This window comes from Cellulophaga lytica DSM 7489 (assembly GCF_000190595.1).
Classification (GTDB): Bacteria; Bacteroidota; Bacteroidia; order Flavobacteriales; family Flavobacteriaceae; genus Cellulophaga; species Cellulophaga lytica.
In genome coordinates this window covers 2,032,570-2,147,912 of sequence record NC_015167.1, presented here as the reverse complement: position 1 = coordinate 2,147,912, position 115,343 = coordinate 2,032,570, and the positions used below count along the sequence as shown (strand labels likewise).

The 115,343-nt window shown below is 33.1% G+C and carries 96 protein-coding genes, 2 tRNA genes and 1 riboswitch (2 of these 99 only partly in view); of the genes, 32 read left to right on the top strand and 66 right to left on the bottom strand.

The annotated features are described in order from the left end of the window. Positions 1-1,059, bottom strand: the 5' portion of a protein-coding gene (locus tag CELLY_RS09595) for a S41 family peptidase (RefSeq protein WP_042257394.1). Its footprint begins 525 nt before the window's first position; the window shows 1,059 of its 1,584 coding nt (coding positions 1-1,059); it begins with the start codon at positions 1,057-1,059; the stop codon falls past the left edge of the window. A gap of 156 nt (positions 1,060-1,215) precedes the next feature. Between CELLY_RS09595 and CELLY_RS09590 the strand changes: the two genes are divergently transcribed. Further along, positions 1,216-1,851: a SanA/YdcF family protein gene (locus CELLY_RS09590; protein WP_013621478.1), complete on the top strand. Its 636-nt coding sequence runs from the start codon at positions 1,216-1,218 to the stop codon at positions 1,849-1,851. A gap of 11 nt (positions 1,852-1,862) precedes the next feature. Beyond that, a complete protein-coding gene (locus tag CELLY_RS09585) occupies positions 1,863-3,137 on the top strand; it encodes an NRAMP family divalent metal transporter (protein ID WP_013621477.1) in 1,275 nt (424 codons plus the stop codon). A 45-nt stretch (positions 3,138-3,182) separates the two neighbouring features. On the opposite strand, the gene acs is transcribed toward CELLY_RS09585, so the two are convergent. The 8 genes from acs to CELLY_RS09545 form a co-directional block, all read right to left on the bottom strand. Beyond that, positions 3,183-5,090 carry an acetate--CoA ligase gene (acs, locus tag CELLY_RS09580; protein WP_013621476.1) on the bottom strand — a complete coding sequence of 636 codons (1,908 nt, stop codon included), beginning with the start codon at positions 5,088-5,090 and terminating at the stop codon, positions 3,183-3,185. A 324-nt stretch (positions 5,091-5,414) separates the two neighbouring features. Continuing rightward, positions 5,415-7,346 (bottom strand): OmpA family protein, encoded by a 1,932-nt coding sequence (locus CELLY_RS09575; RefSeq protein WP_013621475.1) that lies wholly within the window; start codon positions 7,344-7,346, stop codon positions 5,415-5,417. A gap of 10 nt (positions 7,347-7,356) precedes the next feature. Further along, positions 7,357-8,331, bottom strand: coding sequence for a PorP/SprF family type IX secretion system membrane protein (locus CELLY_RS09570; RefSeq protein WP_034643142.1), 975 nt, complete (start codon positions 8,329-8,331; stop codon positions 7,357-7,359). Between the two features lie 11 nt (positions 8,332-8,342). Continuing rightward, positions 8,343-10,592 carry a T9SS type B sorting domain-containing protein gene (locus tag CELLY_RS16725; protein ID WP_013621473.1) on the bottom strand — a complete coding sequence of 750 codons (2,250 nt, stop codon included), beginning with the start codon at positions 10,590-10,592 and terminating at the stop codon, positions 8,343-8,345. 160 nt (positions 10,593-10,752) lie between these two features. Further along, positions 10,753-11,637, bottom strand: a complete 885-nt coding sequence (gene fabD / locus CELLY_RS09560; RefSeq protein WP_013621472.1) for an ACP S-malonyltransferase — start codon at positions 11,635-11,637, stop codon at positions 10,753-10,755. 72 nt (positions 11,638-11,709) lie between these two features. Further along, entirely contained in the window at positions 11,710-12,228 is a 519-nt protein-coding gene (locus tag CELLY_RS09555) for a gamma carbonic anhydrase family protein (RefSeq protein ID WP_013621471.1), read from the bottom strand. A 21-nt stretch (positions 12,229-12,249) separates the two neighbouring features. Then, positions 12,250-12,981: a LytR/AlgR family response regulator transcription factor gene (locus CELLY_RS09550; RefSeq protein ID WP_013621470.1), complete on the bottom strand. Its 732-nt coding sequence runs from the start codon at positions 12,979-12,981 to the stop codon at positions 12,250-12,252. A 28-nt stretch (positions 12,982-13,009) separates the two neighbouring features. Then, the gene (locus CELLY_RS09545) at positions 13,010-15,202 is read right to left on the bottom strand and encodes a tetratricopeptide repeat-containing sensor histidine kinase (protein ID WP_013621469.1); all 2,193 of its coding nucleotides are present in this window, start codon (positions 15,200-15,202) and stop codon (positions 13,010-13,012) included. A 210-nt stretch (positions 15,203-15,412) separates the two neighbouring features. Between CELLY_RS09545 and CELLY_RS09540 the strand changes: the two genes are divergently transcribed. Further along, positions 15,413-16,588 (top strand): vWA domain-containing protein, encoded by a 1,176-nt coding sequence (locus tag CELLY_RS09540; RefSeq protein WP_013621468.1) that lies wholly within the window; start codon positions 15,413-15,415, stop codon positions 16,586-16,588. Positions 16,589-16,649: 61 nt separating this feature from the next. Here the strand turns inward: CELLY_RS09540 and CELLY_RS09535 are convergent, their stop codons facing one another. After that, positions 16,650-17,675 (bottom strand): PorP/SprF family type IX secretion system membrane protein, encoded by a 1,026-nt coding sequence (locus CELLY_RS09535; protein WP_013621467.1) that lies wholly within the window; start codon positions 17,673-17,675, stop codon positions 16,650-16,652. 118 nt (positions 17,676-17,793) lie between these two features. Between CELLY_RS09535 and CELLY_RS09530 the strand changes: the two genes are divergently transcribed. The 3 genes from CELLY_RS09530 (at position 17,794) to CELLY_RS09520 (ending at position 20,104) form a co-directional block, all read left to right on the top strand. Continuing rightward, positions 17,794-18,696 (top strand): NifU family protein, encoded by a 903-nt coding sequence (locus CELLY_RS09530; protein WP_013621466.1) that lies wholly within the window; start codon positions 17,794-17,796, stop codon positions 18,694-18,696. A 60-nt stretch (positions 18,697-18,756) separates the two neighbouring features. Then, positions 18,757-18,957 (top strand): dodecin family protein, encoded by a 201-nt coding sequence (locus CELLY_RS09525; RefSeq protein ID WP_013621465.1) that lies wholly within the window; start codon positions 18,757-18,759, stop codon positions 18,955-18,957. 325 nt (positions 18,958-19,282) lie between these two features. Next, on the top strand, positions 19,283-20,104 hold the full coding sequence (locus CELLY_RS09520; RefSeq protein WP_013621464.1) for a mechanosensitive ion channel family protein: 822 nt from the start codon (positions 19,283-19,285) through the stop codon (positions 20,102-20,104). 53 nt (positions 20,105-20,157) lie between these two features. Here the strand turns inward: CELLY_RS09520 and tsaB are convergent, their stop codons facing one another. From tsaB to queG, 22 genes are all read right to left on the bottom strand, one after another. Beyond that, on the bottom strand, positions 20,158-20,841 hold the full coding sequence (gene tsaB, locus CELLY_RS09515) for a tRNA (adenosine(37)-N6)-threonylcarbamoyltransferase complex dimerization subunit type 1 TsaB (protein WP_013621463.1): 684 nt from the start codon (positions 20,839-20,841) through the stop codon (positions 20,158-20,160). An 82-nt stretch (positions 20,842-20,923) separates the two neighbouring features. Beyond that, positions 20,924-22,255, bottom strand: a complete 1,332-nt coding sequence (locus tag CELLY_RS09510; RefSeq protein ID WP_013621462.1) for a TolC family protein — start codon at positions 22,253-22,255, stop codon at positions 20,924-20,926. Positions 22,256-22,290: 35 nt separating this feature from the next. After that, positions 22,291-23,427: an efflux RND transporter periplasmic adaptor subunit gene (locus tag CELLY_RS09505; protein WP_013621461.1), complete on the bottom strand. Its 1,137-nt coding sequence runs from the start codon at positions 23,425-23,427 to the stop codon at positions 22,291-22,293. A gap of 32 nt (positions 23,428-23,459) precedes the next feature. Further along, the gene (locus tag CELLY_RS09500; protein ID WP_013621460.1) at positions 23,460-24,722 is read right to left on the bottom strand and encodes an ABC transporter permease; all 1,263 of its coding nucleotides are present in this window, start codon (positions 24,720-24,722) and stop codon (positions 23,460-23,462) included. A 1-nt stretch (position 24,723) separates the two neighbouring features. Further along, positions 24,724-25,953 carry an ABC transporter permease gene (locus tag CELLY_RS09495; RefSeq protein ID WP_013621459.1) on the bottom strand — a complete coding sequence of 410 codons (1,230 nt, stop codon included), beginning with the start codon at positions 25,951-25,953 and terminating at the stop codon, positions 24,724-24,726. Further along, entirely contained in the window at positions 25,946-26,647 is a 702-nt protein-coding gene (locus CELLY_RS09490) for an ABC transporter ATP-binding protein (RefSeq protein WP_013621458.1), read from the bottom strand. The genes CELLY_RS09495 and CELLY_RS09490 overlap by 8 nt, the downstream gene beginning before the upstream one ends. A gap of 254 nt (positions 26,648-26,901) precedes the next feature. Then, entirely contained in the window at positions 26,902-27,114 is a 213-nt protein-coding gene (locus CELLY_RS09485; RefSeq protein WP_013621457.1) for a hypothetical protein, read from the bottom strand. A 10-nt stretch (positions 27,115-27,124) separates the two neighbouring features. Continuing rightward, on the bottom strand, positions 27,125-27,664 hold the full coding sequence (locus CELLY_RS09480; RefSeq protein WP_013621456.1) for a DUF420 domain-containing protein: 540 nt from the start codon (positions 27,662-27,664) through the stop codon (positions 27,125-27,127). Continuing rightward, entirely contained in the window at positions 27,657-28,385 is a 729-nt protein-coding gene (locus CELLY_RS09475; RefSeq protein WP_013621455.1) for an SCO family protein, read from the bottom strand. The genes CELLY_RS09480 and CELLY_RS09475 overlap by 8 nt, the downstream gene beginning before the upstream one ends. Positions 28,386-28,401: 16 nt before the next feature. After that, a complete protein-coding gene (locus CELLY_RS09470) occupies positions 28,402-29,031 on the bottom strand; it encodes a hypothetical protein (protein WP_013621454.1) in 630 nt (209 codons plus the stop codon). A gap of 67 nt (positions 29,032-29,098) precedes the next feature. Further along, on the bottom strand, positions 29,099-29,539 hold the full coding sequence (locus CELLY_RS09465; RefSeq protein WP_013621453.1) for a cytochrome C oxidase subunit IV family protein: 441 nt from the start codon (positions 29,537-29,539) through the stop codon (positions 29,099-29,101). A gap of 50 nt (positions 29,540-29,589) precedes the next feature. Then, complete coding sequence (locus CELLY_RS09460) at positions 29,590-30,570, bottom strand: cytochrome c oxidase subunit 3 (protein ID WP_013621452.1); 981 nt, start codon at positions 30,568-30,570, stop codon at positions 29,590-29,592. A 160-nt stretch (positions 30,571-30,730) separates the two neighbouring features. Then, positions 30,731-31,312, bottom strand: a complete 582-nt coding sequence (locus tag CELLY_RS09455; RefSeq protein ID WP_013621451.1) for a cytochrome c oxidase subunit 3 — start codon at positions 31,310-31,312, stop codon at positions 30,731-30,733. A gap of 56 nt (positions 31,313-31,368) precedes the next feature. Beyond that, entirely contained in the window at positions 31,369-32,268 is a 900-nt protein-coding gene (cyoE, locus tag CELLY_RS09450) for a heme o synthase (RefSeq protein ID WP_013621450.1), read from the bottom strand. 153 nt (positions 32,269-32,421) lie between these two features. Beyond that, a complete protein-coding gene (locus tag CELLY_RS09445) occupies positions 32,422-33,222 on the bottom strand; it encodes an energy transducer TonB (RefSeq protein WP_013621449.1) in 801 nt (266 codons plus the stop codon). A gap of 160 nt (positions 33,223-33,382) precedes the next feature. Beyond that, positions 33,383-34,105, bottom strand: coding sequence for an energy transducer TonB (locus tag CELLY_RS09440; protein WP_013621448.1), 723 nt, complete (start codon positions 34,103-34,105; stop codon positions 33,383-33,385). 61 nt (positions 34,106-34,166) lie between these two features. After that, a complete protein-coding gene (locus CELLY_RS09435) occupies positions 34,167-34,514 on the bottom strand; it encodes a VanZ family protein (protein WP_038507429.1) in 348 nt (115 codons plus the stop codon). Between the two features lie 37 nt (positions 34,515-34,551). Next, positions 34,552-34,932 (bottom strand): glycine cleavage system protein GcvH, encoded by a 381-nt coding sequence (gcvH, locus tag CELLY_RS09430; protein WP_013621446.1) that lies wholly within the window; start codon positions 34,930-34,932, stop codon positions 34,552-34,554. A gap of 147 nt (positions 34,933-35,079) precedes the next feature. Continuing rightward, positions 35,080-42,198 carry a T9SS outer membrane translocon Sov/SprA gene (gene sov, locus CELLY_RS09425; protein WP_013621445.1) on the bottom strand — a complete coding sequence of 2,373 codons (7,119 nt, stop codon included), beginning with the start codon at positions 42,196-42,198 and terminating at the stop codon, positions 35,080-35,082. Positions 42,199-42,203: 5 nt separating this feature from the next. Beyond that, on the bottom strand, positions 42,204-42,785 hold the full coding sequence (ruvA, locus tag CELLY_RS09420; protein ID WP_013621444.1) for a Holliday junction branch migration protein RuvA: 582 nt from the start codon (positions 42,783-42,785) through the stop codon (positions 42,204-42,206). Between the two features lie 33 nt (positions 42,786-42,818). After that, positions 42,819-45,113 (bottom strand): NADP-dependent malic enzyme, encoded by a 2,295-nt coding sequence (locus tag CELLY_RS09415; RefSeq protein ID WP_013621443.1) that lies wholly within the window; start codon positions 45,111-45,113, stop codon positions 42,819-42,821. 55 nt (positions 45,114-45,168) lie between these two features. Further along, complete coding sequence (gene queG / locus CELLY_RS09410; protein ID WP_013621442.1) at positions 45,169-46,101, bottom strand: tRNA epoxyqueuosine(34) reductase QueG; 933 nt, start codon at positions 46,099-46,101, stop codon at positions 45,169-45,171. 148 nt (positions 46,102-46,249) lie between these two features. Here queG and ppk1 point away from each other — a divergent pair, with 148 nt between their 5' ends. The 7 genes from ppk1 to thiH all read left to right on the top strand — a co-directional run bounded on the left by ppk1 (position 46,250) and on the right by thiH (position 53,892). Beyond that, positions 46,250-48,268: a polyphosphate kinase 1 gene (gene ppk1, locus CELLY_RS09405; protein ID WP_038505879.1), complete on the top strand. Its 2,019-nt coding sequence runs from the start codon at positions 46,250-46,252 to the stop codon at positions 48,266-48,268. A 69-nt stretch (positions 48,269-48,337) separates the two neighbouring features. Next, a riboswitch (TPP riboswitch) is annotated at positions 48,338-48,431 on the top strand. 114 nt (positions 48,432-48,545) lie between these two features. Beyond that, the gene (gene thiS / locus CELLY_RS09400) at positions 48,546-48,749 is read left to right on the top strand and encodes a sulfur carrier protein ThiS (RefSeq protein ID WP_013621440.1); all 204 of its coding nucleotides are present in this window, start codon (positions 48,546-48,548) and stop codon (positions 48,747-48,749) included. Between the two features lie 24 nt (positions 48,750-48,773). Then, positions 48,774-50,633: a phosphomethylpyrimidine synthase ThiC gene (gene thiC, locus CELLY_RS09395; protein ID WP_013621439.1), complete on the top strand. Its 1,860-nt coding sequence runs from the start codon at positions 48,774-48,776 to the stop codon at positions 50,631-50,633. Positions 50,634-50,757: 124 nt separating this feature from the next. Further along, the gene (locus CELLY_RS09390; protein ID WP_013621438.1) at positions 50,758-51,372 is read left to right on the top strand and encodes a thiamine phosphate synthase; all 615 of its coding nucleotides are present in this window, start codon (positions 50,758-50,760) and stop codon (positions 51,370-51,372) included. Then, complete coding sequence (thiE, locus tag CELLY_RS09385) at positions 51,365-52,027, top strand: thiamine phosphate synthase (RefSeq protein ID WP_013621437.1); 663 nt, start codon at positions 51,365-51,367, stop codon at positions 52,025-52,027. The genes CELLY_RS09390 and thiE overlap by 8 nt, the downstream gene beginning before the upstream one ends. Beyond that, complete coding sequence (locus tag CELLY_RS09380) at positions 52,017-52,790, top strand: thiazole synthase (protein WP_034643178.1); 774 nt, start codon at positions 52,017-52,019, stop codon at positions 52,788-52,790. The genes thiE and CELLY_RS09380 overlap by 11 nt, the downstream gene beginning before the upstream one ends. Beyond that, positions 52,783-53,892, top strand: coding sequence for a 2-iminoacetate synthase ThiH (thiH, locus tag CELLY_RS09375; RefSeq protein ID WP_013621435.1), 1,110 nt, complete (start codon positions 52,783-52,785; stop codon positions 53,890-53,892). The genes CELLY_RS09380 and thiH overlap by 8 nt, the downstream gene beginning before the upstream one ends. A 5-nt stretch (positions 53,893-53,897) precedes the next feature. Here the strand turns inward: thiH and CELLY_RS09370 are convergent, their stop codons facing one another. From CELLY_RS09370 to CELLY_RS09320, 11 genes are all read right to left on the bottom strand, one after another. Beyond that, a complete protein-coding gene (locus tag CELLY_RS09370; RefSeq protein WP_013621434.1) occupies positions 53,898-54,629 on the bottom strand; it encodes a hypothetical protein in 732 nt (243 codons plus the stop codon). 7 nt (positions 54,630-54,636) lie between these two features. Continuing rightward, positions 54,637-55,659 (bottom strand): Holliday junction branch migration DNA helicase RuvB, encoded by a 1,023-nt coding sequence (gene ruvB, locus CELLY_RS09365; protein WP_013621433.1) that lies wholly within the window; start codon positions 55,657-55,659, stop codon positions 54,637-54,639. Positions 55,660-55,721: 62 nt separating this feature from the next. Next, positions 55,722-56,546 (bottom strand): GIN domain-containing protein, encoded by an 825-nt coding sequence (locus CELLY_RS09360; protein ID WP_013621432.1) that lies wholly within the window; start codon positions 56,544-56,546, stop codon positions 55,722-55,724. Positions 56,547-56,676: 130 nt separating this feature from the next. Beyond that, complete coding sequence (locus tag CELLY_RS09355) at positions 56,677-58,482, bottom strand: cytochrome c oxidase subunit I (RefSeq protein WP_013621431.1); 1,806 nt, start codon at positions 58,480-58,482, stop codon at positions 56,677-56,679. A 46-nt stretch (positions 58,483-58,528) separates the two neighbouring features. After that, complete coding sequence (locus CELLY_RS09350; protein ID WP_013621430.1) at positions 58,529-59,596, bottom strand: cytochrome c oxidase subunit II; 1,068 nt, start codon at positions 59,594-59,596, stop codon at positions 58,529-58,531. A 36-nt stretch (positions 59,597-59,632) separates the two neighbouring features. Beyond that, positions 59,633-60,958 carry a hypothetical protein gene (locus tag CELLY_RS09345; protein ID WP_013621429.1) on the bottom strand — a complete coding sequence of 442 codons (1,326 nt, stop codon included), beginning with the start codon at positions 60,956-60,958 and terminating at the stop codon, positions 59,633-59,635. A gap of 16 nt (positions 60,959-60,974) precedes the next feature. Continuing rightward, on the bottom strand, positions 60,975-61,535 hold the full coding sequence (locus CELLY_RS09340) for a c-type cytochrome (protein WP_013621428.1): 561 nt from the start codon (positions 61,533-61,535) through the stop codon (positions 60,975-60,977). A gap of 14 nt (positions 61,536-61,549) precedes the next feature. Next, positions 61,550-62,071: a DUF3341 domain-containing protein gene (locus CELLY_RS09335; protein WP_013621427.1), complete on the bottom strand. Its 522-nt coding sequence runs from the start codon at positions 62,069-62,071 to the stop codon at positions 61,550-61,552. A 2-nt stretch (positions 62,072-62,073) separates the two neighbouring features. Continuing rightward, positions 62,074-63,813: an NrfD/PsrC family molybdoenzyme membrane anchor subunit gene (nrfD, locus tag CELLY_RS09330; protein ID WP_013621426.1), complete on the bottom strand. Its 1,740-nt coding sequence runs from the start codon at positions 63,811-63,813 to the stop codon at positions 62,074-62,076. Between the two features lie 32 nt (positions 63,814-63,845). Next, a complete protein-coding gene (locus tag CELLY_RS09325; protein WP_013621425.1) occupies positions 63,846-66,971 on the bottom strand; it encodes a TAT-variant-translocated molybdopterin oxidoreductase in 3,126 nt (1,041 codons plus the stop codon). 35 nt (positions 66,972-67,006) lie between these two features. Continuing rightward, positions 67,007-68,335 carry a c-type cytochrome gene (locus CELLY_RS09320; RefSeq protein ID WP_013621424.1) on the bottom strand — a complete coding sequence of 443 codons (1,329 nt, stop codon included), beginning with the start codon at positions 68,333-68,335 and terminating at the stop codon, positions 67,007-67,009. A 230-nt stretch (positions 68,336-68,565) separates the two neighbouring features. Here CELLY_RS09320 and CELLY_RS09315 point away from each other — a divergent pair, with 230 nt between their 5' ends. Together CELLY_RS09315 and CELLY_RS09310 are read left to right on the top strand one after the other, a co-directional pair. Next, positions 68,566-68,937, top strand: a complete 372-nt coding sequence (locus CELLY_RS09315) for an SPOR domain-containing protein (protein ID WP_013621423.1) — start codon at positions 68,566-68,568, stop codon at positions 68,935-68,937. Between the two features lie 134 nt (positions 68,938-69,071). Then, entirely contained in the window at positions 69,072-69,440 is a 369-nt protein-coding gene (locus CELLY_RS09310; protein ID WP_013621422.1) for an SPOR domain-containing protein, read from the top strand. A 69-nt stretch (positions 69,441-69,509) separates the two neighbouring features. Here CELLY_RS09310 and infB read toward each other — a convergent pair whose 3' ends face one another. From infB to rimP, 3 genes are read right to left on the bottom strand one after another with little or no spacing between them, the layout of a single operon-like run. Further along, on the bottom strand, positions 69,510-72,353 hold the full coding sequence (gene infB / locus CELLY_RS09305) for a translation initiation factor IF-2 (RefSeq protein ID WP_013621421.1): 2,844 nt from the start codon (positions 72,351-72,353) through the stop codon (positions 69,510-69,512). A 41-nt stretch (positions 72,354-72,394) separates the two neighbouring features. Further along, complete coding sequence (gene nusA, locus CELLY_RS09300; protein WP_013621420.1) at positions 72,395-73,627, bottom strand: transcription termination factor NusA; 1,233 nt, start codon at positions 73,625-73,627, stop codon at positions 72,395-72,397. A 13-nt stretch (positions 73,628-73,640) separates the two neighbouring features. Then, positions 73,641-74,105, bottom strand: coding sequence for a ribosome assembly cofactor RimP (gene rimP, locus CELLY_RS09295; RefSeq protein WP_013621419.1), 465 nt, complete (start codon positions 74,103-74,105; stop codon positions 73,641-73,643). Positions 74,106-74,306: 201 nt separating this feature from the next. Here rimP and CELLY_RS09290 point away from each other — a divergent pair, with 201 nt between their 5' ends. Continuing rightward, positions 74,307-75,674: a cation:proton antiporter domain-containing protein gene (locus CELLY_RS09290; RefSeq protein ID WP_013621418.1), complete on the top strand. Its 1,368-nt coding sequence runs from the start codon at positions 74,307-74,309 to the stop codon at positions 75,672-75,674. Between the two features lie 49 nt (positions 75,675-75,723). On the opposite strand, the gene CELLY_RS09285 is transcribed toward CELLY_RS09290, so the two are convergent. Continuing rightward, positions 75,724-75,795, bottom strand: a tRNA-Gln gene (locus CELLY_RS09285). 157 nt (positions 75,796-75,952) lie between these two features. Here CELLY_RS09285 and CELLY_RS09280 point away from each other — a divergent pair. After that, complete coding sequence (locus tag CELLY_RS09280) at positions 75,953-79,306, top strand: glycosyltransferase family 117 protein (RefSeq protein ID WP_013621417.1); 3,354 nt, start codon at positions 75,953-75,955, stop codon at positions 79,304-79,306. Positions 79,307-79,359: 53 nt separating this feature from the next. Here CELLY_RS09280 and CELLY_RS09275 read toward each other — a convergent pair whose 3' ends face one another. From CELLY_RS09275 to CELLY_RS09265, 3 genes are all read right to left on the bottom strand, one after another. Beyond that, positions 79,360-79,656, bottom strand: coding sequence for a thioredoxin family protein (locus CELLY_RS09275; protein WP_013621416.1), 297 nt, complete (start codon positions 79,654-79,656; stop codon positions 79,360-79,362). Positions 79,657-79,747: 91 nt separating this feature from the next. After that, the gene (locus tag CELLY_RS09270) at positions 79,748-80,974 is read right to left on the bottom strand and encodes a metallophosphoesterase (protein WP_013621415.1); all 1,227 of its coding nucleotides are present in this window, start codon (positions 80,972-80,974) and stop codon (positions 79,748-79,750) included. Between the two features lie 50 nt (positions 80,975-81,024). Then, positions 81,025-81,753 carry a copper homeostasis protein CutC gene (locus CELLY_RS09265; RefSeq protein WP_013621414.1) on the bottom strand — a complete coding sequence of 243 codons (729 nt, stop codon included), beginning with the start codon at positions 81,751-81,753 and terminating at the stop codon, positions 81,025-81,027. Positions 81,754-81,794: 41 nt separating this feature from the next. On the opposite strand from CELLY_RS09265, the gene CELLY_RS09260 reads away from it, so the two are divergent. Together CELLY_RS09260 and polA are read left to right on the top strand one after the other, a co-directional pair. Then, positions 81,795-82,805, top strand: coding sequence for an isoaspartyl peptidase/L-asparaginase family protein (locus CELLY_RS09260; protein ID WP_013621413.1), 1,011 nt, complete (start codon positions 81,795-81,797; stop codon positions 82,803-82,805). A gap of 29 nt (positions 82,806-82,834) precedes the next feature. Next, a complete protein-coding gene (gene polA / locus CELLY_RS09255) occupies positions 82,835-85,675 on the top strand; it encodes a DNA polymerase I (RefSeq protein ID WP_013621412.1) in 2,841 nt (946 codons plus the stop codon). Positions 85,676-85,747: 72 nt separating this feature from the next. Here polA and CELLY_RS09250 read toward each other — a convergent pair whose 3' ends face one another. After that, complete coding sequence (locus CELLY_RS09250; RefSeq protein WP_013621411.1) at positions 85,748-86,233, bottom strand: lipocalin family protein; 486 nt, start codon at positions 86,231-86,233, stop codon at positions 85,748-85,750. A 72-nt stretch (positions 86,234-86,305) separates the two neighbouring features. Next, positions 86,306-88,930 carry a DUF5916 domain-containing protein gene (locus CELLY_RS09245; protein WP_013621410.1) on the bottom strand — a complete coding sequence of 875 codons (2,625 nt, stop codon included), beginning with the start codon at positions 88,928-88,930 and terminating at the stop codon, positions 86,306-86,308. Positions 88,931-89,171: 241 nt separating this feature from the next. Between CELLY_RS09245 and rplM the strand changes: the two genes are divergently transcribed. The 10 genes from rplM (at position 89,172) to rpoN (ending at position 99,742) form a co-directional block, all read left to right on the top strand. Continuing rightward, entirely contained in the window at positions 89,172-89,624 is a 453-nt protein-coding gene (gene rplM, locus CELLY_RS09240; protein WP_013621409.1) for a 50S ribosomal protein L13, read from the top strand. Continuing rightward, positions 89,624-90,010 carry a 30S ribosomal protein S9 gene (rpsI, locus tag CELLY_RS09235; RefSeq protein WP_013621408.1) on the top strand — a complete coding sequence of 129 codons (387 nt, stop codon included), beginning with the start codon at positions 89,624-89,626 and terminating at the stop codon, positions 90,008-90,010. The genes rplM and rpsI overlap by 1 nt, the downstream gene beginning before the upstream one ends. A gap of 251 nt (positions 90,011-90,261) precedes the next feature. Continuing rightward, complete coding sequence (gene rpsB / locus CELLY_RS09230; protein ID WP_013621407.1) at positions 90,262-91,284, top strand: 30S ribosomal protein S2; 1,023 nt, start codon at positions 90,262-90,264, stop codon at positions 91,282-91,284. Between the two features lie 99 nt (positions 91,285-91,383). Then, complete coding sequence (gene tsf, locus CELLY_RS09225; protein ID WP_013621406.1) at positions 91,384-92,349, top strand: translation elongation factor Ts; 966 nt, start codon at positions 91,384-91,386, stop codon at positions 92,347-92,349. Positions 92,350-92,520: 171 nt separating this feature from the next. Next, on the top strand, positions 92,521-93,228 hold the full coding sequence (gene pyrH, locus CELLY_RS09220) for a UMP kinase (protein ID WP_013621405.1): 708 nt from the start codon (positions 92,521-92,523) through the stop codon (positions 93,226-93,228). A gap of 41 nt (positions 93,229-93,269) precedes the next feature. Then, the gene (gene frr / locus CELLY_RS09215) at positions 93,270-93,827 is read left to right on the top strand and encodes a ribosome recycling factor (RefSeq protein WP_013621404.1); all 558 of its coding nucleotides are present in this window, start codon (positions 93,270-93,272) and stop codon (positions 93,825-93,827) included. Positions 93,828-94,033: 206 nt separating this feature from the next. Then, positions 94,034-94,237, top strand: coding sequence for a hypothetical protein (locus CELLY_RS16985; protein ID WP_148228897.1), 204 nt, complete (start codon positions 94,034-94,036; stop codon positions 94,235-94,237). Between the two features lie 89 nt (positions 94,238-94,326). Continuing rightward, on the top strand, positions 94,327-96,744 hold the full coding sequence (locus CELLY_RS09205) for an efflux RND transporter permease subunit (RefSeq protein ID WP_013621402.1): 2,418 nt from the start codon (positions 94,327-94,329) through the stop codon (positions 96,742-96,744). Positions 96,745-96,812: 68 nt separating this feature from the next. Next, positions 96,813-98,246 carry an asparagine--tRNA ligase gene (gene asnS, locus CELLY_RS09200; protein ID WP_013621401.1) on the top strand — a complete coding sequence of 478 codons (1,434 nt, stop codon included), beginning with the start codon at positions 96,813-96,815 and terminating at the stop codon, positions 98,244-98,246. 44 nt (positions 98,247-98,290) lie between these two features. Continuing rightward, positions 98,291-99,742: an RNA polymerase factor sigma-54 gene (rpoN, locus tag CELLY_RS09195; protein ID WP_013621400.1), complete on the top strand. Its 1,452-nt coding sequence runs from the start codon at positions 98,291-98,293 to the stop codon at positions 99,740-99,742. 599 nt (positions 99,743-100,341) lie between these two features. Here the strand turns inward: rpoN and CELLY_RS09185 are convergent. The 8 genes from CELLY_RS09185 to CELLY_RS09150 all read right to left on the bottom strand — a co-directional run bounded on the left by CELLY_RS09185 (position 100,342) and on the right by CELLY_RS09150 (position 105,500). Continuing rightward, the gene (locus CELLY_RS09185) at positions 100,342-101,010 is read right to left on the bottom strand and encodes a porin family protein (protein ID WP_013621398.1); all 669 of its coding nucleotides are present in this window, start codon (positions 101,008-101,010) and stop codon (positions 100,342-100,344) included. A gap of 87 nt (positions 101,011-101,097) precedes the next feature. Beyond that, positions 101,098-101,580 carry an ExbD/TolR family protein gene (locus CELLY_RS09180; protein ID WP_013621397.1) on the bottom strand — a complete coding sequence of 161 codons (483 nt, stop codon included), beginning with the start codon at positions 101,578-101,580 and terminating at the stop codon, positions 101,098-101,100. 21 nt (positions 101,581-101,601) lie between these two features. Further along, a complete protein-coding gene (locus CELLY_RS09175) occupies positions 101,602-102,228 on the bottom strand; it encodes an ExbD/TolR family protein (RefSeq protein ID WP_013621396.1) in 627 nt (208 codons plus the stop codon). Positions 102,229-102,240: 12 nt separating this feature from the next. After that, complete coding sequence (locus tag CELLY_RS09170; RefSeq protein ID WP_013621395.1) at positions 102,241-102,690, bottom strand: flagellar basal body-associated FliL family protein; 450 nt, start codon at positions 102,688-102,690, stop codon at positions 102,241-102,243. 24 nt (positions 102,691-102,714) lie between these two features. Continuing rightward, positions 102,715-103,452 (bottom strand): MotA/TolQ/ExbB proton channel family protein, encoded by a 738-nt coding sequence (locus tag CELLY_RS09165; protein ID WP_013621394.1) that lies wholly within the window; start codon positions 103,450-103,452, stop codon positions 102,715-102,717. Between the two features lie 81 nt (positions 103,453-103,533). After that, positions 103,534-103,621: transfer RNA gene (locus tag CELLY_RS09160), tRNA-Ser, on the bottom strand. A 67-nt stretch (positions 103,622-103,688) separates the two neighbouring features. After that, complete coding sequence (locus tag CELLY_RS09155) at positions 103,689-104,717, bottom strand: asparaginase (RefSeq protein WP_013621393.1); 1,029 nt, start codon at positions 104,715-104,717, stop codon at positions 103,689-103,691. A 15-nt stretch (positions 104,718-104,732) separates the two neighbouring features. Further along, positions 104,733-105,500 carry a TatD family hydrolase gene (locus CELLY_RS09150; RefSeq protein ID WP_013621392.1) on the bottom strand — a complete coding sequence of 256 codons (768 nt, stop codon included), beginning with the start codon at positions 105,498-105,500 and terminating at the stop codon, positions 104,733-104,735. A gap of 108 nt (positions 105,501-105,608) precedes the next feature. Here CELLY_RS09150 and CELLY_RS09145 point away from each other — a divergent pair, with 108 nt between their 5' ends. After that, complete coding sequence (locus CELLY_RS09145; protein ID WP_013621391.1) at positions 105,609-106,049, top strand: retropepsin-like aspartic protease; 441 nt, start codon at positions 105,609-105,611, stop codon at positions 106,047-106,049. 90 nt (positions 106,050-106,139) lie between these two features. Beyond that, a complete protein-coding gene (locus CELLY_RS09140; protein WP_013621390.1) occupies positions 106,140-107,483 on the top strand; it encodes a cytochrome-c peroxidase in 1,344 nt (447 codons plus the stop codon). Between the two features lie 66 nt (positions 107,484-107,549). On the opposite strand, the gene odhB is transcribed toward CELLY_RS09140, so the two are convergent. Both odhB and CELLY_RS09130 read right to left on the bottom strand, forming a co-directional pair. Further along, entirely contained in the window at positions 107,550-108,770 is a 1,221-nt protein-coding gene (odhB, locus tag CELLY_RS09135) for a 2-oxoglutarate dehydrogenase complex dihydrolipoyllysine-residue succinyltransferase (RefSeq protein WP_013621389.1), read from the bottom strand. Positions 108,771-108,797: 27 nt separating this feature from the next. Continuing rightward, positions 108,798-111,566, bottom strand: coding sequence for a 2-oxoglutarate dehydrogenase E1 component (locus CELLY_RS09130; protein ID WP_013621388.1), 2,769 nt, complete (start codon positions 111,564-111,566; stop codon positions 108,798-108,800). Positions 111,567-111,667: 101 nt separating this feature from the next. Here CELLY_RS09130 and CELLY_RS09125 point away from each other — a divergent pair, with 101 nt between their 5' ends. Then, entirely contained in the window at positions 111,668-112,204 is a 537-nt protein-coding gene (locus tag CELLY_RS09125; protein ID WP_013621387.1) for a hypothetical protein, read from the top strand. Here CELLY_RS09125 and CELLY_RS09120 read toward each other — a convergent pair. The 4 genes in view from CELLY_RS09120 to CELLY_RS09105 are tightly spaced (at most 46 nt apart) and all read right to left on the bottom strand, a layout consistent with a single transcriptional unit that may run on beyond the window. Then, positions 112,201-113,973, bottom strand: coding sequence for a MutS-related protein (locus CELLY_RS09120; protein WP_013621386.1), 1,773 nt, complete (start codon positions 113,971-113,973; stop codon positions 112,201-112,203). The genes CELLY_RS09125 and CELLY_RS09120 overlap by 4 nt on opposite strands. A gap of 46 nt (positions 113,974-114,019) precedes the next feature. Then, entirely contained in the window at positions 114,020-114,382 is a 363-nt protein-coding gene (locus CELLY_RS09115; protein ID WP_013621385.1) for an MmcQ/YjbR family DNA-binding protein, read from the bottom strand. A gap of 11 nt (positions 114,383-114,393) precedes the next feature. After that, positions 114,394-114,723: a Dabb family protein gene (locus tag CELLY_RS09110; RefSeq protein WP_013621384.1), complete on the bottom strand. Its 330-nt coding sequence runs from the start codon at positions 114,721-114,723 to the stop codon at positions 114,394-114,396. A gap of 6 nt (positions 114,724-114,729) precedes the next feature. Then, positions 114,730-115,343 carry the 3' portion of a DUF4230 domain-containing protein gene (locus CELLY_RS09105; RefSeq protein WP_013621383.1) on the bottom strand. 25 nt of this gene lie beyond the right edge of the window, so 614 of the gene's 639 nt are visible here — the last part of the coding sequence; the start codon falls outside the window, past its right edge — the gene reads right to left on this strand; it ends in the stop codon at positions 114,730-114,732.

The following is a 115,343-nucleotide window of genomic DNA, read 5'->3' as shown; positions in this document are numbered from 1 at the left end:
TCCTTCCTCAATAAACTTAAATTTATCCTTTGCTAAGTAAGAATATAAATCGTGAATTTCTACCAATCTACCACCTCCATTATCACGTAAGTCTATAATTAAATTTTCAGTTTTTGCTGAGTCTATTTTTTTAAAAGCCTCTTCATAAAAAGCTTCGTAATCACCTCTAGTAAAGCTTCTAATTTTCATATAAGCAACGCTACTATCTTCACCTATAAAATCTAAATTTCTGTTATAATACTTTTCAGAGTAACTATATCCGTATTTATGATAATCCTTTAGTTCTTTCTTTAACTTTTTTGAAGCAAGTTTTCGTTCTTCTTTCGTCTTTTTAATTGGTTTTTTATCATTTAAACTATCTTTTTTTGCTTTAGGAAACCTTGTAGAGTCTCTTGGTATTCTTCTAAAAATTTTGGTATATAAACTATCATTTTTAGAAAATGTAACCTCTAAACTATCTAATCTACCTTTATCATAATAGTAATATCTAGCTAATTTCTGCGCAGAATATTTGTTATGAAAAGTTGTGTTATAGCCGTCTGAAGAAAAATAAGTTTTGTATTTTTTTAGCAAGTCATCAACAGAATCATCTCCTAACTTAACCACTCTACTACCTACCATTGTACTGTCTTCTCCAAGAGTATTCTTAACCAAAACAGCATCTTCTACATTCTCAAACCTTAAATAAGACCATTCATTTTTTAGTTTATTTAAAGCTTTACCTTCTTTACGTGTATATTTTTTTGTTGGCACAGAAATACCTGCATGTCCTTGCCTAACCTCTGCTACAACAGGAGCTAATTTCTCATAAAAAGCGTAAGTTGTCATAGGCTCTGTAATACTATCCTTTAAGGTTTTAAATTTTGCATCTAACTCCTTTTTAGACGTATAAAGATATAATTGAGGGTGTAATTTTTGTAGTTTTCGGTAAGCTACATCAACATCTTTATGCAGTTCTTCTACATTATGCAACTTAGTTATTTGCTTGTTGTGTTTGTCTACACTTGCGCAGGAAATAAGCAGCACAAATACTAAAAAGGAATATAAAATTTTTATCAAAGGTTTGTGGTTTAGTGGTTTGACTTTATATTTTTTATTAAAAAACATAACATATTTTATGCCAATAAAGTTAAATTATTGAATACATCGAAAATAATTTTTAACAATATTTTATTTTCATCAATCCTAAGTCTCTATTTTGTACCTTTAACTTGTATGAAGAAAAAAATTGCCATACTCCTTTTTATACTAATTGCATTGCCTTTATTGGCAATTTTTTGTTCTAATAGCGTTATTAAAAATGCCGCTAATGGAAAAACCTATTATGCAGTAAACACTGTACCACACAATAGAGTTGGCTTGGTTTTAGGCACAACTAGCAAACTAACAAATGGGAGTCCTAACCCTTATTACGTACACCGTATAAATGCAACAATTGCTTTGTACAAAGCGCAAAAAATAGACTTTGTTTTGGTTAGTGGTGATAATGGCAGTAAGTACTATAATGAGCCAGATACTTTTAAAAGAGATCTTGTAAAAAAAGGTATTCCTGCAGAAAAAATATTTTTAGACTATGCCGGCTTTAGAACTTTAGACTCTATGGTGCGTGCACACGTTATTTTTAGCTTAGATAATGTTACTGTAATATCTCAAAAGTTTCATAATGAAAGAGCTATTTATATTGCAGAAAAAAAAGGCCTTACTGCTGTTGGTTTTAATGCTAAAGACTTAAACGGAAAAGCAGGTTTAAAAGTGCAAACCAGAGAATATTTAGCACGTGTTAAAGTGTTTTTAGACATATTGTTTAATACTGAACCTAAATTTTACGGCGAAAAAATAGTGATAGAATAGTACATACTACAATGCAAAAAATTACAACTTTACTTAAAAATTTAGGGCCAGGGTTACTTTTTGCAAGTATGGCAATTGGCACCTCTCACCTAGTATTGTCTACCAAAGCTGGGGCACAATATGGTTGGATAATGTTAGTACCTATTATACTTGCTAATATTTTAAAATATCCTTTTTTTGAGTTTGGTATTAGGTATACCAACGCTACTAACAAAACACTTATAGAGGGCTATTTAAATCGTGGTAAAGGGTATTTATGGTTTTATGCACTAATTACACTTGTGTCTACATTTACCATTTTAGCAGCTTTGTATTTGGTAACTTCTGGTTTACTTATAAATCTTTTAAATTTCACAAATGCATCTATAACCCTAGTTGCATTTGCTTTATTTGCTTTTATATCTGCACTACTTATTATTGGTAAATATGTTTTTTTAGAAAAATCTTTAAAAATTATAGTTTCAATTTTAGGAATTGCGCTTTTAGCTACAACTGCTATGGTTATTTTTAAGGGTAAGGTTAATGAAGTTGCCAACTTTAATCCTCCGTCACTTTTTAGCAATGCCAGCATTTTATTTATTATTGGTTTAGTTGGTTGGATGCCTACTGCCGTAGAAACCTCTAGTTGGTTAAGTATGTGGACCATTGAAAAGCAAAAACTAACCAACAAAAAATTAAACCTTAAAGAAGCATTGTCTGAATTTAACTTTGGCTACATTGTTACTGCAATACTTGCTATATTTTTTATGACAATTGGGTGCTTATCTCTTTATGGCACAAATACAGAAATGAGTAGTAGTGCTGTAGGTTTTGCAGATCAACTAATTAATTTATTTACTGTACATATTGGTGAGTGGACAACCATTTTTGTTGCTACAGCTGCTTTTGCAACAATGTTTAGTTCTTGTATGACGGCTCATGATGCAATTGCAAGGGTTAGTATTGATGTATTACAAAAACTAAAAAACAAGCCAAATAATACCACTGAAGAAATAAAAAAACAAAGTAAATCTTATTTTACGATAGCCGTACTTGTGCTTACGGTTATAAATTTGGCTGTAATTGTATTTTTTAATTCTAATATGGGAAAAGTAGTAGCTTTGGCTACATTTGTATCTTTTATAGTAGCTCCTGTAGTTGGTTATATGAATTTAAAAAATGTACTAAGTACAGATGTAGCTAAAGAGCACCAGCCTAAAAAGTGGTTACAAATACTTACTTACCTGGGCATTTTATTTTTAAGTCTTTTTGCTGTTTACTATTGTTATATAGAAATTATTGCATAAAAAAACCGACTCTGTAAAAAGTCGGTTTAAACTACATACTGTGTTTTATAGTGAGTTATCCATAATTTCCTTAACAATTTCTGGATTTAGCAACGTACTAATATCACCTAAATTCCCCGTATCATTAGAAGCTATTTTACGCAAAATACGACGCATAATTTTACCACTTCTTGTTTTAGGCAGGCCAGTTACAAATTGTATTTTATCTAGCTTAGCAATAGGTCCAATGTGTTCTGTTATTTGCTGATTTATTTCATTTCGTAAATTATCTCTATCTCTAGTTTCACCAAACTCTTTTAAAATAACATAACCATACAAAGCATTTCCTTTTACATCATGCGGAAAACCTACAATTGCAGATTCTGCTACAGCCGGATGCTCATTTATGGTATCTTCAATTGGTGCGGTACCTAAATTATGTCCAGATACAATAATAACATCATCTACACGACCTGTAATTCTGTAATAACCAACACCATCTCTTAATGCGCCATCACCTGTAAAATATTTGTCTTTATAGGCAGAAAAATAGGTATCTCTATATCTTTCATGATTGCCCCAAATAGTTCTTGCAATAGAAGGCCAGGGATATTTAATACACAAACGCCCTTCTACTTGATTTCCTTTTACTTCTTGTCCGTTTTCATCCATTAAGGCAGGTTGTATACCAATAAAAGGCAACGTTGCATATGTAGGTGTTGTCGGTGTAACATACGGTATAGGAGAAATCATAATTCCACCAGTTTCTGTTTGCCACCACGTATCTACAATAGGACTATTATTTTTACCTACATTATTGTTATACCAATGCCAGGCTTCCTCATTTATAGGTTCGCCTACAGAGCCCAATACTTTTAAGGAAGATAAATCATGGTTTTCTACAAAATCCATATTTTCTTTTGCTAAAGCTCTAATAGCTGTTGGTGCGGTATAAAACTGAGTCACTTTATGTTTTTCTACAACTTCCCAAAAGCGTCCAAAATCTGGATAAGAAGGCACACCTTCAAACATTACTGTAGTAGCGCCATTTGCTAAAGGACCATAAACAATGTAAGAGTGGCCAGTAATCCACCCAATATCTGCTGTACACCAATAAATATCATTTTCTTTATACTGAAAAATATTTTTAAACGTATACGCTGTATACACCATATAACCACCTGTAGTGTGTACCATACCTTTTGGCGTACCAGTAGAACCAGATGTATATAAAATAAATAATGGATCTTCTGCATCCATTATTTCTGCCACACAATCTCCATAAGCTTCATCTAACAGTGGTTGTAACCACTTATCCCTACCTTCTACCATTGTAATCTCTGCATTGGTACGTTTTGCTACCAAAACAGTTTTTACCCCAGGACAATCATTTAAAGCAACATCTACAATACCTTTTAAATCAATAGACTTTTTACCTCTAAAAGAACCATCAGAGGTAATTACAAGTTTACAATCAGAGTCATTAATTCTTGTTGCCAATGCATTAGAAGAAAAGCCTGCAAAAACAACAGAATGTATAGCTCCTATTCTTGCACAAGCTAATAAAGAAACTGCTAATTCCGGAATCATAGGTAAGTAAATACAAACCCTATCACCTTTTTTAACGCCGTTTTCTTTTAATACATTAGCCATTTTACAAACACGCTTATGCAACTCGTAATAACTAATGTGTTGCGCTTCCTCATTAGGGTTGTTAGGTTCAAAAAGAATTGCTGTTTTTTCTCCTCTAGTTGTTAAATGTCTGTCTATACAATTCTCCGTAATATTCAGTTTTGCATTTTCAAACCATTTAACCTCTGGTTTAGAAAAATCCCAACTTAAAACATTATCCCACTTTTTCCTCCATAAAAAATGTTCTTCAGCTATTTCTTCCCAAAATGCTTCTGGGTTACGTACAGATTTTCGGTATACCTGAAAATACTCCTCTAAATGCTTAATGTGATAATTACTCATACGTTATTTGTTTTGTGCTTATGGTTACCAATAACTAGTATTGCATCATTAAAACAATAGTTATTTTGTTTGATGATAATGCACATCAACCTAAAAGAACTAAAAAACATAAACACAATAAATTTGCTAAATATGTGATTTTTTGCTCTTAAAACTATGTTTTAAAGAATGATTTCCTATAAAATTAATTGAATTATTAAATATAGGAAAATATAGAAAAGTATTCGTTTAATTAGTACAAAAAAATTATAGTAATATTCAATAAACTTAACTAGCTATAAGAAATACATTTAAGCATACTATAATTACAAAAAAAGAGCTGTATTAATACAGCTCTTTATAATTTAAAACAACAATGTTGCACCTACGGTTTTCTGCGTGAAAGTAGTCTATACAATACACACCATTTACACATTTGTTTAGTACGTGATCTTCTCCGTAACCAATAGTGTATAAAATATTTTTAGAAGGTATACCGTTATTTAAAAGGTATTTTTTAATATTATCTGCACGTGCTTGTGAAATTCTAAAGTTAGATGAAGAACCTCCCTTACTGTCTGTATGCGATTCTATTTGAAGGTTAAACTCTGGGAACTTTTTAATTATTGTTATTGCCTTATCTAACTCTTTTATAATATCTGGTGTAAGTTTACTGCTTTTGGTTTTAAAAATAAACTTATTTAACTTAAGCATAGATTTTCCTTCTTTTTCTACCACAAAATCATCTGCAAAGTCTAAGTATATAGGAGTTTGTTTTTTATTTTTTAATTCTTCAGCAGTATAAAACTGTCTAAATAAAGAGTATTTCTTTTTAGAAGCTATTATTGTAATTTTTTCTTGCCAAGGCACTTCTATTTCATAAGAACCATCTTCTGCAGACTCTAACTCTTTTATTACTTTATTATTTTGGTCTAGTACTTTTATAGCTACATTACCAATCCTAATATTAGTTAGTGGATTTAAAGTTTTACCCTGCAATACAATGGTATTAAGTTTAGGCTTTTCTGCTACTGTAAAACCGTAAATATCATCTTTACCTTTACCACCATCTCTATTAGATGAAAAGTAACCTTCTAAGCCGCCAGTAGTATTATTTTTTACAATAAAACCAAAGTCGTCTTTAGCGGAGTTAATACCTTTTCCTAAATTTATTGGTACACCTGCACTGCCATCTGCCTTTAAATTAGACTTGTAAATATCCATACCTCCGTAGCCATAAAAAACATCAGAAGAAAAATATAATCCGTTTTCAAAAACAAAAGGAGAAATTTCATTTCCAGGAGTATTTACCCTTGGTCCTAAATTTATTGGCGCAGACATAATTTGTCCATTGCTGGTATTTACATAATAAATATCTGTACCTCCATAGCTGCTATCTTCAAAATTAGCAGCAAAATATAAACGCTGAGAATTTGCATCGTAAAAAGGATAATAAAAGCTAGTACTTAAGTGCTTAAGTATAAAATTAAACCTATTGTTACGGTCTACTTCTGCAATAGAAAGTGCATTTTTTCCTTTTTCATCATACAGCATTTCACCATTTTTTTCATTAGATAGCACATAAAATAACTTATCTAACTCTGCAGAGTAATATGGTGTTGCCTCATGAAAGTTAGCTTTAGGAATACTGTTATATGGTTTTACATTGGTAATATCACCATCATCCTCTATTTCACTTTCATAAATATCTAAGTATATTCTCTCTTCTTTTTTCTTTTTTTTCTTTGCTAAAGTAAGCACTCTATCACTAGTGAAAAGTAATTTATCTTTGTAAAATGATGGTGAAAAGTCTGCCGCAATACTATTTCCTTTTATATTAAAAATAGTATAGTTAGGTAGTACTACGTCTTTTTTATTTTCAATATCAAAATTAAACTTTGCATTTTCTGCCCAAGATGCTTCTTTTAAAATAGTATCGTTTTCTAAATACTTATTCATTTCATCTTTTCCAGATATTGCGTATAAACTACGTAGCATTTTGTTGTAATGAAATGGAGTAACTATAGCATCACTTTCCAAAATCATTTCATAAGTTTGCCACGCTTTTTTAAACTGTTTTGTATTAAAATATGCCTCTGCGTAGTTTAAAAACTGTTGCGTAGTAAGTACAGTTTCTTTACTCTCTTTTTCATATTCTTTAACTGCCTGCTCATACTTATATTGAAAGAAATAACGATCTCCTGCAGACTTCAAATTTTGAGCACAAACAGATAGTACAACTAAATTTAAAAGTAAAAAGCTAAGTTTAAATTTCATATTGTTTGTATTAAAAGAATCTTGGTGTGTCTATTTGTTTAGGTTTTTTATTGTCTTTTGGGCCTTTACTCCTTTTTGTTCCGCCAGATTTACCTAAATAAAACTTTAAAATAACCTCATGAGAGCCATCATTATAGTTTTTAAATGCATTTGTAGAATAGTCATAAGAATATCCTACATAAATAGAGTTAGACACTTGAAAACCTGCTAAACCGCTTACCGCATTATCAAACCTGTATGATGCACCTACGGTCACCAAATCACTAATTAAAAAATTAGTAGATAAGTTTACGTTTAAAGGAGAATCGGTAATATAATTTACCAAAAATGCCGGTTTAAACTTTAGTTCATCACTTAAATCAAAAACAACACCACCAATAAAGTTAACCTGAGTTTTATCTTCTTCAATAACAGCAACCTCATCATTATACAGCGTACTTGTTAGCAAGTTAGGTACAGAAAGCCCTAAATACCAATTGTCTGCATATACAAATGTACCTGCGCCAATAATTGGGTAAAACTCATTGTACTGTGTATCTTGTATTGCTGGTTCATTCTCATATTCAAAATCTCCTTTTGTAAAATCGATATCTAAAATTGATGCTCCTGCATTTATACCAAAAGACCATTTTACATTGTCTGATAATTTTACCTGGTAAGAGTATGATACATTTATTAAAGACTGACTCATTGGTCCTAACTTGTCTGAATATGCATTAAAACCAAGTCCTGTTTTTTCATTAGAAAAAGGAATATTTGCTCCTAAGCGTATTGTGGTAGGTGCACCAGGAACACCTACCCATTGGGTTCTATACAAACTTATAATTTCTGGATCCTCTACACTACCAACATAAGCAGGGTTAAAACTACCAATATTGTACATATACTGCGTATACTGTGGTTCTTTTTGAGCATAGGAATTAGCTGCAATAAAAAACAACATTAGTATACTTAGGCACTTGTATATATGAAGGGATTTTTTCATTTGTTTTTGTATCATCTTATGATTTGAATCCATCCTTTTTTAACTTCTGAGCCATCTGCCAAATCTAACACATAAAAGTAAGTTCCGTTTGGCAAGTCTCCTTTTTTCCAAGTACCGTCCCAATTGTTTTGGTAATTGGTTACGCTATAAACCTCGCTACCCAATCTATTAAAAATAGTTAAAGTATTATTTGGATAAGTCTCTATACAATTAATGCGTAAAAAATCATTAACTCCGTCTGAATTTGGAGAAAATTGATTAAACATAAATCCGCACTCGTCATTACTTCTTGGCTCTATACTTACGGCAACAGATGCTATGTTATTATCTACATTAGCCTCATCAATAGGAAAAGAATCTGTAATTTCTACAGTATTTACGTGTGTACCTTCTTCTAAAACCATAGCTGTAATTTCTAGAACCTGAGTTTCATTCCCTAAAATTTCATCTAACGTCCATACGCCTGTTGTAGCATCATAATTACCCGTAGTAGTTGTGTTGGATACGTGTGTAAAACCAGTTGTACTATTTAAAATATCTGTAACACTTATATCTGTAACCAAACCATCTGTTTCATTGGTTAATGTAATTGTAAAAACAACAACATCACCTACAGTGGCTGTTACTTTGTTTACAGACTTAGAAATAGACATATCTATCTGCTTAATAGCAACTGTAGCAGAACTTTGGTTGTTTGCTGTTGCTGTATCTACAGGGTTACTACTTGTTATTTCTGCGGTATTTATGTGTGTACCACCATCTATAACAGTAGCTGTAATTTCTAATGAGGTACTTTCACCTGCTGCTAATTCTGCAATTGACCAAATGCCAGTGGCGCTATTAAAACTACCTAATTGTGCTATATTAGAAACATATTCAAAACCAGTAGTTTCATCTAAAACATCTGTAATTTCTATAGCTGTTACAGGATCTCCGGTTAAGTTTTCTACAGTAATAGTAAAAACTACATCTTCACCTGTAAAAACTTCATCTCTATCTACTATTTTTGTTACAGATAAATCTGTATCTGTAGGTGCACAATCTAACACCGTAATAGTTATAGTAGTAGACTCTGCTGTACAAGGAGCAACAAAACCTGTTGTTGTATATGTAAATTGATACTCTCCTAATGGCTGATTTGCAAAATCTACACTATTTGCATCTATTGTAATAGAACTAGATGCAGGTTGCGAAGTTAATGTCCACTCACCAGTATCTGCACCTGTTAATTGATCATCTAAATTTACTACCGTTACTCTTCCATTACCTGGTAAAGAACAAGCTGTAGCATCTGTACCTGTACCAGAAGAAGGTTGTGTATTTATTGTTGCCACAACCTCTACCCTATCTGAAGTACAACCGTTTGCTGTAGCCTCTACGTAATACGATGTAGTAACTGATAAAGATGGAGTATCAAAATTTAATCCTGTATGCACCAATGTTCCTCCAGAAGGAGCGTCATACCATAATAAAGAACCATCTGTTGTGGTTCCTGTTAATGTTACAGAACCTTCTCCACATCTAGAATCAGAAGTCCCTGTAACAGTTGGGCTACTATTTTGAACTATTGTAATTTTTAAAGGCGGACTAACACAATTGTTAGCTTCATCTAAATAAAACCCATAAAATTCTCCCGAAAATCCTATTATAGAACTATCATAATAAGAAGAATCATCTAACAAATCATCACTACTACTCCAAGTAAGCACTGTACCTGCTGGTGTAGCACTGGCTACATAGTCATTTAAATCTTTAGTAAAACTATCACAAAAAGTAGTTTCTTCACCAGTTCTTAACTCTGGAGCATCTGGTGCTGTTGCACAAACAGGCTCGTTATCTACAATAATAATCCTAGCAGAAGCTGCTAAAGGGTTTATATTGTATTCTGAGTTTTCAGATAGTGTAATAATTACAGTTTCATCTCCTTCTATTAAGGTGTCATCTACCACACCATCTATATCCAAATTAATACTATTATTAAAAACTGGGATTAATATTGACCCACCTATTGAAGCATAATCTGTACCATTAGTAGCTGTACCAGTTATGGTATAATTTACACGTAAACCAGTAAATGTATTACCTGTTCTAGAAATTCTAAAACTACCTGCCACTTGACCAGTTTCTTCAGCATCATTAGTTCTCTGTACAGAAACATTTTGTCCAAAAGCAAAAAAACTAAAACAAAAGAACATCACTAAAAGACTTAAAGTCCTTTGCTTTTTAATACATTTAAAACTGCCTAATTGTTTAATTTTCATTTTTCTTTTATAGATAGTGTTACTCAACTATAATTTATAACAGATAGACTACAATATTAACCAAAATGCCATTCGTCGATAAACATAATCGACAAAGGACATATTTTACCCCCAAGTAACAGTTATTGCCTGTAACTTTACTTATTTATTTGTGAGGCATTTAAGCTAATTCTGCCGATGTAGTTTCTGATGCTCTATTAATTTTTTTCACCAAGCCTTGTAAAACTTTACCAGGACCAACTTCTGTAAATAATGTTGCACCATCTGCAACCATATTTTGCACACTTTGTGTCCATTTTACAGGAGCTGTTAATTGTGATATTAAATTCTTCTTTATTTCCTCTGCATTTTTTACCGCCGTAGTAGGTACATTTTGGTAAATTGGGCAACTTGGCTCACTAAAAGTTGTATTTTCTATAGCCGCAGCTAACTCTTCTCTTGCTGGCTCCATTAAAGGCGAGTGAAATGCGCCACCAACTGGTAATAACAAGGCCCTTCTGGCACCTGCTTCTTTTAATTTTTCACAAGCAGCATTAATTGCTTCTACTTCTCCAGAAATAACCAATTGCCCTGGACAGTTATAATTTGCAGCAACAACAACACCGTCAATTTCTTCGCAAACTTTTTCTACAACAGCATCTTCTAAACCTAAAACAGCTGCCATTGTACTAGATTGCATTTCGCAAGCTTTTTGCATTGCTAAAGCTCTTTTAGATACTAGTTTTAAACCGTCTTCAAAAGTTAGTGTTCCATTTGCTACTAATGCTGAAAATTCTCCTAATGAATGTCCTGCAACCATATCTGGCTTAAAAGTATCTCCCATTACTTTACTCATTATAACAGAGTGTAAGTATATTGCTGGTTGTGTAACTTTAGTTTGCTTTAAGTCTTCTGGTGTACCTTCAAACATAATGTCTGTAATACGAAAACCTAATATGTCATTTGCTTTTTCAAATAATTCTTGTGCCAAAGGGTACTTCTCATAAAGATCTAACCCCATTCCTACAAACTGTGCTCCTTGACCAGGAAATATATATGCATTCATCTTTTTTATTTTTTAAATTGATTGACAAAAATAAGTAAACTTATGTAGAACGCATATTGCTTTTATCAAAGTTTATTCCTTGTCTTTAAACCAACTAGAATATGTTACGTAATTATTAGCTATGCGGTTCACTTCTCCTTCGCTCAATTCTATGCTTATATCCTTAATCTTCTTTGCTGGCATACCTGCAAATACCGTTCCAGAAGGTATATGCGTACCTTTTGTTACAACTGCGCCTGCAGCAATAATGCTATTACTTTCTACCACACAATCATCCATTACAATACTTCCCATACCTATTAAAACATTGTCTTTAATAGTACAACCGTGCACAATTGCATTGTGACCAATAGATACATTATTACCAATTGTAGTAGGACTTTTTTTGTAAGTACAATGTACAACTGCACCGTCTTGTACGTTTACTTTATCTCCCATTTTTATAAAATGTACATCTCCACGTAATACAGCATTATACCAAACACTACATTGTTTACCCATTACCACATCACCAACAATAGTTGCATTTTCTGCTATAAAACAGTCTTCTCCTATTTGTGGTGATTTACCATTTACTTCTTTACAAATCATTTACGTATAAAGTTTAAAAAATTATTCAAAATAAGATAAAAGCGCTTTCTTTTTAGATGCAGAAACCAATAACTCTTTACCATTGTGTAAAACCACACTACCACCTTTACCTTTCTTATATTTAGCTATAGCATTTACGTTTACTAGGTACGATTTATGAATGCGTGCAAACGGAAAATCTTCCATTGCTTCTTCAAAATACTTTAGTGTTTTACTTACTAATATCTTTTTATTATCTAGGTAAATTTCGGTATAATTATCATCGGCTTTGCAAAAAAGAATATCAGCAACATTTAAAACCTGAAAACCATCTTGCTGCGGTAATGTTATTTTACCATCTATTTTATTAGTTTTTGGCTGTAAAATTTGGTCTTCCAAAGCATTTTCTTTGCTTCTAATTTCACCTACATATTCTACCGCCTTAATTAACTCGTCTATATTAATGGGTTTCATTAAATAATACGCTGCATGACTATTTAAAGCATCCATTGCATACTGGTTATATGCGGTAACAAAAACAGTTTCAAAAGTTCTGTTAGGCACTTGGTCTAGCAAATCAAAAGCATTGCCAAATGGCATTTCTACATCTAAAAAAATTAAATCGGGTTGGTGTTTATTTATCAGCTCTAAGCCTTCTTTTATAGATGCTGCTTCACCAAGTAAATTTACACTAGCACAATATTTAGATAAGTAATTGGTTAAAATTTCTCTACTATTAGCTTCGTCTTCAACTATAATTGCGTTTAATTTCATTTCTTTATTTTTTAATAACCAACTACTACTAATCTTTTTTTAAGGTTAGTGTAACTTTTGTTCCTGTTCCATTACTGCTTAAGTCTGTAACAACAACATCTACCTTATCCTTATACATACTATTTAAAATAGCAACTCTTTTTTTAATATTACCCATTCCTTTAGAGCGTTGCTTTTTTTGATTTTGCGTTTTTAACTCGGCAGATTTTTTTCTTCCTATACCATTGTCCTCTATAGTAATTTCTATTGCCTCTTTATTTTTTTGTTTTAGGTTGATGTTTAAATACCCTAATTCGTTTTTGTAGCGTAATCCGTGCCAAATAGCATTTTCTATATAAGGTTGAAGCAGCATTGGCGGAATTTGAAAAGCTGCAACATCTATATTAGGGTCTGTTGTTATAGAGTAATTAAATTTATCTGGAAAACGAGAATGTTCTAACTTAACATACAACTCTAACAACTCTAACTCTTTTGTTAACGGTATAAAATCTTCCTCAGAATTTTCTAAAACGGCACGCATTAAGGTAGAAAACTCACTTAAAAAACGGTTTGCACTACGTTCATCACTCTTAGAAATGTAATTATTAACAGAATTAAGGGCATTAAAAATAAAATGCGGATTCATTTGTGAGCGTAATGATTTTAATGCCAAAAGGTTGTTTGCTAACTTTTGCTGCTTATTGCTTCTGTAAAAGAAAAATGCTGCAATACCAAAAAGAAACATACCCAAAACTAAAGCGTAAATTATAATTTTTTGCTTGGTAGATGTTGTTGTGTACAAATCTTGCTTAGTCTGTTCCAAACTAGACTTACTTTCATAAAGTTCCTTATCCTTTTCTAAACCAGTTATACGGTTTTGCTTTTCTGCTATTTGTTTACTTAAGCGCTCTGCTCTAGATATTTCTTGTTCTTTACGCGCATACAACGTATCTGCTACAGCTGCATATTTTTTATAGGTTTCTAAAGCTCTAGTATAATCTCCCTTATCATCATACACTTCAGATAGTTTGCGTGTTGCGTCCTTTTGCACTACTAAATCATCTTCAATAGCTGCTTCAGAAATACTTTCTTCTAAATACGGTATAGCCTCATCTAACTTATCTTGTACAATTAAGTTAGTTGCAATTTTGTAATTTATGCGTTGCCTAGTTATTGGCACCTCTACTTTATCTAATGTAGTACTTCTTTTTTCTACTTTCTTCTTAGCTGAGTTTTCTAATAGCTCTATGTCTTCTAAACTCTGCTTTCTAAGCTTCATTTCTTCATTATACAGATTGTTTTTATTATAAAAATCTGCAGCTCTTTCACTTACCTCTAAAGCACGTTGTGGAGCCTCTGACTCGGCAGATTTTAACGAGTTTTTAAAGTAACCTACTGCCTCTTTAGTTTGGTTAGCATCACCATAAGCCTCTGCTATTTTGGTATTTAAATCTGTAATTTTTGGCTTTACAAGTTCTTTTTTAGCTATGTCTAAACCTTTAGTATAGTTGCCTACTGCTTGTTGGGTATTTTTCATCCCTTTATAAGCATCACCCAAACCTTCATACACAAGTATTTTTTGGTACATAGACAGTTTTTTATTGCTTAGTAACGTTGTAAAAAGTGTCTGTGATTTTTTGTATTCTTTATTTAAAAGATAAGCATTGGCCAACAATAACTGAGACTCACCTGTAGTGTTATAAGTTAAAGACTCCTTGTAATTATCAACAGCAAGGTCGTACTGCTTATGATATTGGTATATTTCACCTAATAAGGCGTAAGATACTGCACGCTCTTTATTATTACCTCTTTTACCTAATTGCTCCAAAGAAAGCCTAATATAGTCTATACTTTTGCCTATATCTGTTTTTTTAAATTGCTTGGCAGAATCTATATACATTTTATGCAAAGCACTTTTGCTTATTTGCGTATCCTCATCTAAACCTTCTACCAAAACATCTACATCTTCATCATCTTTAATCCGATATTCTACAGTTTCAAATTCTAAACTTTTAAACAATAAATAATCTCCAACTTCTGCTTTTATGCGGTAAGCTCCAAAAGCATCTGTATATACAACACTGCCACTAGTAGCAGAAACTTCTACACCAGAAATAGGACTTCTTTTTTCTTTAGTTTTTACTGTACCCTTTATGGTAAGTTTTTTAGTAGTATTAACCTGAGAAAAAGCAATTGCTGTTACAAACAACAATAAAAATAGTATGTGCTTTTTTAACTTCATTTTTACAATTAGATATGGTAAACTTAGTTGTTTTATCTGACTATAAAAAATGCTAAAATGCTGCTTTAGCTATAAAAACCTCTGCTTAAGACCTCCTTACAAAGTTTACTGGTTTGTTTACTCACTCAAAATACCAGTTCCCTCATTACCTGTTTTTAATTATAAACATTAAAAATACTTTTACCCTGTAACAAATAAAAAAGTAACAAGATGAAAAATGTAAAACAAATAGCAAGCATAGCATTACTAACCTTTTTTGTAGGAAGCACTTTAAGTTGCGAGGCAAAAAGTAAAAAGGAAATAACTTTAGCCACACAAGCTTTAGTAGAAACTAAAAAGCCAGATAAAAATGTAGTTAAAGTAGCCTTGTTATTAGACACTAGTAATAGTATGGACGGATTAATAAACCAAGCAAAGGCACAGCTTTGGGATATTGTAAATAAATTTAGCTATGTAAAATGTGGTAATGAAGACAGACCCCAATTACAAATTGCATTGTATGAGTACGGTAACAGTACTATTGAAAAACAAGACGGTTACATTAAACAAGTAATTGGTTTTAGTACAGATTTGGATGAAATATCTGAAAAGCTATTTTCTTTAACTACCAATGGTGGAGATGAGTATTGTGGCCAAGCAATAAGCACGTCTATTAAAGATTTAGATTGGGGCAAAAACCCTGATAACTTAAAAATGATATTTATTGCTGGCAACGAACCCTTTAACCAAGGCAAAATAGATTATAAAGATGCTACGTCTGATGCTAAGGAAAAAGGTATAATAGTAAATACTATTTTTTGTGGAGACTATAACCAAGGTGCAAATAGCTACTGGAAAAGTGGTGCACAATTAACAGGTGGAGAATACATTGCTATTAACCACAATAAAAAAGTTATACATATAGATACACCTTATGATGATGTAATTATTACGCTTAATAAAAAATTAAACAAAACATATGTGTCTTACGGTAGTTTAGGCAGTTCTAAAATGGCATTACAATCTGTACAAGATGATAAAGCTGCAGAAATGGAAGAAGCTGTTATGGTAAAAAGAGCAGTTAGCAAAAGCTCTAGATTGTATAATAATGCCTCTTGGGATTTAGTGGATGCTTCTAAAAACAAAAACTTTAATGTATCTAAGATAGAGAAAAAGCAATTACCAAAAGAGCTACAAAATAAAACTAATAAAGAAATTGAAGCTTTTATTGAAACTAAAAAAATAGAACGAAAAAATATTCAGCAACAAATTAAAGAAGCAAACCAAAAACGTGAAGCTTATATTGCTAAAAACCAAAAAGAAGGTTCTAAAGGCGAGTTAGAAAATGCAATGATTTCTGCCATTGTAAAGCAAGGAAAAAGCAAAAATTACACTTGGGACAAATAAACTACAGATAAAAAAAGCCTGTGATTAAAAGATCACAGGCTTTTATATATTTTATTTTTTTTTAATAATTTACAGCAGGGCACTTACAGTCAAATCTTTTTTCTGATACTTGTCCAAAATTATAACCTAAAGTTAGTTGATGAAAACCTCCATTATCAAACCTAATATCTCCCATTTGGTACGAGTAATTGTAAGACACTAAAAAGTTTTTATAGTTAACACCAACAATAGGTGTAATTAATTGTAATCTTTGTTCTTTGGTACTTCCGCTTGTATTTTGGTACAAAGCACCATCAAAACTACGCCTGTATGATATTCCTCCCCAAAGTGTACCAAAGTCCATACTACGGTAAACTTTAGCATTCATATCTATAGTTTTTTCTTTGGTAAAATCTGTCATTTGCAACATTAAAGATGGCTCTAATTGCCAATCTCCTTTGCCAAAAACATAGCCTGCAGACAATACGTATCTTCTTAAATTGTCTACAACAGTAGCATTTGGGTCATCTGCTCTGTCTTTATAATACACATTACGCTTGCTATTTAATACATTTAAAATAGTAGCATGGGCATAAAACTCCATATAGTTATATGATGCTCCCAAATCCATATTATAGTATGATGAGCTAATGTTTCCACCAGTAATAATAGGGTCTGGCGTAACAGAATTAAACTCACTTTCATCTAAATTACTCTGCATAATACCAGCACTAATACCAAAAGAAAGCTGATTTAAGTTTCGTAAATCTCTAGAAAAACGCAAATGGTGTGCGTAAGTTAATTTTACACCTGTTTGTGAATGGTAACCGTTAGCATCATTAAAGATAATTGCACCAACACCACTTTTCTCATTTAATCTAAAATGTGCATTTATAGTTTGTAAGTTAGGAGCTTCTTCTACATCAAACCATTGTTTTCTAATAGTTGCTCTAATTTTTCCTCCTTCACCTATACCTGCCATAGACGGGTGCACTAAGTAATAGTTATCCGATAAATAATCAAAATAGACCGGTATTCCTTCTTGTGCTGTTACACTAGAAACACCAAGCAACAAGAAAGAAAACAAGGCTAAGTATATGTTTTTCATAAATAAGGGCTAAAAGTCCAAAAGTATTAAATTTATATTAAAACGTTTACAACCACAATATTATTATGTATGCTATGAGTGATTTTGTTTGTACTTTTGTAAAAATTATTTTTTTAAGATGAAAGAGCACAATATAACTATATATACAACAACAAATCCGGCTATTTTAAAGTTTGAAACAAATCACTTTATAACAAAAAATAATAGCTACGAGTATAAAAATATTGATGAAGCTAAAAACTCGCCTCTAGCACAACAGTTATTTTATTTACCTTTTATAAAAACTGTTTATATATCTGGTAACTTTATAGCATTAGAGCGTTTTGATATTGTTGCTTGGGATGATGTTAGGGATGAAGTTGCACAACAATTAGTAGATTATTTAAATAGTGGCGAAGTTGTGGTACATGAACAAGAAGATCCACAAAGTGTGCCTGCAACAGTATACGCAGAAAACACACCTAACCCAGCAGCTATGCGTTTTGTAGCTAATAAATTAATTGTACCAACAATTTTTGAGTTTAAAAACAAAGAAGAAGCAAAAGATTCTGACTTAGCTACAACTTTATTTCAGTTCCCATATGTTAAAGAAGTCTTTTTAGATGAAAACTATATTTCTGTTACAAAAACAGATGAAGCAGATTGGAATGAAATAACGCTAGAATTAAGAGAAAGCATTCAGGCTTTTTTAACTGAAGGAAAAGAAGTTGTATCTGCCAATAGCATAAGTAAGCAAAAACAAGAAGCGCCTGCTACACAATTACAAGATGAAAACTTAGACGATACCTCTAAACAAATTATAGATATTTTAGAAGAGTATGTAAAACCTGCTGTAGCTAGTGATGGCGGCAACATTATGTTTAAGTCTTATGATGAAAATACCAAAAAAGTAAATGTAATTTTACAAGGAGCATGTAGTGGTTGTCCGTCTTCAACTTTTACCCTTAAAAACGGTATAGAAAATATGCTAAAAAATATGATGGGAGACAAAATTGGAGAGGTAGTTGCCTTAAATGGTTAACAATCAGTTTTAAATGTGAATTAATTTTGCTATTTTTAGAGAAATCTAAACACATTAATTATGGCAATTTTAAAAGTTATTGAAGTATTATCTAACTCTGATAAGAGTTGGGAAGACGCAACAAAAAAAGCAGTTGTGCAAGCATCTAAATCTGTAAAAAACATTAAATCTGTTTATGTGCAGGACCAAAGCGCAATTGTAAATGATGGTGAAGTAACAGAATTTAGAGTAAACCTTAAAATTACTTTTGAAGTAAAATAACGTTTACTACACAGAATAACACAAACAAATAGCGCCTAACGGGCGCTATTTGCATTTTAAAGCACTATTAATTTTACTTTAAATTAACTTTTTAAACTATTAGTAACTATTAATAAAATAAGCCATTACAAGGTCTTTACAGTCTTAAATTAAAATTTACATACAATTACCAATACAACAAATAAACAATTGATAAAGACAGCCTAATAAAGTTACACGGCATTATTTTTAAACCATTAAAATGAGTATGAATATAATGTTAAAGCCCATTTATAAAACTATATTTTTTCTTTGCTTTGCATAAAAACATTAAATAAATATGAAGATGGATTTCTTATCAGACTACGAAGAATATGCAGAAAAATTTATAGGAAAGTTTTGGGAGTTTTTACCAGACCTAATAGCGGCAGCTTTAATATTAATTGTTGGACTATGGGTTACTAAATTTATTAACCGTATGGTTGCTAAATTCTTTTCGGTTAAGGATTATGACCCAACTCTAGAATCTTTTTTACAGAGCTTTATAAAAATTGCTCTTAAAGTAGTTTTATTTGTATTAGTAATTACACAATTAGGCGTACAATCTTCTTCTCTAGTAGCTGTTATAGGTGCCGCTGGTTTAGCAATTGGCTTAGCTTTACAGGGTTCTTTAGCTAATTTTGCTGGTGGTGTTTTAATTTTATTGTTTAAGCCTTTTAAGGTTGGAGATTTTATAACAGCACAAGGTATAGACGGTACAGTTAAAGAAATATCTATTTTTACTACCAAGCTAAATACTTTTGGTAACCAAGTTGCAATTATACCAAACGGCGAATTGTCTAACAACAACATTGTAAACTACAATATAGAAAGTACACGTAGAGATAAAATTACAGTTGGCATTGGTTATAGCTCTAATATTAAACTAGCTAAAGAAATACTTTTACAAATTTGTAGCGAAAAAGAAACAATATTAAAAGATCCTGCGCCAGAGGTATATGTTGCAGAACTTGCAGATAGCTCTGTAAACCTTTCATTACGTTTTTGGGCTAAAAACGAAGATTTTTGGGAAGCACACTTTTACGTTATGGAAGAATTAAAACTTAGGTTTGATGATAATAACATTGAAATTCCTTTTCCACAACGTGTTATGTATCAAGGTCAATAATTAAATTTTAAATAAATAAAACCATAACCTCATTTAACTACCGTTAAATGAGGTTATTTTTTGGATTTAGGTTTTTGAAGCATAAAATCCTTTAAATAATAAGGCTCAAAATAAGCCACATCTTCTAAAGCTACATTTGTAAACTTTACAAAAGACAATGCACACATTTCTTTTGCAGAAGGTACAGCATCTAAAATATATACTGCTTTATTACTTTGTAACGTATCTTTAATTTTGGCTGCTCCAGAACCTATAAAATGTACTTTATTATACGTGCTTAACACATCTTCATAGGAAGTTTCATCAATAATTTTTGCTTCTGTTTGTGTAACTTGGTTGTAATCTGTGTCATAAACAGCAGAGTACACCTCCATACGCCTTGCATCTAAAACAGCAACAACAGCCTCATTCTTTTTTGGTTTTGTTTGATGCGCTAAACTAGATAACGTGGCAACAGAAATTAGTGGTATATCTAAAGAGAAACATAATCCTTTAGCTGCAGAAACTCCAATTCTTAACCCTGTATAAGAACCAGGACCTTTACTTACTGCAATTGCATTAATATCTGTTATTGATAATGATGCATTTTGTAACACTTCCTCTATAAAAATATGCAACTGTTCTGCATGCGAAAAACTAGCGCTATTAAATTCTTTTAGCGCTAACATTTTACCGTCTTTAGCCACACTTACAGAGCAGTTAGTAGTAGCTGTTTCTATATTTAAGATAATTGCCATAGCTTACAAATATACAAGTTATAACACAAAAAAAGTCCATTAAACAATTAGCTCAATGGACTTTTTATGTTGTATAGTAAGTTTACTCTAGTGTAACTGGTATACCGTAGTAAATTTCTAATATTTTAATTCTAAAGATGTAATTATACTTTGCGTTTACAACATCTATAGCTGCATTATCTAATCTAGATTGTGACTGACTAAAATCAAAAGCATTCATTAAACCAACATCAAAACGTTCTTTAGCAAAATCATACGCTTGCTTTCTTGCATCGTACGTTTTTTGCGCTGCCTCATATCTTTTTCCAAAAGACCTAACATCTAAGTAAGCCTGGTTAATGCTTGCTTCTAATGCTAATTTTTCTTGCTCTGCTTGCAGTTTCGTTTGCTCTAAATTAAGTTTAGACCTTCTAATGTTATTACGTACACTAAAACCGTTAAAAACAGGCACACTTAAACTCATACCATAACCAATACCATCATTCTCTGATAACTGATCTGTAAAACTTGCATTAGTAATACGTTTAACAAAACTAGAGTAACTAGTATTATAACCAACAGATGCACTAAGTGTAGGATACAGAGCCCCTTTAGCTATTTTAACATCTTTTTCTGCTATATCTATATTAGTCTCTGCCAATTTTATATTACCTCTAATTGTAAGTGCTTTATCATACACTTCCTTAGCCGTATAATTGTATATTTCTGATGGAGGAACATTATAAGTGGACTCTGCTATATCAAAATTTTGATAATCTGTAATTTGTAATAATTGAGCCAAAAATAACCTTCTTAAAACAACATTATTTTCTCCATTTACTTTTTGTTGCTCATAATCTGCAATAGTAGCTTCTAGCTCTAGCAAATCTCCTTTTGGCACAGTACCAGCTTCAACTAGTGCTTTTGTACGTTCGTAATCTTGATCAGAAATTTCTGCCTGAAGTTCTACCACCTTTAAAGACTCTTTGGCTGCCAATACATCTAAATAAGCATTTGCTACATTAAGCACAATGTTGTCTTTTATACCATCTAACCTATATTGACTAGCAATGGTATTTAATTTTGCTTTATTAAAGTTATGTATGTTACGTAAACCGTTAAAAAGTGTAACTCCAGAAGATACACCAGCGTTTAAAGAGAAAAACGTACCTGATACCCTTTGATTTGTAGTTTGATCAAAACCAGAACCCTTACTCCATGAACCATTAGTTGAACCATTTAAGTTTGGTAAAAAATCTCCCAAAGCATCAGACTCTCCTAATTTTGCACTTTGCAATTGCAGCTCTAATTGTTCTACGTCTATATTGTTTTCTAGTGCATAATTTATACACTCTTCAATACTCCATTTTTTTTGCTGTGCGTTAGTTAGCCCAACAACAAATAGAAGCAGCACTATTGTTATTTTAAGTTTCATATATTTTAGTTTGATGATTTTACTGTTTTTACCTACTATTCTTCGTCAGTAGTTTTTTCTTCATCATCACCTTTTTTAATAGGCTCAGTTTTGTTCCAAATTTTAACAGCATCATTTTCTGTAAGTCCAGATAGTATTTCTACGTTTACACCATCAGAAATACCAATTTCAATATCTTTACGCTCAAACTGCTGATCACCTTTAGCAACTTCTACATAAGGTTTATCTGTATTTTTATCAAACTGTAATAATGCTTCTGGTAATACCATAACATCATTTTTCTTTTCTAATATAAAAGATGCATTTGCGCTATAACCAGCACGTATCATTACACCTTCATCAACCACAACATCACCCTCAATTTTAAATTGAACAGCACCTGTTTCTTCCACTCCCTTTGGCGCAATAAATCTTAATTTAGCATCAAATTCTTTATCATCTACAGCTCCTAAACTAACTTTTAAAGGCATACCAACTTTAAGTTTTCCTACCTCACCTTCATCTACTTTACCCTCAAAAATCATTTTTTTAAGGTCTGCAATAGATGCTATAGTTGTACCATCATTAAAGTTATTACTTTCAATTACCTGGTCTCCTTCCTCTACAGGAATTTCTAAAATTGTACCACTTACTGTTGCTCTAATATTTGTATTTGCACTAGAAGAACCACCAGCAGAACCTTTTCTAATAATTTGATAATCTGCTTGTGCATTAGATACATCTTGTTGAGCTTGGTCATACCTTAGTTTAATATTATCAAACTCTTGTTTAGAAATAACGTCCTTTTCAAATAACAACTTATTTCTTTCAAACTCTAATTTTACATTATTTAATGCCAATTGGGCAGTTTTAACTCTACCACTAGCTTGGTTTAAAGACTGCTCATTAGGCACAACTTTAATAACGGCAATTAAATCTCCAGACTTAACCTCTACTCCTTCTTCTAAATATATTTTTTCAATAATTCCAGAAATTTGAGGCTTAATTTCTACTTCTTCCTCCGGTACTAATTTACCAGTAGCAACAGATTTTTTCTCTATACTAGAGATAAATGGTTTTTTTGTTTCATAAGAAATTGAAGACTTACTATTTGTCTTAATAAAGAAGGCTGCTGCCCACAATACAGCCAATACAGCTACCACTATTAGTGTATATTTTAGCACTTTATTCATTTTGATTGATTTAGTTATATTTAGTTATTATTTTATTCTTCTCTTAATGCATCTATTGGTTTAATACTTACAGCTCTTTGCGCAGGTATTAAGCCTATTAATGTTCCCAAAACTACCATTATACCTAATGCACCTAACACATAGGATATTGGTAAAGTAGGGTTTGTATATGGAAAATCTGTTCCTTGCGTAGCCGCATCTATACAAAACAATACAAATGCCCCTAACACAATACCCATAATACCAGAAACAACTGTTAAAAAAACAGACTCTAGTAGAATTAGGTTACGCACCTCTCTAGGTGTTGCTCCTAAAGCACGCCTAACACCTAACTCTTTAGTACGTTCTTTTACAGATATTAGTAATATATTACCAATACTAATTACACCTGCTAATATGGTTGCTATGCCTACTATTAAAGACAAAAATGTAAGTCCTTTTGCAAAGCCAGTAATTCTATTAAAAATTTCTCCTAAGTTAAAAGCTCCAATAGCTCTTTCATCATCAGGATTAACTCTGTGTATACTTTTTAATACCGCTTTTACATCTTTTTCTGCTTGTATAACATCTGCATCATCATAAGCTGCAATTGTTAGCCAATCTACATTTTCTCCTGTATTGTATAATTTTTTATAGGTAGAGTACGGTATATACATATCTGTATCGCCTTCAAAGCCACCACCAGGAACGTATTTATGTACACCTACTATTTGAAAATAAATATTATCTACCCTAACAAATTCTCCTATTGGATTTTCTCCTTCTTCAAAAAGTTCTTTTTCTGTACGCTCTCCTATAACTACAACTTTACGAGCTTGCTCTATATCTTCATCATTTATAAAACGACCACCATCATATATTTTCTTGGTTGCTATTTTTGTATAAATAGGAAAATCTCCGTAGACAGGTGCTGTACCAGATTTTTGTCCTCTAACCACTGCTGCCTGGCTACCACCAAATACTCCTTTTGCGTTTCTTGGAGCTATGTATTGTATTTCTGGAATTCTGTTTTTTAATGTATTTACATCATCTAATTTTAATTGTAAAGAACGTCCCGTTTTAAACCCTTCATAAGGCATACTTGTACTCTGTGCCCAAACAAACATACTGTTCATTGCTGTACTCTCAAAAGCACGTTCAAAACCGTTATCCAAACCTTTTGCTGCACCAGCTAAGGCTATGTATATAAAAATTCCCCAAAGCACACCAACTACGGTAATTGCTGTTCTGGTTTTATTTTTTCCAATAGAACCAAAAATCTCTTGCCAAGTATTACTATCAAATATAAACTTCATACTATTCGTCTCTTAATGCTACAATTGGTTTAATCTTGGCCGCTTTTCTGGCTGGCACATATCCTGCTAGTGCACCACATATTATTAATAGAATGGTTGCAAAAATTGCAATTCCGGTGTCTATATATGGGTCGGTAATAAAATAATCTTCTAAAGTATCTCCCATTGCATTGAGGAGTACTGTACCTAAAATCATCCCTATAAAACCAGATATTGTGGTAATAAAAATAGATTCTAACAAAATGGTACTAATTACAGATTTAGGCGTAGCACCTAGTGCTTTACGTATACCTAATTCTTTAGTACGCTCTTTAACAACAAAAACCATAATATTACTAATACCTATAATACCCGCTATTATTGTCCCAAATGCTACAAAAGAAACTATAATTTGCAACACACTTGCTAGTTGCTGATTTTGCTTTAGCTGATCTGCAATGTTTCTAATAAACAACCCATTTTCATCATTAGGATTGATAAACTTTTTGCTTTTAAGATATTTTTCTAAGCTATTTTCTAAAGACATAGCTCCAGAGTATCCTATTTGTGGCCTAAAACCAAGAACTATTTGACCTATTTTGTCTGTGTTTTTTTCTATAAGTTGCCTTGTAGTGTACGGAATGTAAATTTTTCGTTCTTCATTATCTCCACCATCATCCTGAAAAACCCCTATAACCTTAAAAGAACTACCTGCAATATCAATATATTCTCCAAGAGATTCTTCTCCTTTAAACAAATCTTTTTCTACCAACCTACCAATAACGGCATACTTGGTTTTGTCTTTTATATCTTGATTGTTGATATAACGACCCTTCATTATTATAGTCTTCTCATTAAATTGATGAGAAGGAGCTACACCCATATTAGTATAATTATTAGACTCGTTTTTGTATTTAACCAAACCGCCCCTAGTAATTCTTGGCGTAACATAGTCTACAAACATTGCAAAGTTTTTTTCAATGTCCTCAAGGTCACTATTATCAAACTCTATTTGCCTATCTGCTTTGTAACCAGAATAAGGAACAGATGTTCTACCAGGAAATATAAAGAATACGTTGGTTGCATCATCTCCAAAAAATTTAGCAAACGTATTTGTAAGTCCGTTACCAAAGCCAAAAAGTACAACAAAAATGAAAATACCTATTGCTACTGTAAAACCAGACAAAAAAGTCCTAAGCTTATTTTTTTGAATAGTTTCAAAAATTTCTTTCCAAGCGTCTCTACTAAACATACTGCGAAGCTCTTACTTGGTCCACCTTTTTATCTTCTACAATTACACCATCTTTTAAGTGCACAATACGTTTACACATATCTGCAATGTCTGGCTCGTGCGTAACTATTAAAATAGTATTTCCGGCGTCATTAATCTTTTGTAAAAGATCCATAACCTCATAAGATGTTTTACTATCTAAGGCACCTGTTGGCTCATCTGCCATTAATACTTTAGGTTCTGCTGCCAAGGCTCTAGCAATAGCCACACGTTGTTTTTGTCCACCAGAAAGCTCACTAGGTAAATGGCCTGCCCATTGTTTTAAGCCTACTTGCTCTAAATACTTAAGTGCTTTTACTTGGCGTTCTTTTCTGCTAACACCTTGGTAATATAAAGGAAGTGCTACATTTTCTGCTGCACTTTTGTAATTGATAAGATTGAAAGATTGGAAGATAAACCCTAAGAATTTATTTCTGTACTTAGCCGCCTTTGTTTCATTAAGATTTACAATTGGCACACCATCTAAAGTGTAAGTACCTTCATCTAAAACGTCTAACATTCCTAAAATGTTTAGGAGTGTAGATTTTCCAGATCCTGAAGAACCCATAATGGCTACAAGTTCTCCTTCTTCTACATTAAAATTAATGCCTTTTAAAACGTGTAACGAGTTGCTACCCATTTTGTAAGACTTATGAAGGTCTTTTATTTCTATCATTGGTGTTAGTTTTTTTGGCTTTGTACTTAGTACATCTGTAAGACTACCCAACTTATATTTAGTTACACATAAAATGTGAAAAAAATGTTAAAGTTAAATACGGTACAATCACAATAGCCCTAAAGCCTTTAAAAATGTACTTTTTATAACCTATAAGAAATTATAAAAAAAGTTACAATAGTAAAATACTGGTACAAGTATGCTAAGAAAACTAAAATTATATAACGTTATTACTAACGGAATGTTAAAACCAACTAAGCCTTCATTTTTTTGTAAACAAAATAAAATAATACACCTACTAAAACATAGGGCACAGCCATAAGGTACTTTATTCCATTATTTACGCCTTCTGCTACAGCAACATTCCCTTCACTTTCTAAAACAGCCCTACACATAGCACATTGTGCTTCTGATGTCTGCGGAATTAAAAACAAGAATATAACAGCAAAAAATAATATTTTTTTCATAACGGTAGGTTTAAACATAATAAGGAGATATCATTACGTATACAATAACACCCGTAACAGCTACATACAACCAAATTGGAAATGTAATTTTTGCGAGTTTTCTATGCGCATTATACTGTTTTAAATAGGCTTTAGCATAGGTTTTCATAACTAAAGGAATTATTATAATAGATAGTATTATATGTGTAATTAGTATAAATAAGTAAATGTACTTAACAATACCCTCTCCACCATAAGCCGTAGATTCTGATGTCATATGATAGGCTATATACATCACTAAAAATGCTAATGAGAAAACAATACAAGTGGTCATTAAATTTTGATGTAGTTTTTGTTTGCCATTTTTTATAGCAATAACAGCCGCAATTAAAAACACTGCCGTAACGCCGTTAATAGTAGCATAAATAGGAGGCAAAAAAGATAAAGGTTCTACGTTAGGTATTTTAACACGAAACAAAAGTGCTACAACAACAGGCACAATAATAGATACAATAGTAATTATTGTATTAAACCTTTTTTCCTTAAAATTCACATCTTCAATCTTACTCATCTAACAACTTTTTAATATCTTCTTTTAATATGCTAATTTGTTCTTTTTCTCCTTCTTCATTAGCACCTTCTTCTTCAGAAATTGTTCCCCTGTAATATATAATTGGGTTTCCAAACTCATCTACTCTAGAGCGTATGTAACCTCTTTTATCTACTAAGGCAAACATACCAGAATGTTCAAAACCGCCAGGTACATTAGGGTTTTGTTGTGCAAATATATTAAAGCCTTGGTTAGCAAGTTTATATATTTCATCTCTTTGCCCTGTCATTAAATGCCAATCTAAATTTGTAATACCGTAAGTTTCTGTATACTTTTTTAATGTAGTTGGTGTATCTGTTTTAGGATCTATACTAAATGATGCTATTCCAAAATTCTCTACATCTTTAAAGCTATTTTGAATCTGTACTAAGTTTTTGGTCATTACAGGACAAATGGTTGGACAAGAAGTAAAAAAGAATTCGACAATATACACTTTACCTAAATAATCTCTATTGGTTACAACTAAACTATCTTGATTAATAAAGGTAAACTCTGGCACTCTTTTTTTACTACCATTGATTTCTACGTATGCAAGGTCTCCTTTGTTATCCTTTTTGTTCATACGGTCATTCTCAACTATGGCATCATCCTTAATTCTGCTTACTATTTTAGGTATAAAAATAATTCCGAACACTAAAATTATAAACGAAATCCAGATATAGTTATAATTTTTCTTCTTCATACAATAGAGTTTATTATTACTTACGCTCTGCGTTATTCTTTTTTAATGCCATACGGTATTCTGCTAAAATGATTTTTACGTCATCTTCCATCTTATTATTTAACTCCGCTACAGAAATAGTGTTAAATCCGTATTTAGTACCTTCATCTTCATCATCTGTTCTTCCACGCAGATTTAAATCTTTATCCACTATAAATACATAAGGAGAGCTTAAATCGTCTTCTAAAACAATATCAGTCTTTAGTTCTTTATGAAACGATTGTATTTGAGATGCGTTACCGTAAACAAATTTCCAGTTTTTAATATCTGCCAATACAGACAATTCTTTTTTAAGCTTTTCAACCTCTTGTTCTTGCCCATTGGCCACAAGCATTACAAATTGAAAATCTTTAAACTCAAAAAAGTGTTTGTATATTTTTTGATTTAAATTAAATGCAGTTCCTTTTTTCTGATCTACATTGTTACCCAAAAAACCTACAATAGATATTTTGTTTTTTAAATGTGTATCTGTAGTAAAAGCTGTTAAATCGCTAACATTTTCTGTTAGCACAGGAAGCCTACCAAAATTATGTATGCCACTGGCAAAAAAAAGGTAAGCTACAATTGGTAGTATAAATAAAACTACCATTACAAAGGTTTTTTTCATAATGGTACAAAAATAAAAAAAGACGGTCTAAAAACCGCCTTTATGTATTGTTAAATGATGCTAAATGTTAGAAGTTCCACTTTATAAAACCACTGTGGTAAACATCATAAATGTAACTACCTTCTGTAAGTAGTATAAACACTAAATAACTAATTAAAAATACTGGTGTCCATACTATAGATCTTCTAAATCCTTTTTTCTCGTCACGTAAGTGCATAAAGTCCCAAGCAATGTAATATGCCTTAACTATTGTAAGCACAATAAAAATTAAGTTTAGAGGCTTTAAATAGATAAATGGAGACAATAAAAAATTCATTGTAGAACCAAGTATACCTGGTTCAAAAGCAGATATTAATGGTTTCATTAATACCGTTGGTTTATAGATACCTAAAACTACTTCTATTAAAGTTACAAAAGATAAGAATGCTAATACACCCCATATTTTTTGAATGTTATTTTTAAACTTCCAACGCCCTCTAAAAATTTCTAATTTATGTTCGTGTGCCATTTTATACTATATTATTATACGTAATGTAATTTTTTTTTTAAAAACTGCTATTATACAAGGTAGAAGAAGGTAAATACAAATACCCAAACTAAATCTACAAAGTGCCAATAAAGACCAACTTTTTCTACCATTTCATAATGCCCTCTGCGCTCATAAGTACCTATAATTACATTAAAGAAAATAATGATATTAATTAATACACCAGAGAATACGTGGAAACCGTGAAAACCAGTAATAAAGAAAAAGAAATCTGCAAACAATCTGCTTCCGTACTCATTGTGAATTAGGTTTGCCCCTTCTACTACGTATTTAGATCCAGCTAATCTTTTTAAAGATTCCTCTCTAGATAAAACTATCTTATGTCCGTCTTCATTAATATTTTCTACTCTTACTAATATATTTGGATCTGCTTTAAAACCTGTTACAACTTCATTAACTGAGTATGATGGCAAAGCACTTTCTCCAAAAAACCAAACACCTTTATTATTTGTATGGTCTATTCTTTCCTCATGTAAAGGAGTTGCAAAATCTCTAATTGCAGCTCTCTCTCCTGTGTCTGCATTAACAAACTGTAGTATTCTACCACCTTTTGTTTCAATAGCTCCAAAATCACCTTTAATAAAGGTAGCCCATTCCCAAGCTTGTGAACTTAAGAATATAATACCACCAATTACAGTAAAGAACATGTACCAAATAACACTATTCTTTTTCATTTTATGACCTGCATCTACAGCTAATACCATAGTTACAGAAGACATAATTAAAATAAATGTCATTATAGCAACATAAATCATAGGATAGTTACCGTGAACTAAAGGAACGTGTGTAAACACTTCATCTGCTATAGGCCAGCTATCTGCAAATTTAAATCTAGAAAATCCGTAAGCAGCTATAAAGCCCGAAAAAGTTAATGCATCAGAAACGATGAAAAACCACATCATCATTTTACCATAGCTAGCGCCTAAAGGTTTGTTATTACTTCCTCCGCTCCAAACACTTTCTGCTGTACCTGTTGTTACCGTAGTATCCATATACAATTTAAAATTTATAAACTAAGAACGCTTAACTACGCTCTATTATTTTTAAAAAACACTTAAATAAACCTTAAGTCTAATTAAGTTTCGCAAATTTACATTTTTTTCGGCTATACAAAAACCAAATTTTAACTGAAATTAACTTTATTTCTATTTATTATCGATATAAATAGAAAAACAAGATTAAATAAACCCATAACAAATCTAAGAAATGCCAAAAGGTTGCTCCAATTTCTAAACCATTAACCTCTGTAGATGAGTACTTACCTCTAATTTGGTTAACTATTACCACTATTAAAGATACAAGTCCGGCTACTACGTGAGCAACGTGTACTACAGCAATTAAAAATATATAAGACATTGTTATGCTACTTGTTGGTCCTGTAAAGTAAAAACCATTCCCTATTAACTGAGAAAAACCAACAAATTGTAATATTATAAAAGCTATACCCAACACTAAAGTAGTCCACAAATATATGGTTGCTTGTGACTTTTTATCTTTTTTAGTTGCTTGTACAGCTAAAAAGTATGTAATACTACTTACTACAATAATTAAAGTACTCCAGAAAAAAGCAGATGGCAAATCAAAATCTTTTAACCAATCTTCTCTAGAACTACTAACAATGTAAGCACTTGTCCATCCCGCAAATGCCATAATTAAACTAACAATACCAAACCAAAGCATCATTTTTTTAGCATTGTCTGATTTTTGTTTTTCTGACTTATGAGTTAAATCCATTTAGTAAAACTTATTTATTTTATAAGGCAATATTATAGTTGCCCACTACTATTTTATTACACAAACTTATCTACCACATATACCACTTGCATAAGTGTAATATAAGTAACACTGGCCAACATTAATTTTCTTGCAGATGCATTGTCTCTATTATCAAACAAACGAAAAGCAAAAAACAACATTACGCCACCCATTATAAATACAATTACGGCTGCCACTACAGATAATTGTAATGTTCCAGTAACACCAAAAGCAGGCACTACAGAAATTAACATCATCCAAACCGTATACATTATTATCTGAATAATTGTTCCTTTGTCTTTTTTACCGGTTGGCAACATTTTAAATCCTCCTTTTTTATAATCTTCATCTAACATCCAACCCAAAGCCCAAAAGTGAGGAAATTGCCAAAAAAACTGAATCATAAATAACGTCCCCGGTTCTATTCCAAATTCATTAGTTGCTGCAACCCAACCCAGCATAAAAGGTATTGCCCCAGGAAAAGCCCCTACAAAAACCGCTAACGGAGTAATGGTTTTTAACGGTGTATAAACGCAGGTATATAAAAATATTGATATTGCTCCAAACATTGCTGTCTTTGGATTTACAAAATACAAAGAAACAATACCCGCTATGGTCATAGCTATTGCCACTACAGATGCCGTTGTAACCGTCATTCTACCAGAAGGAATAGGTCTGTTTTTTGTACGGTTCATTAACGCATCTAAATCTTTTTCTATAATTTGATTAAATGCATTTGATGCCCCTACCATACAGTAACCGCCAAAAGCTAAAAGTAATAGTACTGTAAAATCTATTTTATCTGCGCCTAAGAAATAACCAGCTATTGAAGAAAAAACTACACTTACAGCTAGCCTCGCCTTTGTTATTTCTTTAAAATCTGCAAATGCCGAAACATCTGTAGCTTCTTTTACTGTACCAACCGCAGTTTTCATTCTTATTTTTTATGGACTGCAAAGATATAACCTAAATGATTTCTTTACAACCAATTATGAAGGTTTATATTTTTGTTAAAATTTTTACCCAATACAAATAAAAAGGCCTGCTTATTTACCATAAGCAGACCTAATATTGATAGACAATTAACACTATTCCAATTTAAAATTAATTGGTATTGAATAAGGTACTACAACATTGCTTTTCCCTTGCTTACCCGGAGTCATTTGTGGCAACTTAGAAATAATGCGTTGTGCTTCTTTTTCTAATATTTTAGACGGACCTCTCATTTGAACATCTTTTACCATGCCATCTGTACCAATTTTAAACATTACACTTACCCTACCTTGCTCTCGCATTTCTATTGCTGCATCTGGATACCTAAAATAGCGTTTAACGTGCTTTTGCATTTTTTCATTAAAACAGTCCTTTCTTTTTTCTTTAGCTACTTTTTCACAACCAGGAAATATTGGAACCTCCTCAACAACATCTAAAGGAATTATTGGATCTTCTATAATTTTATGTTCTACAATGCTACTAACTGCTACAGGTTCTTCTGGGTCTGACTCAGTATCGTCTATAAAATCTGTAAAATCCTCAACTGCATTATCTGGAGTAATTTTAATTTTATCAGGATTTACCACTGTTTTTGCCAAAACCTTAACTTTTGGTTTATCCTCTTCTACTTTAAAATTATTAAGGTCTGGGTGGTACTCCACCATTTCTCTCTCTTGCACTACTGGCTTAGTAGTATTTTCTTCTACAAATGCATAAGAAGACTCTAAAGCCAAATAAACTAAGCCCATTGCCACAACTAAACCAATTTGAAAGTTTAAGAAGCTGTTTTTTCGTAAATTTGCATCGTGCTTACTCTTTTTTGGAGTTGCATTGGTAGACGCTCTGTTGTTTCCATTGCCGTGGAAACCAACAGAATTTTCTGTGTTTGTTTTCATAATACTATTTTTATTTGTTACAATTATGTTAAAACACAAATAGTATACCAAAAAACCCCAAGCAATAGCTTGGGGTTTAATTTTTTACAGAAAAAAAAGAATAAAAAAATCCGAACCTAATTGGTTCGGATTTTTTTTATATATTTTTAAGCGTATTTGCTTATTGTAATCTAAATGTAATAGGTAAACTAAATGGAACACGTACAGCTCTACCTCTTTGCTTACCAGGAGTCATCTTAGGAAGTTTACCAATAATTCTGGCAGCTTCTTTTTCTAAGTTTTTATCTGGACCACGCATTTGAACTTGACCAATAGAACCGTCTTTTTGAATAACAAAACGTACACTTACTCTACCCTGAATACCCATTTCTTGAGCAATTTCTGGATATTGGAAATGCTTTCTAATGTGCTTGTTCATTTTTTCGTTGAAACAATCTCTTAAAGCCTTAGCTCCTTTTTTCTTTACTTTTTCACATCCAGGAAAAATTGGAACATCTTCAATTACAGAAAAAGGTACATCTACATCTACTTCTACTTCTTCTTCAACAACATCTTCAACATCCATTACTTCCTCTTCCTCATCAGACTCAGTATCCTGAATAACAGATTCCTCTACTTCTACATCATCTTCAACAACAGCAATTTCTTCTGGTGCTGCTGGTGGTGGTGGTGGAGGTGGTGGAGTTTTAATCTGTTCTGTCATTGGAACTTCTTCATCTAACATATCATCAACATTCTGTGTAATGTCGTATGTATTATCTTCATCGTATTTTTTGTACTCTAGTGCACGCCAAACTATAAACATAACAAGAGCCAGTCCTATTGCAAAATAAAGACTGCTGTTTTTTGTTAAGTCAGCTTGTGGATTTTTCTTTGGTTCCATAGGTTTTAATTTAGTGTTCGCTAATTTAAATAAATATTATCTAATTAAGCAATTAATTTTTTCATTTTAATATTCTTTCTTTTAAAAAAAGTTGCTTTGCAACAAATAATCCTACAAAAACACCTATTGTATTGGCTACAAAATCTAAAAATTCTGCGCTTCTGGTAACGGTGATTGTGTGCTGTAATATCTCAATAATTATGCCATATACAATTAAAATAAAGGCTAAATACCAAATAATTAATGTTTTAACTTTTTTTATGTTAAAAAAATCTTTTAAAGACAACACACCAAGTAATGTGGCTACACTATAAAAAGTGAAATGTACTAGCTTATCTATATATGGTATTTTAACAGAAGGAAGATCTGTATTACTGAAAGAAAATAAGCTGAGTAATGTAATTAACACTACCCAGCTTATAAATAATATGGTATAAATTGGCTTTTTAACCACCAATTAAATCTTTATAATCAGCATCAGACATTAATTCCTGTGCCTGTGAAGCATCACTAATTTTAATTTTAATCATCCAACCATCTCCATAAGGATCTGTATTTACCTTTTCTGGCTCATCTTCTAAAGACTCATTAAACTCAATTATTTCTCCTGATAATGGCAAAAATAAATCTGAAACAGTTTTAACGGCTTCAACAGTACCAAAAACCTCATCTTTATCTAAGGTCTCATCTAGTGTTTCTACCTCAACATAAACAATGTCTCCTAACTCACCCTGAGCAAAATCTGTAATTCCTACAGTGGCAACATCGCCATCTATTTTAACCCACTCGTGATCCTTAGTATACTTTAATTCTGATGGTATGTTCATTTTAGTATCATTTTAATTAATGCAGCAAATGTAACAGATAAAAAATGATTTGAAAATTATTTATTTTGAAAAATTACAAGAAATAATTCTTTTTAAAACAGCTACTTAATATTTACCAGTAAAACACTTACAAAACTGAAGTAAAAATTAGTTACCAAAGTTATACTTAAATGTAAAACCTGTATTAATTGTAGTTTGCGGAAATGCAGTTGAAACTGCAAATTTAGAGAACGAATGATCATAAAAGAAAGCAACCTCTAACGATTTGCTTAACGCATAATCTGCACCAAACTTTAATGAAAACACATTTTGACCCGATGTAATTTGATTATTATTTAACTCTAAGTTTCTAATAATGGTAATATTATCCTTTAAAGTAGCATCTAACTTTAAGTTTAAATCTCCTTTAAAACGCATTTTATCTCCTCCTATATTGGTAACAAAGTTTACATCTTTAAACCTATACCCTAAACCAACAGTATAATCTTTACTATTAAGCTCTGTAAGTAAGTTATTATCAAAACTCATTGTTAAAGCCCTCATTGTTTGTAGCTCTGCAACAACACTCATAGAGTTCTTCATTTCAAAATCTAAACGAACCAATGGGTTAAATTGATCTGTTAACACAACGTTTGCCATAATATTCTCTGGTAAGAAATCTTGAGTTTCAGGATCTATAGTTGTATTTTCTCTTTCTAAATTAGTTTGAAAAGAGTTGATGTTATATGAAGCCCTATAACCGTGACTAATAGAGAAACGCTTAAATTTTTCTTTAAACCAATTTACACGCATTAAACCTGTGTACTTTAATCTCCAGTTAGGAATAGGAAAGTTTCTAAATGCTCCTAACTTTACTTTTGATGCATCTTGCCCTGTGTAAGCAGCAATAAACGCAGGCAATAATACATTCTGACTAGTTTTACCGTAACGCTCTGGGTAACCTTCTGCATCCCTAGCTCCTGTATTACCTGCTAAACGATTGGCAATAACTAACCTATTTTCTTTAAACTGATCAAAAGTAGTCGACTCAAACTCATCACTTTTTGTAAAAGCTGTTTTTATCATCATTGTAGAGATACCAAAATTCCCATAATTGTTTCCTAAAAGGTTTTGATACTCATACTCTCCATTTTCAAATGCAACTGAAAAATTTTCTTGGTAACGTTCAGACAAGTTTCTGTTTGCTGTAATATCTATAGTTAAATCTTTAATTGGTTCTGCAACCGCAGTAATATCTAACTGTCTATTTGTTTCTTGTACAAACTGCTCATTAAATTCTGAAAATGTTGTTAACCAACCTCTCTTAGCAGCATCATAACGTACATCTTCTTGACTACCAAAAACAAATCCTAAACTAGGTTTAGTTGTTCCTACAAAACCAATTGAGTTTGTATAACCCGGTAATTGTTTACCTCTAGTTTCTGTATAATTAAAGTTTACACGCTTAACCATTGTAATTAAATCTGTGGCAATTTTTCCAAATCCGCCATTTTTTGCTTTAGGCGTATTACCAGCTTTATCTTGGCGAGTTGTTGTTAATTGAGATTTGCCTTTAGATTTTTTTAACCCAACCATATCATACAATTTTTGCATAGTTAAGTTTGCTGCTATTGTATGTGTACTTGCGTTTTGTATTCTATTAATATCTTCACCAGCTACCTCTTTTAAAGCATCTCCACCACGTTGCCAGTCAAAATTACTTGTGTAAACATATTGCGCATTAATAAAATCTAAAGCTGGTATTTTATTAAACGGAATATCATAATTTAACTCAAACTGTTGTGCGTGTCTGTTTGGCTCTCCTATATCAAAAAAGCCATCCCAAATATTTAATTGATCATCTATATCTACTCCTATATCATCTTTATAATAATTACGTATTATATTGTTGTTTGAAGCAGATATATTAAAACGTAATGATTTAGTTAAGTTATAATTTATATTGTATTGCCAGTTAAACATATAATTACGTTGTTGTAGCTCTGGCAAAGCTAAAGCATCTACACCTGGCTCTACAACATCTCTAAAACGTTGTTGATTAAACTGACGATTTATATTTGAGTTAACTGCTATGCTTGTTGGTAATAAATTTAAATTGATGTCTTTTAACCATTTTAAATATTTACCTGTAAATAATGAATCTTTTTTAGCAAAAGGTGCTATTTCTACTGGTTCAAAATTATGAGCATACGTTAAACCAGCAACCACATTTTGGTCTTTTAATTTAGCAATTTCAAAATCTCTATGGTTTACCTCATTGTATGAATAATTAAAGGTAAAGTTTTCTACATCGTAAAAATTAGCATCTGCCTCTTCTCCTCTATTTTTACGCACACCAATAAAGTTTATACTTGTTCTTTTTGTGTAATCTTCTGCTTGTTCTTCTATAGCATCTGCTTCTTCTTTTGTTTGTGCAGCTGCAATTCTATCCTCTAACTTTAAGTCATCATAAACTGGATCAAACTCTGGCGTAATTAACTGCTCAGATATTCCGTAATTAAATGGTAATTGTATACCTAGCTTTTTAGGTAACAACTGCCCCAGGTTAATATTTGTAACAGCATCATAAGACATTGCATCTTCTCTGGCACGTTCATTTGGCATTTGATCTATACCACCAAAACCAGATGTACTTTTGCTTCCTGTAACAGAAACATCTGCAAAATCTGCAAGATTTAAATCTACGGCACCAATTGCTGCCCAGCCACCATTGCTATCTAAACCAGCCAAACGCAACTCATTAAACCAAACCTCTCCACGTGCAGCAGCATCACTAGTGTTTTTTACACCCACCATCATACTACGTATACTACCTAAAGATGGGTTACCTCTTAAACCTATACGCATTACTCCAGGCTCACGAGCATCAAACTCATTTACAGGAACAACTTCACCGTCTATAATTTCATAATAGTTTATTTGACTTAAAGTTTGCCCAGCTATACCGTAGGACTTTATTTTGTTTAAGTCTGACAACTCTATAAGTATCTCGTTATCCTCTGGCCAAATCTTTTCCCTGTCACTTTCTCCGTGAGCAGTAAACTCTAAAGGAACTTCTATTTGGTAAAAGTTTTCACTAAAATCTGTACCTAGCCTTAAAAAACCAACCAAAGGTCTTTCTCCATCTGGAAAATCGGTTTCTAAAATTTCTTCTGCATGAATAAACATTTTAAGACGCTCATATTGTCTTACATCTATATTTACATTTTTAAATACACCTCTAGAATCCTGAGACTCTAAGTTTTCTATTTTAAATGATAGTGATTGTTCATTTTGCTGTACAATAGTATTGTTATTATTAAGTTGCTCTCTACGCAAACCTGGAGGCAAGTCATAAATAATTGGTGATCTTGTATTGTTTTCTTCAATATTAACTGTTGCAACATCTACAAAAGTGCCATCATCATCAGGATTATTATCTACATCTGGCTCTAAAGATTTTGTATAAGTACGCCAGTCACCCCTAACTAAATCTAAAGTTGCAAAACGCATTACAACATCATCAGAAAAACCAGTTAAATACATACGCATAAAACTAATAGATCTAAAATCTGTAATACCTCCAATGGCATCTGTAAAATCACTTAACGGAATTTTATACTGTATCCATCTTCTATTTAAAACAGAACCATTAGGTAAAGTTGGCGTTTGGCCTTCTTTAATATCAGTTACATACTTATCATTAATAGTAGTGTTAGGCTTAATAGGAATTCTGTATTCATAATAACTGTTTACAGTATTCATTGTTAAATCTCTATCTATATCTTCTACATCTGGCAATGTAGTAGAACCCCTGTTTGTATTGGTTACCTGTACAGGAGAGTTGCCTTGCGGATTGTTGTAATTTATGTAACGCTCTAAAATACTACCTTCTTTATTTAGGTAATACTCATAATTATCTAAAGCAGGATCATCTGCAGGGTTATTTGTAAAAATTGATGTTTCATCTGAATCACTTAAACCATCATACCCTAAATCTTGTAATGTTCTGTTGTTTTCTTCTGCATCAAAAGCATAAACAAGAGACTGTGTTGCTGGTACTTTACCCCATGATGTTTCAGAAACTAAATCGTTGCTAGATATACCTGGCAAACCATTTTCATATTGCTTTTTACCATCTTTTAAAATATCTTCAGATATATTACCAATGTTAAATACCAATTCACCAGAACTTGTGGTTTCCCCATCTACGTAAGGATCTAAAACCCAAAACTGAACAAACTCTACATTGGCTTGCTCAAAATTTGTACTACTCATTGGACGCATAATTCCCGCCCATTTATCTTCTGGAGCAGTAGTATTAAAGTCTGCATTGTTATTGTAAGGACCTTTAAGGTTTGGATAGTATGCCAAATCTAAAGTTCCTTGAGTTGTAGATTGCCCCTGTGCAATTTCTACCTTAGGAAAAACCTCATCTATAAAAACTCTTCTGGTTGCATTTAAAGAAATATCATTATCATTAATTCCTGATGGTCTTTGGTTAGAATAAAAAAGACGATCTATAGAATACCAAGCCATTTTAGCTCTTCCAAATCCATTTCTAAGATTTTCTGTATCATCTGGAGAACTACCATATAATTGTCCGCTTGGATCAGCAAACTCTAATGGCGTACTTGCCAAATACCACCCCAAAGAAGATCGGATATCAATTAAAGATTGTGCTCCTTCAAAATCATCTACATAGGTTGTAGTTTCTCCTTCAAAATTTGCATTTTTAGGCGAGTTTGGTTTTAATAAAGCTACCTCACCACGTATAGATAAGTTAGATGGAACATCTGTATCTATATTTGGCAGTTTATTTACCAACCTAGTTAAAAAAGGAATTTCTGTAGAGAAGTTTCCATTTAAACCAAACATTGTATTATTAACTGGCTCTACACCATAAGAAGATTTTTGAGTAAGCGGACGTTCATTTAAATTTAAAAAAGTACCCCCTAAAACAAATTTCTCATTAAACTGATGCTCTACATTTACTCCTGTAAAACGTCTAGTTTGTTGTCCAAACACTGCATTATTTTCTACCGAAATATTAATTGGTGTATTACTAGCCTCCAAACTAGGGTCTAAAATTTGTACTGTTCCTGCAGAATAGTTTACGGTATAATCTATACCTTCTTGTAATTGTCTGCCCCCTGCGGTTACACGTACAGAACCCCTTGGAACATTAAAAGCACCAATAGGAATGCCATTAATACCCTGAGATTTGTATTTACCTTTAATTATAAACTTATTTTTATCTGCATCTTCTAAGGCTGCAGATTTAGTACGTGAGTACATATTTCTGTACACATACTTTTTTTGGTTATCATTATAACCTTGGTCATTATCTACATCATAAACACCACCACCTAACTCATCAAAAATATACTCACCAAAAGGTTCTACTTTGGTAAAAATTATATTTCCGTTTTGAGAGTCTATAGTTAAACCTTCTACATAATCAAAAAAACCATCTCCACCAGATTGCACATCATTATACGCATTTAACCTATCTAAATTAAACACATCTAATAAAATACGTTCTTGTAATGGCTTTGGTGTTGTAGGCCACCCAGAACCTGCGCCCTCTGCAACAGGAGTTATATAGTTTCTTGGTGTTGGGTCTGTATATAAAATATTAAGCTTAAAATCTTCTTGACTTAGTTGATACGCACCTGTGTTGTAGATGTTTTTCATCATTAAATCCCAAATAGGATCTTGCACAGCAGTAATATTACTCTTAAGTAATTTTAACACCAAAGTATTGTTTTCTACCACAGGAGTAGCACCTGCTGAAACCGATGTTGCCTCTAAACCACCATTTGCAAACTCACCTACTTGGTATACATTACCTTGGTAAGTGTACTGAAAAGCAACAGCTAAAACCTCATCATTACTTAAACGCTGACTTAATGAGATATATCCTAATTGAGGATGAAAAGTATACTCTCCTTTTCCTACATCTAATTTTCTTGCATTCTCTAAAATTGTATAATCAAAGCCCTGGTTAACAGTATAACCTGACACATTAAAACCAGCTTGTACGGTTGCTATATCTCTAATTTGACTTGTTAACGCACCACCGTTACCTATTAAAGCAGGGTCATAATCATTGGCATTGTTAAGTGGTAAATTACCTGCTGCACTAGCGTTAAAAAACCCTGCAGGAGCTCCGCCACTTTTACCTATTCTTGTTTGGTCTGTGTTAGATTCTCCTAAATCTTGTATAGCAACAACATTTCTAACATTTAATGTTTCTTGTCTTCTGTTTGTTACCCAAACTTCTAATCTTGTAATTTGTACTTGACTACGTATATATGGGTAATTTTCTAAAGCTGCATCATAGTTATCTCTAAAATACTGCGCTAAAAAAAAGTGTTTATCCTCATCATAATCTAAAGCCGTAAAAGAAAACTCTTCTACCGTACCGCCACCTTGTGCAACAACTGTATTATTTTGTGATCTTTGTTCCGATAAAACTGCTGTAACCAACGTTTTGCCAAATTGAAGCTGTGTTTTAACACCAAATAAACTTTGCGCCCCTGTAATTAAAGAGCTATTTAGTGGCATACTAATATTACCTACTTCTATTTTTTGTATAATATCATCTTCTGTTGGCGTATAATCTAATTTAACTAGATTCTGAAAATCAAAAGTAGCTTCAGTATTGTAGTCTGCACTAACTTGTAACCTTTCTCCAATTTTACCAAGCATACTTAATTGTATCTGCTGATCAAAATCAAAACTAGTATTAGTACGTTGTCTTGGAGATAAAGATGGATTATCATTCTTTTGCCAAATAACACCTAAATCCATTGCAACAGAACCTGTTGGAATAACCTCTATGGTATTACCTCCAAAAATAGATTGAAAAAAATTATTGTTTACATAAAAGTTAGGCAATAAATTTTTTCTTGCTTCCTCACTACCTGCTTTTTTTCCAGAAAAAGCATCTGCTTTTTCTTTAAAATAGTTTTTCATTCCCTCTTTACGAGCCAACTCAAAATATTCATCTGGAGTTAAATAAATTGGGTAACTAATATTAAACTCTCCTACTTTTTCTGAATATACATATTTATCTAGATCAGGGTCATAAGTATATTTAGAAACAATACTGTTAGGATTAGGCAAAGTAATTTTACCAAGTGCAACACCCGTTTTTGTAGAATCTTGTTCTTGCTCTTCACCATCTTGTGCAAATGCAAAAGTTGGCGCACCTAAGAAAAGCACACATATAATTAATAACCTATATAATGGTGAAAGATTTTTTTTTGCCCCTGTTTTCAAACTTATTACAAATTTTTCAGCGCCAACTTAATAATGTTTTCAACGCTTAATGTTGGGTCTTGACTAACAACTACGTCAACAGTTTTTTCTGCTTGCTTACGTGCAAAACCAAGAACCTCTAAAGCAGATAACGCTTCTTCTTTATTTGTATTGTTTGAAGAAGTAGAAACTTCATCAATATCGTATATTTTTAATACTTTATCTTTTAAATCTAATATTACACGCTGTGCAGTTTTTGCTCCAATACCTTTTACAGATTGTATAGTTGCAACGTCTCCGCCCGCAATTGCATCTCTTACCTGGGCAGGTGATAATGATGATAACATTGTACGTGCAATACTAGGGCCTATACCAGATACAGAAATTAATAATCTAAAAATTTCTCGTTCAGATTTTTCTGCAAAACCAAAAAGTGTGTGTGAGTCTTCTTTTACTTGTAAATGCGTATACAGCTGAATATTTTCTGCATCAGACACCTTGGATAAGGTATGCAGTGATATGTTTACAAAGTAACCTACACCATTACACTCAATTACTAAAAATGTTGGATTTTTCTCTACTAATTTTCCTCTTAAATGTGTAATCATATGAATGGTATAGGTTGGTTTGTATTATTTTATTTACTGATTGTTTTTAGCTTTTCTTCTTTTTTCTCTCTCTTGTGCATCTATTACAGCTACTGCGGTCATATTTACCATTTCATCTACATCTGCTCCTAATTGAAGAATATGTACAGACTTTCGCAAGCCTAACATAATTGGACCTATTGAGTCTGCATCATTTAACTCTTTAAGCAACTTATAGGTAATGTTAGCCGACTCTAAGTTTGGAAAAATAAACGTATTAACCTTTTTACCTGCTAATTTAGAAAACGGAAACTGACTCTGTAACAGCTCTTTATTTAACGCAAAATCCATTTGTATTTCTCCGTCTACAACCAAGTTTGGATGTTTGGTATGTAATATTTCTACCGCTTTTCTAACCTTAACAGCATTTGGCTCGTTAGAAGACCCAAAGTTAGCATAAGACGTCATAGCCATTACAGGATCAAAACCAAAAGTTTTAGCTACGTTAGCTGTCATTAAAGCAATATCTGCTAACTCCTCTGCATTAGGGTTAATATTTATTGATGTATCTGCTACAAATAAAGGTCCTTTATCTGTAACCATTATGTTTACTGTTGCGGCTTTTTGCACATTAGATGCTCTACCAATAACTTCAAAAACAGGTTTTACTACTGTTGGGTATGCCCTAGAGTAACCAGAAATCATACCATCTGCATCACCTACTTCTACCATCATAGATCCAAAATAGTTACGCTCTCTCATTTTAGCTTTGGCGTAGTAAAAGGTAACTCCTTTACGTTTTCTGTTTTCCCAAAACTTAGTAGCGTATAATGTACGTTGCCCTTTAGACTCTGTTGCTTTAGTATCTATAATTTGCACGTCTGCATCAAACTCTAACTCTGCTTTAAGTTCTAATATAGTTTCTTTTTTACCTAATAAAATTGGCTCTGCAATACCTTCTTCATAAGCAATTTGTGCTGCTTTTAGTACATCTAAATGATCTGCTTCTGCAAAAACAATTCTTTTAGGATTTACTTTTGCTCTGTTGTGTAATAAACGTACAACTTTATTGTCATTACCAGAACGTCTAATTAATTCCTCTTTGTATTTATCCCAATCTTCAATAGGTTGTTTTGCTATACCACTATCCATAGCAGCCTTTGCTACAGCTAAAGGAATTTCTGCAATTAATCTTGGATCAAAAGGCTTAGGAATAATATAGTCTTCACCAAAAGTTAATCTTGTTTCTCCGTACGCAATATTTACTTGCTCTGGCACTGGCTCTTTTGCTAACTTAGCTATGGCTTTAACTGCTGCCATTTTCATAGCTTCATTAATACCTGTAGCTCTTACATCTAGTGCTCCTCTAAAAATAAAAGGAAATCCTAAAACATTATTTACCTGGTTAGGATGGTCAGACCTTCCTGTAGCCATTATAATATCTTTTCTTGTTTTTACAGCTAAATCATAATTAATCTCTGGATTAGGATTTGCCATTGCAAAAACAATTGGGTTACTTGCCATAGACAATAACATTTCTGGAGAAACAATATCTGCAATAGAAAGTCCTACAAAAACATCTGCATCTTTCATAGCCTCATCTAAAGTGTCTATTTTTCTGTCTGATGCAAACTCAGCTTTTTCTTCAGATAAGTTACCTCTATCAGATCTTATAACACCTTTACTATCTAGCATTACAATATTCTCATCTTTAGCTCCAAAAGCTTTGTACAACCTTGTACAAGAAACAGCAGCAGCACCTGCACCACTTATTACAATACGTACTTCTTCAATTTTTTTACCTGCTATTTCTAATGCATTTAATAATGCCGCTGCAGAAATAATAGCTGTACCGTGCTGGTCATCATGCATTACAGGAATATCTAACTCCTCTTTTAATCTGCGCTCAATTTCAAAAGCAGCAGGTGCACTTATATCTTCTAAGTTAATACCACCAAAAGTAGGTGCTATCATTTTTACAGTTTCTACAAACTTATCTACATCTTTAGTATCAACCTCTATATCTACACCATCAATATCAGAAAAAATCTTAAATAACAGTGCTTTCCCTTCCATAACAGGTTTAGATGCCTCAGGACCAATATCACCCAATCCTAAAACAGCTGTACCGTTAGATATTATAGCAACTAAATTACCTTTAGATGTATATTTATATGCGTTTTCTTTGTCTTTTTCTATTTCTAAACAAGGCTCTGCTACTCCAGGAGAATAAGCTAATGCCAAGTCTCTTTGTGTTGCATAAGGCTTAGTAGGAACAATTTTTATTTTACCAGGCTGTGGTTTTGCGTGGTAAATTAAAGCTTCTCTTCTATTCTTCTCGTTGCTCATTGCTTCTAATTTTAAGGTGCAAATTTAAGGGTATAGTACCAATTAAATTATAATATTAATCTAAAAAATCTATGTTACGTTGTAATCCTGAGAATTTAGTACGCTTTACTGCAGATTTCTTGAAAACTTTTCTAAAAACATCTTCTGTTATTTCTTGCCAATCTTTTTTTGTCATAGATAGCAAATCTGGATGCGGATTAAATAACGGCTCATTGTGTGGCTTAGAAAATCTATTCCAAGGACACACATCCTGACAAACATCACATCCAAAAATCCAATCATCAAACTTACCTCTAACCTCAGCAGGAATTTCATTTTTTAATTCTATTGTAAAGTATGATATACACTTGCTACCATCTACAACATACGGATCTACAATTGCCTGCGTAGGGCAAGCATCTATACAGGCGGTACAAGTACCACAATGATCTGTTACTGCACTATCATAAGCCAGTTCTATATCTACAATTAACTCTGCAATAAAATAAAAAGAACCTACTTTTTGTGTTATTAAATTACTGTTTTTACCTATCCAACCCAAGCCACTTTTTGCAGCCCAAGCTTTATCTAAAACAGGTGCTGAATCTACAAATGCCCTACCTTCTACCTCACCAATATTGTTAGTAATAAACTCTTGTAATTCTCTTAATTTAGATTTTATAACGTGGTGGTAATCTTGCCCATAAGCGTACTTAGAGATTTTTAATGCATCGTTATTTTGCGTATCTTCTGGGTAATAATTTAACAATAAAGAAATTACAGATTTAGAACCTTCTACAAGCTTTGTTGGATCTAAACGCTTATCAAAATGGTTCTCCATATAAGCCATTTGACCATTCATATTTTTGGTAAGCCATTTTTCTAATCGTGGAGCCTCTTCCTCTAAAAACTCAGCTTTAGACACGCCACAAGATATAAACCCTAAGCGTTTTGCTTCATCCTTAATTAAAGCCGTTGTTTTTTCTTTATTTACTAGTGGTAACTTCACATCACAAATTTAATGGTTTACAAGCAATAAAAATTATTTAGTAAGTGTATTAAATACAAACACTACTTAAAAGCTGCATAAACAATAACTTAACAAAATACTTACATAACTTTATTATAAAACATATAAATTGCTTATTTTACTATTTATGAGCAAGCTTTACAATTCTAAATACTACCACAGAGATTTATCTTGGCTACGTTTTAACCACAGAGTTTTACAAGAAATTAAAGACAAACAAAATCCTTTGTACGAACGTATAAAGTTTTTAGCAATTTTTTCTTCTAATTTAGATGAATTTTTTAAAGTTCGTGTATCAGACATTAGACAAATAAAAGACATTAAAAAGCCGTTACGCAAAAAGCTTATAACCAAACCCAACAAGGTTTTAGCCGAAATAAAAAAACAAGTAGATATACAACAACAAGAATTTGGAGCTATTTTTTTAAACGAAATTATTCCTGATTTAAAGACAGAAGGAATACACCTTATAAATTATAAAGATTTTACCCTAAAGCAAAAGCAGTTTGCAGAAGACTATTACAATGCCAACTTAAAAAATTCGCTTAGTATACAAACAGAAAAAACAGCAACTAAAAACTCTATTTTTGCAGAAAATGAAGCATCATACCTAGTTACATTAAAAAATAATGAAGAAATAGAACTTGTAGAAATTCCTGAAAACAAACCTCGTTTTATTGTGTTTCCTTCTACAAACCAAACCTACTTTGTTACTTTTATAGATGATGTTTTAAAATACAATTTAAACAAAGAAAATAATACCAATTACTACGCCTTAAAAATATCTAGAGACGCAGAGTTGTATATTGAAGATGAGTTCTCTGGCAATTTAATGCAGAAAATAATAGATGCTTTACCCAAAAGAAAAACCGGACAAGCAACACGTGCTTTAATAGATGCAAGTGCACCAACAGCACTTTTAAATGCAATAAAAAGCACATTAAACGTGTACAATACCGACATTATTTTAGGTGGCATTTATCATAATTTTAAAGACTTTTTTAGTTTCCCTAATCCCACCAAAAAACAATTAAGCAATACTAAACTAGAGCCATTACCACACCCTTTACTAACTAAGCACAACTCAGTTTTTAATGCAATAGACACTAAAGACCAACTGATACACTACCCTTACCAATCTTTTGAACCTGTTATAAAATTGCTAGAGGAAGCTGCCTCGTCTAAAGAAGTAAAAACTATAAAAATAACACTGTACCGCTTGGCAAAAACATCTAGGCTAAATACTGCTATTGCTAACGCTGCAAAAGCTGGTAAAAATGTGGTTGTGTTTATAGAAGCAAAAGCTAGGTTTGATGAGGACAACAATTTAAAATGGGGTAAAATATTTAAAAATCACGGAGCAAAAGTTATTTATAGTTATCCTGGCATAAAAGTACACTCTAAAATAATATACATAGAAAAAGAAGTTAGTGGTAAGCTTAAAACCTATTGTTATATAGGAACTGGTAACTTTAATGAAAAAACTGCCACCTTGTATACAGATTTTGGTTTAATGACAGCAGATACAAAAATTTGCAAAGAACTAAATCGTGTTTTTCTAGTTTTAGAAGGTGTTTTAATTGTTCCAAAGGCTAAAAAATTACTGGTTTCCCCTTTTACAAGCAGACACGTTTTTTCTAGAATGGTAGAAAAAGAAATTGAATTGGCACAAGCAGGCAAACAAGGCTTAATTATTTTAAAGATGAACAGCCTTGAAGATAAAAAAATGATTCAATTGCTATATAAGGCAAGTAATGCTGGTGTACAAATACGTTTATTAATTCGTGGTATCTGTTGCTTGGTACCAGGCATAAAAGGACAAAGTACAAACATTACCGTAACAAGTATTTTAGACAGGTATTTGGAGCACGGCCGTGTGTATCTTTTTGGCAACGGAGGCAATGAAAAACTTTTCATTGGCTCTGCAGATTGGATGAAACGTAACTTATCACACAGAATTGAGGTAATTACTCCTGTAGAAGATAAAGACAACTTTAAAATAGTTAAAGATATTTTACAAATTCAGTTATCAGACAATGTAAAAGCCAGAGTTATAGATGCTAAACAACAAAATAAGTACGTCACAAATAACAAAAGCACAACACATTCACAATTAAAAACTTACAACTACTTTAAAAATATGTAGATCTATTTACAAGCACAAGAGTTTTGTTTTTTATTAGGTCTTATCACAAAATATTTAATACATTTGTTATGTAAACTTTAGGGGTGTTCTTTTTAAGAACTGAGAAATACCCTTTGAACCTGATGCTGTTAGTACAGCCGAAGGGAAAAGTTGAATTCTTTTTATGATTTCTATCTTTTAATGTTTTTTCCGTTTCTGGAGATTGCATTTTCACACACAGTTTACGATTTAATTGGATTTTTTTAACGCTATACCCTAGCACTTAAAATGTATCGTTATGGTACCCATAAACGTAAATAACAAAGAGCACGTAGTTTCCTCAGACACTACAATAGCCACATTAATACAAACTCTAGAAATTACCATTTTTGGTGTTGCAATTGCTATTAATGGCAATGTAATACCAAAAACAGACTGGAGCACTACTATTTTACAACCTCATGACAATGTATTGTTAATACGTCCTGCTCAAGGAGGCTAACCTAAAACTTTAAAAGATTTTATTATGAAAAAAAAAGACACCGCACCCAAACAAGACGGTATTACAAGACACCCTTTTCCTAATTCTAAAAAAGTGTATGTTTCTGGCAAACTATTTCCAGAATTAAAAGTTGCTATGCGAGAAATAGAGTTAAGTGACACCGTAGATTCACTTACCAAAAGTCGTACTCCAAACCAACCTGTAACTGTTTATGATACTTCTGGTCCTTATACAGACCCTAATAAAGATATTGACGTTCATAAAGGAATAGAACGCATACGTGAACAATGGATTTTAGACCGCGGCAACGTAGAACAATTAGATGGTTTTTCTTCTAAATACTGTAACGAGCGTTTAAATGATAAAAACTTAGATCATTTACGTTTTGGACACTTAAAAAAACCAATGCGCGCAAAAAAAGGAGAAAATGTATCGCAAATGCATTACGCAAAAAAAGGCATTATTACTCCAGAGATGGAATACGTTGCTATTCGTGAAAACCAACGTATAGATGAAATGACTCGTTTATCTAAGCAACACCCTGGCCAAGATTTTGGCGCTAGCATTCCTGCTAAAATAACACCAGAATTTGTAAGAGACGAGGTTGCTCGTGGCCGTGCAGTTATCCCTAGCAATATAAACCACCCAGAAGCAGAACCTATGATATTAGGCAGAAACTTTTTGGTGAAAATTAATGCAAATATTGGAAACTCTGCCACCACATCTTCTATAGAAGAAGAGGTAGAAAAAGCTGTTTGGGCTTGCCGTTGGGGAGCAGATAATATAATGGACTTGTCTACCGGACAAAACATCCATGAAACTCGTGAGTGGATAATACGTAACTCTCCGGTACCAATTGGAACCGTACCTATTTACCAAGCCTTAGAGAAAGTTAATGGCGTAGCAGAAGATTTAACTTGGGAAATTTTTAGAGATACTTTAATAGAACAAGCAGAACAAGGTGTAGATTACTTTACCATACATGCAGGTGTACGTTTACGCTATGTACCAATGACAGCAAAACGTATTACAGGTATTGTTTCGCGTGGCGGATCTATAATGGCAAAATGGTGTTTGGCACACCACAAAGAAAGTTTTTTATACACGCATTTTGAAGAAATATGTGAAATAATGAAAGCCTATGATGTTGCTTTTTCTTTAGGAGATGGTTTACGCCCTGGTTGCATTGCAGATGCTAATGATGAAGCTCAATTTGCCGAATTAGAAACACTAGGTGAGCTTACAAAAATTGCTTGGAAACATGATGTACAAACTTTTATAGAAGGCCCAGGACATGTACCAATGCATATGATAAAAGCTAATATGGACAAGCAGTTAGAGGCTTGTGACGAGGCTCCTTTTTACACATTAGGCCCACTCACAACAGATATAGCTCCTGGTTATGACCACATTACATCTGGTATTGGTGCTGCAATGATTGGTTGGTTTGGCTGCGCAATGCTTTGCTACGTAACACCAAAAGAACACTTAGGCCTTCCTAATAAAGATGATGTACGTACAGGTGTTGTTACTTATAAATTAGCTGCACACGCGGCAGATTTAGCCAAAGGTCATCCCGGTGCTCAGCACAGAGACGATGCCTTAAGTAAAGCAAGGTTTGAGTTCCGTTGGGAAGATCAGTTTAACCTAGCACTAGACCCAGAATTAGCTCGTGAATACCATGATGAAACCTTACCTGCAGATGGTGCTAAAATAGCCCATTTTTGCTCTATGTGCGGACCAAAATTTTGCTCTATGAAAATATCACAAGAGGTTAGAGATTTTGCCGCTGTAAACGAAATAAAAGGAGACGAGGTTTTCACAAAAGGTATGGAGGAAAAAGCTAAAGAATTTAAAGACAAAGGATCAGAAGTGTATTTGTAATATAAAGTGGAAGTTCCTACGCCTTTTACTACGTAAGGCGTAGGCGGGCTTTCCGTTATATCTTTTGCTAAAAAAGGCAAAAGGATGCCACTACAATCCCTAACTTAAAAAAAAAACAATAAAAATGATTGTACTTATAGCCCCAGAAAAAGATGTACCTAATGAAATAGAAATACTTCATCAGTTATTTAACGCTGGCCTGCAGTATTATCATTTAAGAAAACCTTTTAAAGATCTAGACCAGCATACAAATTATCTAAATAAAATAGAGTCACAATACCACAACCGTATTGTTGTACATTATTATCATGAGCTAATAAATAGCTTTAACTTAAAAGGCATTCATTTTCAAGAACAAAAACGTAGAGATACTATAGACAATCCTACACGGTATTTTAAAAACTTAAATATGTTTGGCAAAACAATAAGTTCTTCATTTCATAATCAAGAAGAATTAAACAATTGTTATTTTGAGTTTGATTATCACCTGCTTAGTCCTGTTTTTAATTCCATTTCAAAAAAAGATTACAAAGGGCGTGGCTTTAATGTAAATCACATAAACAAAACAATTGTTGGTATGGGAGGGGTTACAGCAGAAAACCTTAGCAAATTTAACACATTAGGGTACAAAGGTGTTGGTGTTTTAGGTGGAGTTTGGAGCGCAGAAAAGCCTGTAGAGGCATTTAAAAGAATAGATGAAACATTTTATCTAGTACAAAAAACAAAAAATAATGATTAGCAAATTACATTATATAAGTCAAGGTAAGACTCCAGAAGTACATTTAGCCAACATACAAAAAGCGTGTTCTTCTGGTGCAGATTGGGTACAGTTACGTTTAAAAAATGTAGATGAAGAAAGCTTATTGCAAGTCGCTCTAAAGGCAAGAGAAATAACTTCACATTTTCAGACTAGATTAATTATTAACGATCATTATAAAATTGCTAAAAAAGTAAATGCAGACGGTGTACACTTAGGAAAAACAGATGCTTGCCCATTAGAGGCACGTGAGCATTTAGGAAAATGGATTAGTATTGGTGGCACGGCAAACACCTTAGAGGATTGCGAAAATTTATTAAAAAAAGAAGTAGACTACATTGGACTTGGACCATTTAGATTTACACAAACTAAAAAAAATTTGAGTCCAACTTTAGGACTACAAGGATACCAAGCAATTTTAGATGAGTTACAAACAACTACCCCTATAATTGCCATTGGCGGCATTACAATTGCAGATGTTCCTGAGCTTTTAAAAACAGGAATTTACGGCATTGCAGCATCAACAGAAATTACTGCCAATTTTAATAGCATTGCCACGCTAAATAAAGTATTAAACACACCAGCTACACAAGAGCAAGTGTACAAATTTGATAAAAGTAAAAATGATGAACGATAATTTAAAAATAGCAGACAAAGAGTTTTCTTCTAGATTATTTACCGGAACAGGAAAATTTAGTTCTTCAACCGTAATGAAAAATGCGTTACTAGCATCAGAAAGTGAATTGGTTACCGTAGCACTAAAACGTGTAGATGTAGCTAATGAAGATGACGATATTTTATCACATTTAAATCATTCTAGAATAAATCTTTTACCAAACACCTCTGGCGTGCGTACTGCAAAAGAAGCTGTTTTTGCTGCGCAATTATCTAGAGAAGCATTAGAAACCAATTGGGTTAAATTAGAAATTCATCCAGATCCAAAATATTTATTACCAGACCCAATAGAAACTTTAAAAGCTGCAGAAGAACTTGTAAAACAAGGTTTTGTAGTTATGCCATACATACACGCAGACCCTGTTTTATGTAAACGTTTAGAAGATGTTGGCGTACAGTGCGTAATGCCATTAGGCGCACCAATTGGCAGTAACAAAGGATTAAAAACAGTAGATTTTTTAGAAATAATTATAGCACAAAGTAACGTTCCTGTAATTGTAGACGCTGGCATTGGCGCTCCTTCACATGCTGCCTATGCAATGGAACTTGGTGCAGATGCTGTTTTGGTAAACACTGCAATTGCAGTATCACAAAATCCTATTGCTATGGCAAATGCTTTTAAGTTAGCTGTAAAATCTGGTCGTTTAGCCTATAATGCAAAGCTAGCTCCTATAAAACAAACAGCAGAAGCAAGCTCACCTTTAACCTCTTTTTTAAATGAGTAATTTTACATCACTTTTTAATAGTTATAATTGGGACGCCATTGTTTCTGATATTTACAGTAAAACTAATGCAGACGTAGAAGCTGCGTTGCAAAATAACAAACGTACTTTAGAAGATTTTAAAGCCTTAATTTCTCCTGCTGCTAAACCATATTTAGAGCAAATGGCACAAATGAGTAGTGCGTTAACAAAAAAACGCTTTGGCAATACAATGCAAATGTACGCACCAATGTACCTAAGTAATGAGTGCCAAAACATATGTACTTATTGTGGTTTTAGCTTAACCAACAAAATACCTAGACGCACGTTAACAGATGCTGAAATTTTAAAAGAAGCTGCCTTTTTGCGTAGTAAAGGGTATAACCATATTTTATTGGTAACTGGCGAGGCTAACAAAACTGTTGGTGTAGACTATATAAATAACGCCATTAAATTGCTAAAAAAAGAGTTTGCTAACATTACCATAGAAGTACAACCATTAGACCAAGATGAGTATGAATTACTTGTTAAAAATGGCTTGTATGCTGTTTTAGTGTACCAAGAAACCTACCACAGAAACGAGTATAAAAAACACCACCCAAAAGGTAAAAAATCTAATTTTGATTATAGACTAGAGACACCAGACCGTTTAGGAAAAGCTGGCGTACATAAAATTGGCGTAGGCGCTTTATTTGGATTAGAAGATTGGCGAGCAGACAGTTTTTTTACTGCACTACATTTACAGTATTTACAAAAAACCTATTGGCAAACTAAATACTCTATCTCTTTTCCTAGGCTTAGACCACACACAGGTGGTTTAGAACCAAAAGTAGTTATGGAGGATGCAGATTTAGCGCAGCTTATATGCGCTTACCGTTTGTTAGACGAAGATGTAGAGCTCTCTATGTCTACCCGAGAAAGCGAAAAATTTAGAAATAATATTATTAACCTAGGAATAACATCTATAAGTGCAGAGTCTAAAACCAATCCTGGTGGTTATGTTGTAGAACCACAGTCTTTAGAACAATTTGAAATTTCTGATGAACGCAGTACAGAAACTATTGCAGAAATGCTACAAAGCAAAGGTTTTGAAGTTGTTTGGAAAGACTGGGAAAGTGCTTGGTAAAGATATTAGGTAAAAAAATAAACATATATTAAATAAACTAGTAAAACCACACCGTAAAAAGCAGTTTTTCTTATAATAAAATTAAACTCGCTTGGTATATTTTTATCAGCTTTAACTGTAATAACAGAATATACTAAAACAAGAAATATAGGTATACCTAAAATTAATTTTAAATTTTTAGCATCAACAATAAATAGACTTGTAACCATTATCATAAAAAACAACCCTACTAAATTATTAAGTACTAATTGATTTATTTTATATTTGGTTGCGTATTGTATTAATCTTGTTTGTGTATTTGTCTTTAAAGACTCTAGAATTTCATTAAAACCAGTTACTCTATTAGATATAAACACCTGCTTATTAATACCATAAAGCTTTAAACCATACTTAGAAAGTTTTTGATTTTTAATTTCTTTAAAAGCTAATCTGGTGTTTTCTCCATTAGGAATACAGTATTCCACAGAATCATCTGTAATTTTAATTGAAGTTTGTTCTAAAACCTGCCTAACAGACTTTTTTGCAGAAAAAAGGCCTCCAATATAGATTATAAGAAAAATACCAATTGAAATAAGAAGAAGGTTTTTGTCTTCGGTAAATGCATTATTTTCAATCTTATTTGCAATTAAAAACGCAGCAATTAAGGCTCCCAAAATTAACGGTTGTATTCCTAAAACTTTTTTTAAAGCAAGCTTTTTAACTGCAGATTTAGAAAAAGTATAAGTATTTACTTCCATAATTTTTTTAAAACAAACCTCCTTGTACGCTTCCTTTTATTCTTCCCAAATGTTTGTATGCTAACTCTGTTACTTCTCTACCACGAGGAGTACGCATAATAAAGCCTTGTTGTATTAAAAAAGGCTCATACACTTCTTCTATAGTTTCTGCACTTTCAGACACTGCTGTTGCCAAAGTAGTTATACCAACTGGGCCTCCCTTAAATTTATCTATAATAGTAGTTAATATTTTATTGTCCATTTCGTCTAAACCGTGTGCATCTACATTTAACGCATTTAATCCAAACCTAGAAATTTCTATATCAATTTTACCATTACCTTTTATCTGTGCAAAATCTCTAACTCTTCTCAACAAAGCATTACAAATTCTGGGTGTACCTCTGCTTCTACCCGCTATTTCTATTGCAGCTTCTAAATCTATAGGCACATTTAAAATATCTGCACTACGTTCAGCTATAGTAGACAGCAACTCTGTAGTGTAATATTGTAACCTACTTTGTATACCAAAACGAGCACGCATAGGAGCTGTTAAAAGCCCAGAACGTGTTGTTGCACCAATTAGGGTAAAAGGATTAAGATTTATCTGTACAGAGCGCGCATTTGGCCCTGACTCTATCATTATATCAATTTTATAGTCTTCCATAGCAGAATATAAATATTCTTCTACAATAGGACTAAGTCTATGTATTTCATCAATAAAAAGAACATCTCTTTCCTCTAAATTGGTAAGCAAGCCTGCCAAATCTCCCGGCTTATCTAAAACAGGACCAGATGTAACCTTTATACCAACACCTAACTCATTAGCCAAAATATGCGCCAATGTAGTTTTTCCAAGACCAGGAGGCCCATGAAAAAGGGTGTGATCTAAAGCTTCTCCTCTTTGGTTTGCTGCTTCAACAAAAACTTTTAAGTTTTCTAAAACTTGATCTTGACCAGCAAAATCATCAAAACTTAAGGGTCTTAATGCTCTTTCTATATCAAACTCTTCAGAAGAAAAATTTTCTGATGTTGGGTCTAGGTTTTCATTCATAGTCTAACAAAGATACTAGAAATTATAGGCTTTCATAATAGAAAACATCAATCTAAAATAGTCTATTCCTTTTTTATTAATTGTGATGCATTTAGGAAATCAACTATTGTAATTTTAGGTGTACCGTACAAATATGTTCTAGAACCACCTTTAGAGGAAAGTTCTAAGTTTTCTGATACAAATATTTTCGCATCTGGAGATTCATCTAAATTTAAAGACACATTTGTACCTTTTAAGGCTTCTGCTCTTAATTGTGAATTTCCAAAAAGGTCTATATTAAAATCTGTAACGGCTCCTTGCAACTTTGCATCTGCGTTACCATGCATTGTAATTTTAGCCGCTTTAGCAACCATATAAAGTCCCAAGTTGCTTTTTTGATCTAAAGTAACAGACACATCATCGCAGTCTACATTTAACTCTGCATTACTTGCACCAGACATAGAAATACCTACACTGTTAGCCAAGGTATTTAAATTTAGTTTTGCACCTCCTTGCAGGTTTATGTCTAAATAGTCTGTAGTAACAATATCTTTCATATCTAAACGACCATTAAGCATTGTAATACCGTTTAAATTAACATAATTAACTGTAAGCTCTAACTTTTTTTTAGATACAATTCTATAGAAAGAACTAATTTCCAAAACGCTATCAATAACTTCAAACTTAAGTACATCTAATAGATTGTCATCACCTATAAAAGTGTAACTGTTTTCTCTTGCTTTTTTTAATTCTAGGCGTAAATTATCTGCTACTTTAATAGCATTAAAAGGGGTCAACTCATTCGTGACTTCAATAACAGTTTTACTGCCCTTAATTTTTGGTTTTTTTTGTGCAATACCTGTTGCCGTAGCAAGCAAGAACACACTTAGAATAAATTGCTTAAACATATTGTGAATTTAATGGTTAGTTTGTGTTTGTAAACAATATACTAAAATACTAGTTATAAAGAATAAAATTGATAGCAAAAAAAAAGCCTTTTAAATAAATTTAAAAGGCCTTTATAATTTTATATAAAATCTAGTGAGTTAGTTCTTCTTCACCAGCTTGAAGCGGTACTATCTGAGGTACAAAATCTTGCCCAGGTAATACGTAATCTCCGTTTTCATTAGTTTTACTATAATCATATGCCCATCTGTGAACTTCTGGTATTGCACCAGGCCAGTTTCCGTGAATGTGCTCTACAGGAGTTGTCCACTCTAACGTAGTTGCATTCCATGGGTTTTGCTCAGCTTTTTTACCGTAGAAAATACTGTAGATGAAATTACCAACAAATACCAATTGTGTTGCACCAGCTATTAAAGCAAAAACAGTAATTAAAATATTAACATCTGTAAGCTCATCAAACATAGGGAATGCAGTGTTTTCATAATAACGTCTTGGTACACCAGCCATACCTACAAAGTGCATTGGAAAGAAAACACCATAAGCACAAATTGCAGTTATCCAGAAATGAACATAACCCAAGTTTTTATTCATCATTCTACCAAACATTTTAGGGAACCAGTGGTACACACCAGCAAGTAAACCATATAATGCAGATATACCCATTACTAAGTGGAAGTGAGCTACTACAAAATAAGTATCATGAACATTAATATCTAATGTACTATCTCCTAAAATAATACCAGTTAAACCACCAGTAATAAACGTTGACACAAAACCAATCGAGAACAACATTGCTACATTCATTTGTAAGTTACCTTTCCAGATTGTAGTAATCCAGTTAAAAGCTTTTACTGCAGAAGGTATAGCAATTAATAATGTTGTAAATGTAAATACAGATCCCAAGAAAGGATTCATACCTGATATAAACATATGGTGACCCCATACAATTGTAGATAAGAAAGCAATAGCAATGATAGACATAATCATAGCTCTATAACCAAATATTGGTTTACGAGCATTAGTTGCCATAACATCTGATACAATACCCATTGCAGGTAATATAACAATATATACTTCTGGGTGTCCTAAGAACCAGAATAAGTGCTCATACAATACAGGAGATCCACCTTGGTAATGTAACACCTCGCCTTGTATAAATATATCAGACAAGAAGAATGATGTTCCAAAACTTCTATCCATTATTAACAACAATGCTGCTGAAAATAATACAGGGAAAGAAACAACACCTATAATAGCTGTAACAAATAGTGCCCAAGTAGTTAAAGGTAATCTTGTCATAGACATACCTTTTGTTCTTAAGTTAATTACTGTTACAATATAGTTTAATGAACCTAATAATGATGATGCAATAAATATAGCCATAGAAACCAACCACAATGTCATACCTGCACCAGAACCAGATTGTGCCATTGGTAATGCAGAAAGTGGTGGGTAGATTGTCCAACCTGCTGCTGCTGGTCCAGACTCCACAAAAAGAGAACAAACCATAATAACTGCAGAAGTAAAAAACAACCAGTATGATATCATATTTAACAATCCTGAAGCCATATCTCTAGCTCCAATTTGTAGAGGAATAAGTAAGTTACTAAAAGTACCACTTAAACCAGCTGTAAGTACAAAGAATACCATAATAGTACCGTGCATAGTTACCAATGCTAAATATACATCGGCATCCATAACACCACCTGGTGCCCATTTACCCAATACAGCTTCAAATAAAGGAAAAGATTCACCTGGCCAAGCCAATTGCATTCTAAATAACAATGACATTGCTATACCAATGAAACCCATTATTAAACCAGTAATTAAATACTGCTTTGCAATCATCTTGTGATCCATACTAAATATGTATTTAGTAATGAAGGTTTCTTTGTGATGATGTCCGTGATCGTCGTCGTGTTCGTGTGTTCCTGACATAATCAGATATTCTATTTTTGTTAGTTAACTTAGTTTCTTAAATCAATTATTTTACAGCTACTCCTGTTGCAGCTTCGCCACCAAAAGTTTTTTGAGAAGCTATCCACTTGTCATACTCTTCCTGAGTCTCAACAATTATTTTCATTTGCATATTGTAGTGAGATTTACCACAAATTTTATTACAAAGTAAAATATAATCATACTCCCAAGGATCGCTATTTGGCTCTCCGGCCGCAGCTTTAGCAGCTCTAATTTTATTTGCTCTTTTTACCTTATCAATTACATCTGGATCTTGACGCATTTCTGCTGTAGTCTTAATTGGTGTAAATGAAAATTGTGTAATCATACCTGGAACACAGTTCATTTGTGCTCTAAAATGAGGCATATAAGCTGAATGCAATACATCTTGAGAACGCATATGAAAATTAACTTTTCTACCTACTGGCAAATGCAATTCTTTAACAATAATATCATCTGCCCCGTTAGGATCAGACTCATCTAAACCTAAAATATTTGCATTATCAATGTCAATCATTCTAACATTAGCTTCACCTAGTACATTATCATCTCCTGCATACCTAGCAGTCCAATTAAACTGTTGTGCATATAATTCTACTACTAAAGGATCATCTTCGTCATTAATATCCATAATGTTTGTCCAAGTATATAACCCCCAAAGGATTAAACCTGCCAAAACAATTACTGGAATAATTGTCCAAATAAACTCTAACTTATGATTGTCTGCATAAAACAACGCTTTCTTTCCTTTTTCCCCACGGTATTTGTATGCAAAATAGTGTAATAGGAACTGCGTAATAGTCTGTACAAAGAAAATAATAAGCATTGATACAAACATCAAACTATCATATTCTGCACCATGAGCAGAAGCAGACTCTGGCAACAATACTTTAGTATACTTGTAGAAACTAAATATTGTTATACCATATATAAATACTAAGAAAGCAAACATTAGGTAACCGTTAACTTTGTTATCGTTATCCGTTGCTGTTTCATTTTTAGCCGCTCTAAGTTGCGACAATTCAAAAATTTTGGTCATTTGCCAAATTGCTATGGCTATTAAGACTAAAACCGTTATAGTTAAAACTGTAATCATTGTATGATTTATTTTATGCTGTTGTAAACTTCCTTATTAATAATGAAAATGCTTGCTTTCGCCAATAAATGGGTTCCTTTTTGGTTGCAATGGAGCAGTTGACAAGGCTCTAAATACAACAAAGATAAATAAACCAGCAAAGAACAATACAGAACATATTTCTGATAATCCTATTGACCATTGATCTCCTACAGTTGCAGGCATAATCATATTAAATATATCTAAGTAGTGACCTGCAAGTATAACTACACCTGCCATAATAACAAACCAGTTAACTCTTTTATAATCACTATTCATTAACAATAATAATGGGAACAAGAAGTTCATAGCTATCATTCCAAAGAACGGTAAGTTATAATCTTGTATTCTTGTTACGTAATATGTAACCTCTTCTGGAATATTAGCATACCAAATAAGCATAAACTGAGCAAACCATAAGTATGTCCAAAAAATACTGATACCAAACATAAACTTAGCTAAATCATGAATATGGCTATCATTAACATCTTCTAACAATCCTTTAGACTTTAAGTAAATTGTTACCATAGCTATAACTGTTATACCAGAAACAAACATACTAGCAAATACATACCAGCCAAACAAAGTACTAAACCAGTGTGGATCTACGCTCATTATCCAATCCCAAGACATCATAGATTCTGAAACAAGATAGAATACTAAGAAACCTGCAGACCATCTAAAGTTTTTAACAAAGTTGGTATTATCATCAGCTTCATCTTGCGCTAAAGATAATTTACGAGATATAGTTCTGTAAGCAATCCATCCTCCTAAGAAAATAGCAGCTCTAATTAAAAAGAAAGTTCCGTTTAAATATCCTGCTTTTCCTTGTAACAATTTATCTTCAGCTACAACATCTGCATCCATCCAAACAAATAAATGGTTCATATGTGCAACAGAAGCTGCAAGAATAACAAATACAATTATACCTCCTGGAACTATATAAGATGTTATACCTTCCATAACTCTAAATAACAAAGGAGACCAACCCGCTTGAGCCGCTCTTTGTATTGCATAAAATGCTAACACACCTAATGCTATCATAAAGAAAAAGAAAGCTGCTACATACAATGCAGACCAAGGCTTATTTTGCAATTGATGTAATAAATGCTCATCATGTTTACTATCATATCCTTCTGCGTGAGCAGTTTCTCCATGAGCATTAGTGTTATGTGTTTCTGCAGCAGCTTGGTGATCGCCATGACCATCACTATGACTTGCTACAATTTCTTTAGCGTCTTCTACTGTACTAGGCATTGTAATAAAACCTATAGCGATACCTATAGCACCAACAGCCATTAATATAAAAGAAGCTATTTTTAGTCTGTTTGAAAAAGTGTACATATTCTTAATCTATGTATTATTTAGTTAAGTCTTGTTTCAATTGCATTACGTATTCTGCAACTTGCCAACGTTCATCGTGATTAAGTTGATTAGCGTAAGAACCCATCGAATTTAATCCGTAATAAATAGTATGGTAAGTGCTACCTACAGTAATATTTCTTCCTGCATCTGCATAGCTAGGAACACCTAATATTTTTTCTCTCTTCACCAAGTTCCCTTGACCATCACCTTTATTTCCGTGACAAATTGCACAGTTAATAGCGTATAGTTCTTTTCCTTTAGCAAGGTTAGCTTCAGTTTTTAAAGAATCTAATGGGCTACCTTGTAAACGTGCCAACTCTTTACCTTCTATATCATTTGCAAACTCGTAAGGCATATGACCTCTAGAAATAGTGTTCTCTACTGGCAGTGCAGCCTCCATACCACTAGGTAAAAAATCTACTTGTTGGTATGTTTCATAACCTACTGCTTCGTACATATTAGGCATATACTGGTAATTAGGACTATTCTTATCTGCACAAGATGCCATAAGAAGAGCAACTCCTAAAACCAAACCTATATTTTTAAATATCTTCATAACTATTATTAAGACTATTTTTCTGAAATATTAATTTCTACTGCTCCTGTATCTGCTAATAAAGATTTTAACTCTTCTTCATTATCATGAATTTCTATTTCCATTAAAAATAGATCATCAGTAGTTCTTACGTCTGGATTCTCAGCTTGTTTAAAAGGCCATAATTTACTTCTCATATAAAAAGTAATAACCATTAAGTGTGCTGCAAAGAATACAGTAAGCTCAAACATAATAGGAACAAATGCGGGCATATTTTCTAGGTAACTAAAACTAGGTTTACCACCTATATCCTGAGGCCAGTCCTCTATCATGATGTAATTCATCATAAGAGTTGCTATTGTGATACCTATACACCCATAAATAAAAGCAGTTATGGCTATTCTGGTAGGAGCAAGCCCCATAGCTTTGTCTAATCCGTGAACAGGAAAAGGACAATATACCTCTTCTATATGATGCTTAGCTGCTTTTACTTTCTTAACAGCGAGCATCAATATATCATCATCATTATAAAATGCGTGAATAACTTTAGATGCCATAATTATTTATTGTTATTTAAGTTCTTGGCTTGTCCAGCCCAATCATCTCTCTGTGCTCTTCCTGGGAAAGATCCTGTTATAGAATCTAACAAATCATACTCTTTCTGAGTCATTTTACTAACCTGAGCAAAGCTATATATCCCAATCTGATTTAGTGTCTGTTCCATCTGTGGACCAATACCTTTAACCTGCTTAAGGTCATCTGGCGTATCTGTTGCCACATCAAACTTACCTATAGAACTTAATAAGTCTGAAACCTTTTCTTCATCATTATTAACAACTACCTCTTCAGCAGGAACTGCTGTTGCAGCAACCGTATTTGTATATATTGTTTTTTCTGGCATAGTATATAATGGTTTACCAGCATCTCTTAATTTCTTGTATTTACTACCAGAAGACTTAAGAATTGATTTAACTTCTGCCTGAGCTATTACAGGGAATGTTCTAGAATACAACAAGAACAATACAAAGAAGAAACCTATTGTACCAATAAAAATACCTATATCTACAAATGTAGGAGAGAACATTGTCCATGAAGATGGTAAATAATCTCTGTGTAATGATGTTACAATAATCACAAAACGCTCAAACCACATTCCTATGTTTACTACAATAGATATAGCAAAAGAGAACATAATACTAGTACGTAATTTTTTAGACCACATAAACTGTGGAGAGAAAACGTTACAAGACATCATTGCCCAATATGCCCAAGCGTAAGGACCTGTTGCTCTGTTTAAAAATGCATACTGCTCATACTCTACTCCAGAATACCAAGCCATAAACAGCTCTGTAATGTATGCACAACCAACTATAGAACCAGTAATCATAATTACAATGTTCATTAATTCTATATGCTGAATTGTAATGTAAGCTTCTAAACTACATACTTTTCTCATAATTATAAGCAATGTGTTTACCATTGCAAACCCAGAGAAAATTGCACCCGCCACAAAGTAAGGAGGGAATATTGTTGTATGCCAACCCGGAATTACAGATGTAGCAAAATCAAAAGATACAATTGTATGTACAGAAAGTACAAGTGGAGTTGCCAAACCAGCTAAAACAAGAGAAACCTCTTCAAAACGTTGCCAATCTTTAGCTCTACCTGTCCACCCGAAACTTAATAAACTATATATTTTTTTCTGAAACGGCTTAATTGCTCTATCACGCAACATTGCAAAATCTGGTAAAAGACCCGTCCACCAGAAAACTAATGATACAGATAAGTATGTAGAAATTGCAAATACATCCCATAATAAAGGTGAGTTAAAGTTTACCCATAATGAACCAAATTGGTTTGGAATAGGTAATACCCAGTACGCCAACCAAGGACGACCCATATGTATTATTGGAAATAAACCTGCTTGTACTACAGAAAAAATTGTCATTGCTTCTGCAGAACGGTTAATTGCCATTCTCCATTTTTGTCTAAAAAGCAATAGTACTGCAGAAATTAATGTTCCTGCGTGCCCAATACCTACCCACCATACAAAGTTGGTAATATCCCAGGCCCATCCTACTGTTTTATTTAATCCCCAAGTACCAATACCTGTAGATACTGTGTAAATTATACAACCAACTCCCCAAAGGAATGCTATTAATGCAATAGAGAAAACAATCCACCACTGCTTATTTGCTTTCCCTTCTACAGGAGCAGCAATATCCACAGTTACATCGTGGTATCCTTTATCTCCAATTACTAGGGGTTTTCGTATAGGTGCTTCGTAATGCGACGCCATAATTTATGTTCTAGTTACGTTCCGTTAATTAATTATGATTCTTGTGTATTTCTCACTTTAACATGATAGAAAACATTTGGCTTTGTACCAATGTGCTCTAATAAATGATACATACGGTTGCTTTCTTTTAACTCAGCAACTTCACTTTCTTTATCATTTACATCTCCAAATACCATTGCACCACTACTACATGCAGCAGAACAAGCTGTTTGGAATTCACTATCTTTTACTGTGCGTCCGTCTCTCTTAGCATCTAAAATAGACTTTTGAGTCATTTGAATACACATAGAGCATTTCTCCATTACTCCACGAGAACGAACATTTACATCTGGGTTAATTACCATTTTACCTAAATCGTTATTCATATGGTAATTAAACTCGTCATTGTTATTATACAAGAACCAGTTAAAACGACGTACTTTATACGGACAGTTATTTGCACAATATCTTGTACCAACACATCTGTTATACGCCATATGGTTTTGACCTTGTCTACTGTGAGACGTTGCAGCAACAGGACAAACTGTTTCACATGGAGCGTGATTACAGTGCTGACACATTACTGGCTGAAAAGCTACTTGAGGATTAGCAGAAGGATCTTCCAACTCACCAAATCCACCTAAAGAACCCTTATCTCCAGTTAAACCATCAAATTCATCTTTCTTAACATTATCTCCTTCAAACGTATCTTCAGAAGAATAATATCTATCTATACGCAACCAGTGCATATCTCTAGACTTACGCACTTCATCCTTACCAACAACAGGCACGTTATTTTCTGCGTGACAAGCTATAACACAAGCTCCACAACCAGTACATGCATTTAAATCTATTGACAAGTTAAAGTGATGACCAACAGAGCGATCAAAATCATCCCAAAGACTAACTGAAACAGCGTCCACTTCGTTATGATCTAAAGATACTTTAGGAACAGGATTCCATTCTGCATGATCTTTAGTATTAAAAATTTCTAATGTAGTTTCTTTGATTATATCACCTCTACCCATTAATGTCTTATGAAGCTGTACACAAGCAAACTCATGCATACCTTCTGCTTTAGACACGGATACAGATTGATTAGAAACACCTCCTTGATATAATGCATACGCATTAACACCAGTTTGCATTTCTGCTTGTAAACCAGCTTTTCTTCCATAGCCAAAAGAAAGCCCTACAGAACCAGAAGCCTGACCAGGCTGAATAATTACTGGAACTTCTTTTAACTCAACATTTCCTACTTTAAGATTTACTTTACTACCATCTAAACCTCCGTTAGCAACATGATCATTAACAAGACCTAACTTTTCAGCATCAGCTTTAGATACAGTAACGTAATTATCCCAAGAAACTCTTGTAATTGGATCTGGAAACTCTTGCAACCATGGATTATTAGCCTGCTGACCATCACCCATACCTACTTTAGAGTACAAAGCTAACTCCATACCAGATGAAGATGCTTTAGATAATTTTGAAGCCGCCATAGATAAGTCTACAAGAGACGATACTATTGGCTCTTCTTCAGAAACAATTGAAGCTACAGTTTCCTCTACAACATCTATAATAGTTGAAGGAGCTTTATAAACACCATCATGTAATGCCTGGTTCCACTTCCCTTCTCCTAATATAGAAGAACTCCAAGTTTCCTTAATATAATCATAATACGTTTTATCAGAACCCATCCACACTAATAATGATGATTGGAACTGACGCGTATCAAAAATTTCTTTAATTGTTGGCTGCATTAATGCGTAATGTCCTTTTTTAATTTGAACATCACCCCAAGACTCTAAGTAATTAGGAGCAGCAGCAGCATAAGAAGAAACAGCTACAGTCTCATTATTACTTTGCGAAAAAGCAACAGACAAATCTACCTTAGACAACGCATCTGTAAACTCAGTTGCATTTGGCATTGTATAAGCAGGGTTTACACCATCCATAATAAGTGCACCTACTTTACCAGCTTTCATATCTGCTACTAATTTAGCAACAGCTTTAGCATTACCTTGTCTTACATATTTTGGAGCTTTAGCATCAAAAGCAACACTTGCTTGCTTCTCATTAATTGCTAAAACAACTGCTTGCGCATCTTTATCATCTAGCCCCGTAACAACAACAGCCTTACCTTTAGCCTTTTCAAACTCTTCTGCAGCAGCCAAAACAGCCTTTTCTGCAGCAGCAGGTAACTCACCTCCTACAGACACATTCATCACTTTAGCATAAAATTTAGCTAAAGCAATTTTTTGTTGCGTAGGAGTTAACAAAACTCTTTTATCTGCATTAGCACCAGTTAATGACATATTTGCCTCAAACTGGATGTGCCTTGACATTTTACCATTTTTTGGAACACGACCAGCAGAATATCCACTGTCATATCCACCACCTTGCCAATCACCAAGAAAATCTGCTCCAAAAGAAACAATTAACTCAGCTTTTTCAAAGTCATAATCAGCCAACGCTCTTTCACCATACTTTTCTTCAAAAGCATTTAAAGCAGCATCAGCAGAAATAGCATCATAAGTAACATGATTTACATTTTCACCGTAAACACCCTTAAACTCAGCAATCAATCTAGAAGTAGACGGACTAGCGTAAGTTTGCGTTAACAATGCTATTTGTTTACCAGAACCTTTTAACGCAGTAAGTTTTGATTTTACCGCAGCATCTAAAGCAGACCACTCTACAGCCTCTCCTTTAGCCAAAGGACCTTGCAATCTTTTACTATCATATAATGACAAAACAGAAGCTTGCACACGAGCATTTGCAGACCCGTTTACCTTAGCATCTGTATTATTTTCAATTTTTATTGGCCTACCCTCACGAGTTTTTACCAAAACACTTGCAAAGTCAAAACCATCTGCTATTGTTGTTGCATAATAATTAGCAACACCAGGAATAATTTGATCTGGCTGAACAACATAAGGTATTGATTTTACAACAGGCCCTTCACAAGCAGCCATTGTTGCAGCAGCAGTACTAAAACCTACATACTTTAAGAAATCCCTCCTATTAGTAGAACTACTCGCTAAACCTTCCTTATCACCTAAGAAATCTTCAACAGGAATCTCCTGAACAAATTCGTTCTGTTTTAGCGCCTCAACAATGGAATCGTTAGGATTTAACTCCGCTTCGCTTTTCCAATATTTTTTGTTTGATGACATACGATATATCTGAAATTATCTTCTTTTACAATCAATTAATAGTGACACTTACCACATTCTAAACCACCTTGCATAGCAGCTGTAAGCTTCTCTACACCATATTTCTTAGAAAGCTCTTCATGAATTTTATCATAATAAGCATTACCTTCCATTTTCACATTTGTTTCTCTGTGACAATTAATACACCAACCCATAGTTAAAGGAGCATGCTGACTAACAACTTCCATTTCCTCAATAGGACCATGACATGTTTGACATTCTACACCTGCAACACTAACATGCTGTGAGTGATTAAAATATACAAAATCTGGTAAGTTATGTATTCTAACCCACTCTACAGGCTTAGACTCACCAGTATATTTTTGATTTTCTTCATCCCAACCAACAGCAGCATAAAGTTTCTTTATCTCTTTTGTATAAAATTCATTGGTGTAGCCATTTTCAATATCAGACTGAGAAGGCCCCTCTGGATTACCTTTGTATTCATAAATTGACTTATGACAATTCATACAAACATTTAGTGACGGAATACCAGAAGTTTTAGAAACTCTAGCTGAAGAGTGACAATACTTACAATCCACCTTATTATCACCTGCATGCACTTTATGAGAAAAATGAATTGGCTGAACAGGCTCGTAACCCTGATCTATACCAACCTGCATAAAATACCCATACACAAAATAAGCACTAGTAAGCAACAAGAATACAACAGACACCAAAACCAAAAACTGATTTTGAACAAACGCCTTCCAAATAGGAATACGCTTTTCAGCTCTTTCTCTTTCTACATCAATACCGTTTGCCTTAGCAATGTTACGCAACGTTTTGTTTACCATAAACAACATTGCAACTAATAAAGCAAAGACTAAAGCCAAAGCACCTAATATAATCTCATTAGAAACCCCACTATTAGACCCAGCTTCTCCACCACCTGCAACAGGAACAGACACCACACTAGCAGGCTTCTCTTCTACTGCAGAAGTATAAGCTAAGATATTATCAATATCCTCATTACTCAATGTAGGGAAAGCAGTCATTGCAGTATTATTATACTCTGCAAAAATCTTATTAGCATAAGAATCTCCAGACTTAATAACACCTGAACTATTTTTAACCCACGCATAAATCCACTCACGATCCAAACCTTCTTCCTCTAAACGAGACTCCACATTCCTTAAAGCAGGACCAGTACCCTTCCTATCTAAAGAGTGACACGATGCACAATTCTGATTAAAGATCTGTTTCCCCTTTGCAGGATCAGCATTTTCTGATTGAGAAAATAGGGATACTGAAAATAGCATTGCAGCTATCAGATTGACACCCAAAAATTTAGAAAGTTGATTACGGTATAAAACCTTTTTCATATTTAAAATATTTCTATCGAAATCCTGGCACGATAATTACTATATAACAGGCACACGCCCTATATCGCTTCTTAAATTGAAGGCAAAAATACGACATAGACTTAAATTTGGAAATGTTAAGGGATTGATAATTTATAATTTATAATTGTTCTAAATAATAATTATGCCTTATGTTTGATTTATAATATTTTACATTTGTAAGCGCTTATTAATATTAACTTACACTACTCATGAAAACACTTTACACAACCTTACTATGCTTAAGTTTTAGTGCTTTTTGCTTTGCACAAGAAGGACAAATAACAATTAAGCAAGATGAAGGACTAGAAAAGCTCTTAAACCTATACGCCGAAAACAACAAAACATCTAAATACTACACCATACAAATACACTCTAGCCAAAGCCCAAGTAAGGCTAACAGTGAAAAAAATGAAGCAGAACAAAATTTTAAAAATTGGTACTCTGAAATTAGTTTTTACGAACCAAACTACAAAGTTAGAATTGGGAAATTCAACACAAAATTTGAAGCTCAACAAAAACTTATAGAGGTTCAAAAAAAATACCCAAATGCATTCCTAATAGCAGACCAAAAGGAGAAATAAAATAAAAAGAACAACAAGCACACTAAAGAGCAACTTAATCATAAGTTGCTCTTTTTTTATACCCACAAGAAAAAGTAAAGTTTTTATGTGTTAAAATAAATTTTTAATTTTATAAGAAACAAAACCCTAAACAAATGAAAAATAAAAAAATCTACTTAAGCATATTTACACTAACATTATGCTTCACAATATGCACTGCTCAAGAAGGAGAAACACTAACAAAACAAAGTGAATCAACCACTATACAAACTACAAATAGTAAGCTAATTTCCCCTCCATTCTCTATTCAAATACACCAAAGCGAAACCCTTAAAGATGCAAACAACATAAAATCTAAAGCAAGAAGAGATTTCCCTGGAATTACCTCATATTTAAAAAACGATAACAACACATACAGCATAACCTTAGGAAAGTTTAAAACCCTTAACGAAGCCCAAGAAAGACTAAAAACAATTAAAAGAAAATACCCTCAAGCCGTTCTATTATCCAATCAAAAAGAATAAACGAAAAGCATTTAAAAACAAAAAAGCGACTCATTACTGAGTCGCTTTTTTATATCTAAACTAAAGTTATTATTTCAACTTCTTTTTAACAGCTACCTCTTGGAAAGCCTCTACAATATCACCTTCTTTAATATCATTGTAATTCTTAACCTGAAGACCACAATCATATCCTTTAGCAACTTCTTTAGCATCATCCTTAAATCGTTTTAAAGAAGCAAGTTCACCAGTATATATTACTACACCATCACGTATTAAACGTATACCTGCATTTCTAACTAATTTACCTGTTAACACCATACAACCGGCAATTGTACCAACCTTAGATATTTTAAAAGTCTCACGTATTTCTGCAGTACCAAGAATTTCTTCCTTCATCTCTGGAGAAAGCATTCCCTCCATTGCATCCTTAAGATCATTAATTGCAGCATAAATAATAGAATACATTCTAATATCGATTTCTTCTTTTTCTGCAATTGCTCTTGCATTACCCATTGGCCTAACATTAAATCCGATAATAATTGCATCAGAAGCCGAAGCTAACAACACATCAGATTCGGTAATAGGACCAACCGCTTTATGTATAATATTTACTTGTATTTCCTCTGTAGATAGTTTCTGGAACGAATCTGTTAACGCCTCAACAGAGCCATCAACATCACCCTTAAGTATTATGTTAAGCTCCTTAAAGTCTCCCAATGCAATACGTCTTCCAATCTCATCTAATGTAATATGGCGTTGCGTACGAACAGATTGTTCTCTTTGCAACTGAGAACGCTTAGAAGCTATTTGCTTAGCCTCACGTTCATCTTCTAAAACATTAAATTTATCTCCAGCTTGCGGAGCACCATCTAAACCTAATATAGATATTGGTGTTGAAGGACCTACCTTTTGAACATTATTACCACGTTCATCTTGCATTGCCTTAATTTTACCACTACAAGTACCTGCTAAAACATAATCTCCTATCTTAAGCGTACCCGCTTGTACCAAAATTGTAGAAACATAACCTCTACCTTTATCTAAGAAAGCCTCAACAACAGTACCAGAAGCTAGTTTTTTAGGGTTAGCTTTTAACTCCAATAACTCTGCCTCTAGCAATACTTTTTCTAAAAGCTCTTTAACACCTGTTCCTTTTTTAGCCGAGATATCTTGAGATTGTATTTTACCACCCCAATCTTCAACCAATAAATTCATTTGTGCTAAACCTTCTTTAATTTTATCTGGGTTAGCCGTTGGCCTATCAATCTTATTTATTGCAAAAACAATTGGCACACCAGCTGCTTGAGCATGACTAATTGCCTCTTTTGTTTGTGGCATAATGTCATCATCTGCCGCAATAACAATAATAGCAATATCCGTTACCTGAGCACCACGTGCACGCATAGCCGTAAAGGCCTCGTGACCCGGTGTATCTAAGAACGCTATTTTTTGTCCGTTATCCAACTGAACACCATAAGCACCAATATGCTGTGTAATACCACCACTTTCACCGGCAATTACATTTTCTTTACGAATATAATCCAACAAAGAAGTTTTACCATGATCTACGTGACCCATTACAGTTACAATAGGGGCTCTTTCTTTTAAATCTTCTGGAGCATCTTCTTCCTCTACTATAGATTCTTCAATCTCAGCAGCAATAAATTCTACCTCATAACCAAACTCCTCTGCAACTATAGACAATGTTTCAGCATCTAAACGCTGATTCATAGTAACCATAATTCCAAGAGACATACAGGCAGATATAATTTGTGTACTAGAAACCTCCATCATAGTAGCAACCTCTCCAACAGTAACAAACTCTGTTACTTTTAAGATTTTACTTTCTGCTTCTTGCTTCTCTAGATCTTTTTCAGTCTGCTGACGGTGTTGATCTCTTTTATCTCTTCTATATTTAGCTCCTTTACCTTTTTTAGATTTACCTTGAAGTTTCTCCAAAGTTTCTCTAACCTGCTTTTGCACTTCTTCTTCAGTAGGCTCAACTTTAACAACAGGAGCATTAAATCTACCTTTGCCTTGTCCGCCTTTACCTCTGTTTCCGCCTTGACCACCTTGTCTGTTATTACCTCCTGGCTTGTTATTACTAACAATTCTTTTACGACGTTTTTTCTTATCTGCGCCAGCACCAGTATTTTTAGGAGCCTCTTTCTTTTTAGGTTTATTAAACTTAGACAAATCAATTTTTGCACCCGTAAGCTTAGGTCCAGATAATTTTTGATATTGCGTAGTTATAACCGTATTTTCTTTTGTTTCTGGCTCTTTAGTTTCTTCAGGCTTTTTCTCTGCCGCTACTTTTGGCTTAGACTCTTCCTTTTTAACAGGAGCAGGCTTTTTAGGAGCTGGTTTCTTTTTACCTGCATCTAAATCTATTTTACCAACAGTTTTAGGACCAGGCAATTCTACCTTACCAGTTTTAACCGAAGACTCCTTAGCCACTGGTTTTTCAACCGGCTTAGGCTGTTCTTTAGCAACAGGCTTTTCTACCTGAACAGGTTTTTCTTCCTTAGGAGCTGCTTTTTCTTCTGCAGGAGCTGGCTTATTTTTAGCCGAATCAAGATCTATTTTACCAACAGTCTTTGGTCCAGACAATTCAGCCTTAGCCCTAACAATTTCTTGCGCAGCTGCTCTTTTTTCTCTTGCCAAACGCTTTTCCTCTTGCTCTTGTTCCAATTGCAATCTAAGCGCTTCTTTTTCTTTACGTTTTTCCTCGCCAACTTCCTTAGAAGCAACTTTTTTACTCATGTCAGTTTGGAATTCATCCAAAAGAACTTGGTATACCTCATTGGAAATCTTAGTAGTAGGCCTTGCCTCCACCTCATGTCCTTTGGACGAAAGGTGGTCTATAGCCCTATCTAAAGAAATATTTAATTCCCTGAGGACCTTATTGAGCCTTATTGTTGCATTCTCTGCCATAAACAAGTATTCGTATTCTTAAATTTTTGCTAATATATAGCTTAATCTTCTAATTCTTCTTTAAGTATGCGTACAACTTCTAAAATAGTTTCAACTTCTAAATCTGTACGCTTTGCTAAATCTTCAGAATCTTGCTCCAATACGCTTCTTGCCGTATCTAAACCAATCTTCTTAAATTCCTCTATAATCCAGTTATCAATTTCATCAGAGAACTCTGTTAACTCAACATCCTCTTCTACCCCTTCACGGAATACATCAATCTCATAACCAGTTAATTGACCTGCCAATCTAATATTATGACCACCTCTACCTATTGCTCTTGAAACCTCATCTGGCTTTAAATAAACCTGAGCCGTCATTTTTTCATCATCTAATTTTACAGATGATATTTTTGCAGGACTTAATGCTCTTGTAACTAACAACTGTGGATTGCTAGTCCAGTTAACAACATCAATATTCTCATTACCTAATTCTCTAACAATACCATGTATTCTAGAACCCTTAACACCAACACAGGCACCTACAGGATCTATACGATCGTCATAAGAATCTACTGCAACTTTTGCTTTTTCTCCTGGGATACGCACCGCCTTTTTAATAGTAATTAAACCATCAAAAACCTCTGGTATCTCCTGAAAAAACAGTTGCTCTAAAAATTTAGGAGATGTTCTAGACATTATAATAGAAGGCTTATTACCTTTTAATTCTACGCTTTCTATAATACCACGTACATTATCTCCTTTTCTAAAGAAATCTGAAGGTATTTGCCTGTCTTTTGGCATTACTATTTCATTACCTTCATCATCCACTAAAATTACAGCTCTGTGCCTTATATGATGCACCTCTGCCGTGTATATTTCACCTTCTAAATCTTTAAATTGCTTATAAATTGTAGTATTATCATGCTCATGAATTTTAGCTATTAGGTTTTGACGCAATGCTAAAATTGCACGCCTTCCTAAATCTATAAGCTTAACCTCTTCAGATACATCTTCTCCAACTTCAAAATCTGGTTCAATCTTGCGCGCATCTGTTAATGAAATTTCTTCATTAGGTTCTTCTACCTCTCCATCTTCAACTACAATACGGTTTCTCCATATTTCTAAATCCCCTTTATCTGGATTTATAATGATATCAAAGTTATCATCAGAACCAAATTTCTTTTTCAAAGCATTACGAAATACTTCTTCCAAAATTGCCATTAACGTTACCCTATCTATGAATTTATCATCTTTAAATTCTGAGAAAGATTCTATTAGCGCAATATTTTCCATATTGATTTATTTATTAAAATTTTAATACAACTTTTGCTTCCTTAATATCAGAAAATAAAATTTCTTCTTTTTTCTGAACGGTAACTTTTCCTTTTCCAACGGGCTTTTGCTCTCTAGCTTTCCACTCCAGTGTAATAGTTTCTTCCGTAGCGGCAGTTAATTGCCCTTCAAAATTACGACCTTCTATTGTTTTTACCTCTAATTTTCTACCAATATTTTTTGCATACTGCCTAGGTAAAACCAATGGAGAAGATGCTCCTGCCGAAGCAACTTCCACAGAGAAGTCTTGCTCTTCCCTATCTAAGTTGTGATCTATAGCCCTGCTAACCGCAACACAATCCTTAAGTGTAACACCATTATCACCATCTAAAACTATATTAATTTTAAAGTCTGGTGTTATAGTAAAATCTATTAAGAATAGTGAAGGGGTTTCTTTTAAAGCCCCTTCCAACAAAGATGTAACTTGCTCTTTAAACATAACTCTTTTTACAGAAATTTTATTAAACCAAAAAAAGTATAGTTAATAAAAGAGGGGACTATTTAAGTCCCCTCATGAATACATTATATTCTTTCAGCGATGCAAAGATACATATTATTTTTCACAAATTAAAGTGATCCTAACTGTAGTTTAGGTAATTATGTATATTTTTAAAAACTAAACACAAACTAACATCCAAAAATGGAAATATTATCCTCATACAATCTTATTATCGCCGCATCGGTCATTATTATTATTTCTTTCCTTTTTAACGGAATTTCTAAAAAAACAAACATACCATCCGTTCTAATGCTTATTGTTTTAGGCGTGATACTAAAGTATGTTTTAGAGTTTATTGGAGAAGACAGCATAAACTTTTTTCCGTCCTTAGAACTACTTGGCATTGTAGGTTTAATAATGATTGTTTTAGAAGCCGCACTTGAACTAAAGCTGAAGCGAGAAAAATTAATCCCTATTTTAAAATCCATGGCAATTGCTTTAGTTGGTCTTCTTGCATCTGCATACGTTGCCGCACTAATTTTAAATCAATTTATAGACGGAATGACAATGCAATCTGCTTGGCTTTATGCAACACCACTATCTATTTTGTCTAGTGCAATCATTATTCCTAGCGTAAGTGGCCTTCCCGAAAACAAAAAAGAATTTCACATTTACGAAAGTACCTTTTCTGACATTATGGGAATTATGATGTTTTACTTTTTAACAGGAAACCTAAACCCTACAGAAGATGCAGGCAACGGAGCTGCAAGTTTTGCAGGCAATATTGGACTAACCATAGTAATATCTATCATTGCCAGTTACGCAATTATCTTAGTTTTTCAACAAATTAAATCACAAGCAAAACAGTTTTTATTAATTGCAGTATTACTGCTCTTATATGCGTTGGGCAAAAAGCTACACCTATCTTCTTTAATAATCATTTTAATATTTGGGTTAATAATTGCCAATATGAATTTATTTTTTGGCGGGTTTTTATCTAAATACCTAAACAAAGAGCGAGCCGAGCAAATTTACCACGAACTACATATTATTACACTAGAAACAGCCTTTGTAGTGCGTACATTCTTCTTTGTTATTTTTGGTATCACCATTGTTATATCTTCTTTATTTAGCATAAACGTAGCAATTACAAGCATTTTAATAATTGTATCTATATATATTATCAGGTTTATTATTCTACGCGTTTTTGTAGGCGGAGATATTTTTCCACAACTTTTTATTGCACCTAGAGGACTTATTACCGTTTTATTATTCTACGCAATACCACAAGAAGCACAAATTGAAACTTTTGATTCTGGTATTTTACTTTTTGTAATTATTGGCACAAGTTTAATTATGACAGCCGCTATGATTAAAGACAAACGTAAAATGAATACTATTTTAGATGAGATTGATGAAGACATAGATGAAATAGATAAACTACATGATGAAAATGCCTCTGACGACAGTTATGAAGCCACAACCAACAACACAGACACAGAACTACCTAAAAAAGATAACACAGGCAACACACACAACACAGAAGACAATGAACACATAAATGACTAAAACAAAAAACCCGATATCAAATTGATATCGGGTTTTTACTTAACATTAGTTGGCCCACAAGGACTCGAACCTTGAATGACGGTACCAAAAACCGGAGTGTTGCCAATTACACCATGGGCCAATGCTTGTTTTGAGGGTGCAAATTTATAATAAACTTTCGTTTACACAAAACATTTTTTAAAAAAATTTTTAAACTTTGTTAAACCTTTATAAAATTTTATCTCTCATATCTCAATTTATTACTAAATTCGCCTTAATTCATAAACAAAAAAAACCGTATGTTCTCTAACAATTTTAAAAAATGGGATACCATCCTTGGCTGGGTAGCCTTTTTAATTGCATTTATTACTTATCTAATAACTGTAGAACCTACAAGTAGCTTTTGGGATGCTGGGGAATACATTGCTACTTCTGCAAAACTACAGGTAGGACACCCTCCTGGAGCTCCATTACTACAAATAATAGGCGCATTTTTTGCAATGTTTGCAACAGACAAAACACAAATTGCTAGTATGGTTAATTTTGTTTCAGGAGCATCTAGCGCCTTTACAATTTTGTTTATGTTTTGGTCTATAACCAATTTAGCAAAGAAACTTATACTTAAAGAAGCTAATAGTGTTTTAACAAACAGTAAAGCCATTGCAATATTAGGTAGCGGCTTAGTTGGCTCTTTAGCTTTTACTTTTTCTGATAGTTTTTGGTTTAACGCTGTAGAGACAGAAGTTTACGCTATGGCCAGCTTTATAATGGCCTTACTTTTATGGCTGGGCCTTAAGTGGGTTGATGAACTAGACCAACCTAGAGGAAACAGATGGATTATTATGATCTCTTTTGTTGTAGGACTTACATTTGGTATACAGTTTATGGGTTTTTTAGCTATACCTACAGTAGGACTATTATTTTACTTTAAAAAATACAAAGAGACTACAATTAAAAACTTTTTAATTGCCAACATTGCAGTAATTGCCGTTTTAATGTTAGTCTACAAATTTTCTCTAACATACGTTTTAAAGCTTTTTGGTTGGAGTGAAGTTTTCTTTATTAATAACATAGGCCTACCATTTAACTCTGGTTCTATTATAATGGGTATAATTTTTATTTGCGCATTTGCTTTTGGCTTAAATTACACCAGGAAAAATAACTTTAAAACTGCAAACACTATTGTTTTGTGTTTAATGTTTTTATTTCTAGGATTCTCTACCTGGCTAATGCTTCCAATACGTGCGAATGCAAATGTAGTTATTAATGAAAACGATCCATCTGACGCAAGATCATTACTAGCATACTATAACAGAGAACAATACCCTGGTGTAGACAGTCCTATATATGGCGCATATTATTCTGATGCTTTTTCTTCTGGAGGAGAACCTAAAGATGGTAAACCAAAATACGAAAAAGATCTAAAACTTGGCAAGTACATAATTGTAAACAACTACAAAGATGCAGACCAAGGAGCAGATAAAAATCACACAGGTTTTTTACCTAGAATGTGGTCTAGAGAAAATGCCGAAAACTATATGAAATACTATGGCGCATTAGATTTTAAAATAAAACCTAAATATTTAGGCAATCAAAACTTAAGAGACATCTCTAGACAACTAAAAGACGGTCACGCTACAGGTGAAATAGGAACAGAGCAATATATTGGATTTTTAAGAGAAGCTAATAGCGAAGGCTACATAGAGGTTATACCACCAAGCATATGGGACAACATTAAATATATGATGGATTTTCAGTTTGGATATATGTACTGGCGTTACTTTATGTGGAATTTTGTTGGTAAACAAGATGACGTACAAGGAAGATACAACAACCATGGTAACTGGATTAGCGGTATAAGCTTTATAGATAACCACCTAGTAGGCAGCCAAGATAATTTGCCAAGTGATATTTTAAACAACAAAGGAAGAAACACATACTTCTTCCTACCTCTTATATTAGGAATTATTGGTATTCTTTTTCAAATAAAAAAAGACCCTAAACAATTTTGGACCCTATTAGTATTCTTTTTATTCACTGGTTTAGCCATTCAGTTTTACACTAATCCTGCCATATTTCAACCTAGAGAAAGAGACTACTCTTTAGTTGGGTCTTTTTACGTATTTGCAATTTGGATTGGCATAGGAGTTGCTGGCTTGTATGACGAACTAAAAAAAATAACCTCTGCAAAAATTATTGCTCCAATAATTACTATTGTCTGCCTATTAGCTGTACCAACACTTATGGCCTTTCAAAACTGGGATGATCATGATAGATCTAACAGGTTTACCGCAAACAGTACTGCAAGGTCTTACTTAGACTCTACGCAAGAAGATGCAGGAGCAATTTTATTTACTATTGGAGACAATGACACTTTTCCGCTATGGTACCTACAAGAAATTGAAGGTTACCGTACAGATGTACGTATTATTAACACTAGTTTATTTGCTACAGATTGGTACATAGACCAAATGAAAAAGAAAGCTTACACAAGTGACCCTATACCATCTCAGCTAACACATGAAAAATACAGATTTGGCTCTAGAGATGTTATCTACGGAAACCCACTAGAGCAATTTAAAGACAAAAGGTTAGATATTAAAGATTTTATGAACTGGATTGCCAGTGACAAACCACAGAATAAACTTAGATATCTTTACCAAAGGCAAGGCGCAGACCTTAGTCAGTATCCAGATAATCTTTTAGATTTAATTTATTACCCTACCAATAAAATACGCGTACCAGTAAACAAGAAAAATGTTTTAGAAAGCGGATTGGTAAAACCTGAAGACGAAGATTTAATTGTAGATTATATAGATATTGACTTACCAGGTTCATTAAGTAAAAACCGTTTACTAATGCTAGACTTACTAGCTAACAACGACTGGAAAAGACCTATATATTTCTCTGGTGGTAGTTTTGATAACGGCGAATACATTTGGATGAAAGATTACTTACAACTAGATGGCTTAGCATACAAATTGGTGCCAATTAAAACTAAAAATGCAAACCCTTATGATATGGGGCGCATAGATAGCGAGTTAATGTATAGCATTGTTAAAAAATGGGAATGGGGTAATTCTGGAAGTTCTGATATTTACCACGACCCTCAAACAAGATCGCAATCTATTAGCTTTAGAGGTAACCTTGCAAGACTTGCAGAACAACTTATTGAAGAAAACAAAATAGAAAAAGCAAAAGACATTATAGACATTGCTGTTACCAATATGCCTGTAGACTATTTTGGGTACTACGCCTTTGTAGAGCCTTTTGTAGATGGATATTTTAAAGTTGGCGAAACACAAAAAGCAAAAGATTTATTTGCTCAGCTAAAAACTAAGTATCAAGAAAACTTAGCATACTACAACACATTAGATCTAAGTCAACAATACGTTAGAGAAAATGATATCTTAGGAGACCTTGAAAGCTATTTTAGACTTATAGATATACTTAAATCTAATAATGAGACCAAGTTAGCCGAGCAAGAAGAATTGATTGCTACTGAGTTCTTAAACAAGTTTTCACATTTTAACAGATCCAGAAGACTAATACAGGAAGAAACCCCTGAAGAACTGCCAATGTCAGATCCAGATTTACCAGACTCTAGTACAGTAGACACAAGTGCTACTGTACTAGAAGATAGCATAAACTAACACAAGAATAACTTGTGTTAGTTTATATCATAATAAAATATAATTACTATTTTTTATAGGTATTCTTTAAGCAACGCAATAAGTGTATTTGCATCTTGCTCTCCGCTTTGGCGCCAAACCATTTCGCCATTTTTGTAGATCATTAATGTAGGTAAGCCTTTTACACGCAATGCCTGCGCAAGCTCTTTATTTTTATCTACATCAATTTTAATAATTTTACCTTTATCACCTAAAGCCGCAGCTACATCCCTTAAAACAGGGTGCATTTGTGATGATTGCTCATTCCATTCCGCATAGAAATCTAGCAATACAGGTACTTGTAAATCTATTAGTTCTCCAAATTTAGACATAAATAAATCTTTGGGTTGTTAATCAAAAGTAAGAAAAATTGTTAAATTATACAGTTTAAGCCATTTTTTTACCACTAATGCAGTCGCAAAACTAAGCCAACTCTTTCTTTTTAAGTGTAATTACCGTAATCTCTGGCCATATACCTACCCTACCCGGATAGCCCAAAAAGCCAAAACCACGATTAACATTTATATACTGCCCCATTTCTTTGTATATACCCGCCCAATAGCGGTATCTCCATTTAATGGGACTCCATTTTATCCAGCCAGGAATTTCAATTCCAAACTGCATTCCGTGCGTATGTCCACTTAACGTTAAGTGATAATGGTAATCATCATTAATAACCTCATGCTCCCAGTGAGAAGGATCATGACTCATCAATATTTTAAAATCATCTTTACCTACATTTGCAGTAGCCTTTTTTAAATCTCCTGCTTTTTTAAATCCACCAACACCCCAGTTTTCTACTCCAACTAAAGCTATTTTATCACTCCCTTTTTGCAGAAATCTACTATCATTTAAAAGTAAATCAAAACCAATCTCTTTCTGTATCTCTTTTAACTTATCTAAATTAGCTTCTTTTAGCTCATCAGAATCCCAGTTAACATAATCACCATAATCATGATTACCCAATACAGAGTACTTACCATCTTTTGCTTCAAGCTTAGAAAAAATATCTTTCCAAGGCTCCATTTCATCTGCTATATTATTCACCATATCACCAGTAAATAATAAAACATCACTCTTTTGCTCATTAATTAAATTAATAGCATATTTTATTTTCTCTTCATCATCAAAACTACCACTATGTACGTCTGATATTTGTGTAATTTGATATCCATTAAAAGCATCTGGCAAATCATCAAAAGCCAATTCATACTTTAAAACTTTAAAATTATATTTCCCTTTAGCCATACCATAAAGCAAAGCTCCAAACGGCAAAGAAGCCAAGCCTAAACCTATTAAACTTAAAAAACGTCTTCGACTAGGCAACACAAACTCTTTAGATGTTCCAAAAAATTTAGTATAAAGCCCTGCTAAAAAACGAATAATATCTTCAGAAAAAAGAAAAATAATAAGCACTAAATTAAATGCCATTACACTTAATAAAAAGCCAAAAGCATAGCTCATAGAAATACTAATAACCCTACCTTCATTACCCACACTAAATTGGTAAATAAAATTGATAACAGCCAAAAGTGACACCCCAATATAAAGGTAATGCAGCCAATTAACTTTAGTTGCTGTTTTTAATGCCTGAAAAGCATAAAACCCCAAAACCGAATAAATTAGGACAAAAATAATCCAACGAAGCATAATCTATTTTTTTTTGCAAAGGTATTTGTTTGTTAAAGAGAAACACCTATTTAAGAGTTATTTAACAAAGCAACCACTTGTTTTATAACCTCTACACTAGATGTTGCAATTTGATTTTCTACCAAAAAAGAATTAGAAATCATAGGTAAAGGCACATCTTCATCTAAGGTTTTACAAAAAATAGTACCTGACATATGCAATGCTTTAAACCCTTCATTTTTAAAATTGATAATATTATCTACTCTTAATCCGCCCCCTGGCATTATCACACAGGTTGATCCTTTTTTGTTTAATTTAGAGAGCAAAGGAATACCCAATAAAGCCGAAGCTTTTTGCCCGGATGACAACACATAATTAACACCCATACTTTGCAATGTTAAAAATGCTTCTTCTGGATTCTTAAGCCAATCAAAAGCTCTATGAAAAGTAAATTGCAAAGTCTTTGCCTCATTAATTAAAATTTGAGTTCTTTCTTCATCTAACAGAAAATTTTTAAGCAAAACACCTGTAACAATACCCGCACAACCCAACTGTACACATAAAGCAATATCTTGTTTCATTACTTCAAATTCAGAATCTGAATATGTAAAATCTCCACTTCTAGGCCTAATCAATACGTGCACAGGTATATTCACCGCATTTAGCACAGCTTTAATAAGACCATATGAAGGCGTTACACCACCAACACCAAGTTCTACACACAACTCTATTCTGGTAGCACCTGCTTTTTCTGCATTTATAGCAGATTCCAATGAATTTGCGCACACTTCTAAAATCATATTCATTATATTTAAAGCCTAAAATTAGTTAACCTACTATTATGAAACGAAGAAAGTTTTTAAAAAATTCATCTTTAAGTACAGCCGGTATCATTTCCGCTCCATTGTTAGCATCTTGTGACCAGAAAAAAACAATTACATCTAATACTGAAGCAGCAACGGTAAAGCCTATTGCTATTTGTACATGGAATTTTAAAAATGCAAATGATAAAGCCTGGGAAGTTTTAGCCAAAGGCGGAAACTCTTTAGATGCTGTTGAGCAAGGTGTAATGGTTGAAGAAGCAGACGCTAACAATAATACAGTAGGTTTAGGCGGCAGACCAGACCGAGACGGCAATGTAACATTAGACGCCTGCATTATGGATAAAGATGGCAATTGCGGCTCTGTAGTTTATTTACAAAATATTGTACACCCGGTATCTGTAGCACGTAAGGTTATGGAAGAAACACCTCATATAATTTTAGCTGGTAAAGGAGCAGAACAATTTGCTTATGAACAAGGATTTAAAAAAGAAAACTTACTTACAGAAAAATCTAAAAAGGATTGGCTGGAATGGAAGAAAACTTCTAAATACGAAACTATAATTAACATAGAAAACCACGACACTATTGGCATGTTAGCTATGGATAAAAATGGCGACATTTCTGGAGCTTGCACCACTAGCGGCATGGCATACAAAGTTGGTGGACGCATTGGAGATTCTCCAATAATAGGCGCTGGCTTATTTGTAGATAATGAGGTTGGTGGCGCAACTGCTACCGGTGTTGGAGAAGAAGTTATTAAAACCGTAGGTAGCTTTTTAATTGTAGAGTTAATGAGACAAGGTAAATCTCCTCAAGAAGCCTGTGAAGAAGGTGTAAAAAGAATAATGGCTAAAAATAAAAACCGTGAAGATTTTCAGATTGGCTTTTTAGCAATGAATAAAAAAGGAGAAACAGGTGGTTATTGCGTACACCCTGGTTTTACATACCGTAAAACAACAAAAGACAGCAATACCAATGAACAAGTAAATTCTTTTTACAAGAAAGATGAAATACAAAACAACAATTAGTAGTTTTGACACTTAATTAAGATTATAAAATGGCAGATCAAAAAAGACTTTTTTTACTAGATGCATATGCACTTATTTTTAGAGGATATTATGCATTTATAAAAAACCCAAGAATAAACTCTAAAGGACTAGACACATCAGCAATATTAGGTTTTACAAACTCTTTATTAGACGTAATAAAAAGAGAAAGACCAGACCATTTAGCTGTATGTTTTGATCGTGGCGGCAGCGTAGACCGCGTAGAAATGTTTGAAGCTTACAAAGCCAACCGCGATGCCACACCAGAAGCCATAAAACTTGCCATTCCCTATATAGAAAATATTTTAAAAGCAATGCACATACCTGTTGTTGTAAAAGAAGGGTATGAGGCAGATGACATTATAGGCACACTTGCCAAAAAAGCAGAAAAAGAAAACTACAAAGTGTTTATGGTTACACCAGATAAAGACTTTGCGCAATTGGTTTCTGAAAATATTTTTATGTACAGACCAATGTTTGGTGGCGGATATGAAACTTGGGGAATACCAGAAGTATTAAAAAAGTTTGAAATTGAAAGACCAGAACAGGTTATAGACTACTTGGGGATGATGGGAGACTCTGTAGACAACATCCCAGGACTACCAGGTGTTGGAGAAAAAACAGCTAAAAAGTTTCTTGCTACCTACGGAAGCATGGAAAACTTACTAGACAATACCCACGAACTAAAAGGAAAAATGAAAGAAAAGATAGAAGCCAATAAAGAATTAGGCTTACTCTCTAAAAAGCTAGCTCGTATTATGCTAGATGTTCCTGTAGATTTTAATGAAAAAGAATATGAATTAGACCAACCAGACCTTCCAAAAGTTACTGAAATTTTTGAAGAATTAGAGTTCAGAAGACTTGCAGATAACCTTATTAAAACATTTGCTACAGAAACTACAACCAACTCCGAAACCAATACTGAAAAATCATCTAAAAAAACAGCAAAAACAAGTACTGCAGGAGCAGGCCAGTTTTCATTGTTTGGCGGTGGCGGTAGTGCTTCTGCAACACAAGTACAACAAGAGCTTTCTAGCAGAAAAACAAGTAAAGACATTCCGCACATATACCAAAGTGTTGCTCCAGGAATGGCTATGAAATTGTTTTTACAGAATTTAATGAAACAAACATCCGTTTGTTTTGACACAGAAACAACAGGGTTAAATCCGCTAACAGCAGAATTAGTAGGAATTGCTTTTTCATGGGAAGCAAGTAAAGGTTTTTACATCCCTTTTCCTGAAGACCAAGACCAAGCCCAGGAACTAATAGAGCAATTACGTCCGTTTTTTGAAGATGAAAAAATTGAAAAAATTGGTCAGAATTTAAAATATGATATAAAAGTTTTACGCAAATACAACCTTATTATTAAAGGAGCATATTTTGACACTATGTTAGCTCACTATCTAATAAATCCTGATATGAGACACAATATGGATGTATTAGCAGAAACATACTTAAACTACACCCCTATTTCTATTACAGAATTAATTGGTAAAAAAGGTAAAAATCAATTATCTATGCGCCAAGTTCCAATAGAAAAACAAACAGAGTATGCAGTTGAAGATGCAGACATTACTTACCAATTAGCTAGTCATTTTAAACCAGAGTTAAAAGATGCTAAAACAGAAGAGTTATTTAACGACATTGAAATTCCACTACTAAGTGTTTTAGCAGATATGGAGTTAGAAGGTATAAACCTAGATGTTGATTTTTTAAACTCACTATCTGAAGAGCTAAATACAGATATTAAAAATCTAGAAACTAGCATTTATGAAGCCGCTGGGGAAGAATTTAATATTGCATCACCAAAACAATTAGGAGAAATACTTTTTGGAAAACTAAAACTTGTAGACAAGCCTAAAAAAACAAAAACAGGTCAGTATTCCACCGCAGAAGATGTACTATCATACCTTGCACAAGACCATGAGATAATTAAAAACATTTTAGAATACAGAGGACTTGCTAAGCTTAAAAGCACATACATTGACGCATTACCAGACCAAGTAGAAGAAAGTACTGGACGCGTACACACAGATTATATGCAAACAGTTGCCGCTACAGGAAGACTAAGTAGTAACAACCCTAATTTACAAAACATACCTATACGCACAGAACGCGGAAGACAAGTACGCAAAGCGTTTGTTCCTAGAGATGAAAACTACACACTACTTGCAGCAGATTACTCACAAATAGAACTACGTATTATTGCAGCTTTAAGTGATGAAACAACAATGATTGAAGCATTTAAAAACGGAGAAGACATTCATGCCTCTACAGCTTCAAAAGTATTTAACGTTCCTTTAGACCAAGTTACAAGAGAGCAACGTAGCAACGCTAAGACAGTAAACTTTGGAATTATTTACGGTGTTTCTGCTTTTGGACTAAGCAACCAGACAGATTTAAGCAGAGGAGAATCTAAAGAGCTTATAGATGCTTATTATGAAACCTACCCAAAACTTAAAAAATACATGAGTGAGTTGGTAGATTTTGCAAGAGACAACGGTTACGTACAAACAGTTTTAGGAAGACGTAGGTATTTAAAAGATATTAACTCTAGAAATGCCGTAGTACGTAGCGCAGCAGAACGTAATGCCGTTAACGCCCCAATACAAGGTAGCGCTGCAGATATTATAAAAATTGCAATGATAAACATTCACAAAAAACTTACTGGAGGCAATTTTAAAACAAAAATGCTTTTACAAGTACATGATGAACTTGTTTTTGATGCTCACAAAACAGAACTAGAAGAAGTAAGAGCACTTATTAAAACAGAAATGGAAAACGCATACTCACTTGCAGTTCCTTTAGATGTAGAAATAGGAACAGGAGACAACTGGCTAGTTGCCCATTAACTAAATACACAATAAAAAAAAAGGACATTAGAAAAACCTAATGTCCTTTTTTTATTTATTAGTAAAATGGTTTTAGTTTTTTGTAAAAACAATATCTAAACCATCATAATTATCTTCATCAATATCTTCACCTGCAATAATTAAGGTACTACCGTTTAAGTCAACCGTAATAACAGTTTCTCCTCCTGTAGGATCTGTAATTGTTAATTGGTCATCATTTAAATCCCAAGTACCAACTAAAGTATCTGTCTCTTCAGGACAATCAACCTCTATACCTGCGCCATTAGATTCAATTACAAAATAATTTAATTTATCCTTACCTACAAATGTATCATCTGCATTAAAAGTATATGTAATTATTTTACAACCTTGATCTATAAGATTCTTTGCTATTTCTTGAGGAAAATTCACCTCTGAAGATTCTTCCCTTGTAACATCAGAAATCACCCAAGTACCTACTAAACTATTTTCAGAAAATAGTTCTTTTTCACTATCTGTAGAGCAAGAAAAATTTAACAAACAGATAGACGCTATTAATAATATGCCTTTTTTTATCATTTTATTTAGTTGATTATTTTTACTTTAAAAAACGCAAAATACTTTATTATAGTATAATAGCACTAATTTTACCTATAATATAAACCTGTATGTTGCCTTTAACAAAATAGTATTATCTTTTTTGCGGTCTAAAATTTGCCTGTTTAAACTCCTTCCAAGTGCATCATCTGGATTGGCGTTACTCGTTAAACCTTGTGACCAAACCAAGAAAATTTCCGAACCAGGAATATATTCCCATCGCAAAACTAAATTAGATCTAAATTGCACAAAAGAAAAGTCTGGATCACCAAACTCATAATCTGCAATTCCATTAGCATCTTCATCTACAATATACATCCCATTTTCTAATGCTATCTGGTTAACTCCATACAGTGTAATTCTATCATCAATACTACTTGCAATAGGATTATTTACATAATTAAAATTAGTGTAAGTACCTCTAGAAATAAAAGGTTGTCCATAATACTGAAGACTTAAATTAGGATTTAAATTATAGTTTAAGCGTATAGAACTACTAAATGTATTTTGATCAATTTCACCTAAAATATACCTTGTTATATTATTAACTGTACGCTGGGTTACATATTGAGTTTTACTTTTCTCTGTAGAAAACTCATTATCCATAGACAAACTAAACGCATCTACTGGTTGATAGGTGAACCTAAACACATATCTATTGTAACTAAATGTATCCTCTGCACCTCTGTTACCAACATAACCTACAGTAGAGTAAAACTTTTTTCTGTTATCTGACCCTGCAAATAACGCCAAACCACCTTCTTTTGCATAACGCCAACGTGGTCCACCACGCAAATTAGCGTTACTATAAAAAACAGGGTTATATGTTGCCTCTACTTCTGTCCACCAATTATTTTTATAACTTATATTACCATTAAACTGGTATGACATAATATTATAGTTTCCATCAAAGTCAAAAGTAGAATATTGCCCCAACTGCAAACGTATATTTCGGTAAAAATCTGTAGGCTTTAAAAATAAACGCTGAACTTCTGCAAACTGAGTAATTTTATCTGCCTGACGCAAAAAACCTATATCATTTAATTCTAACTCTGGAGAATACCAAAGTACACCACCCTCATAACGCCAATTACCACCACCAGCCTTACCAAATTCTAACTTACCACCAGAACCAGACAAAGATGTCCTAGAGGTATCTAACCTAACGTGACCGGCATCTACCCTGTTAAACAAATGCGTAATAGATTTTTGAGTATTAGTTATAGCCTCTTTAGAACCACGAACAGAACTTGCAACAAAGTTACCCTCTACATAATACTCTCTATTTTTCCAGTTATGCTTAAAATCTACACCGGCAGAAACAGCAGATTTACGTAAAAAGTCTAAATCATCTTCTAATCGTCTATTTGTTGATGTAAAAATTGCACCAACATAAGAGTTCCTATTATTAAAATCTTTTTGAGCTCTTGCAACTAAATAATTAGTAAGCGGCTCTACAAGTTCATCTCTTTTTTCTCCGTTAGCATCTATTTCTGCATACATTTTACCAGTAACACTCTCTAAAAGCCCTAAAGACCAACCACTTTTAGTTTTACCAGAGAATTTTGCTGCTCCAAGAATTGTTGTGTTTTTAGGCACATCTGCATACTCACCATCCTCCAAGGAAGGTCTTCCGTGAGGGTTTCGCCCAATACGTCTACTGTAAAATAAATTATCTTGACCACTACCAAATTCATAGTCAAAAATGTTTTTATTTTCTATAAAAAATGGACGTTGCTCCCTAAAAAATATCTGAAAACCATCTAATGCTATTGCTCCTGGGTCTGCTTCTACTTGACCAAAGTCTGGATTAACTGTTAAATCTAAAGTTAAATCGTTTGTTATACCAATTTTAGCATCTAAACCACCATTAAACTTATAATCAGACCCATCTCTATAAGGATTGCCAACTTCTTTTGGATAACTATCATATTGATTGACCACAAAAGGTTGAATTTCTAATTGTTTTTGAGGCTTAATATTTAACAACCCACGTAACTCACCAAACTCACTAACATAACCAGAAGACTCTAAAGGAATACGTTGCCAAATGGAGCGCTCCTCGGCTCTAAAAATTCTACGTTTAACTTGTAATCCCCAAACCTGCTCTTTAGCATCGCCAAATTTAAGCTGACTAAAAGGTATTTTAAGTTCTGCCGTCCAACCTTCATCATCTAATTTAGAGCTACCATACCAAATAGGATTCCAGCTACTGTCCCAACTACTACCGTTTTCAGATATAAACTCATCACCCTTAACACCTGCTACTGTAAATGTAAAAGAGAAAGCTGTTCTTTTATCATTATAACTATCAATATTAATTTCTACCCAATCTCCTTGAAAACCATCTCGCCTAGACAAACGTTTTTCAATTTTATCTAAATCAGCGTCATAACATTTAAAAGCAACATATAAAAACTTATCATCATACACTATTTTAAACTTGGTAGGTTGGGTTGGACTAGTATTTTCATCTGGCCTCCACTCTACAAAATCTCCTTGCCACTCTACATTATTCCAAGCAGCATCTGTTAAATAACCATCTATAACAGGAGATTTTTTATTTTCTACACTATTTGTAGTGTACACCCTCTTAGGAACTTGTATATTTGCACTTTCTTGAGAAAAAAGCGCTGTAGTTAAAAATACTAAAGCACTTGTTAGACTAAACTTTAACATTGGTTATTCTGGTTATTTTTTAATATAAGGCGTAAAAATAGCACTCCTATTATATAATTGTAGCTAAAAAAGACAAAATTTTGTTAAAATCGAAAAAAATAAAGCTTGGAAAATCAAGAAAACAATAGCATTTGAAAAAAACAATAAAAATAAACGGAAATAAGCATTTGTATTTCAAGTAAATAATTGTACATTTGCACCCCGTTTATCGGGATTAAGTAAATAATAAAAATATATTAGTGTGGATACATTAAGCTACAAGACAATTTCAGCCAATAAAGCAACCGTTTCTAAGGAGTGGTTATTGGTTGATGCTGAAGGAGAAACGTTGGGTCGTCTTGCTTCTAAGGTTGCAAAAATCTTAAGAGGAAAGAACAAACCTAATTTTACACCACATGTGGACTGTGGGGATAACGTAATTGTTATCAATGCAGAGAAAGTTACTCTTAGCGGTAACAAATGGCAAACTAAGACTTATATAAGACACACAGGTTACCCTGGTGGACAAAGGTCTCAGACAGCTATTGAAATGTTGGAGAAGAACCCAGCACGTGTAGTGGAAAAATCAATAAAAGGAATGCTACCTAAGAACAGATTAGGAGCAGAACTTTTTCGTAATTTAAAAGTTTACGTAGGTCCTGAGCACAACCAAGAGGCACAAAAACCAAAAGCAATAAACTTAAAGGATTTATAATGGAGGTAATTCATAAAATAGGCAGACGTAAAACTGCTGTTGCACGTGTATATGTTTCTGAAGGAAAAGGTAACATTACAATCAACAAAAAAGATTTAAATGAATATTTCCCTACTGCTACTTTACAGTACAAAGTAAAACAACCATTTGCTTTAACCAGCAATGATGAAAACTTTGACGTAAAAGTAAATGTTTACGGAGGAGGTATTACTGGACAAGCAGAAGCTATTAGACTAGCTCTTTCTAGAGCAATGTGCGAAGTAGATGCTGAAAACAGATTGATATTAAAGCCAGAAGGTCTTTTAACTAGAGATCCAAGAATGGTAGAGCGTAAGAAATTCGGTCAGAAGAAAGCCCGTAAGAAATTTCAATTCTCTAAGCGTTAAGAATATATTCCGGAACATTGTTCCGGTTTTTTTACATCAGATTTTTTCTGATTTTATACCGTTGGTAATGCCAACAAAAACAAGTTCATTGAGAAGCCTTTAGAAAAAATTCTAAAGCATAAATTAAAACAAGTTGTCGTTGTTTTCTGCTACCATACAGGAAACACTAGTTTAGCATCTAAATGTTAGAGACTGCATACGCACTACTTTAGCATTGCTAAGTAAAACGGAACGTAAACTATTACAAAAAAATGGCAAACAAAATTGAAGTAAAAGACTTATTAGAAGCAGGTGTACACTTTGGTCACCTTACAAGAAAGTGGAACCCGAATATGGCACCATATATTTATATGGAGCGTAACGGAATACACGTTATTAACTTATACAAAACAGCTGCAAAAATTGAAGAAGCTAATGAAGCTTTAAAAAAGATAGCAGCATCTGGTAGAAAAATACTTTTTGTAGCTACCAAAAAACAAGCAAAAGACATTGTTGCAGACAAAGCAGGAAAAGCAAATATGCCTTACATCACTGAAAGATGGCCAGGTGGTATGTTAACTAACTTTGTTACTATTCGTAAAGCTGTTAAAAAAATGGCTTCTATTGATAGAATGAAAAAAGATGGTACTTTTTTAACTTTATCTAAAAAAGAACGTTTACAAGTAGATCGTTTAAGAGCTAAATTAGAGAAAAACTTAGGTTCTATCTCTGATATGACTCGTTTACCAGGAGCTTTATTTATTGTAGATACAATGAGAGAGCACATTGCAGTTAAGGAAGCTTTAAAATTAAACATTCCTATTTTTGCAATGGTAGATACAAACTCTGACCCTAGACCAATAGACTACATTATACCATCTAACGATGATGCTTCTAAATCTATTGAAGCTGTATTATCTCACGTTTCTGAAGCTATAATAGAAGGTTTAGCTGATCGTAAATCTGACAAACAAGCTGAAAAAGAAGGAAAAGATTCTACTCCTAAAGCAAAAGCAGCTCCTAAAGCAGAAGCTAAAACTGCTACAGATGATTTAACTAAAGTTGAAGGAATTGGACCTAAAATTGCTGAGATTTTCCAAAACGAAGGAATTAAAACTTACGCAGACTTAGCTGCTAAATCTGTTGAAGATTTAAGCGCTATATTAACTGCTGCTGGTTCTAGTTTTGCATCTAAAAACCCTGGTTCTTGGCCAAAGCAAGCTAAAATGGCTGCTGATGGTAAATGGGATGAGTTAAAAGTATGGCAAGACAATACTAAAGGTGGTATAGAATAATCTATTCACAACCTTTTATATAAATAAAACAAAATATTAATTTAACATCGTTCTAAAAAATTAATCTTTATTTAGAGCAATATTAAAACTTAAAATAAAATGGCAAAAATTACAGCTGCAGAAGTAAATAAACTAAGAAAAGCTACTGGCGCAGGAATGATGGACTGCAAAAAAGCTTTAGTTGAAGCTGAAGGTGATTTTGACAAAGCAATTGACGTATTACGTAAAAAAGGTCAGAAAGTAGCAGAAAAAAGAGCTGATCGTGACTCTAGCGAAGGTGCTGCAGTTGCTAAAGTAAATGCAGATGCTAACAAAGGTGTTGCAATAGTATTAGGTTGTGAAACTGATTTTGTTGGTAAAAACGAAAACTTTTTAGCACTTGCTAACCAATTAGGAGAATTAGCACTTAACTACAACTCTAAAGATGAGTTTTTAGCTGCTGATTTTGACGGTATGACAGTTGCAGACAAATTAGTTGAGCAAACTGGTGTTATTGGTGAAAAATTAGAAATTAACGCTTTTGAGACTGTAGAGGCTCCTTACGTTGGTTCTTATGTACACATTAACAAAATTGCTGCTGTAGTTGGTTTTACTGCTAAAGTAGATAACATTGAAACTTTAGCTAAAGACGTTGCAATGCAAATTGCATCTATGGGAGCTACAACATTATCTTACAAAGATTTTGACCCAGCTTACATAGCATCTGAAACTGAAGCAAGAATTGCTGTTATTGAAAAAGACAATATTGAGTTAGAGCGTTTAGGGAAAACTCTTAAAAACGTACCTCAGTACATTTCTATGGCACAATTAACTCCAGAAGTTATGGCTGCTGCAGAAGAAAGTGCAAAAGAACAACTTAAAGCAGAAGGTAAACCAGAGCAAATTTGGGACAAAATTTTACCAGGTAAAATGGAAAGATTTGTATCTGACAACACTACTCTTGATCAAGAGCAATGTTTATTAGACCAAAACTTTATTAAAGATGAAAAAATTAACGTAGCATCTTACGTTTCTTCTTACGGCGATGTAGCTGTAGCATCTTTTAAAAGAGTTGCTCTTGGATAACAAAAGACAAAACTTTTAAAGTTATAATTAAAGCCGTTTCCTTTTTTTAGGAAACGGCTTTTTTATTTTATTACAACAACTATAACGCAACAAAATAATAGAATAAAATATGAGACATACTTTACCGTTCATTTTTTTCATTATTTTTGCTAACCATAAACATCACCAAAAATGCAATACAAAAGAATACTTTTAAAATTAAGCGGAGAAGCCTTAATGGGCTCTAGACAATACGGCATAGACCCTGTAAGACTTGCAGAATATGCTACTGAGATAAAACAAGTAATAGACAAAGGTATTCAGGTAGCAATAGTAATTGGTGGAGGAAATATTTTTAGAGGTGTTGCCGGAGCAAGTAACGGTATGGACCGCGTACAAGGAGACCATATGGGAATGCTGGCTACCGTAATAAACGGGCTTGCCTTGCAAAGCGCATTAGAAGACGCAGGCGTACAAACAAGACTACAAACTGCAATTAAAATAAACGAAGTAGCAGAACCATTTATTAGAAGAAAAGCTATGAGACACCTTGAAAAAGGAAGAGTAGTTATTTTTGGTGGTGGAACAGGTAATCCATATTTTACAACAGATTCCGCAGCTGTATTACGCGCTATTGAAATTGAAGCAGACGTAATATTAAAAGGAACAAGAGTAGACGGCATTTACACATCTGACCCAGAAAAAGATGCCAATGCAACTAAGTTTGATAAAATATCTTTTCAAGATGTACTTAATAAAGGCTTAAAAGTAATGGATACCACCGCGTTTACATTAAGTCAAGAAAATGAATTACCTATTGTGGTTTTTGATATGAACACAAAAGGAAATTTATTAAAACTACTATCAGGAGAAAATATAGGAACAGAAGTAAATTTATAAGTGGTACAGTTTATGCTGAACCAAGATTAAATAGTAACACAATGAACGAAGAAATTAATTTTATATTAGACAGTACTAAAGAGAGTATGAATGGCACAATAGACCATTTAGAAAAAGCATTTATTAAAATTAGAGCAGGTAAAGCTAGTCCAGTTATGCTATCTAGTGTTATGGTAGACTACTACGGATCTGCAACTCCACTTTCTCAAGTAGCTAATGTAAACACTCCTGATGCCAGAACAATATCTGTTCAGCCATGGGAAAAAAATATGCTTCAAGAAATAGAAAAAGCCATCATGAACTCTAATCTTGGCTTTAACCCAATGAACAATGGTGATTTTGTTATTATAAACGTACCACCATTAACAGAAGAAAGAAGAAGAGATTTAGCAAAACAAGCTAAAGGAGAAGCAGATGATGCTAAAATTGGAATTAGAAACGCAAGACAAGAAGCAAATAAAGAAATTAGAGCTTTAGATGATGCATCTGAAGACTTAAAAAAGAATGCAGAAGCAGATGTACAAGATTTAACTAACTTGTATACAAAAAAAATTGACGCTTTACTAGTTACCAAAGAAGCAGAAATAATGAAAGTTTAATTTTTTTTAAAATGAAAATAAATTACAGAGAAGATTTAAGCAAAATTGAGATTATTGATAATATTAAAAGTCAAAAAATCAACGGTAAAATCTTCTCTGTACTTATTATTTTAAGCTCTGGTTTAAATATTATTAACAATAAGAGCAACTTACTCTTCTACCTCTCCATAGTCCTATTAATTGCATCAATAAGTTATGCAATTTATATGCTTACTCAAAAATCATATAGATCTACCTACAACCTAAATGAAATAAGTAGTCTTAAAGCAGTTAAAATATTAAACATAACGTATTACCGATTTCAGCTTATCAATAAAATACATAGAGACTTAGAGGTTTCTGAACAGCATACTTCCTTAGCAGCACTTATAGATTTCTGCAAACAACACAAAATCAAAATAGGAGATTAAGTTTTATTTAGGTTTAACACGTATTTAAACCGCATTTTTTGGGAACACTAACAATCATTCTTTACCTTTGCGCACCTTAATTACATATAATGGTTGCAAAGATTACGCAAGGTTTTTGGGCAAAAACTGCTAGGATAATTCTAAGAAACAGAATTCTCATTATACTACTTATAATAGCTTTTACCGTTTTTCTAGGTTTTCAATGGAAAAACATGAAGTTTTCTAACTCAGAAGCTAACTTATTACCAGATCACCATCCGGTTAATATTAAATACCAATCATTTTTAAAGCTATTTGGAGAAGAAGGTAATGTAATTGCAATAGCCGCAAAAGACAACTCTCTTTACACTCCAGAAAAATTTAATAGATGGAACAAACTTAGCAAACAACTAGATGCGTTTCCAGAGGTAGATTTTGTATTATCTACAGACAACCTTAAAGAACTGGTAAAAACAGAAGACGGACAAAAATTTTTACTTCAAAACTTTATAAAGTCTAAACCAAGAACCACAAAAGAAATAGATAGTTTAAAACAGCATTTATTTAATAATATGCCGTTTTACGAAAATCTATTATACAATAAAGAAACAGGTACAATTAGAACTTTAGTTTACCTAGATAAGGACATCGTAAACACATCTGTACGTAAAGATTTTATTTTAAAAGATTTTAAACATCTTACAGAAAAGTTTGAAAAGGAAACTGAGATGAATTTGCATATATCTGGAATGCCATATATACGCACAATGAACTCTAAAAATATTATAGATGAAATAAACAAGTTTATACTTGCAGCCCTTGGCGTAACTTCATTAATTTTCTTTTTCTTTTTTAGAAGCTTTAGAGCCACATTTATATCTATGTGCGTTGTAATTATTGGTGTAATGTGGGCTTTTGGCATATTAGGCTTATTACAATATGAAATTACGGTACTAACCGCCTTAATACCTCCACTTATTATTGTAATAGGTATTCCAAACTGTATTTTTTTAATAAACAAATACCAACAAGAAGTTAAAAAGCACGGTAACAAAGCACTTTCCTTACAACGTGTAATATCTAAAATTGGTAATGCAACGTTAATGACAAATATTACCACTGCATCTGGCTTTGCAACTTTTATAATTACAGACAGTCAATTACTTAAAGAGTTTGGTATTGTAGCATCTATAAACATCATTGGTATTTTTATACTATCACTTTTAATAATACCAATAGTTTACAGCTTTTTACCAATGCCTAAAGACAAGCATTTAAAACACTTAAACACAAAGTGGATTGACACTTTTGTTAGCTGGATGGAAAACATTGTTAGAAACAAAAGAATTAGCGTCTACATTGTTTCTATCTTACTATTAACAGTTAGCATTATTGGCATTTACCAAATAAATATTTCTGGAAGTGCTATTGAAGATATGCCAAAAAAAGCAGAGTTTTTTAAGGACATTCGCTTTTTTGAAAAAGAATTTAAAGGCATAATGCCTGTTGAAGTTGTTATAGATACTAAAAGAAAAAATGGTGTTTTAAAACCTGCTACATTAAAAAGAATGGATAGGTTTGGAGAAGTAATTGAAGATATTCCAGAACTGTCTCACCCAATATCAGTAGTTAACCTTGTAAAATACTCTAAACAGGCCTTTTACAACGGAATTCCTAAGTATTACCAATTACCAACCACACAAGAAAATAATTTTATTATGGATGTGGCCCGTAACTCTAAAAGTAACGGAAACTTACTAGAGAGTTTTGTAGATTCTACTGGACAAACTGCTCGTATTACAACTTTTATGAGAGATGTAGATACTGAGCGTATGCAAGATATAGAAGGACGTTTACAAGAAAATTTAGACAAGATATTTCCAAAAGAAAGATACAACACCTTTTTAACTGGTAAGGCTTTATTATTTTTAAAAGGAACTAAATACCTTGTAAACAATTTGGTTTTATCATTAGCACTAGCTATTGGCCTAATAGCTCTATTTATGGCTTACTTGTTTAGGTCTTTTAGAATGATTGTAATATCATTAATACCTAACTTACTACCATTAATAATTACAGCAGGCGTTATGGGCTTTGTTGGTGTACCAATAAAACCTTCTACTATTTTAGTATTTAGTATTGCCTTTGGAATTTCTGTAGACGATACCATTCATTTTTTAGCAAAGTACAGACAAGAGCTTGTAGTGAATAAATGGGCAATTAAAAAATCTGTATATGCCGCACTAAGGGAAACAGGAGTTAGTATGTTTTACACTTCAATTGTTTTATTCTTTGGCTTTTCAGTTTTTATAATTTCTAACTTTGGAGGTACTGTAGCATTAGGAGCATTAGTATCTGCAACGTTATTATTTGCAATGTTAGCTAATTTAATACTACTACCTTCATTACTACTTTCTTTAGAACGCAGTATAGCAAACAAAGAAGTGCTTAAAAAACCACAAATAGATATTTTACCTAAAGAAGAGGTTAAAATCAAGAAAAAAAATCAAATCAATAATCAAAACTAATTTGAGTATTTTAAAGACGATTTAAAAAAAGTTATCTTTATCACTTAAAATAAGAAGCATATTTTATAATGAACACAAACAGCATTAAGGATTTATTGTCCGGAAAACATCTTTTACAAGAAGTAACCGTAAGTGGTTGGGTAAAAACATTTAGAAGCAACAGATTTATTGCTTTAAATGATGGTTCTACCATACAAAACATTCAATGTGTTGTAGATTTTGAAAAATTAGACGAAAGTTTACTAAAGCAAGTATCTACAGGTGCAGCAATAAAAGTAAAAGGAACCCTAGTAGAAAGCCAAGGGAAAGGACAATCTGTAGAAATACAAGTAGCTTCTTTAGAAATACACGGAGGCGCAGACCCAGAAACTTACCCTATACAACCTAAAAAACACACATTAGAGTTTTTAAGAGAAAAAGCACACTTACGCGTAAGAACCAACACTTTTTCTGCTGTAATGCGTATGCGCTCAGCTTTATCTTTTGCTGTGCACCAGTATTTTCAACAAAATGGTTTTTATCACGTACACACACCTATTATTACGGGTTCTGATGCAGAAGGAGCTGGTGAAATATTTAAAGTATCTACCTTAGACTCTAAAAAGCCGCCTTTAAAAGAAGACGGATCTGTAGACTATAGTGAAGATTTTTTTGGCAAAGAAACAAACCTAACTGTATCTGGCCAATTAGAAGCAGAAACCTACGCAATGGGCCTAGGTAAAGTATATACATTTGGACCTACGTTTAGAGCAGAAAACTCTAACACATCTAGACACTTAGCAGAGTTTTGGATGATTGAACCAGAAATGGCTTTTTATGATTTAGATGCTAATATGGATTTAGCTGAGGATTTTATTAAAAGTGTTTTATCTTACGTATTAGAAAACTGTAAAGATGATTTAGAGTTTTTAGAAAAACGTTTGTTAGACGAAGAAAAAACTAAGCCTGCTGCAGAACGTAGTGAAATGCCATTAATTGAAAAATTAAAGTTTATAACAGACAACAACTTCAAAAGAGTTAGTTACACTGAAGCTATAGAGATTTTAAGAAACTGCAAACCAAACAAAAAGAAGAAGTTTAAATACATTATTAATGAATGGGGAGCAGATTTACAAAGTGAACACGAACGTTTTCTTGTAGAAAAGCACTTTAAATGTCCAGTTATATTGTTTGATTATCCTGCAAAAATAAAAGCATTTTATATGCGTTTAAATGAAGACGGAAAAACAGTAAGAGCAATGGATATACTTTTCCCAGGAATTGGAGAAATAGTTGGCGGCTCACAAAGAGAAGAACGATTAGATGTGCTTTTAGAGAAAATGAAAGCATTAGATATAGATGAAAAAGAACTATGGTGGTACACAGACTTACGTAAATACGGAAGCGCAGTACACAGTGGTTTTGGATTAGGATTTGAGCGTTTGGTGCTTTTTGCTACAGGAATGGGTAATATTAGAGACGTAATACCTTTCCCTAGAACACCACAAAATGCAGAGTTTTAAAATACATAACAATATATAAAAAGTCATAAAAAGAATTAACATTAATGCTTAAACAACACCTACAATTTAAGTTATCACAAAAGTTGTCTCCACAACAGATACAACTTATGAAGTTAATTCAACTTCCTACACAAGCTTTTGAACAACGACTAAAGCAAGAGTTAGAAGAAAATCCTGCATTAGAAAGCGGTAAAGAAGAAGCCGAAACTATTGAGGATGAGTATGACGATTTGTACGATAATGACACTGAAAAAATTGAAGCTGAAGATATCAATATTGATGAATATCTTTCTGACGACGAAATTCCAGATTACCGTACGCAAGCAAATAACTATAGTGCAGATGATGATGAAAAGAGTATTCCTTATGCAGCCGGGACCTCTTTTCATCAACATTTAATGACACAATTAAATACCGTTTATTTAGATGATAAAGACTGGGCAATTGCCGAGTTTTTAATTGGTAGTGTTGATGAAAGCGGTTATATACGCAGACCAATTACAGACATTATGGATGATTTAGCTTTTACACAAAATGTATTTGCAGAAGAAGCAGACATAATTAAAGTACTAAATTTAGTACAAGAGTTAGATCCTCCTGGTGTGGCTGCAAGATCTTTAGAAGAATGCTTAATTATACAGCTTTCTAGAAAAGAACAGACACCTGCTATAGAACTAGCAATTCAAATACTAGAAAAGTCTTTTGATCAGTTTACTAAAAAGCACTACAAAAAACTTCTGCAAAAACACAACATTACAGAAGATGAACTAAAAGAAGCCATTTCTGAAATTGAAAAATTAAATCCAAAGCCAGGTGGCTCATATGCTGGTAATACTAGAATAATAGAACATATTGTACCTGATTTTTCAATTAAAATTGCAGACGGAGAGCTAGAGCTCACTCTAAACGGAAGAAATGCTCCTGAATTGCACGTATCCAGACAGTATAATAATATGCTAGAAGGCTACAAAAATTCTAAAACAAAATCTAAATCACAGAAAGACACAGTTTTTTTTATAAAACAAAAGCTAGATGCTGCCAAGTGGTTTATAGACGCTATTAAACAAAGACAACAAACGCTTTATGTAACAATGAGCGCTATTATGAACTACCAAAAAGAATATTTTTTAACTGGAGATGAGCGAAAGCTTAGACCAATGATTTTAAAAGATATTGCAGACACTATTGGTATGGATGTTTCTACTGTATCTAGAGTAGCAAATAGCAAATATGTAGACACACCTTATGGTACTAAATTGATTAAGGAATATTTTTCTGAATCTATGAAGAATGAGCAAGGTGAAGATGTATCTACTAAAGAAATTAAAAAAATACTAGAAAACGTTATTAGTGAAGAAGAAAAGAGAAAACCTTTAACTGATGACAAGCTAGCTGCTATTTTAAAAGAAAAAGGGTACCCAATAGCAAGGCGTACTGTTGCAAAGTACAGAGAACAATTAAATATACCTGTAGCAAGGTTAAGAAAGCAGATTTAATGAAAGGGTTTCACAAAATTATATCCTCTATATTTCACCCTTTATTTATACCCATAATTGGCTGCATTTGCTATTTTAAAATTACGCCACAATATTACACTCAAAATCACTTTTTTGGCAACACATTGCCTATTTTAATACTAACTGTTATTGTTCCTATAGTATGTTATATTATACTTAGGAGCGTAGGACTAATAACATCATATAGCCTACCCACCATAAAAGAAAGAAAATATCCACTATACATAAGTTTAGCTTTACTTTTGTTAGTGGTTTACAAAGTAATACCAAACAATTATAGTTCAGAACTGTTTTTTTACTTTTTAGGCTTAGTTGCTGCTATCTTTTGCTCTTTACTATTGCTTTTAATACGTTTTAAGAGCAGTTTACACGCAACAGGAATGGGAAGTCTACTTATGTTTTTAATTAGCCTTAGCGTCCATTTTGAGATAAATATTATTTACGCTATTGCCATCACCGTTTTTTGTACTGGCTTAGTGTCTACTTCTAAATTGTATTTAAAAACCAACACTACCTTAGAAATTATAGTAGGTTTTTTAATTGGAATTAGCTCTCAGCTACTAACAATTAAATATTGGCTATAAAATATAGAAATTAAATCCTACTCGTATTGGCTTCATAAGTAGTTGTTCATCGTCTACAAAAGCATCATCTAGCAAACTATTTAAGCCATAATACACATGAATGTTCCAGGTATTATAACCTATATTAAATTGTAGACCATATCTAAAGTTTACAATATCAGTATTACTAAAAACCTCTTTAAAATCATCAGAAACAAACTTAGACTTAGAAGAAAAAACATACCCCAATTTAGCACCTCCATAAATTCTAAGAAACTTATATTTAGTAGGTGTAGATTTTCGCCATCTAAACTCTATAGGGAACTCTACCATATGCGTAACTATTTTGCTACGTTCATAATCTAAATCTTCATCTGCAAAAGTGTAACTTATACCCTCACTGTCTTTGGTTGCAATTAAATTTGAATAGTAGTTATTTACTGCGTAACCAAAACCAACACCAAAACCAACATTCCTTTTTTTATTAATTGGTAAATCTTTTATAAAACCAAGTTGTAAACCATAGGGCAAATTACGCTGCGTAAAGCTAGAAGGCTTATTACCATAAGTATTATAAGTAAGTCCTATATAAAACTGATCTTCCAAATAAAGACTATCTACGGTTGTATTTTGAGCAGATAAAGAAAAACATATAAGTCCAAATAAAATACATAAACGAAACATATAGTACGTATAAAAGTTACTGTATAAAAAAAACGCTTCAAATAGTTTTACCTATTTGAAGCGCATATAATAGTTTAACTATCTAAATTATTGTAAATTTTTAAAAGCATCACCTTCATAAGTGGTGTAGTTTACTTTTAACGCATTTACTTTTCTTAACTCTTCTTTAATATCCATAACAATACCCATATTGGCATTCTTATCAATTTTTAAAGCTGTTGTTATAGAACTTTGAACCTCTTGAGGCTTCTTAGCTATTTCTTCTAAAACGTAATCTCCTACTTCAGAAACGTTAGCAAACTTATCGTTTAACTGTATTTTTGGCTCTTTACCAAAAGCGCTCTGATATTTTTCTGTAGGCTGACCAACAAAAATATAAACTACTCTGTCTTTCTTTTCTAGCTTTTTAATTTCAGTTGCGTTTGGTAACTCATTTGCTACCAAAGGTTCGCTATCTTTCATTACTGTAACTGTCATAAAGAAAAACAAAAGCATAAATACAATATCCGGAAGAGAAGCCGTAGAAACTGGAGGCAATTCTCCGTCTTTTTTCTTTTTAAATTTTGACATATTCCTTTGTATTAAATGTTATTAGTTTGTTGTAGTTTCAGCTTCAGATAATTTTTGAGGATAAAGATCTTGAATTTTCTTAATCTTAACCTTTAATTGCTCCTTAACATCATCTGGAGTTTCTTGGTTAGAGTATGCCGCTTCCATTTCTGTAAAAGACATATTATAACCTAACTTTTTAGCTGCTCTATTACGTAAAAAATTATACGCTGCCACTAACTCATTCTGTACTGTTATATAAACAGAATACTTAGTTTCACGATCATTTTTTAAAGATATAACCGCTTTTATTGGGTTATCAGAAGACTCAGGACTTCTTGCACCTTCACAATAGCTACAGTACTCAGGATCTCCTTTTACTGCTCCACCATTATCTAAAAATGCAATTGCAGCCTCTTTTAAATCTTTAAGATCCATTAGATCTTCTTCTACTAGCAATTGACCATCTTTACCTATTTGTACAGTAAAAATATTTTTTTGCTTAAGTATAACTTGCTCATCAGTAGGCGGCTCTTTAGGAGGCAACATACGATCTAAACCTGCATCCGTTTCTATAGTAGTAGTTACTAAGAAAAAGATAAGGAGTAAGAAAGCAATGTCTGCCATAGAACCGGCATTTACTTCTGGTGCTCCACCTCTTCTTGCCATAATTATTATTTTTTATTTACCAATTAGTTTTTTTACACTTGGTACAACCATAAGAACAACAGCTACTGCTACTAAAATTAAGAAGGTATAAATACCTGTTCCTATGTTCTTTACTGTACTAGTTGTAGTATCATTATCCGTTAAAAACTGAGGATCTAAATCTTCTCCGTTTGATAAAAAGTAAGAAATAATTACTACAAGTGCAAATCCACCTAAAGCAAATAAAGCTTTTTTAAGGTTTTCTGGTGTAGAAAACAAGTTTTTTAGTGTATAAACCAATGCTACTACAACTGCTACACCTAATAAAAGGTAAGTAATCATAAACATTACGTTCATTGCACTACTGTTTGCTGCCTCTGCTGCTACCTCAGGAATTGTAAAATCCCCTGATGGTAAAAAATACCATAGCACAGCCGATATAACGCCTATTACAATTAAGGCTATTTTTATTATTTTTTGCATAATGCTTTTGTATTAAGGTCCGACTTATTTTTTGTGATCTACCAACATATCAATCAATGAGATTGACGAATCTTCCATATCATTTACAATACTATCAATTTTAGCAATGATGTAGTTGTAAAAAATTTGAAGAATAATGGCAGTAACAAGACCAAATACAGTTGTTAATAATGCAACCTGAATATCACCTGCAATTAAAGATGCACTTAAGTTACCAACTGCTGCAATCTTTTGGAAGGCCTGAATCATACCAATTACTGTACCCATGAAACCAAGCATAGGAGCAATAGCGATAAATAAAGACAACCAAGAAACGTTTTTCTCTAACTGACCCATTTGTACACCTCCGTAGGCAACAACCGCTTTTTCAGCAGATTCAATACTCTCACCAGCTCTATCTAATCCTTGGTAGAAAATAGACGCTACAGGTCCTTTTGTATTTCTACATACTTCTTTAGCTGCTTCTACACCACCAGATGCTAATGCGTCTTCAACTCTTTGTTTTAGTTTAGTAGTGTTTGTGCTTGCCATGTTTAAATAAATAATTCTTTCAATTGCCACTGCAAGACCAAGAATTAAACATAAAAGTACAATACCCATAAAAGCAGGTCCACCAGTAATAAATTGTTCTTTTAATACTTGAACAAAACCTTTTGGCGCTTCTTTCTCCGCTGCATCTTGTAATAATGTAGCTGCATTTACTGTATTTGTACTAAAAACAAACAACCCAGCTACAGCTAGGATAGATGATAATCTTTTCATTTTCGAAACTTAATTTAGTTAGTTAATAGGGTTAAAGATAAAAAAAAAATGTTATAATAAAATTAAACGCAAACTTATCTGCAGAGAGGAAGGGATTCGAACCCTCGATACACTTGTGATGTATACACACTTTCCAGGCGTGCGCCTTCGACCACTCGGCCACCTCTCTCTTCATAAGTTTAACGGCGTCCAAATAACAAAAAAAATATTAGTTAAAGAAATATAATATGTTATTTTTATTGCAATTCTCCTCGCAACGGAGTTTCAAAAAGTGTTTTAAATAGCTTTGGAGACACTCCTGTTCCTAACAAATACATTAACTTAGTTACAGCCGCCTCTGTTGTAATATCCTTACCATTAATTATTTGCAAGCTTTGTAATTCCTCACTGGTTTCATACTGACCAAGTAAAACACTACCTCCAGAGCACTGCGTAACATTAACAATGTACAATCCGTTTTTTATTGCTTTTTTTATTTCGTTTAGCAACCATTTCTCTGTTGGAGCATTACCTGCACCATAAGTCTCCAAAACCAACCCCTTTAAATCTGGAATATTTAACACACTTTTTAGTACATTTTTATTTAAACCAGGAAATAATTTTAAAACAGCAACATTATCATCTAGGTTTTTATGCACCTTTAATGCTTTTGTATGCTTCTTTTTTCTTAAATATTCCTTATTTACTTTTAAATGCACACCAGATTCCGCTAATTCTGGATAATTTAATGATGCAAAAGCCTCAAAATGTTCTGCATTAATTTTTGTTGTTCTATTACCTCTATACAATTTGTATTCAAAATACAAACATACCTCTTGTATTATTGCTTTATCATTCTCCCTTAATGCAGCTACTTGTATAGATGTAATTAAATTCTCTTTTGCGTCTGTACGCAAATCTCCAATTGGCAATTGAGAACCAGTTAAAATTACAGGCTTACTTAAATGCTCTAACATATAACTTAAAGCAGATGCCGTATAACTCATTGTATCACTACCGTGCAAAACCACAAAACCATCAAAATCTGCATAATTGTCTTCAATAATAGTAGCAATTTTAACCCAATGCGTAGGGTTCATATTAGAGGAATCTATTGGCTCATCAAAAGAAACGCTATCCACAGAACAATCCAACTGCTTTAGTTCTGGTATACTTTTCATTAAATTATTAAAATTAAAAGCTTTTAAAGCTCCTGTTTTATAATCCTTAACCATACCAATTGTACCACCAGTATATACCAATAATATTTTTGTAGCATTTGCCATATCACTTACTTGTTTTTAAACACCAAAAACGTCTAAAGAGTTTTTAGTAGTTATGTCTGCTATTTCTTTTATATCCTTATTATATATGTCTGCTAATTTTTCAGCTACGTTAATAAGGTATGCACTTTCATTTCTTTTACCTCTAAAAGGTGTTGGCGCCAAATAAGGAGCATCTGTTTCTAAAACAATATGTTTAAGATCAATTTCATTTAAAAACTTATCTATTTTTCCATTCTTAAAAGTAACTACCCCTCCAATACCTAATTTCATATTATATGATATTGCAAGTTTTGCCTGCTCCAAAGTACCTGTAAAACAATGAAAAATCCCTCTTAAATCATCACCTTTTTCTTCTTCTAAAATTTCAAAAACTTCATCAAAAGCATCTCTGCAATGTATAACTATTGGTAATTTGTATTTTTTTGCCAATTGTATTTGATGCTTAAAAGCTTGCTGTTGTTCTTTTAAAAAGGTTTTATCCCAAAATAAATCTATTCCTATCTCTCCCACAGCATAAAATTTACGCTGCTCTAGCATTTCTTCAATATGCACCAACTCTACATGATAATTATCTTTTACATGTGTTGGATGCAAACCCATCATCAAAAAAACATTATCTGGGTAAGCCTCCTCTAAACTCAACATAGAACTTGTGTAAGTTGAGTCTATAGCAGGAATAAAAAATCGTTCTACCCCTTTATCAATTGCATTTTGTATTGCAACAGCCCTGTCTTCATCAAAGGCCTCACTATATAAATGTGTATGTGTATCTGTAAATATCATACTGCAAAAATAGAATTATCTTATATATTTTGATGTTTTTAAATTGATATAGTTTGATTTTATCTTTTCTGATAAAGATTGATATATATTTGCACTAAAATTGAATATATGTCTAGCTTAAAAAAATTCTTACTTCAAAAAGATTACACCAAAATTAAACTTACATTAACTCCTACTAATCATTTTGAAATTAAAGCTAAGATTAACAATGTAGCCGGAAAATTTATTTTAGACACAGGAGCCTCTAACACCTGTATAGGTATAGATAAAATTGAAAACTTTAAGCTTACCTCTGAAGATTCAGAAATAAAAGCTGCTGGTGCTGGCGCTACAGAAATGGAAACATTAATTTCTTCTAACAACACCATAAAAATTGGAGATTGGAAATACAAAAAATTAAAAATTGTTTTGTTTGATCTTGTACACGTTAACCAAGCTCTTATTAACCATAATGCATTACCAGTAGATGGTATTATTGGAGCAGACATATTAAAAAAGACAAAAGCCATTATAGACTACAACAAAAAATGTGTTTATTTTAAGCTGTAAATAACAGATATCTTATTTATTAGTATTGTACCGATTTTTTAATGTCATGTTTTAGCAAAAACACACTTTTGTTTGCAAAACATTCTAACCATGTCTACATCAAAAATAAATCTATATTGCATACTAGCAATTGGCATTTTATTTACAACCAGTTGTTCTAATGACGACAACAACTACCAAAAAGCAGAAACAAGTATTTTAGAAGAGAAAATTACAACTCTTTATGGCTCACTAGAAACGCTACAACTACCAGAAGAAACAAATTTAAACAACATTCCTAGTGACCCTAAAAACCCGCTTACACCAGAAAAAGTTGCCTTAGGAAAATTACTTTTTCACGAAACAGGCCTAGCCTTAAACCCAACAAAAGAAATAGGAGCCAACACCTACTCATGTGCAAGTTGCCACCACGCAGCGGCAGGTTTCCAAAGCGGCAACATACAAGGTATTGGCGAAGGTGGTTTTGGCTATGGTGCAAAAGGAGAATCTAGACACATGTCTATAGATTATTTAGAAGAAGACTTAGATGTACAACCCATAAAATCTCCAAGCATACTAAACACTGCATACCAAAAAGTAATGTTATGGAACGGACAATTTGGAGGAACCTCAGAAAATACAGGAACCGAAAGTAGCTGGACAGTTGGCACTCCCAAAGAACGCAATAACTTAGGTTTTGAAGGCGTAGAAATACAAGCCATAGCTGGCCTAGGTGTTCACAGGCTTTTAATAGACACCAACTTCCTAAACAACAACGGATACAAAAGTATGTTTGACGCTGCTTTTCCTAACATCCCAGAAGAAAATAGATACACAACCATAACAGCTGGTTTAGCAATTGCTGCTTATGAACGAACAGTGCTTGCAAACCAAGCTCCTTTTCAAGAGTTTTTAAAAGGAAATAAAGCTGCTTTATCCCCTAAAGAAATAAGTGGCGCTAACTTATTTTTTGGTAAAGCAGAATGCTATAAATGCCACACCGGACCAGGCTTAAACAAAACAGGGTTTTACGCTTTAGGAATGAACGACTTGGACCCAAACAGTTCACACATTAATATTGATGAAGCCACAAAAAAAGGTAGAGGCGGTTTTACAGGAAAAGAAGAAGATAATTACAAGTTTAAAATACCATCTTTATATAACTTAAAAGATGTATCTCATTTTGGTCATGGAGGAAGCTTTACTTCTATAAAAGAAGTTATAGAATACAAAAACAACGCCATACCTGAAAACAATAATGTTCCTAAAAATCAATTAGCATCAGATTTTATTCCGCTAAATTTAACAACAGAAGAAATTGATGATTTAACTGCTTTTATAGAAAACGGATTGTATGACAATAACCTAAAAAGGTACACTCCGGAGAGCTTACCATCAGGCAACTGTTTTCCTAACGCAGATAGCAAATCCAAATCTGATATGGGTTGTAACTAAAACACTCCTAAACAAGAAAAGGGCTGAAGTTAAACTTCAGCCCTTTTTTTATCTCTAGATTCAAGACTACATTTCTAACGCCTTCTTAACATCATTATTCATTAATAATTCTTCTGGATTTTCTAATGCTTCTTTAACTGCAACTAAGAAACCAACAGATTCTTTACCATCTATAATTCTATGATCATAAGATAAAGCCACATACATAATAGGAGCAATAACAACCTCACCATTTTTAGCTATAGGACGCTCTACTATATTGTGCATACCTAAAATAGCACTTTGCGGAGGATTAATAATTGGTGTAGATAACATAGAACCAAAAACACCACCATTAGTAATAGTAAATGTTCCTCCTGTCATTTCATCAACTGTAATTTCTCCTTCACGAGCTCTAATAGCCAAACGTTTTACCTCTGCTTCTACTCCTCTAAAAGTTAAGTTTTCCGCATTTCTAATTACAGGAACCATTAAACCTTTTGGTCCAGATACAGCAATACTAATATCTGCAAAATCATAAGAAATCATTTCCTTACCATCTATCATTGCATTTACAGATGGGTACATCTCTAATGCACGTACAACCGCCTTAGTAAAGAAAGACATAAAACCTAAACCAACACCGTGTTTAGCTCTAAAGTCATCTTTGTACTGGCTACGCAATGCAAAAATAGGAGACATATCTACCTCGTTAAAAGTAGTAAGCATAGCCGTTTCATTTTTAGCTGAAACCAAACGCTCTGCCACTTTACGACGTAACATTGATAATTTAGAACGAGTTTCTCCTCGGTTACCTCCAGTAGTTGGTGTCCCCATAGATGGCACAGCTTTTACAGCATCATCTTTAGTTACTCTACCATCCTTACCTGTACCTTTTACAGCAGATGCCTCAATTCCTTTTTCACTTAATATTTTTTTAGCTGCAGGAGACGCTGTCCCTGTTGCATATGTTTTTGCAGTTTCTGCAGGCTTTGGAGCCTCTGCTTTTGGTGCAGTTTCTTCTTTTTTCTCTTCTTTAGCAGGCGCATCATCAGCACCTTCTGGTTTTGCTGCAGATGTATCTATTAAACAAACAACGGCACCTACTGCTACTGCATCACCTTCTTCTGCTTTTAATGTAATTACTCCGCTTACTTCTGCTGGAAGTTCTAAGGTAGCTTTATCTGAATCTACCTCTGCAATAGCTTGATCTTTCTCTACATAATCTCCGTCTTGCACTAGCCATTCCGCTATTTCTACTTCGGTTATCGATTCTCCCGGTGAAGGGACTTTCATTTCTAAAATCATCCTACTTTATTTGATGTGTTATTGTGTTTATCTTTTTGTCATATTGTCTTTGGTTTTATCAAAGACATAATCTATTACTTGTTGGTGTCTGCGCTTAGAACGTACTGCACTACCAGCTGCTGGTGAGGCATAAAAACGTCTAGACGCTACTCTTAATTTATTGGCATCTTTATAATGCATCATGATATGACTCCAAGCTCCCATATTTCTTGGTTCTTCTTGTGCCCATACAATATCATCTGCATTAGTATACCTACCAATAATTTCTGTTATTTTTTCTGTTGGCAACGGAAATAATTGTTCTACTCTTACCAAAGCAACATCTTCTCTGTTTTGCTCCTCTTTTTCGGCAAGCAAGTCATAGTAAAACTTACCAGTACAGAATACTAGAGATTTAACTTTACTAACATCTGCTGTAGTATCATCTAAAACCTCCTGAAAAGTTCCGTTAGCAAGCTCATCAATTGTAGATACCGCCTTTGGATGTCTTAATAAACTTTTAGGAGTAAATATTACTAAAGGTTTTCTAAAATTAACTTTCATTTGTCTACGCAGAATATGAAACATTTGTGCAGGTGTAGAAACATCTGCAATGTACATATTATCTCTTGCACACAATTGCAAGTACCTTTCCATACGTGCAGAAGAATGCTCTGCACCCTGACCTTCATAACCGTGTGGTAACAACATCACCAATCCGTTTTGAAGCTTCCATTTATCTTCGGCAGCAGAAATGTACTGATCTAACATAATTTGAGCTCCATTACTAAAGTCTCCAAATTGAGCTTCCCAAATAGTAAGTGTTTTTGGGCTAGCCATAGCGTAACCATAATCAAAACCAACAACACCATATTCAGACAACAATGAATTGTAAATTTGAAATCTGGCTTGTTCCTCAGACAAGTGGTTTAATAATATTATTTCTTCTTCACTTTCTTCAACCTTCATAACTGCATGACGGTGAGAAAAAGTTCCTCTTTCTACATCTTGCCCAGACATACGAACACCAAAGCCCTCTTGTAACAACGTACCGTAAGCCAAAAGTTCACCCATTGCCCAGTCTAATTTGTTAGTTTCAAAGAACATTTTTTTACGATCTTTAACTAACTTTTCAACTTTACGCAAAAACTTTTTATCGCTAGGTAATTCTGTTATCACCTTAGCAATTTCTGTTAATTTGTCTTTATCATAAGTAGTATCTACAGCCTCCATCATCTCCCATTCTCTAACAGATGCAAAACCACTCCACTCATCTGCCATAAAAGGCGTAATAACTGTTTTATCTTCTTTTCTAGAATCTTCTAACTCTTCTTCTAAAGAAGCTTTGTATTCATTTTCTAATTCTTTTACAAATCCTTTTTCTATAACTCCTTCTGCAAGTAAACGCTCTGCATAAATATCTCTTGAGTTATTGTGTTTAGATATTGCTTTATATAGTTTAGGCTGTGTAAAACGAGGCTCATCACCTTCATTGTGCCCATATTTTCTATAACCTAATAAATCTATAAATACATCTCTATTAAAACGCATTCTGTACTCCAATGCAAATAAAGAAGCGTGTACTACAGCTTCTGCATCATCTGCATTTACGTGTAATACCGGACTTAAAGTTACTTTAGCAACATCTGTACAATAGGTAGATGACCTAGCATCTAAATAGTTTGTTGTAAAACCAATTTGGTTGTTTACTACAATATGTATAGTACCATTTGTTTTATACCCATCTAAGTTTGCCATTTGTACAACCTCATACACTAAACCTTGACCTGCAATAGCAGCATCTCCGTGCACAACAATTGGCAATACTTTTGAAAAATCTTCAGGGAAGTGAGCATCTTGTTTAACTCTAGCAATACCTTCTACTACCGCACCAACAGTCTCTAAGTGAGATGGATTTGGTGCAATATTCATTTTTATTTTATTTCCGTTACTAGCTTTACGCTCAGATGTCCATCCTAAGTGATACTTAACATCGCCATCAAAAATTTCTTGCTCGTAATCTTTACCATCAAACTCACTAAAAATATCCTTAGCTGCTTTACCAAAAATATTAGTAAGCACGTTAAGTCTACCACGGTGAGCCATACCCATTACAAACTGCTCTACTCCCATTTCTGCTGCTCGTTCTACAACAGCATCTAAAGCAGGGATTAAAGACTCATTACCCTCTATAGAAAAACGTTTTTGCCCAACATATTTTGTATGTAAAAAACTCTCAAAAGAAACTGCCTGATTTAGTTTTTTAAGAATATGCTTTTTTCTATCTGCGTTAAACTTAGGGTGATTGTCATTTACGTTTAACCAATTTTGAATCCACTCTACTCTTTCTGGCTTACGTATGTACATATACTCAACGCCAATAGCGTCACAATATATGCTTTTAAGATGTTTTATAATTTCCTCTAAAGAAACAGCTCCAATACCTAGGATTTCTCCTGCAGTAAAAACGGTGTTTAAATCTTCACTAGACAACCCAAAATTGTCTAACTCTAAAGTTGGTGAGTATTTTCTTCTTTCGCGAACTGGGTTTGTTTTAGTGAACAAGTGTCCTCTGCTTCTGTACCCATCAATTAACTTAATTACTTTAAATTCTTTCTGTAAAGACTGTGGCATTGCAGCTTCTATTGCCGGTCCGTTTTCAGAAAACTCTTCTTGTGCTGTTTCTTGACCAAAGTCAAAACCTTGAAAAAAGGCACGCCAGCTAGGCTCTACACTGTCAGGGCTAATTAAGTATTTATCATATAAAGTCGCAAAAAATGATGTATGCGCTGCGTTTAAAAACGAATATTTATCCATTGAAATTCTTCTCTGTCTTGTGAACAAAATTTATTCAAAAATACAACTTTTAGCTTTTATAAGCATATCTTAGTGCGTAATAATGTAAAAAAATAACAAGAATGAGAAAAAACAAGCATTTCCTTTCAAAATTATTGATTATAAGTATCTTGATAACAGCTTTTGCCTCTAATACCACAATTGCACAGGTTAGCGCAAGCTATAGTAACTTTTGGGAAAAAGTACAATTTGGAGGTGGTTTAGGCATTGGATTTGGAAACGACAGCTTTAACGCTAGTGTTTCCCCTAGTGCTATTTACCAGGTTAACCCAATGTTTGCTGTTGGTACAGGCTTAAATTTTAATTACTCTAAATTTGGAGACCATAAACTTACCGCGTATGGCGCTAGCGCATTAACGTTATTTAATATTGTACCTGCTATACAACTATCTGCGGAGTTTGAACAAATGCGAATAAACCGTGATTTTGGCATAAATGGCAGCACTATAGAAGATAATTACTGGAATTCTGCCTTGTTTTTAGGTATAGGATACAGTAACCAAAATGTAACTTTTGGCATACGTTATGATGTTTTGTATGATGACGAAAAAAGCATTTACGCAGATGCATTAATGCCTTTTGTTAGGGTTTACTTTTAATCTACTATTTGCATTTTTTTAAGTAGGAATGATGCATTCATATTTTTACAAATACCATCTTTAAACTTATAGTCAAAATGTAGTTCATTATTTATAATTTCTGCATCAAAATAATGATTTTTTACACCTGGCAACTCATCTGCTGCTTTACACAAACTTAAATCGTGTGTAGCAATAATTCCGGTAGATTGAGACGCCACTAATTTCTCTACAAATTTACGAGAACCAATAGCTTTATCTGTACTATTTGTTCCTTTTAAAATTTCATCCAAAACTATAAAATAACGATCGTTTTGTATTTCGTCAACAATAAACTTTAATCGTTTTAACTCAGAAAAAAAATAGGACTCATCATCTGTAAGTGAGTCTGTTGTACGCATACTTGTTATTAATTTTATTGGCGAATATTCTGCCGAAGTACCACAAACTGGTAAGCCCATATTTGCCATAACAATTTGCAATGACACAGTACGCAAAAAAGTACTTTTACCTGCCATATTTGCTCCTGTTACTATAAAAAACTCCGCATTATTAATAGTGATATCATTTTTTATACTTTTTGCAGGATCTAATAATGGATGTGCCGCATTTTTAACCTGTAGCACTTTACCTTTAGCAGCAATTGTAGGATACACATAACTTGGATTATTAAACGCAAAATTACCTAAGCTGTTATACGCATCAAAAAAAGCTATAACACTAAACCAATCTTGTACCAAATGTCCGTATAGCTTTATCCAGTTCTCTATTTTATAAGATTGATGAACATCCCACAACAAAAAACCATTTCCTAAGAAACCAAAAATCATATTATTACGCTGATCTAAGGCTCCTAAAATTCTTGAAAACTCATGTAAAACAGCAGACGTTTTTTTACCATCTGTAACAACAACTGCTCTTTTTTCTTTTAATAAGTCTGATGTAAACTCTACATCTTCTATAGCCACAATAAGTTTTTGATATTGCTGAAAAGTACTTTGTATTTTTCCCATATCTGCAGCCAGTTTGCTTACCTTTTTAAAATATGTACCTGTAACAAGTAAACCTATAAAAAACCAACCTGCTACAAAAAAACCAGAAATAAAACCCAAAAAATATAAGACAAAAAGCAACACCGTAATTACCGTAAACACAGTAGGCACAAACCTCATAAAAGAAGGAATAAACGCTGTATGTTTCTGCATCCAAGAAACAATTGTTTTGTATGACACTTCTGCTTTTACAAGCGTAGCAATAGCCGCAAATTCTTGCCTCCATTTAGGCTTAGAAGCTAACTCCTTTACAGCGTTTTGTTTTTGCGCTATATTATCTATATCATTTGCCGTAAATTGATTAGCCAACTCTTCACTACCTTGCTCCAAAGCAGTTCTATTACTGTATTGGTAAAAAGAACCTTTACCAAACAAATCTACATCTTGACTATAAAAATGAAGTGGATCTGCAAATTCCTCTCCATCTGGAAGGTTATGAAATTTACGATGCAAAACATCAATCTCAATTTCATTAATTTTTATAAGTGCTATAAATTTATGATACACATATTGCAAATCTGAATGTCTAGACACTAAAAACACAAACAACACTATAGCCAATAAAATAACCGCCATTACTGCTTTGGTGTTTCCTATAAAAAAATAAACACCAAAACCAGCTAATAAAAATACCGCCAACCTTAACAAACTAGACAGCAATAATTTAGATTTAACCTTAGCAGATTCTTCTTTATAGTTAGTAATATTTTGTTTGTAAAATGCAATAAGTTCTTTCATAAAAATAATGTAGTGGTGCGTAATGTATTATGCAACTAAAAAAATATTATTCCTTTAGCTTAGCTAACTCTGCTTGTTGTTTTTTGGTAAGTTTAGATACTACTAAATTGTATGAATGATCTATTAATTCTTTTAGTAAACTAGGAGAAATACGTTCTATTAGTATTGTATTCCAGTGTTTTTTATTCATATGAAAACCTGGTGCAATATCACCATCATACTTTTCTCTAAGTTTTAATGACAACTCTGGGTTACACTTTAAATTAATTTGAGGTGGCAAGCGCTCTAACGGTAACAAGGCAAACATTTTACCCAAAACCTTAAAAACCAAAGTATGCTCATCAAAAGGAAACTCTTCTGTAATTCCTTTTTTTAAAATGCAATATGCCCTAACCTCTTCTACATTCATAAACAGCAAGTTTAAACTGTTGTAGAATCATATACAATAACCTTATCCCATAAGCGAGCAGATTCTTCTATAAAAGTTAAGTGTGCCTCTTCATCTTGGTATTTTTGTTGATTTTCTGCCGATGTAAACGAAACCAATAAGCTAAACGTAAAACTACCATCTACCACATCTCTAGTAGCTGCTGGTGGTGTACCTATAAAATTAGTACTTGCATATTTAGAAGCATTTAAAAACTTACGTAATGATGTTACAAAAGCTTTTTTATCATCTTCGCTATCTGGATTTTTTAACCAAAAATATACGTTATGCACAAATGCTGATTCAAAATTATTTACGCTCATAAAACACTATTTATTTATTTCTTTTTCTATTTGCTTTACCTCTTGTTTATTTTCAATTTTTAACGCAGAATAATCTAACGTCCACCCAATAGTTTCTACAATAGACTCTATTAAAAGTATTGCCTCTAACGCTTCTTTACGGGCCGTATCCATTAAACCACTTACAGGTATTTTCTCTAAAATATGCTCCTTTGCCTCTTTATTCACATTAGTTAAATCCTCTGGAGAAAACGAATTAAATAATCCGTTTTTAATATCATAAAACTGAAGCTCAGGAGAAACTGACAACACCTCTGGCTCTGGAAAATTCTTGAGTATAATTCTCTTTTTACTATCATCTGCATTTAAAAGAATTTTTTTTAGATCATACCCAATTTGCACTTTAGCGTTTATAATTACTAATGCCTTTTTTTTACTACTTACCAAACTCATAAAATGCTCTTTGGTATTGTGGTATTGGTATACTTCTGCAAAATCTCCTTCTACAGATATTAATTTACAAACCCTTTTTATTTTTTCTAATAAAACAGTAGACTGTGTATGTGTAACTTCTTTGGTCTTTTTAGTTCTAAAAAAGGAATACACCCAATACATAAGTATAGCCCCTAAAATTAACCCTA

Excerpts from the sequence above, each read along its gene's own strand:
- CELLY_RS09260 (WP_013621413.1), top strand. The coding sequence starts at position 81,795 with ATGAAACGAAGAAAGTTTTTAAAAAATTCATCTTTAAGTACAGCCGGT.
- odhB (WP_013621389.1), bottom strand. The coding sequence starts at position 108,770 with ATGATTTTAGAAATGAAAGTCCCTTCACCGGGAGAATCGATAACCGAA.
- CELLY_RS16985 (WP_148228897.1), top strand. The coding sequence starts at position 94,034 with ATGCTTACTCAAAAATCATATAGATCTACCTACAACCTAAATGAAATA.
- CELLY_RS09380 (WP_034643178.1), top strand. The coding sequence starts at position 52,017 with ATGAACGATAATTTAAAAATAGCAGACAAAGAGTTTTCTTCTAGATTA.
- fabD (WP_013621472.1), bottom strand. The coding sequence starts at position 11,637 with ATGAATGCATATATATTTCCTGGTCAAGGAGCACAGTTTGTAGGAATG.
- CELLY_RS09590 (WP_013621478.1), top strand. The coding sequence starts at position 1,216 with ATGAAGAAAAAAATTGCCATACTCCTTTTTATACTAATTGCATTGCCT.
- CELLY_RS09350 (WP_013621430.1), bottom strand. The coding sequence starts at position 59,596 with ATGATTACAGTTTTAACTATAACGGTTTTAGTCTTAATAGCCATAGCA.
- rpoN (WP_013621400.1), top strand. The coding sequence starts at position 98,291 with ATGCTTAAACAACACCTACAATTTAAGTTATCACAAAAGTTGTCTCCA.
- CELLY_RS09585 (WP_013621477.1), top strand. The coding sequence starts at position 1,863 with ATGCAAAAAATTACAACTTTACTTAAAAATTTAGGGCCAGGGTTACTT.
- ppk1 (WP_038505879.1), top strand. The coding sequence starts at position 46,250 with ATGAGCAAGCTTTACAATTCTAAATACTACCACAGAGATTTATCTTGG.
- CELLY_RS09335 (WP_013621427.1), bottom strand. The coding sequence starts at position 62,071 with ATGGCATCTAAAGTTATTCACGCATTTTATAATGATGATGATATATTG.
- CELLY_RS09445 (WP_013621449.1), bottom strand. The coding sequence starts at position 33,222 with ATGAAAACAAACACAGAAAATTCTGTTGGTTTCCACGGCAATGGAAAC.
- CELLY_RS09370 (WP_013621434.1), bottom strand. The coding sequence starts at position 54,629 with ATGGAAGTAAATACTTATACTTTTTCTAAATCTGCAGTTAAAAAGCTT.
- CELLY_RS09140 (WP_013621390.1), top strand. The coding sequence starts at position 106,140 with ATGTCTACATCAAAAATAAATCTATATTGCATACTAGCAATTGGCATT.
- CELLY_RS09115 (WP_013621385.1), bottom strand. The coding sequence starts at position 114,382 with ATGAATGTAGAAGAGGTTAGGGCATATTGCATTTTAAAAAAAGGAATT.
- CELLY_RS09480 (WP_013621456.1), bottom strand. The coding sequence starts at position 27,664 with ATGAGTAAGATTGAAGATGTGAATTTTAAGGAAAAAAGGTTTAATACA.
- CELLY_RS09345 (WP_013621429.1), bottom strand. The coding sequence starts at position 60,958 with ATGTACACTTTTTCAAACAGACTAAAAATAGCTTCTTTTATATTAATG.
- cyoE (WP_013621450.1), bottom strand. The coding sequence starts at position 32,268 with ATGAAAACTGCGGTTGGTACAGTAAAAGAAGCTACAGATGTTTCGGCA.
- CELLY_RS09270 (WP_013621415.1), bottom strand. The coding sequence starts at position 80,974 with ATGCTTCGTTGGATTATTTTTGTCCTAATTTATTCGGTTTTGGGGTTT.
- thiH (WP_013621435.1), top strand. The coding sequence starts at position 52,783 with ATGAGTAATTTTACATCACTTTTTAATAGTTATAATTGGGACGCCATT.
- CELLY_RS09540 (WP_013621468.1), top strand. The coding sequence starts at position 15,413 with ATGAAAAATGTAAAACAAATAGCAAGCATAGCATTACTAACCTTTTTT.
- gcvH (WP_013621446.1), bottom strand. The coding sequence starts at position 34,932 with ATGAACATACCATCAGAATTAAAGTATACTAAGGATCACGAGTGGGTT.
- CELLY_RS09535 (WP_013621467.1), bottom strand. The coding sequence starts at position 17,675 with ATGAAAAACATATACTTAGCCTTGTTTTCTTTCTTGTTGCTTGGTGTT.
- CELLY_RS09325 (WP_013621425.1), bottom strand. The coding sequence starts at position 66,971 with ATGTCATCAAACAAAAAATATTGGAAAAGCGAAGCGGAGTTAAATCCT.
- CELLY_RS09185 (WP_013621398.1), bottom strand. The coding sequence starts at position 101,010 with ATGTTTCGTTTATGTATTTTATTTGGACTTATATGTTTTTCTTTATCT.
- tsf (WP_013621406.1), top strand. The coding sequence starts at position 91,384 with ATGGCAAAAATTACAGCTGCAGAAGTAAATAAACTAAGAAAAGCTACT.
- ruvB (WP_013621433.1), bottom strand. The coding sequence starts at position 55,659 with ATGAATGAAAACCTAGACCCAACATCAGAAAATTTTTCTTCTGAAGAG.
- CELLY_RS09125 (WP_013621387.1), top strand. The coding sequence starts at position 111,668 with ATGAGAAAAAACAAGCATTTCCTTTCAAAATTATTGATTATAAGTATC.
- acs (WP_013621476.1), bottom strand. The coding sequence starts at position 5,090 with ATGAGTAATTATCACATTAAGCATTTAGAGGAGTATTTTCAGGTATAC.
- CELLY_RS09355 (WP_013621431.1), bottom strand. The coding sequence starts at position 58,482 with ATGTCAGGAACACACGAACACGACGACGATCACGGACATCATCACAAA.
- CELLY_RS09440 (WP_013621448.1), bottom strand. The coding sequence starts at position 34,105 with ATGGAACCAAAGAAAAATCCACAAGCTGACTTAACAAAAAACAGCAGT.
- thiS (WP_013621440.1), top strand. The coding sequence starts at position 48,546 with ATGGTACCCATAAACGTAAATAACAAAGAGCACGTAGTTTCCTCAGAC.
- CELLY_RS09520 (WP_013621464.1), top strand. The coding sequence starts at position 19,283 with ATGGATTTCTTATCAGACTACGAAGAATATGCAGAAAAATTTATAGGA.
- ruvA (WP_013621444.1), bottom strand. The coding sequence starts at position 42,785 with ATGATTACACATTTAAGAGGAAAATTAGTAGAGAAAAATCCAACATTT.
- CELLY_RS09155 (WP_013621393.1), bottom strand. The coding sequence starts at position 104,717 with ATGGCAAATGCTACAAAAATATTATTGGTATATACTGGTGGTACAATT.
- CELLY_RS09530 (WP_013621466.1), top strand. The coding sequence starts at position 17,794 with ATGAAAGAGCACAATATAACTATATATACAACAACAAATCCGGCTATT.
- rpsI (WP_013621408.1), top strand. The coding sequence starts at position 89,624 with ATGGAGGTAATTCATAAAATAGGCAGACGTAAAACTGCTGTTGCACGT.
- CELLY_RS09465 (WP_013621453.1), bottom strand. The coding sequence starts at position 29,539 with ATGGCACACGAACATAAATTAGAAATTTTTAGAGGGCGTTGGAAGTTT.
- CELLY_RS09290 (WP_013621418.1), top strand. The coding sequence starts at position 74,307 with ATGGAAATATTATCCTCATACAATCTTATTATCGCCGCATCGGTCATT.
- CELLY_RS09415 (WP_013621443.1), bottom strand. The coding sequence starts at position 45,113 with ATGAGCAACGAGAAGAATAGAAGAGAAGCTTTAATTTACCACGCAAAA.
- CELLY_RS09120 (WP_013621386.1), bottom strand. The coding sequence starts at position 113,973 with ATGAAAGAACTTATTGCATTTTACAAACAAAATATTACTAACTATAAA.
- CELLY_RS09280 (WP_013621417.1), top strand. The coding sequence starts at position 75,953 with ATGTTCTCTAACAATTTTAAAAAATGGGATACCATCCTTGGCTGGGTA.
- CELLY_RS09555 (WP_013621471.1), bottom strand. The coding sequence starts at position 12,228 with ATGATTTGTAAAGAAGTAAATGGTAAATCACCACAAATAGGAGAAGAC.
- CELLY_RS09390 (WP_013621438.1), top strand. The coding sequence starts at position 50,758 with ATGATTGTACTTATAGCCCCAGAAAAAGATGTACCTAATGAAATAGAA.
- CELLY_RS09165 (WP_013621394.1), bottom strand. The coding sequence starts at position 103,452 with ATGAAAAGATTATCATCTATCCTAGCTGTAGCTGGGTTGTTTGTTTTT.
- frr (WP_013621404.1), top strand. The coding sequence starts at position 93,270 with ATGAACGAAGAAATTAATTTTATATTAGACAGTACTAAAGAGAGTATG.
- CELLY_RS09315 (WP_013621423.1), top strand. The coding sequence starts at position 68,566 with ATGAAAACACTTTACACAACCTTACTATGCTTAAGTTTTAGTGCTTTT.
- pyrH (WP_013621405.1), top strand. The coding sequence starts at position 92,521 with ATGCAATACAAAAGAATACTTTTAAAATTAAGCGGAGAAGCCTTAATG.
- CELLY_RS09485 (WP_013621457.1), bottom strand. The coding sequence starts at position 27,114 with ATGAAAAAAATATTATTTTTTGCTGTTATATTCTTGTTTTTAATTCCG.
- CELLY_RS09550 (WP_013621470.1), bottom strand. The coding sequence starts at position 12,981 with ATGAAATTAAACGCAATTATAGTTGAAGACGAAGCTAATAGTAGAGAA.
- CELLY_RS09250 (WP_013621411.1), bottom strand. The coding sequence starts at position 86,233 with ATGATAAAAAAAGGCATATTATTAATAGCGTCTATCTGTTTGTTAAAT.
- rpsB (WP_013621407.1), top strand. The coding sequence starts at position 90,262 with ATGGCAAACAAAATTGAAGTAAAAGACTTATTAGAAGCAGGTGTACAC.
- polA (WP_013621412.1), top strand. The coding sequence starts at position 82,835 with ATGGCAGATCAAAAAAGACTTTTTTTACTAGATGCATATGCACTTATT.
- CELLY_RS09495 (WP_013621459.1), bottom strand. The coding sequence starts at position 25,953 with ATGTTTAGTAGAGACGCTTGGAAAGAAATTTTTGAAACTATTCAAAAA.
- CELLY_RS09455 (WP_013621451.1), bottom strand. The coding sequence starts at position 31,312 with ATGGATTTAACTCATAAGTCAGAAAAACAAAAATCAGACAATGCTAAA.
- CELLY_RS09265 (WP_013621414.1), bottom strand. The coding sequence starts at position 81,753 with ATGATTTTAGAAGTGTGCGCAAATTCATTGGAATCTGCTATAAATGCA.
- CELLY_RS09310 (WP_013621422.1), top strand. The coding sequence starts at position 69,072 with ATGAAAAATAAAAAAATCTACTTAAGCATATTTACACTAACATTATGC.
- CELLY_RS09245 (WP_013621410.1), bottom strand. The coding sequence starts at position 88,930 with ATGTTAAAGTTTAGTCTAACAAGTGCTTTAGTATTTTTAACTACAGCG.
- CELLY_RS09490 (WP_013621458.1), bottom strand. The coding sequence starts at position 26,647 with ATGATAGAAATAAAAGACCTTCATAAGTCTTACAAAATGGGTAGCAAC.
- CELLY_RS09545 (WP_013621469.1), bottom strand. The coding sequence starts at position 15,202 with ATGAAGTTAAAAAAGCACATACTATTTTTATTGTTGTTTGTAACAGCA.
- CELLY_RS09575 (WP_013621475.1), bottom strand. The coding sequence starts at position 7,346 with ATGAAATTTAAACTTAGCTTTTTACTTTTAAATTTAGTTGTACTATCT.
- CELLY_RS09145 (WP_013621391.1), top strand. The coding sequence starts at position 105,609 with ATGTCTAGCTTAAAAAAATTCTTACTTCAAAAAGATTACACCAAAATT.
- CELLY_RS09180 (WP_013621397.1), bottom strand. The coding sequence starts at position 101,580 with ATGTCAAAATTTAAAAAGAAAAAAGACGGAGAATTGCCTCCAGTTTCT.
- CELLY_RS09150 (WP_013621392.1), bottom strand. The coding sequence starts at position 105,500 with ATGATATTTACAGATACACATACACATTTATATAGTGAGGCCTTTGAT.
- nrfD (WP_013621426.1), bottom strand. The coding sequence starts at position 63,813 with ATGGCGTCGCATTACGAAGCACCTATACGAAAACCCCTAGTAATTGGA.
- CELLY_RS09475 (WP_013621455.1), bottom strand. The coding sequence starts at position 28,385 with ATGAAGAAGAAAAATTATAACTATATCTGGATTTCGTTTATAATTTTA.
- CELLY_RS09525 (WP_013621465.1), top strand. The coding sequence starts at position 18,757 with ATGGCAATTTTAAAAGTTATTGAAGTATTATCTAACTCTGATAAGAGT.
- CELLY_RS09570 (WP_034643142.1), bottom strand. The coding sequence starts at position 8,331 with ATGAAAAAATCCCTTCATATATACAAGTGCCTAAGTATACTAATGTTG.
- thiC (WP_013621439.1), top strand. The coding sequence starts at position 48,774 with ATGAAAAAAAAAGACACCGCACCCAAACAAGACGGTATTACAAGACAC.
- CELLY_RS09510 (WP_013621462.1), bottom strand. The coding sequence starts at position 22,255 with ATGAAACTTAAAATAACAATAGTGCTGCTTCTATTTGTTGTTGGGCTA.
- CELLY_RS09470 (WP_013621454.1), bottom strand. The coding sequence starts at position 29,031 with ATGAAAAAAACCTTTGTAATGGTAGTTTTATTTATACTACCAATTGTA.
- tsaB (WP_013621463.1), bottom strand. The coding sequence starts at position 20,841 with ATGGCAATTATCTTAAATATAGAAACAGCTACTACTAACTGCTCTGTA.
- CELLY_RS09205 (WP_013621402.1), top strand. The coding sequence starts at position 94,327 with ATGGTTGCAAAGATTACGCAAGGTTTTTGGGCAAAAACTGCTAGGATA.
- CELLY_RS09175 (WP_013621396.1), bottom strand. The coding sequence starts at position 102,228 with ATGGCAAGAAGAGGTGGAGCACCAGAAGTAAATGCCGGTTCTATGGCA.
- CELLY_RS09360 (WP_013621432.1), bottom strand. The coding sequence starts at position 56,546 with ATGTTTAAGCAATTTATTCTAAGTGTGTTCTTGCTTGCTACGGCAACA.
- CELLY_RS09460 (WP_013621452.1), bottom strand. The coding sequence starts at position 30,570 with ATGGATACTACGGTAACAACAGGTACAGCAGAAAGTGTTTGGAGCGGA.
- CELLY_RS09170 (WP_013621395.1), bottom strand. The coding sequence starts at position 102,690 with ATGCAAAAAATAATAAAAATAGCCTTAATTGTAATAGGCGTTATATCG.
- infB (WP_013621421.1), bottom strand. The coding sequence starts at position 72,353 with ATGGCAGAGAATGCAACAATAAGGCTCAATAAGGTCCTCAGGGAATTA.
- CELLY_RS09505 (WP_013621461.1), bottom strand. The coding sequence starts at position 23,427 with ATGAATAAAGTGCTAAAATATACACTAATAGTGGTAGCTGTATTGGCT.
- CELLY_RS09320 (WP_013621424.1), bottom strand. The coding sequence starts at position 68,335 with ATGAAAAAGGTTTTATACCGTAATCAACTTTCTAAATTTTTGGGTGTC.
- thiE (WP_013621437.1), top strand. The coding sequence starts at position 51,365 with ATGATTAGCAAATTACATTATATAAGTCAAGGTAAGACTCCAGAAGTA.
- CELLY_RS09130 (WP_013621388.1), bottom strand. The coding sequence starts at position 111,566 with ATGGATAAATATTCGTTTTTAAACGCAGCGCATACATCATTTTTTGCG.
- nusA (WP_013621420.1), bottom strand. The coding sequence starts at position 73,627 with ATGGAAAATATTGCGCTAATAGAATCTTTCTCAGAATTTAAAGATGAT.
- rimP (WP_013621419.1), bottom strand. The coding sequence starts at position 74,105 with ATGTTTAAAGAGCAAGTTACATCTTTGTTGGAAGGGGCTTTAAAAGAA.
- CELLY_RS09340 (WP_013621428.1), bottom strand. The coding sequence starts at position 61,535 with ATGAAGATATTTAAAAATATAGGTTTGGTTTTAGGAGTTGCTCTTCTT.
- CELLY_RS16725 (WP_013621473.1), bottom strand. The coding sequence starts at position 10,592 with ATGAAAATTAAACAATTAGGCAGTTTTAAATGTATTAAAAAGCAAAGG.
- CELLY_RS09275 (WP_013621416.1), bottom strand. The coding sequence starts at position 79,656 with ATGTCTAAATTTGGAGAACTAATAGATTTACAAGTACCTGTATTGCTA.
- CELLY_RS09500 (WP_013621460.1), bottom strand. The coding sequence starts at position 24,722 with ATGAAGTTTATATTTGATAGTAATACTTGGCAAGAGATTTTTGGTTCT.
- CELLY_RS09110 (WP_013621384.1), bottom strand. The coding sequence starts at position 114,723 with ATGAGCGTAAATAATTTTGAATCAGCATTTGTGCATAACGTATATTTT.
- asnS (WP_013621401.1), top strand. The coding sequence starts at position 96,813 with ATGAACACAAACAGCATTAAGGATTTATTGTCCGGAAAACATCTTTTA.